The sequence below is a fragment of the Rhodopirellula halodulae genome, assembly GCF_020966775.1.
Classification (GTDB): domain Bacteria; phylum Planctomycetota; class Planctomycetia; order Pirellulales; family Pirellulaceae; genus Rhodopirellula; species Rhodopirellula halodulae.
On the sequence record NZ_JAJKFV010000009.1, the window covers coordinates 230,686 to 346,028 of the forward strand.

At 56.6% G+C, this 115,343-nt stretch carries 89 protein-coding genes and 3 tRNA genes (2 of these 92 only partly in view); 42 read left to right on the forward strand and 50 right to left on the reverse strand.

Annotated elements, in window-relative coordinates:
- Positions 1–566 carry the beginning of a DUF1501 domain-containing protein gene (locus LOC70_RS07130; RefSeq protein ID WP_230252826.1) on the reverse strand. Its footprint begins 916 nt before the window's first position, so only the first 566 of its 1,482 coding nucleotides appear in the window; its start codon is at positions 564–566; its stop codon lies off the left edge, out of view.
- Positions 567–886: 320 nt separating this feature from the next.
- On the opposite strand from LOC70_RS07130, the gene LOC70_RS07135 reads away from it, so the two are divergent.
- Entirely contained in the window at positions 887–2,245 is a 1,359-nt protein-coding gene (locus LOC70_RS07135) for an enolase C-terminal domain-like protein (protein WP_230252827.1), read from the forward strand.
- A 266-nt stretch (positions 2,246–2,511) separates the two neighbouring features.
- Here LOC70_RS07135 and LOC70_RS07140 read toward each other — a convergent pair whose 3' ends face one another.
- Both LOC70_RS07140 and LOC70_RS07145 read right to left on the reverse strand, forming a co-directional pair.
- On the reverse strand, positions 2,512–3,399 hold the full coding sequence (locus LOC70_RS07140; RefSeq protein ID WP_230252830.1) for a serine/threonine-protein kinase: 888 nt from the start codon (positions 3,397–3,399) through the stop codon (positions 2,512–2,514).
- Positions 3,400–3,470: 71 nt separating this feature from the next.
- Positions 3,471–5,630, reverse strand: a complete 2,160-nt coding sequence (locus LOC70_RS07145; RefSeq protein WP_230252832.1) for an alpha-amylase/4-alpha-glucanotransferase domain-containing protein — start codon at positions 5,628–5,630, stop codon at positions 3,471–3,473.
- 261 nt (positions 5,631–5,891) lie between these two features.
- Between LOC70_RS07145 and LOC70_RS24215 the strand changes: the two genes are divergently transcribed.
- From LOC70_RS24215 to LOC70_RS07155, 3 genes are all read left to right on the forward strand, one after another.
- Entirely contained in the window at positions 5,892–6,026 is a 135-nt protein-coding gene (locus LOC70_RS24215; RefSeq protein WP_255715653.1) for a hypothetical protein, read from the forward strand.
- Positions 6,027–6,106: 80 nt separating this feature from the next.
- Positions 6,107–7,252 carry a DUF4013 domain-containing protein gene (locus LOC70_RS07150; protein ID WP_230252834.1) on the forward strand — a complete coding sequence of 382 codons (1,146 nt, stop codon included), beginning with the start codon at positions 6,107–6,109 and terminating at the stop codon, positions 7,250–7,252.
- A 135-nt stretch (positions 7,253–7,387) separates the two neighbouring features.
- A complete protein-coding gene (locus LOC70_RS07155) occupies positions 7,388–7,855 on the forward strand; it encodes an NUDIX hydrolase (protein WP_230252836.1) in 468 nt (155 codons plus the stop codon).
- Between the two features lie 988 nt (positions 7,856–8,843).
- On the opposite strand, the gene LOC70_RS07160 is transcribed toward LOC70_RS07155, so the two are convergent.
- Positions 8,844–10,133 (reverse strand): hypothetical protein, encoded by a 1,290-nt coding sequence (locus LOC70_RS07160; RefSeq protein WP_230252838.1) that lies wholly within the window; start codon positions 10,131–10,133, stop codon positions 8,844–8,846.
- A gap of 329 nt (positions 10,134–10,462) precedes the next feature.
- On the opposite strand from LOC70_RS07160, the gene xseB reads away from it, so the two are divergent.
- Genes xseB through LOC70_RS07185 form a run of 5 tightly spaced genes read left to right on the forward strand, consistent with a single transcriptional unit; the run spans position 10,463 to position 15,335 of the window.
- Entirely contained in the window at positions 10,463–10,897 is a 435-nt protein-coding gene (gene xseB / locus LOC70_RS07165; protein WP_390889008.1) for an exodeoxyribonuclease VII small subunit, read from the forward strand.
- Complete coding sequence (locus LOC70_RS07170; protein WP_230252840.1) at positions 10,897–11,850, forward strand: polyprenyl synthetase family protein; 954 nt, start codon at positions 10,897–10,899, stop codon at positions 11,848–11,850. Before xseB ends, LOC70_RS07170 begins: the two co-directional genes overlap by 1 nt.
- Positions 11,847–13,754, forward strand: coding sequence for a 1-deoxy-D-xylulose-5-phosphate synthase (gene dxs / locus LOC70_RS07175; protein WP_230252842.1), 1,908 nt, complete (start codon positions 11,847–11,849; stop codon positions 13,752–13,754). Before LOC70_RS07170 ends, dxs begins: the two co-directional genes overlap by 4 nt.
- Positions 13,751–14,641, forward strand: a complete 891-nt coding sequence (locus tag LOC70_RS07180) for an NAD(+)/NADH kinase (RefSeq protein WP_230252854.1) — start codon at positions 13,751–13,753, stop codon at positions 14,639–14,641. Before dxs ends, LOC70_RS07180 begins: the two co-directional genes overlap by 4 nt.
- A gap of 28 nt (positions 14,642–14,669) precedes the next feature.
- Positions 14,670–15,335, forward strand: coding sequence for an RluA family pseudouridine synthase (locus LOC70_RS07185; protein ID WP_230252855.1), 666 nt, complete (start codon positions 14,670–14,672; stop codon positions 15,333–15,335).
- 122 nt (positions 15,336–15,457) lie between these two features.
- Here LOC70_RS07185 and LOC70_RS07190 read toward each other — a convergent pair whose 3' ends face one another.
- Positions 15,458–17,341, reverse strand: a complete 1,884-nt coding sequence (locus tag LOC70_RS07190) for a hypothetical protein (protein WP_230252857.1) — start codon at positions 17,339–17,341, stop codon at positions 15,458–15,460.
- 88 nt (positions 17,342–17,429) lie between these two features.
- Between LOC70_RS07190 and LOC70_RS07195 the strand changes: the two genes are divergently transcribed.
- A complete protein-coding gene (locus LOC70_RS07195; protein WP_230252995.1) occupies positions 17,430–18,941 on the forward strand; it encodes a sulfatase family protein in 1,512 nt (503 codons plus the stop codon).
- Positions 18,942–19,024: 83 nt separating this feature from the next.
- Here LOC70_RS07195 and LOC70_RS07200 read toward each other — a convergent pair whose 3' ends face one another.
- The 3 genes from LOC70_RS07200 to LOC70_RS07210 form a co-directional block, all read right to left on the reverse strand.
- Complete coding sequence (locus LOC70_RS07200) at positions 19,025–19,303, reverse strand: hypothetical protein (RefSeq protein WP_230252859.1); 279 nt, start codon at positions 19,301–19,303, stop codon at positions 19,025–19,027.
- Positions 19,300–20,457, reverse strand: a complete 1,158-nt coding sequence (locus LOC70_RS07205) for a Gfo/Idh/MocA family protein (RefSeq protein ID WP_230252860.1) — start codon at positions 20,455–20,457, stop codon at positions 19,300–19,302. Before LOC70_RS07205 ends, LOC70_RS07200 begins: the two co-directional genes overlap by 4 nt.
- Before the next feature lie 443 nt (positions 20,458–20,900).
- The gene (locus LOC70_RS07210) at positions 20,901–21,731 is read right to left on the reverse strand and encodes a hypothetical protein (protein WP_230252861.1); all 831 of its coding nucleotides are present in this window, start codon (positions 21,729–21,731) and stop codon (positions 20,901–20,903) included.
- A 130-nt stretch (positions 21,732–21,861) separates the two neighbouring features.
- Here LOC70_RS07210 and LOC70_RS07215 point away from each other — a divergent pair, with 130 nt between their 5' ends.
- The 5 genes from LOC70_RS07215 (at position 21,862) to LOC70_RS07235 (ending at position 27,458) form a co-directional block, all read left to right on the forward strand.
- A complete protein-coding gene (locus LOC70_RS07215; protein ID WP_230252862.1) occupies positions 21,862–22,035 on the forward strand; it encodes a hypothetical protein in 174 nt (57 codons plus the stop codon).
- 493 nt (positions 22,036–22,528) lie between these two features.
- Complete coding sequence (locus LOC70_RS07220; protein WP_230252863.1) at positions 22,529–24,256, forward strand: purine-cytosine permease family protein; 1,728 nt, start codon at positions 22,529–22,531, stop codon at positions 24,254–24,256.
- Between the two features lie 19 nt (positions 24,257–24,275).
- Entirely contained in the window at positions 24,276–25,805 is a 1,530-nt protein-coding gene (locus LOC70_RS07225) for a mannitol dehydrogenase family protein (protein WP_230252864.1), read from the forward strand.
- 234 nt (positions 25,806–26,039) lie between these two features.
- On the forward strand, positions 26,040–26,705 hold the full coding sequence (locus LOC70_RS07230) for a carbonic anhydrase (RefSeq protein ID WP_230252865.1): 666 nt from the start codon (positions 26,040–26,042) through the stop codon (positions 26,703–26,705).
- A 96-nt stretch (positions 26,706–26,801) separates the two neighbouring features.
- Positions 26,802–27,458 (forward strand): transposase, encoded by a 657-nt coding sequence (locus tag LOC70_RS07235; protein ID WP_230252866.1) that lies wholly within the window; start codon positions 26,802–26,804, stop codon positions 27,456–27,458.
- 266 nt (positions 27,459–27,724) lie between these two features.
- Here the strand turns inward: LOC70_RS07235 and LOC70_RS07240 are convergent, their stop codons facing one another.
- On the reverse strand, positions 27,725–28,105 hold the full coding sequence (locus LOC70_RS07240) for a hypothetical protein (RefSeq protein WP_230252868.1): 381 nt from the start codon (positions 28,103–28,105) through the stop codon (positions 27,725–27,727).
- 324 nt (positions 28,106–28,429) lie between these two features.
- Here LOC70_RS07240 and LOC70_RS07245 point away from each other — a divergent pair, with 324 nt between their 5' ends.
- The 5 genes from LOC70_RS07245 to LOC70_RS07265 all read left to right on the forward strand — a co-directional run bounded on the left by LOC70_RS07245 (position 28,430) and on the right by LOC70_RS07265 (position 34,569).
- Positions 28,430–31,969 carry a phage tail tape measure protein gene (locus tag LOC70_RS07245; protein WP_230252870.1) on the forward strand — a complete coding sequence of 1,180 codons (3,540 nt, stop codon included), beginning with the start codon at positions 28,430–28,432 and terminating at the stop codon, positions 31,967–31,969.
- Between the two features lie 576 nt (positions 31,970–32,545).
- The gene (locus tag LOC70_RS07250) at positions 32,546–32,896 is read left to right on the forward strand and encodes a DUF2513 domain-containing protein (RefSeq protein WP_230252872.1); all 351 of its coding nucleotides are present in this window, start codon (positions 32,546–32,548) and stop codon (positions 32,894–32,896) included.
- Positions 32,893–33,081 (forward strand): hypothetical protein, encoded by a 189-nt coding sequence (locus tag LOC70_RS07255; RefSeq protein ID WP_230252874.1) that lies wholly within the window; start codon positions 32,893–32,895, stop codon positions 33,079–33,081. Before LOC70_RS07250 ends, LOC70_RS07255 begins: the two co-directional genes overlap by 4 nt.
- A gap of 107 nt (positions 33,082–33,188) precedes the next feature.
- Positions 33,189–34,097: a hypothetical protein gene (locus LOC70_RS07260; protein ID WP_230252876.1), complete on the forward strand. Its 909-nt coding sequence runs from the start codon at positions 33,189–33,191 to the stop codon at positions 34,095–34,097.
- A 1-nt stretch (position 34,098) separates the two neighbouring features.
- Positions 34,099–34,569 (forward strand): Panacea domain-containing protein, encoded by a 471-nt coding sequence (locus LOC70_RS07265; RefSeq protein WP_230252878.1) that lies wholly within the window; start codon positions 34,099–34,101, stop codon positions 34,567–34,569.
- A gap of 1 nt (position 34,570) precedes the next feature.
- Here LOC70_RS07265 and LOC70_RS07270 read toward each other — a convergent pair whose 3' ends face one another.
- A complete protein-coding gene (locus LOC70_RS07270; protein ID WP_230252880.1) occupies positions 34,571–35,212 on the reverse strand; it encodes a thermonuclease family protein in 642 nt (213 codons plus the stop codon).
- Positions 35,205–35,423 (reverse strand): hypothetical protein, encoded by a 219-nt coding sequence (locus LOC70_RS07275; protein WP_230252882.1) that lies wholly within the window; start codon positions 35,421–35,423, stop codon positions 35,205–35,207. The genes LOC70_RS07270 and LOC70_RS07275 overlap by 8 nt, the downstream gene beginning before the upstream one ends.
- A 131-nt stretch (positions 35,424–35,554) precedes the next feature.
- Here LOC70_RS07275 and LOC70_RS07280 point away from each other — a divergent pair, with 131 nt between their 5' ends.
- Positions 35,555–36,724 carry a DNA cytosine methyltransferase gene (locus tag LOC70_RS07280; protein WP_230252884.1) on the forward strand — a complete coding sequence of 390 codons (1,170 nt, stop codon included), beginning with the start codon at positions 35,555–35,557 and terminating at the stop codon, positions 36,722–36,724.
- On the opposite strand, the gene LOC70_RS07285 is transcribed toward LOC70_RS07280, so the two are convergent.
- On the reverse strand, positions 36,702–37,496 hold the full coding sequence (locus LOC70_RS07285; protein ID WP_230252885.1) for an Eco29kI family restriction endonuclease: 795 nt from the start codon (positions 37,494–37,496) through the stop codon (positions 36,702–36,704). The two genes, LOC70_RS07280 and LOC70_RS07285, sit on opposite strands and share 23 nt — an antisense overlap.
- A gap of 109 nt (positions 37,497–37,605) precedes the next feature.
- Here LOC70_RS07285 and LOC70_RS07290 point away from each other — a divergent pair, with 109 nt between their 5' ends.
- Positions 37,606–37,953, forward strand: a complete 348-nt coding sequence (locus LOC70_RS07290) for a hypothetical protein (RefSeq protein ID WP_230252887.1) — start codon at positions 37,606–37,608, stop codon at positions 37,951–37,953.
- Positions 37,954–38,187: 234 nt separating this feature from the next.
- Here LOC70_RS07290 and LOC70_RS07295 read toward each other — a convergent pair whose 3' ends face one another.
- Positions 38,188–38,763, reverse strand: coding sequence for a recombinase family protein (locus LOC70_RS07295; RefSeq protein ID WP_230252888.1), 576 nt, complete (start codon positions 38,761–38,763; stop codon positions 38,188–38,190).
- A 122-nt stretch (positions 38,764–38,885) separates the two neighbouring features.
- On the opposite strand from LOC70_RS07295, the gene LOC70_RS07300 reads away from it, so the two are divergent.
- The 6 genes from LOC70_RS07300 to LOC70_RS24605 all read left to right on the forward strand — a co-directional run bounded on the left by LOC70_RS07300 (position 38,886) and on the right by LOC70_RS24605 (position 43,957).
- Positions 38,886–39,143, forward strand: coding sequence for a hypothetical protein (locus tag LOC70_RS07300; RefSeq protein ID WP_230252889.1), 258 nt, complete (start codon positions 38,886–38,888; stop codon positions 39,141–39,143).
- Positions 39,144–39,221: 78 nt separating this feature from the next.
- The gene (locus tag LOC70_RS07305) at positions 39,222–39,431 is read left to right on the forward strand and encodes a hypothetical protein (protein WP_230252890.1); all 210 of its coding nucleotides are present in this window, start codon (positions 39,222–39,224) and stop codon (positions 39,429–39,431) included.
- A 1,760-nt stretch (positions 39,432–41,191) separates the two neighbouring features.
- Entirely contained in the window at positions 41,192–43,105 is a 1,914-nt protein-coding gene (locus LOC70_RS24445; RefSeq protein ID WP_230252891.1) for a DNA primase family protein, read from the forward strand.
- Between the two features lie 116 nt (positions 43,106–43,221).
- Complete coding sequence (locus LOC70_RS07315) at positions 43,222–43,419, forward strand: hypothetical protein (RefSeq protein WP_230252892.1); 198 nt, start codon at positions 43,222–43,224, stop codon at positions 43,417–43,419.
- Positions 43,419–43,787 carry a hypothetical protein gene (locus tag LOC70_RS07320; protein ID WP_230252894.1) on the forward strand — a complete coding sequence of 123 codons (369 nt, stop codon included), beginning with the start codon at positions 43,419–43,421 and terminating at the stop codon, positions 43,785–43,787. Before LOC70_RS07315 ends, LOC70_RS07320 begins: the two co-directional genes overlap by 1 nt.
- On the forward strand, positions 43,784–43,957 hold the full coding sequence (locus LOC70_RS24605; RefSeq protein WP_390889009.1) for a helix-turn-helix domain-containing protein: 174 nt from the start codon (positions 43,784–43,786) through the stop codon (positions 43,955–43,957). The genes LOC70_RS07320 and LOC70_RS24605 overlap by 4 nt, the downstream gene beginning before the upstream one ends.
- Positions 43,958–44,047: 90 nt before the next feature.
- On the opposite strand, the gene LOC70_RS07325 is transcribed toward LOC70_RS24605, so the two are convergent.
- From LOC70_RS07325 to LOC70_RS07380, 12 genes are all read right to left on the reverse strand, one after another.
- Entirely contained in the window at positions 44,048–45,148 is a 1,101-nt protein-coding gene (locus LOC70_RS07325) for a tyrosine-type recombinase/integrase (protein WP_230252896.1), read from the reverse strand.
- 68 nt (positions 45,149–45,216) lie between these two features.
- Positions 45,217–45,288, reverse strand: a tRNA-Gln gene (locus LOC70_RS07330).
- Between the two features lie 156 nt (positions 45,289–45,444).
- Positions 45,445–47,376: a BBP7 family outer membrane beta-barrel protein gene (locus tag LOC70_RS07335; RefSeq protein WP_230252898.1), complete on the reverse strand. Its 1,932-nt coding sequence runs from the start codon at positions 47,374–47,376 to the stop codon at positions 45,445–45,447.
- A gap of 303 nt (positions 47,377–47,679) precedes the next feature.
- Positions 47,680–49,215, reverse strand: a complete 1,536-nt coding sequence (locus LOC70_RS07340) for an anti-sigma factor (RefSeq protein WP_230252899.1) — start codon at positions 49,213–49,215, stop codon at positions 47,680–47,682.
- On the reverse strand, positions 49,208–49,909 hold the full coding sequence (locus LOC70_RS07345; RefSeq protein WP_306796755.1) for an RNA polymerase sigma factor: 702 nt from the start codon (positions 49,907–49,909) through the stop codon (positions 49,208–49,210). The genes LOC70_RS07340 and LOC70_RS07345 overlap by 8 nt, the downstream gene beginning before the upstream one ends.
- 85 nt (positions 49,910–49,994) lie before the next feature.
- Complete coding sequence (locus tag LOC70_RS07350; protein ID WP_230252901.1) at positions 49,995–52,379, reverse strand: protein kinase domain-containing protein; 2,385 nt, start codon at positions 52,377–52,379, stop codon at positions 49,995–49,997.
- A gap of 434 nt (positions 52,380–52,813) precedes the next feature.
- Positions 52,814–53,803 carry a ParB/RepB/Spo0J family partition protein gene (locus tag LOC70_RS07355; protein WP_230252902.1) on the reverse strand — a complete coding sequence of 330 codons (990 nt, stop codon included), beginning with the start codon at positions 53,801–53,803 and terminating at the stop codon, positions 52,814–52,816.
- Positions 53,796–54,542, reverse strand: coding sequence for a ParA family protein (locus tag LOC70_RS07360; protein ID WP_230252997.1), 747 nt, complete (start codon positions 54,540–54,542; stop codon positions 53,796–53,798). The genes LOC70_RS07355 and LOC70_RS07360 overlap by 8 nt, the downstream gene beginning before the upstream one ends.
- 363 nt (positions 54,543–54,905) lie before the next feature.
- Positions 54,906–55,760, reverse strand: a complete 855-nt coding sequence (locus tag LOC70_RS07365) for a hypothetical protein (protein WP_230252903.1) — start codon at positions 55,758–55,760, stop codon at positions 54,906–54,908.
- A gap of 229 nt (positions 55,761–55,989) precedes the next feature.
- Positions 55,990–56,757: an N-formylglutamate amidohydrolase gene (locus LOC70_RS07370; protein WP_255715675.1), complete on the reverse strand. Its 768-nt coding sequence runs from the start codon at positions 56,755–56,757 to the stop codon at positions 55,990–55,992.
- Between the two features lie 16 nt (positions 56,758–56,773).
- Positions 56,774–58,174, reverse strand: a complete 1,401-nt coding sequence (gene aroA, locus LOC70_RS07375) for a 3-phosphoshikimate 1-carboxyvinyltransferase (RefSeq protein WP_230252915.1) — start codon at positions 58,172–58,174, stop codon at positions 56,774–56,776.
- Positions 58,171–58,473, reverse strand: coding sequence for a hypothetical protein (locus LOC70_RS07380; RefSeq protein ID WP_230252917.1), 303 nt, complete (start codon positions 58,471–58,473; stop codon positions 58,171–58,173). Before LOC70_RS07380 ends, aroA begins: the two co-directional genes overlap by 4 nt.
- 384 nt (positions 58,474–58,857) lie before the next feature.
- Between LOC70_RS07380 and LOC70_RS07385 the strand changes: the two genes are divergently transcribed.
- From LOC70_RS07385 to LOC70_RS07395, 3 genes are all read left to right on the forward strand, one after another.
- Complete coding sequence (locus LOC70_RS07385) at positions 58,858–59,328, forward strand: hypothetical protein (protein WP_230252918.1); 471 nt, start codon at positions 58,858–58,860, stop codon at positions 59,326–59,328.
- Positions 59,329–59,439: 111 nt separating this feature from the next.
- Positions 59,440–60,399 (forward strand): UPF0104 family protein, encoded by a 960-nt coding sequence (locus LOC70_RS07390; RefSeq protein ID WP_230252919.1) that lies wholly within the window; start codon positions 59,440–59,442, stop codon positions 60,397–60,399.
- A 210-nt stretch (positions 60,400–60,609) separates the two neighbouring features.
- Entirely contained in the window at positions 60,610–61,302 is a 693-nt protein-coding gene (locus LOC70_RS07395; RefSeq protein ID WP_230252921.1) for a methionine-R-sulfoxide reductase, read from the forward strand.
- 246 nt (positions 61,303–61,548) lie between these two features.
- On the opposite strand, the gene LOC70_RS07400 is transcribed toward LOC70_RS07395, so the two are convergent.
- From LOC70_RS07400 to hmpA, 3 genes are all read right to left on the reverse strand, one after another.
- Positions 61,549–62,463: an alpha/beta hydrolase gene (locus LOC70_RS07400; protein WP_230252922.1), complete on the reverse strand. Its 915-nt coding sequence runs from the start codon at positions 62,461–62,463 to the stop codon at positions 61,549–61,551.
- A gap of 9 nt (positions 62,464–62,472) precedes the next feature.
- Positions 62,473–62,937: a large conductance mechanosensitive channel protein MscL gene (mscL, locus tag LOC70_RS07405; RefSeq protein WP_255715680.1), complete on the reverse strand. Its 465-nt coding sequence runs from the start codon at positions 62,935–62,937 to the stop codon at positions 62,473–62,475.
- Positions 62,938–63,151: 214 nt separating this feature from the next.
- Entirely contained in the window at positions 63,152–64,396 is a 1,245-nt protein-coding gene (gene hmpA / locus LOC70_RS07410) for an NO-inducible flavohemoprotein (RefSeq protein ID WP_230252924.1), read from the reverse strand.
- A 392-nt stretch (positions 64,397–64,788) separates the two neighbouring features.
- On the opposite strand from hmpA, the gene LOC70_RS07415 reads away from it, so the two are divergent.
- Positions 64,789–66,321 carry a S10 family peptidase gene (locus LOC70_RS07415; protein WP_230252925.1) on the forward strand — a complete coding sequence of 511 codons (1,533 nt, stop codon included), beginning with the start codon at positions 64,789–64,791 and terminating at the stop codon, positions 66,319–66,321.
- 39 nt (positions 66,322–66,360) lie between these two features.
- On the opposite strand, the gene LOC70_RS07420 is transcribed toward LOC70_RS07415, so the two are convergent.
- Positions 66,361–66,906 carry a hypothetical protein gene (locus LOC70_RS07420; protein ID WP_315857214.1) on the reverse strand — a complete coding sequence of 182 codons (546 nt, stop codon included), beginning with the start codon at positions 66,904–66,906 and terminating at the stop codon, positions 66,361–66,363.
- Between the two features lie 549 nt (positions 66,907–67,455).
- Here LOC70_RS07420 and LOC70_RS07425 point away from each other — a divergent pair.
- Positions 67,456–69,159, forward strand: a complete 1,704-nt coding sequence (locus LOC70_RS07425) for a hypothetical protein (protein ID WP_230252927.1) — start codon at positions 67,456–67,458, stop codon at positions 69,157–69,159.
- Positions 69,160–69,329: 170 nt separating this feature from the next.
- Positions 69,330–70,862, forward strand: a complete 1,533-nt coding sequence (locus tag LOC70_RS07430; RefSeq protein WP_230252928.1) for a sulfatase — start codon at positions 69,330–69,332, stop codon at positions 70,860–70,862.
- A 27-nt stretch (positions 70,863–70,889) separates the two neighbouring features.
- On the opposite strand, the gene LOC70_RS07435 is transcribed toward LOC70_RS07430, so the two are convergent.
- The gene (locus LOC70_RS07435; protein WP_230252929.1) at positions 70,890–71,570 is read right to left on the reverse strand and encodes a redox-sensing transcriptional repressor Rex; all 681 of its coding nucleotides are present in this window, start codon (positions 71,568–71,570) and stop codon (positions 70,890–70,892) included.
- Between the two features lie 461 nt (positions 71,571–72,031).
- Here LOC70_RS07435 and LOC70_RS07440 point away from each other — a divergent pair, with 461 nt between their 5' ends.
- A complete protein-coding gene (locus LOC70_RS07440; protein WP_230252931.1) occupies positions 72,032–73,768 on the forward strand; it encodes a hypothetical protein in 1,737 nt (578 codons plus the stop codon).
- 375 nt (positions 73,769–74,143) lie between these two features.
- Here LOC70_RS07440 and LOC70_RS07445 read toward each other — a convergent pair whose 3' ends face one another.
- Complete coding sequence (locus LOC70_RS07445; RefSeq protein WP_230252933.1) at positions 74,144–74,725, reverse strand: glutathione peroxidase; 582 nt, start codon at positions 74,723–74,725, stop codon at positions 74,144–74,146.
- A gap of 150 nt (positions 74,726–74,875) precedes the next feature.
- Between LOC70_RS07445 and LOC70_RS07450 the strand changes: the two genes are divergently transcribed.
- Together LOC70_RS07450 and LOC70_RS07455 are read left to right on the forward strand one after the other, a co-directional pair.
- The gene (locus LOC70_RS07450) at positions 74,876–75,607 is read left to right on the forward strand and encodes an SDR family oxidoreductase (RefSeq protein WP_230252935.1); all 732 of its coding nucleotides are present in this window, start codon (positions 74,876–74,878) and stop codon (positions 75,605–75,607) included.
- Positions 75,598–76,428 (forward strand): SDR family NAD(P)-dependent oxidoreductase, encoded by an 831-nt coding sequence (locus tag LOC70_RS07455; RefSeq protein ID WP_230252937.1) that lies wholly within the window; start codon positions 75,598–75,600, stop codon positions 76,426–76,428. Before LOC70_RS07450 ends, LOC70_RS07455 begins: the two co-directional genes overlap by 10 nt.
- A 140-nt stretch (positions 76,429–76,568) precedes the next feature.
- On the opposite strand, the gene LOC70_RS07460 is transcribed toward LOC70_RS07455, so the two are convergent.
- The 5 genes from LOC70_RS07460 to LOC70_RS07480 all read right to left on the reverse strand — a co-directional run bounded on the left by LOC70_RS07460 (position 76,569) and on the right by LOC70_RS07480 (position 82,903).
- Complete coding sequence (locus tag LOC70_RS07460) at positions 76,569–77,867, reverse strand: FAD-binding oxidoreductase (RefSeq protein ID WP_230252938.1); 1,299 nt, start codon at positions 77,865–77,867, stop codon at positions 76,569–76,571.
- Between the two features lie 1,578 nt (positions 77,868–79,445).
- Positions 79,446–79,787 (reverse strand): tetratricopeptide repeat protein, encoded by a 342-nt coding sequence (locus LOC70_RS07465; RefSeq protein ID WP_230252939.1) that lies wholly within the window; start codon positions 79,785–79,787, stop codon positions 79,446–79,448.
- A gap of 88 nt (positions 79,788–79,875) precedes the next feature.
- A complete protein-coding gene (gene ispG / locus LOC70_RS07470; protein WP_230252941.1) occupies positions 79,876–81,012 on the reverse strand; it encodes a (E)-4-hydroxy-3-methylbut-2-enyl-diphosphate synthase in 1,137 nt (378 codons plus the stop codon).
- A 111-nt stretch (positions 81,013–81,123) separates the two neighbouring features.
- The gene (locus LOC70_RS07475) at positions 81,124–82,020 is read right to left on the reverse strand and encodes a polyphosphate kinase 2 family protein (protein ID WP_230252944.1); all 897 of its coding nucleotides are present in this window, start codon (positions 82,018–82,020) and stop codon (positions 81,124–81,126) included.
- Positions 82,021–82,216: 196 nt separating this feature from the next.
- A complete protein-coding gene (locus LOC70_RS07480) occupies positions 82,217–82,903 on the reverse strand; it encodes a hypothetical protein (protein ID WP_230252946.1) in 687 nt (228 codons plus the stop codon).
- A gap of 374 nt (positions 82,904–83,277) precedes the next feature.
- On the opposite strand from LOC70_RS07480, the gene LOC70_RS07485 reads away from it, so the two are divergent.
- Positions 83,278–83,366 (forward strand) — tRNA-Ser (locus LOC70_RS07485).
- A gap of 129 nt (positions 83,367–83,495) precedes the next feature.
- Positions 83,496–83,568 (forward strand) — tRNA-Lys (locus LOC70_RS07490).
- Between the two features lie 723 nt (positions 83,569–84,291).
- On the opposite strand, the gene LOC70_RS07495 is transcribed toward LOC70_RS07490, so the two are convergent.
- The 3 genes from LOC70_RS07495 to LOC70_RS07505 all read right to left on the reverse strand — a co-directional run bounded on the left by LOC70_RS07495 (position 84,292) and on the right by LOC70_RS07505 (position 88,585).
- On the reverse strand, positions 84,292–86,004 hold the full coding sequence (locus LOC70_RS07495; RefSeq protein WP_230252948.1) for a hypothetical protein: 1,713 nt from the start codon (positions 86,002–86,004) through the stop codon (positions 84,292–84,294).
- A 52-nt stretch (positions 86,005–86,056) separates the two neighbouring features.
- A complete protein-coding gene (locus LOC70_RS07500; RefSeq protein WP_230252950.1) occupies positions 86,057–86,731 on the reverse strand; it encodes a hypothetical protein in 675 nt (224 codons plus the stop codon).
- A 90-nt stretch (positions 86,732–86,821) separates the two neighbouring features.
- Positions 86,822–88,585, reverse strand: a complete 1,764-nt coding sequence (locus LOC70_RS07505; protein WP_230252952.1) for an Hsp70 family protein — start codon at positions 88,583–88,585, stop codon at positions 86,822–86,824.
- 263 nt (positions 88,586–88,848) lie between these two features.
- Between LOC70_RS07505 and LOC70_RS07510 the strand changes: the two genes are divergently transcribed.
- The gene (locus LOC70_RS07510; RefSeq protein WP_230252953.1) at positions 88,849–89,595 is read left to right on the forward strand and encodes a DUF726 domain-containing protein; all 747 of its coding nucleotides are present in this window, start codon (positions 88,849–88,851) and stop codon (positions 89,593–89,595) included.
- A gap of 1,060 nt (positions 89,596–90,655) precedes the next feature.
- Here LOC70_RS07510 and LOC70_RS07515 read toward each other — a convergent pair.
- The 5 genes from LOC70_RS07515 to LOC70_RS07535 all read right to left on the reverse strand — a co-directional run bounded on the left by LOC70_RS07515 (position 90,656) and on the right by LOC70_RS07535 (position 101,994).
- Positions 90,656–90,901: an RNA-binding S4 domain-containing protein gene (locus LOC70_RS07515; RefSeq protein WP_230252954.1), complete on the reverse strand. Its 246-nt coding sequence runs from the start codon at positions 90,899–90,901 to the stop codon at positions 90,656–90,658.
- Positions 90,898–91,929 carry an endonuclease/exonuclease/phosphatase family protein gene (locus LOC70_RS07520; RefSeq protein WP_230252955.1) on the reverse strand — a complete coding sequence of 344 codons (1,032 nt, stop codon included), beginning with the start codon at positions 91,927–91,929 and terminating at the stop codon, positions 90,898–90,900. Before LOC70_RS07520 ends, LOC70_RS07515 begins: the two co-directional genes overlap by 4 nt.
- A gap of 230 nt (positions 91,930–92,159) precedes the next feature.
- Positions 92,160–93,368, reverse strand: a complete 1,209-nt coding sequence (locus LOC70_RS07525) for a hypothetical protein (RefSeq protein WP_230252956.1) — start codon at positions 93,366–93,368, stop codon at positions 92,160–92,162.
- Positions 93,369–94,143: 775 nt separating this feature from the next.
- Positions 94,144–97,914, reverse strand: a complete 3,771-nt coding sequence (locus LOC70_RS07530; RefSeq protein ID WP_230252957.1) for a DUF4347 domain-containing protein — start codon at positions 97,912–97,914, stop codon at positions 94,144–94,146.
- A gap of 939 nt (positions 97,915–98,853) precedes the next feature.
- Complete coding sequence (locus tag LOC70_RS07535; RefSeq protein WP_230252958.1) at positions 98,854–101,994, reverse strand: dockerin type I domain-containing protein; 3,141 nt, start codon at positions 101,992–101,994, stop codon at positions 98,854–98,856.
- Positions 101,995–102,374: 380 nt separating this feature from the next.
- Between LOC70_RS07535 and LOC70_RS07540 the strand changes: the two genes are divergently transcribed.
- Both LOC70_RS07540 and LOC70_RS07545 read left to right on the forward strand, forming a co-directional pair.
- Positions 102,375–104,078, forward strand: a complete 1,704-nt coding sequence (locus tag LOC70_RS07540; RefSeq protein WP_230252959.1) for a hypothetical protein — start codon at positions 102,375–102,377, stop codon at positions 104,076–104,078.
- Positions 104,079–104,388: 310 nt separating this feature from the next.
- On the forward strand, positions 104,389–104,973 hold the full coding sequence (locus LOC70_RS07545; RefSeq protein WP_230252960.1) for a hypothetical protein: 585 nt from the start codon (positions 104,389–104,391) through the stop codon (positions 104,971–104,973).
- A gap of 547 nt (positions 104,974–105,520) precedes the next feature.
- Here the strand turns inward: LOC70_RS07545 and LOC70_RS07550 are convergent.
- The 6 genes from LOC70_RS07550 to asnB all read right to left on the reverse strand — a co-directional run.
- Positions 105,521–107,014 (reverse strand): hypothetical protein, encoded by a 1,494-nt coding sequence (locus LOC70_RS07550; RefSeq protein WP_230252961.1) that lies wholly within the window; start codon positions 107,012–107,014, stop codon positions 105,521–105,523.
- The gene (gene xrtU / locus LOC70_RS07555; protein ID WP_230252962.1) at positions 107,011–108,840 is read right to left on the reverse strand and encodes an exosortase U; all 1,830 of its coding nucleotides are present in this window, start codon (positions 108,838–108,840) and stop codon (positions 107,011–107,013) included. Before xrtU ends, LOC70_RS07550 begins: the two co-directional genes overlap by 4 nt.
- A gap of 624 nt (positions 108,841–109,464) precedes the next feature.
- Positions 109,465–112,053, reverse strand: a complete 2,589-nt coding sequence (locus LOC70_RS07560) for a polysaccharide biosynthesis tyrosine autokinase (protein WP_230252964.1) — start codon at positions 112,051–112,053, stop codon at positions 109,465–109,467.
- Between the two features lie 1,062 nt (positions 112,054–113,115).
- The gene (locus LOC70_RS07565) at positions 113,116–114,261 is read right to left on the reverse strand and encodes a glycosyltransferase family 4 protein (protein WP_230252965.1); all 1,146 of its coding nucleotides are present in this window, start codon (positions 114,259–114,261) and stop codon (positions 113,116–113,118) included.
- Between the two features lie 81 nt (positions 114,262–114,342).
- Positions 114,343–114,996 (reverse strand): YdcF family protein, encoded by a 654-nt coding sequence (locus LOC70_RS07570; RefSeq protein ID WP_230252968.1) that lies wholly within the window; start codon positions 114,994–114,996, stop codon positions 114,343–114,345.
- Positions 114,993–115,343: the final stretch of an asparagine synthase (glutamine-hydrolyzing) gene (gene asnB / locus LOC70_RS07575; protein ID WP_255715695.1), read on the reverse strand. 1,593 nt of this gene lie beyond the right edge of the window; the window shows 351 of its 1,944 coding nt (coding positions 1,594–1,944); its start codon lies off the right edge, out of view; the stop codon is at positions 114,993–114,995. Before asnB ends, LOC70_RS07570 begins: the two co-directional genes overlap by 4 nt.

Genomic DNA, 115,343 nt, shown 5'->3' on the forward strand with positions numbered 1-115,343 from the left:
TAAGTCAACCAAGAACCGAGTGCGGGCGAGCCTGACAAGATCTTGCCGCTGTTCATCATCAACATCGCCGAACCGTGAATTGGCGAGTCGGCGGTGAGCGAGTGCAGAAACGCGATGTCGTCGACGTGTTTGGCGACGTTGGGGAACAACGTGCTGACCATTTTGCCGCACTCACCATGAGGAGCAAAATCCCAACGAGGCTCCACGATTCGGCCGCCGGATTTGTGGCCACCGCGGCCGAAGGTTTTGACGTCGACGGTTTTGCCATCCATGCCCTTCATGGCTGGTTTGTGATCGAACGTGTCGATGTGGCTGGGGCCGCCGTACATGAACAGGAAAATCACCGTCTTGGCTTTGGGAGCGAAGTGCGGTGGTTTGACGGCCATCGGACCCGATGGCATCGTGTTGTCGATCGCCGAGTTGGCGGATGCTTGTGGCAACAATCCATCGGACGCCAACATCGAACTCAGCGCCGCGGCGCCAAAACCACACCCGGTTTCCCAAACGAATTCGCGTCGGGTGCGGCCACAGAAATTCCCGGAATGGCTGGATCGATGAGCGGTCATAGCGTCTCTGAGTGAATTCGGTGGGCGAAGAAGGCGGGCACGAAACCAAAACTCGATGGAGTGACGTTCAATCTTAGTTGGTTTCGCAGTCCTCATTGTAGACGACAAAGGCAAATCGAGGCAATCGATTCGTGAAAAAACGAAATTCGAGGCGTTCAGAGTCGTTCAGCGGGCAGGTGCGAACGTCGTTGGGCCGCTAAAATTCTGGCAAAATCGTTCGGTCTTTGCTGAGTTTGAACCGGTCTACCGCCCATCCATTGGAACTGAAATTGTCTTCGCACGCGTATTCTTTTGAGTCGAATCCCGCCCCAACCGCATTGGTGAAATACGAGTTGAGTTTGGAAACCGAGGCTTATCGCTATCGAACGCCGATGAAATTTGGTGGTCGCGTGGTGGAGGACGTGACGGTGCTGACCGCTCGGTGCCGGGCCAGCAATGCGGCGGGGAAAACGGCGGACGGAGACTCGATCGGCGTCGGCAGCATGACCATGGGAGTCGCGTGGGCTTGGCCGGATGCGTCCGTTCCCGACGCGACCAAGCTGGAAGCCGTGTTGGAGATGGCTTCGCGAATGGCGGCGAAGGTGAATGAAATGTCGGGTCAGTCGACCGGGCATCCAATGCAGCTTTGTCTGTCGCTGGCGCAACACCACGCCACGATCGCCAAAGAGGTGGAGGACTCGCAAGAACTGAGCGGCCCCATCCCGGATCTAGCGATTTTGCTTGCGTCTTCGCCGGTCGAAGCGGCGTTGTTCGATGCTCATGGGAAAGCGTCCGGGCAGAGTAGCTATGCGTTGCTTACGAAGGAACATCTGCCTCAGGACTTGGGGCAACTGCTTGGCGATGATCAGTACAACAATGTGTGGCTGGATCAAATCATCTCAGCCTACCCCGTCGCGACTTTGCCGCTGTATCACTTGGTCGGAGCCTTGGATCCGTTGACCGAGGAGGAAGTGGAGACGCCGGTAGGCGACGGGTTGCCGGAAACGCTTGGCGAATGGATCACGCGGAACGAGTTGACGCACCTGAAGATCAAGCTGAACGGCGACGACGCGGATTGGGATTTTTGTCGTGTGCGAGACATCAATGCGGTTGCCGATGCGACGGTGGATCGCGGATCGTCGACGGGCAAGCCTTGGTGGTTTTCGCTGGATTTCAACGAACGCTGCGAGGATGAGGCTTACGTGTTGACGTTGTTGGATCGGCTGCAAGCTGAATGCCCGGAAGCCTACGAGCGGATTCAATACATCGAGCAACCCACGCACCGCGATCTGACTCGGCCCGATGCGGTCACGATGCACTTGGCAGCCAAGAAGAAACCCGTGGTGATCGACGAATCACTGACCGGACTTGAGAGTCTGCGAATGGCGGTGTCGCAAGGCTACAGCGGGATCGCGCTCAAGGCTTGCAAAGGACACGCGGAAGCGTTGTTGCTGGGAGCCGTCGCGGTTCACGAGGGGCTGTTTCTGTGTGTGCAAGACCTGACGTGCGTGGGGGCGTCGCTCTTGCACTCGGCGTCTTTGTCCGCACACATTCCTGGTGTTGCCGCGGTGGAAAGCAACGGCCGGCAGTATTGCCCGGAAGGGAACGCCGAGTGGATGGCGAAGTTCGGCCCCATGTTCGAAGTCCGCGGCGGCAGTGTCCCAACAAGCTGCTTGGGTGGGCCGGGGTTGGGGTATTAGAGTGCGGAGATAGCAGGGCTGAGGGCTGAGAAGTTGACCCCCACGCGAAAGTCGGATGATCCGTAGCGAAATTCGTCAAGAATTTCGGTTTTGATAGGTCGGGCCAGGTTCGAAAGTCTTGACGACTTTCGCTACGACAACCGGGGTGAGATTCGCTGACGATATCCGGACGGTAGCGAAATTCGTGAAGAATTTCGGAGGGATAGGCAGAGCCAGGTTCGAAAGTCTTGACGACTTTCGCTACGGTTGGAATGGCCGGTTGGTCTTCAGGCGACTCGGCGGGTGCGATGCCGTGAACTGCGAGTGCTGGCGGTTCCAGTCGAGGCACACGTCGTCGTGAGCGACTTGATCCGATCCAGAGCGTTGGCCATGGCCACGCCATCGCGAAAACGCTTCATCGGTTTGGGATCCATCGATTTGCGAATCCAATCGACGAAGTCTTGATGCAGGCCACGACGCAGTTTGGCGTAGGACGGCAGCGGCGATTCGAACGGATACTCAGGAAGAGCACCCGAAAGCATCCGATAGATCACCAACCCCAGCGAGAACACGTCGCTGCGATAGGTCGGTTTGCCCATCGCTTGTTCCGGCGCGATGTAACCCAACGTGCCGGACGCGGAAATCGCGTGGCGTCCCCGTTCGACGCGAGCCAGACCAAAGTCCGTCAAACAGATTTTGGTATCCGGAAACAGAATGAAGTTTTCCGGTTTGATATCGCGGTGCAACACTCGGCGTTCGTGAGCGTAGGCCACGGCGGCGGTCATTTGGCGGACGTATTCCAACGACGTCGCACGGGCCATGCGGCGGCTCAAGCGGTCGTGCAAGGTTTCCTCGCCCAACGGGAATACCATGACGAAGTGCCCGTCGATGTAGCGAGCGTCCTTCAGAGGCAAAATGTTCTCGTGCGACAGGCTCGCCATAATACGAACCTCACGCTGCAAATCGTCCGCGGACGTTTGATCCTGGGAGGAAGACGACTCAGGGATCTTCAATGCGACGTCGCGGTCCTCGATCGTATCGTGGGCCGAATAGACCGTGGCAAATCCACCCTCGCCAAGCTTTTTGACGAGCCGGTATTTGTCCAAACGCATGCCCACACGAAGTCGACGATTCGATTCCGTGGGGTCCATCACCAATTTCAAACGTGCCGTCACTGGCATTGCCTCAAGAGAGAAATCGATTCGGCCGGAGTCCAAATTGGACCCGGCCATTGCCGTCACACGAGTCAAACATTCACGTGATCGTGGCTTTGCAATTCAATGGTCTTCTCGCATCGAGTTGCGATGTCGATCGTGACCGCCCAACGTCCATCGGCATCCGCTGTGATGATCCAGTGAGGCATCACACAAACCGATTGATGGACCAATTCAAAACCCGCTTCGCTTTGGCTGACCGTTTCGATGGGAAACGCCCAAACGCCGCTGTCGCGATCCGTTCGCAGATCGATGTCGACGCCCAACCAGCGGTCAGACAGAGAAACGCCGCGTGCGTCCTGCAAATCCAAACGTTCGCCGAGCTGTCCGATCTGGTTGCCTTCAACGTCGCTGAAGTAACGGTCGTCGGCACCGGCGGGCAGCCCCGCGAAGTTCCATTCCACCGCGAAGTGAAGTGGTGTTCCCGGTGGCAGGTTTTCGAGTAGGTAAGTGACCGAAAGGTTCCCGCTGCCTTGTTGCAATGTCACGGCTTTGGTCAAAGTGATCGGAATCCCCCACGCGTTGCCGTCACGACGAAGTTGAGCTTGCACGCGATCGTTGCCGCGACGCAATTTGGCTTCGAATGGCAGCTCGACAAAGTCACCTCGTTCGGGCGATTCGCCACGCGCGACCGATTCCAGCGTGGCTTCGTTATCGAAGAAGTGATCCATCAAACTTTTGCGAGCATAGCGATCGTACTGGATCATCTGATCCAAGCCTTCTTGTTTGAAGACCACGCGATCGTGAATGCTGGCAACCTCGTCGCCGCCGTTGCTGGGGCCAGCCAACACTTTTCGGTGGTAGGCTTCAGGTCGACGTTGCAACGTGGCGAGCAGATTGTGGTTGATGTCACGCAAGTCCCACTCGTACATCCGACCGCCTTGAGCGGGATCGATCCACGCGACCATCGAATCGTTGGCCAAGCGGATTTCTTGTTGCCCGTCGTAGTCGTAATCAGCAGCGGTGGCCGAGACCGTTTCCAGCGTTCCCTCGAGCTTTTGCAGCATCGTGTCGGCTTGGATCAGGTGTTGGTAAATCGCGTTGCGAAGGTGAGGCAAATAGATGCCGCCAAAGGCACCGTGCCAGTAAGGGCAATTGCACTGGCCGCGATAAAGGTGATCGCGAATTTCGGCGAGTTCACCGGCGTCGTGGCCCGACGCGGCGGCTTTCGCCAGTCGCTCGCTGACGTGCATCATGCGAGCGTACATCTCGTTGGTTTCCGCGTACTTGACTTTGAAGTTCCGCCAGAAACCGCCGCGGACGAACGATTCCAAGTGCCCCCAACGCTCGTCGTTTTCCATCGCATGAGAAACGTCGTCGAGGATCTCTTGCGATTCGGCGGGCAATGACCAAACGGTCATTTCGCGGTAGCTGCAATCGGGCAGATAGGTCTTGCCCGCGGGTGCGGCACGCTGGATCGACTCGGCCAACGTGACCGTGTGCAGCCACTCTTGGTTTTCTGTCAACGCGTCAAAGAACGAACGCAGCCAACCTTCGTCGTAGACATGCGATTTGGTGTCCGGCCAGGTGCCGAACTTTTCACCATCATCGCCGAACGTCATCACCGCACCGGGATGCGAATGAGCGATGCCGCGAAGATAATCGATGGTCTCGTGAGCCGGACGGAACGGGATTGTGTAACGCAGTTGTTCGCTGCCGGGGAAGACGCGAAGCAATTGGCCTTGGTCTTCCACGATGAAGTAGCTGCGGAGTTCCTCTTCCGACATGCCGGCGGCTTTGAAGTGATAATCGTCCAGCACGGTGTAACGGATACCGGCGGCCGCGACATCGGCGGTCAAACCGGATTCCCACACACGTTCGGGCATCCACATGCCGGCCGGGGTGACTCCCAAGTTGCGTTGCAACCAACCGCTGTAGGCTTGGATTTGTCCCACGCGATCGCGGCGTGGCAACATCGTCAAAATGGGTTCGTACTGAGGGCCACCCACGATCTCGACTCGGCCTGCTTCGACCAGCAAGCGGATTCGGTCGAGGTATTCCGGATGGCGTTCCGCCAACCACATCATCAGCGGTCCCGACGTGTGCAGCGAAATCTGCAATGCATCGTACGGTTCGAACACATCCAAGAATGGCAGGTAGCTGTCCTGGTACGCTTGCTCGAACACGCCATCGAAGTTGCCGATGGGTTGGTGATTGTGCAGGACCAAGCAGAGATGGACGTGAGGCGACATGGGCACTGAGAGGGTGTGTGGAAGGGCGTTGTGAAACAGGCGATGTCGATGCGCGGATTCTACGATTTGCTTGCATGGAGTGGATGCAAAAAATGCCCCGAATTTTCGAAAGGAAGCGAATGTTCCGGCGAGCCAAATTCGCTGGTCGTTTCGAGCCCTCGGGGCCGCGCAATCGTCACACTCGTGACAACCGTTGCGTTCCTCATCGGCAGTCCGGTTGTACGGGCTTGAGCGGAAACGCAGGTTGTACCGGTTATGCGGATGAAGCCGGCCTTGTCGTCGGTGGTCACCAGCAAAATCGCACGTGAGGAACGAGTCGCGTATAACAAATGGACCGCGATCCGCGAGTTCACGCGTGAGTTGGTTGTCGACGCGATTGCCGACTCGCGACGTTGACACTCGCCAGTCCAATCCTCGCGATTTAAAAAAGTTGGATCCGCCTGCCAAGATCGACCGCCGATTCGCGAACACCCAATATGCGACGCTTCTTTGCAATCATTCGAAAAGCCAGTTGGACGCTGTTTTGTTTGGCGTCCTTGGCTTTGATCTTGGCTTTCGTGACCGCGCTGCCGTTGTTCCAAGTGATCACGCTGGGGTACCTGCTGGCGGTAGCCGGGCATTTGGCTTCCGGTGGAAAGCTGAAGGACGCGTTGCCGAATTTGGAAGCGGCCGGCGTCATCGGCTTTGGCTTTTTGACGTTGGCGTTGGCCTCCGCACCGACTCGCTTGCTCGCTCATTGGGAGTCCGTGGCGGCGGTGATTGATCCCGGATCGCCCGATGCGATGCGACTGCGGTACGGAGCCATCGCCTTGTCCGCGTTTTTGACCGTCTATTTGGGTTGGGCGTGGGCTCGGGGAGGACGGCTGAAGCACTATCTGTGGCCGCAACCCAAACGCTTTTTTCGCGAAGCTTGGCGTCCATCGACGTGGTCCCGTTTTGCCGATCAGGTGTGGGACTTCGTCAAGCAGTTGCGGATCCCGTCGTTGTTCTGGATGGGGCTGCGTGGAGCATTGTTGACGCTGGTGTGGTTGATCCCCGCGTTTGTGATCATGGGAGTGACCCGTGACGGCGACAACGCGGCGGACGGCGTGATCGGTGTGCTGGCGTTGTTGCTGCTGAGCTTCGTTTTGCTGTACCTGCCGATGTTGCAAACCAACTTCGCGGCCCAGAACAATTGGCGAGCGATGTTTCAGTGGCGGCAGATCCGCAAAGATTTTCGCTACGCCCCGTGGTCTTGGGCGGCGGCGATGTTGATCGGATTGGTGTTGATGCCGATTCCGTTGTACCTGTTGAAGATCGAAGCCACGCCTCAGGAGATCACTTGGTTGCCGTGTCTGTTATTCGTCGCGTTCATGTTGCCGGCACGAATCGCCGAAGGGTTGGCGTTGCGACGTTGCCGGCGACAACGTGAACTCGCGGAAACAGGCGAGTGGTCCCCGGGGGTGTGGGGCGGCCGTTGGTGGTTCTTCTCGCGGTGGACGGTGCGATTGGTGGTCATGCCAGCGATCGTTGCGGCGTACGTGTTGGTGTTGTCGGTCAGTCAATACACCAGTTGGGACGGCGTGGAGACTTGGGTTCGCCAGCACGCTTTGTTGGTGCCGGTTCCATTCGTTAGCGTTTGAGCCGCAAGTCAGGCGATTGGTGAGCGTCCATCGATGCGACTTGCCAGATTGGTCTGAAGAGGAGCTGGTGATTGTTGAGCTGGAATTCCAGCGGGTTCCCTTGTTCCGATTTGGATCAAGTGGTAGAAGCGCAGCATGACTCGATTGCCCCACCCGAACTCATCGAAGACGCCTCATCGCAACCGCAAACGCGGCGTGATTGGGGTGATGTTTCGTGAAGACCGATTGTTGATCATTCGGCGGTCCATGACGGTCAACGCACCCGGCAAGTTGTGTTTGCCTGGAGGCGGGATCGAGGCCGGCGAGACGGAGGAGCAGGCGCTCGTCCGCGAAATGCAGGAAGAACTCGCGATTGATGTCACGCCGAATCGTCTGTGCTGGCGAAGCGTCACGCCATGGGGAACCAAATTGGCGTGGTGGTTGGCGGAGTTTCCTGATCACGTGGATCCCGTGCCCAATCCCGAAGAAGTCGCAGAGGTTCACTGGATGACGCCCGCGGACATTTTTTCAGCGCGAGGCGTGTTGCCCAGTCTGCCCGATTTCGTCACCGCATGGCGAAACGGCAAAATCGAGCTGCCGTGGACCGATTCCACTCGCTCGTGAGTGAAAACTCACCTTGTCGGTGGCTGACGTTCTGCTAGGCTACGCGATTCGATCGGGCCCGTGTTGGAGCCCGGTCAGGCTGGCGTTTCGCGAAACCTCGCCTCCCGCACGGGGGTGAATCGATGGCGACCAAGCCGCAATTGAATTTTGCGAGCCGGCCTCTCACGCGTGCGAAACGCATCCCAAAACACTATTTACCGTGAATTCATTCAGGAGAGCGAACTAGGTGGGTACCAAGAAATCTGGCAAAGGACGTCGCAAAGTGGGCCGCAAGAAACGTCGTATGCGAGCCAAGATCCGTCACCGCAAAAAGTGATCTGACTGCGGCTGGGATCTGATCCCAGCAATGCGAACCCACCTTCAATCGCTCCGGTGCCGCCGGACGAATCGTGCGAAACATGTAGGTCCGGTTCCACCGGACGAAGCTGTGCGGCGAAATGTGTAGGTCCGGTTCCACCGGACAAGCTGTGTTGGCTGTGTCCGGTGGAACCGGACCTACGGTTGTTTTCAGCCGGGTTGCGACGGGTTCACTCGCCGTCGCTTTGCAGGCCCAATTCGGCGAGCCAGCGTCGTCCTGTTTTCGGTTGATCGCGAGCTTCGCGTTTTTCGCGTTGAAGGCGTTCCAATTCCTCCTCGAGTTCTTCCGAACGTTTGGCCAGCTCCTGACGTGCGAAACATGTAGGTCCGGTTCCACCGGACAACTGTGCTGGCGGTGTCCGGTGGAACCGGACCTACGGTTGTTTTCAGCCGGAATGGGACGGGGTCACTCGCCGTCGCTTTGCAGCCCCAATTCGGCGAGCCAGCGTCGCCCTGTTTTTGGCTGATCGCGAGCTTCGCGTTTTTCGCGTTGAAGGCGTTCCAGTTCTTCCGAACGTTTGGCCAGCGCCTGAGGTTCTAAACACGTAGGTCCGGTTCCACCGGACGAACTGTGCTGGCTGTGTCCGGTGGAACCGGACCTACGGTTGTTTTCAGCCGGAATGGGACGGGGTCACTCGCCGTCGCTTTGCAGGCCCAATTCGGCGAGCCAGCGTCGCCCTGTTTTTGGCTGATCGCGAGCTTCGCGTTTTTCGCGTTGAAGGCGTTCCAATTCCTCCTCGAGTTCTTCCGAACGTTTGGCCAGCTCCTGACGTTCGCGAGACAATTTGGCTCGTTCGAGCGAGACCTCGATTTCGGCGGATCGGAATTTGTCTTCCCATTCCGATTTCAGTTGAGCGAGTCGCTCGCGTTCGGCAATGACCAGTTCGTCCGAATCGACCATGCCCGCGATTGCGGCGGCGCCAAAGGCGACATGATCGTTGCGCGTGTCTTGGCGGTTCTGCAGCAAGATCTGCAGCTCTTTGATCTCCGCGTTTCGTTCGGAGATGGTCTGCTCGGCTTGTGACAAGCGACCGACCAAATCGTCGATGAACGCGACGGGATTGGATTGCCACGCGGGGTCAATCGTTTCGACCACTTCTTGCGACGATTGCGACAGCGATTCCAGGAACGACTCCGCGTTGAAGTCATCCTGTTCCATCTGTTCGAGGATCCGAGCTTTCCGCTCTTCCCACGACATCGATTCATCGCAGCCTTGCGAGTCGGAAACCACGCCTTGGACACCGCTGGACGCGATCTCAGCCGCGAGGGCGTCGTTTTGGGTTTGCAGCTCGTGCGAATGGTTGCGTTCGGCCTGCAGTTCTTCTTCCAAATGAAGCAGCTTGGCCGTCAGTTGATCAAGTTGATGCAGTGCGTAATCGTTGTGCTCTTGGCCGGCCCACGCGTCCGCTGCTTCAGTGGAGTCATCGTGATCGTCGAAGTTGTGTTGCCCCGGAAGTTCGCACGCACGGTCGTCCGCGGTCAGCCGCGATGCGGGCCATTCGGAGTCGCTGCTTTCTTGCGCGGTGTCCGACAATCCGGACAACATCGACAGGCCATCCAGGCGAAGGTTGAGTCGTCCTTCGAACTCACCCAGGAACGACAGGATCTCTTGCAGTTTTTCGTCGACGCGTTCGTTCGGGGCGTCGTTTGCAGGCTCTGTGACTTTGGGATCGACTGGCGATTCCAAAGCTTCACAACGGATCTCTTCCGTCAGCGATTCTTCCAGCGACACCGGTGTTTCGTCAGCGGACGGTTGATCGGGATCGATGCCCTGGTCGGTGTCTTGGCCGGTCGCGACGGTATGTGGCTCGAGAGCATCTTCTGGCTGCGAGGATGGCAGCGCCGAGACGCACGGATCGGCAGTCTCCGCTTCGGGTTCGTGAATCAGCTCGGTCGTGTTCTCGAGTTGTGAAGATGACATTTCGATTGCGCAGGAGACCTGGTCATCGCAGGCGGGCGACCCTTCGATGTTGGTTGAGCGATCCTCCTGCACCGATTCGTTTACTCGCGACTTGCGGCGCGAATTCGAAGCGGATGAGGAAGGTCGACGTTTTCGTTTCCGGTTATTTCGAGCCATTCGGCTGAAGTTCAATCATTCCAGGGCAAATCGTGTCAGGCATGGCCTGATGGGCGTGATGGACTGTCTGCTATAGTCCTTCGTAGACGCCTCACCGGAAACCTAGACCACAATCATTTGCTGGTCAAAAATTCACGCATCCGATCCCTCCCGCATTCACGAAAAACAAAGTTTTGGCTAAGAAGAAACGGAACCCCCCGGTTGATGACCCTGCGGTCGAGTCCGCCGAAAAGGATTCGTTGCATGCGGACGATGCCGGTACGTCGGAAAATGACGCGGTGGAGTTGGGTGATTTCGAGACCACGCTGGAGGATGTCGAAACGATCGTTCGAAAGCTGGAATCCGGTGCGTTGACGCTGGACGAATCGCTGAAGCAGTACGAAGTCGCCGTGGGCAAAATGCGTCAGTGTTATCAGTTGCTGGATGTCGCCGAACGCAAAATCTCGGTCCTGGCGGGCGTGGATGCGGAAGGTCGCCCGGTGACGCAGCCGCTCGACAACGCGGCCGGCAACGAGTCTCTGCAGCAGAAACAAGCATCTCGTGGGAAACGTCGCGGCGTGGCGGCGAGTGATGCCGGTGACGATTGGGACGAGGGCGTATCGGACTGATGAGCAGCGATGCATTGGGCGAATCCGGCACGGTGGCTGGCGCCGCAGAAGAGTCTTTGAAGCAGTACATGGCTTCGCATCGTCCCGCCGTGGAAGCCGCGTTGGCGGAGGCGTGTGCGGATCAACCGGGCATGCCGACTCGCTTGGCCGAAGCGATTCGTTACGCCGTTTTGGCACCGGGCAAGCGTCTGCGTCCGGTTTTGACGATCATGGCGGCGGAAGCATGCGGCGGTTCGGTCGCGTCCGCGATGCCAGCCGCGGTTTCCGTCGAACTGATTCATGCGTACTCGTTGATCCACGACGATTTGCCGGCGATGGACGACGATGATCTGCGACGAGGCCGTCCGACAACTCACATTGAGTTCGACGAAGCGACCGCGATTTTGGCGGGGGACGCGTTGCAGTCGATGGCGTTCGCTCACTTGCATCGCCATGCGGTGGACGACACTCAGGCCGCGGCATGGATCGGAACACTGGCCACCGCGGCGGGACCCTCCGGATTGGTGGGAGGCCAGGCGGATGACTTGGATGCGGAAAAGCGCACGGTCGATGATTTCGGCGGCCCGGAGGCTGCTCGGACGCATTTGGAAGCCATCCATCATCGAAAGACGGGGGCTCTGTTCACAGCCTGTGCGGCGATGGGTGCAATTTCCGCCGGAGCCGACCAGCGTGCCGTTTCGGCCTTGACCAATTACGCTAGAGCGTTTGGACTCGCGTTTCAAATCACGGATGACTTGCTCGATTGCACCTCCACCGACGAACAGCTTGGCAAGCGAACGGGCAAGGACGATGGACGGGGCAAATTGACCTATCCCGGTTTGATGGGGCTGGATCGGGCGCGAGCCCACGCCGAGGCCATGATTCGCACGGCACACGAATCGCTCGAGTTGTTTGGAACAACCGGCCAGCGGTTAAGAAACTTGGCGGACTTTGTTTTGGAGCGTACGAATTGACTGATCAAAAACACCCTTTGCTGGCCGGCCTGCAGGATGCGACCCCCTTGGCCAATTGGTCTTCTGCGCAGCTGAACGATGCCGCCGTTGAAATTCGCGACGTGCTGTGCAACTTGCTGGCAACCCGCACGGCTCACTTCGCATCCAACTTGGGTGTGGTTGAATTGTGCTTGGCGCTTCACAGCGAGTTTGATTTTCGTACCGACCGCTTGATTTGGGACACCGGCCACCAAGTTTACCCGCACAAGTTGGTGACGGGCCGCTACGACCGATTCGAAACCATCCGCACCGCTGGCGGATTGATGGGTTACCCCAACCCGCACGAAAGCGTTTACGACTTGTTCATGACGGGCCACGCGGGTTGCAGTGTCAGCACCGCGGTTGGGCTGCGCAGTGGCGATGTCTTGATGGATCAGAAGGATCGTCGAACGGTCGCCGTGATTGGCGACGGTGCCTTCCCGTGTGGAGTTGTCTTTGAGGCGCTGAACAACGCCGGCGAGTTGGGCGACGACCTGACGATCGTGTTGAACGATAACAAAATGTCGATCTGTCATCGCACAGGATCAGTGGCTCAGTATCTGGATCGCTTGCGAGGCAATCCGTTCTACACCGGGCTGAAACACGAAGTCACGAAGTTGCTCGACCGAGTCCCCATGTTCGGGGATCCGGCTGAACGACTGCTGGCGCAAATGAAAGAAGGTGTGAAAGCGGGCTTGCTCGGCGGAATGCTGTTCGAGGAATTGGGCATTCGCTACATCGGTCCCATCGATGGTCACGACATCGCGTTGATGCAGAAGTATCTGCGTCTATGCAAAGAGACCCCCGGCCCGGTGTTGTTGCACGTGGTGACTGAAAAAGGACACGGTTACAAACCGGCCGCGGAAGACCCCGTGTTCTTCCACACGCCGCCGGCGTTCGAAGATCGTGGCGGCACACCGGTGACTCGTCGCAGCGAAGGCTGCCCGCCCTACACCACTCACGCTCGCGATGCGATTGGCAAGGCGATGGAGCGTGATTCGCGAGTCACGGTCATCACCGCGGCGATGTGCCAAGGAAACAAGCTCGAACCCGTTCGCGAAAAGTTTCCTGAACGGTTCTTCGACGTTGGGATTTGCGAATCGCACGCGGTCGCTTTCGCGGCGGGCCAGTGCAAAACCGGCATGCGTCCGATCGTGGATATTTACAGCACTTTCCTGCAACGCAGCTACGACCAGATCTTCCAAGAAGTCGCTCTGCAAGATTTACCGGTCGTGTTCATGATGGACCGAGCGGGGCTGACGGCGCCTGATGGTCCGACGCACCATGGTGTGTACGACATCGGATACATGCGTTTGTTCCCCAACATGGTCATGATGGCACCCGGATACGCCCAAGAGCTGCCGATGATGCTCGACAAAGCGTTGACGCTGGATCATCCCGCCGGGATCCGTTATCCGAAAGCCTCTGCTCTCGAAGCGTCGCACACACCTGCACCGATCGAAGTCGGAAAAGCCGAATGGATTCGCGAAGGCACCGACGGGACGATCGTGGCATATGGAGCGATGCTCGAACAAGCCATCGCCGCGGCCGAGCAGTTGTCGGGCGAATTGGACATGGGCGTTGTGAACGCTCGTTTTGTCAAACCGATCGATGCCGAGATGGTTGCCAAGTCACTCGAAGACGGTCGCTTTGTGGTGACTTTGGAAGAAGGCACCGTGGTCGGCGGGTTCGGTTCGGCGTTCCTTGAGTCCGCTGTCGATCAACGATTGGACACTCGCGCGATTCACCGCTTGGCTTTGCCGGACGAGTTTGTCTTGCACGGCGACCGTTCGCAGTTGCTGGACGAGAGTCAGCTTTCTTCCAATAAAATTGCCCAAGTTTGCCGAGAGGCGGCTTCGGAGATTGGTTCCCAGGTTGGTGTATGACCTCTTCCCGCGGTGAAGTTCCGGATTGGTGCGGTTGTGATCGACCGCCACGGATCGTTGTGTTGGGTGCACCTGACAAAAACAACGTCTCGTCGGCGTGGAAGCGATTGCGACCAACGATCCAATCGCATGCGGAACTGATCGCGGCGGACTTTGAGTTCACTTACGACTTCGAAGGCCAAGACATCGATTTGGTCATCGTGATTGGCGGCGATGGATCGATCCTGCAATCGGCTCGTCAGATGGGAACCAACCAAATTCCCGTGTTGGGGATCAACTGCGGGCGTTTGGGGTTCTTGGCGGCTTTGTCGCCCGAGGATTTCCTCGATGCTTGGCCCAAAGTCTGCTCGGGTGATTTTGACATCATTCATCACCTGATGTTGGAGGTCCAACTCGTTCGCGGTGACCAAGTGATCGCCCAATCGATGGCGTTGAACGAGGCCGCGATTTTGAACGGGCCTCCGTTCTCGATTCTGGACATCGATTTGTTCGCCGACGATGAATTGGCGACCCAGTATCGATGCGATGGTTTGATTGTGGCAACTCCCGTTGGATCCACCGCTCACAACCTGTCCGCCGGCGGTCCGATTTTACGTCGCCAGTTGCAAGCGATTGTGATTTCGCCGATCAGTCCTCACACGTTGACCTACCGACCACTAGTGGATTCGGCCGACACGCGATTGGAATTGGCGGTTACCGAACCCAATGAGTCAACCAGCATCGTGGTTGATGGTCGTATTCTAGGAAAGCTCGAGTCAGGAGACCGCGTCCGTGTGCACCGCGCAACCGTGGCGTTTGAAATGATGCGTGTACCAGGCCAGAACGATTATCGAACTCTGCGTGAGAAGCTCGGTTGGTCGGGGCGTTTGGCGCTGCGTCAGCATTGATCACCGCTGAGTAAGGTTCGCGTTGTCGATGATCGAAATTGTGTGGCAGACCGAAGCTTGCCTGGTCGCCAATAAGCCCGCAGGTTTGTCGACCACGTCGCCTCCGGGAACGGATAGTCTCGAGTCTTGCTTGCGCGAACAGCTTCGTGTCGCGAAGGAACCGTGCGACTATCTCACCGCCGTGCACCGGTTGGATCGCCCCGTCTCGGGATTGGTCTTGCTGGCTCGTCGCAAGAAGGCGGCGCGGTTACTCAGCGAACAGTTCCGTGTTCGTTCTGTACGGAAACTGTATGTTGCCGAAGTCGTCGGTGACGCGAGAAGTGTTTGTGATCCTGGGGTTTGGACTGACTACTTGGCCAAGGTGCCGGAACAGGCTCGTGGCGAGGTGGTGTCGGAGCAACATCCGAACGCGAAGCACGCTGAAACGCGGGTGAGTTGCCTGAGTTTCGACTCGGAACGCAACGTTTCGCGGTTAGAACTGCGTCCCGTGACGGGTCGGATGCATCAATTGAGAATCCAATGTGCCCATCGGGGGAACGCCATGGTCGGCGATTCGTTGTATGGCGAAGAGGCTCCGGATGAGTCGCAGGCAAACTCCGAGAACCCACTGCATCTCGTTTCGGCAAAGCTCGAATTTCGAGACCCAACCAACGGTCGAGCCATAACGGTTGAGCTACCAACGCTCCCGTTTTAACGCACGCATTGTGACTTCAATCCAAGCGGAATGGCGCGAGCCATCCGGTGCGAGCTACCCCCGTTCGAACGCGATTCCGGCAATCCGTCCCAACCCTGACCTCATTCTCGCCAGTCCACCGCTCACTGGTTAGGGACGGCAAATCTCAATGGGTTCAGTTGCAAATTCGGATTCGCTTTCCGCAATTGGTTCAATCCTGTTTCCGTGATCCCCGTGCGTTGCACGTCCAACGTTTTTAACTTGGGCATCGCTATCAGACTCGGGACCAACGCATCTGTCACTTCGCTGCCGCTCAACCACAGTGTGGTGATCGATTGCGGCAACGCATCACCGATCGCATCGTCAACGTGAGTGAAGCTTAGGTCGAGTTCTCGCATCTCGGTCGTACCACGTAGCAGTTCCCCGACCTGCGAAGTCACTCCGGTCGCCTCCAGACTCAACTGATCCATCACGACCGTGTCGGAAATCAAACGTCGAACGTCTGCATCACCAACGGGCAAACGTGAAAGGTCGCACCATGTCAAACCCGACAAGGATGGCTGGTGCGCCAACCCTGACTGACTAATCTCGCATCCCGCCAGACACAAGGTTCCGATGGCACCGTCGATTGGGTTCGAAAGTAGGTGAGCGTCATCGACTCGCAGCGAACGCTGGACCTGTGCCGGGGAGCAAACTTCTTCGCTGAAACGTCGGATCATTGCGTCCGTTTCCGAAGACGCGTCCAAACGGTTTGAATAAAGATCAACAAGGTATTTCAGTAAATCACGTCTCGCGTCCGTCCCGGCAACGTCCATCAAATGATGGGTGTGCAAACTGGATTGCGAGTACCAACGTGAGAGATCTGGTTGGGATTGGATTTTGTTTCGCGTCCCACGCAATTCTTCCAGCGTCGCGATTGGAACACCCGCGATCAACGCTTGGTAGCGAGCCAATTGCAATCGCGGCGATTCCCATCCGCCGACGAAGGCCAAGCCATCTGCGTAACGCAGCGATTCCATGTAACCCGCGATACCCTCGATCAACCAAAAATCCTTCGTGGTCGCCGTCGGCAATGCGAGATTGCTGTTTGGACGCCGCCGAGTCGCATGTGCGGAGGCTTCGGTGAACAGTTGGTGACAGACCTCATGGTGCAACGTTGCTAGATCGCGAGCGGGAAAGAAGAACGACATTCGTTGTGTGTCGCTGTAGAAACCGGTGGACGCGGCGACGGCTGCGGCGTCGGTCTCTTGAAAGGCGTTCTGAATGGTCGCACGATATTGATTGGCATCGGCCAATAAGACCACTCGATGGCGTCCGCGTGATTTCAACCGAGTGCGAGGCGACAACGTTGCCAAATGTTCGGACGCGGTGGTGGTGTCCAGATTCCAGTCCTTGGCGAGCAAAGCGATCTGGTCGCGGCCTTCCCAAACGGGAAAGAAAACTTGCGTCCACACCCAATACTCTCGCTCGAGGGCTTCGGCGACACGTTTGGATTCGAGGTCGCTAGCTCGGCTGAGGATTTCGAAATGATCCGTCTGCCAAACGCGAAATGATCCGGGCCGCCAGTCGAGAAGGTTGGGCGCGACACGGCCTCGTCGCTGCGTGATCATGACATCCGCGTCAGCGGGCAAGCCAAACAATCCACGAATTCGCGAGTCCGACGGCGATTCGCGGTGTGCTCGCCAAAGTTCGATGTAGGCGTTCCAGATTTGATCGGCTGCGTTGGGCGAACCGGAACGAGCCGCTACATTCGCCGTTTTACGAGATGGCTTGCCCGATGCGTCGACCAGCGGCGAAAGTGTCTTGGGGTCAGTCGCGGCAGGCAGTGGAATGAAAGCCGTCGTGCGATCGATTTTGTCCCACTCCGGTTTCGTTTCCAACGCTTCCTCAGCAAAGGACCGAGAGGCGGAACCGAACAAAACGGAGAAAAACGAGAACGCGATCAGGTATAGTATGCCACTTGCTCGTTTCGACGATGCGACTCCCTCCCCCAACCCCCACCTATCAAACCGGTTCTTGCTCACCATGCGAAACGATTCGACTTCGTTCACTCGTGCGTTCTCTGTTCCGCGGCCCCACCGCGAACAGTTTTTGGATTGCTTTGCCTGGGCCATCATGGCGTTGGGTTTCATAGCGGTTTCAGTCCTTGGTCAGGCGTCGAGCCAAGCAACGGAACGGAATGTTTTGTTCATTATCACGGATGACGAGAGTCCGACGCTGGGATGCTACGGCGACCAGGCGGCCGTGACGCCAGCCATCGATGCGATCGCAGCCGACGGGATGGTGTTCCGAAACGCTTTCGCCACCACCGCTTCATGCAGTGCCAGCCGCAGCGTGGTGATGAGCGGGTTGCACAACCATCGTAACGGACAGTTTGGACACCAGCACCACTACCACAAATTTGGATCGTTCAACGATGTCGCCGCTTTGTCACTGCCTCGCGTGATGGCCAACGAAGGCTATCGCACCGGCCACATTGGCAAGTATCACGTGGCACCGGAAAGTGTTTATCACTACGAGACTTACTTGAAAGCCAACTCACGCAGCGCGGTCGAAATGGCCAACGCCGCGAAAGATTTTCTGACGAACACCGAGGACGATCGTCCATTTCTATTGTACTTCGGGACTTCTGATCCGCACCGTGGTGGCGGAGTGGACAAGACATCCGATTTGGAGCTCAAGCCAGACTTGTTCGGCAACAAGCCTCGAAAAGGGGCTTACCCCGGCGTGGACGAAGTGTTTTTCAAACCGGAGGACGTGGTCGTTCCTGATTTCCTGCCGGACACCCCAGAAACGCGAGCCGAGCTAGCTCAGTACTACCAATCGTGTGCCCGGGTGGATCAGGGCGTCGCTCGATTGGTCGAGATACTGAAAGAAGCGGATCTTTACGACAAAACCATGATCATCTTCACCAGCGATCATGGGATGGCATTTGCTGGCGGTAAAACGACGGTCTACGAAGGCGGATTGCGGGTCCCGATGGTCGTGCGTGATCCCTATCAATCGAAACGAGGCGTCGAAAGCGACTCGATGATCAGTCACATCGATCTGACGCCGACGATGTTGGACTTTGCCGGTGGTTTGAACAAGGAAACGAACGCGCCCAAGAAACTGGTGCCGGCTCGCAAACTACGCAATGAAATGGGCGTGTCACCACAAGACAACCACAATGGGAACGAGCCTTTTGACCACTACCATGGTCGTAGCTGGATGGATGTTCTCGCGGATCCGGACAAGCCTCATCACGACGAGATCTTCGCCTCGCACACCTTCCACGAGATCCAGATGTACTATCCGATGCGAGTCATTCGTGATGGGAAGTACAAGCTGATCTGGAACATCGCTCACGCGTTGGACTATCCGTTTGCGAGCGATTTGTGGGCCGCGAGTTCCTGGCAGGCTCAACTGGCAAAGGGTTTGGACGCGCCGTACGGTCAGCGAACGGTTGGCAAGTACATTCATCGCCCCGAGTTTGAGCTTTATGACATCGAGGCCGATCCCAACGAGTCCACCAATCTGGCGATCAGCAGCAGTCACACGGAAGTCTTGAAGGCTTACCAAGCCAAGCTGAAGGCCATGCAGAAAAAGTATGATGACCCGTGGATCATGAAGTGGGACTACGAGTGAGTCTCTGACAGCATCTCGACCACACTTTACGGGGTGACTTGAAATGCTTGCCCCGAATAGCAATTTCGTAGCGCTGCGAAGCGCTACAGATGTAGTGGCAGAAACCGTTTGGTTTCGTCATCGGCTTTTGCCTTGGGAGGATCAATCCAAGGCACGCGCTGGTCTTCATCGAGGTAGCTGGAAATCTTGGCTCGCGTTGCTTTGACGAGCGCGGCCAGGATGTCTCGTTCGCTGGCACCTTCCGTTTCCAACCCGTCCAAATTCGCGACGCGTCCGCAAAGACGGCCGGCTTCGTTTCGGCGGATGTAGACGACACAACCAAACGCGGGTTGGTCACCACTGGTAGTCGGCAGCGAAGTCATGCGGATCCTTCTTGTAAGTTCACGCGACGGCCCTCGAGCAAGCTGACTCGGGCGGCTTTCAAAACGGCGGCTGCGTGAAAGGCGTCTTCCAAACCGCTGAGGTTTCGCACCAAGCTGGTAACCGCGCGGTGGAATTGGCCCAACATCTTTTCACCGACGGGTGATTCGCCTTCGAGGAACTCTTGGTGCCGACCCGCGTCGTCAAACCAAACCAGCGTGCCCGGCAGATCGATGAACGCCACACCATTTTGGCAACAAACCTGCATCGCCGCGGGCGGTCGAAAGCCGATGGCCTCCTGCCACTGGGCGGGAATGTAGCTGCCGCAACTGACTTGTGCGGTCACTGGTTGAACAGCCTGTTCCTTCCCGTCACCGTTGGTGGTGTTGGAGGATCCCGAAGGCCCACCGGCTGTGAAGGGATGTATGCTGCCGCGACCGGGGGTGGAGTCTTCGAACCGCATGCTGAGTGCCTGATAGTCGGCGGCTTCCTCCGCGGAGTGGTTGGCCGACATGACGCTGACTGGACGCCCGCCGACCACATAGCAACACCAATCGATCAGTTGCATCAGTTCGGTGCGAGTCATCCGAGCCCGGATCTCTTCCGGATCGACACGGGAGTCGTCGCCGAGTTTGCCTTCCACACCACGACGAGTGATTTGGTCACGACGTCGAACCGGTGCATCTTCCAAACACAATCGTTTGTGGCAAAAGATCAAACGCGGAGGCCCCAGGTGAGTGGCGATCAGCTCTTTCAACCGCAAGGTCGCCGGAGCGAAACGTCGCGGCAAGCCGGCCATGAAAGCCACGCCGGAATCTTCGACGCACTGCATGAAATCACGATCGCGGACCGGGTCGAAATCCAGATCACTGGCCCAGTACACCGCTTTTCCGGCTCGACAGGCGGCCGTGGCGGGCAGGAACCGAAGCCATGAATTTTCAAGCACCAAGACGGCGTCGATGTCATCGCGAGTCACCAAGGCTTGGTAGCCATCGACCGGGTCAGCTTGGAACTCCGATACCGCAGACTCGGCCAATTTCGACACGTTGCAGTAGATGGCCCGAACGTCGAATCGATCGCCCAACATTCTCAATGCCGGTCGATGCATCGTCTGCCATTGATCGCCTAGACCGATCAATCCGATTCGTAGTTTCACTCGAGTTCCTTTCGCAGCCAGACCTGAATCGTCGAATCATCTTGAATTCGACGCGTCGCCTAATCTAGCAGATTCGCGTCTGCAAATCATGCCACCGTCGGCACTTCCGATGCAGATGCGTCTTTCGAGATTGACTCCAATGCCCAGACGACATCAGCCGAAGTTGTGTGATGGGTCGGCTTTGCGGGTTAGGTGGACCATCCCGTCCGTAGGTGTCACCGAATGGCATCAACACTTGGCGAGCTGATCTTGGATGAGATCGATCGCGTTCCGATTTGCAAGTTTCTGGGCGACCGAAGCTCGCAACGCATCGAGGAAAGCTGCTCAGTACTCATGGAACCAAGAGCAAGCAACCAAACGGCAAACAAGCAATCAAGCACAAAAAACGGACGGTGGTTCAAAGGAGCCACCGTCCGCTCTGGAGATCCGTTTTACAACGGCAATCAATATCGCAGGATCAGGTCCAAAGTGACGCGATCTTCGATCACGTCTTTGAATTCCGTCAGCGGGAATTCGTAGGCCACACCGGCTTCCACGTTTCGGTTCGGCTTGTACTTCATCCCAACGTTGTGCGTGACCAAGTCATTGCCTTCGACGTTGGTTGAACCCAAGTTGATCAGGTCTTGTCCCGAGACACCCAGGGCGGCACCGACTTCAGCTTCGTCGACCCAGTGCCACCACGAGTTTTCGGTGAACAGATAGACGCGGTCGGTCAGTTTGACATCGAAGTGGTTGTTCCAGTGAACCGTGGTGCTTTGGACCGACTGATCCACGGGCAGTTGCCAACCGAACGAAGTCAGCAGGTGAGCGTTACCGCCCCACAAACGTTGTCCACCGGATGCGAAGAAGTGAAATTCGCCATCCCCGACGGCTTGAGCGGCTTGCTCGCTGCCCAGAGGAATTTCGTAGGTCAGACCACCGGACACCAGCGTGCCTGTTTGCGTGTTGCGGATGAAGTTGTATTTCAAACCGGCCGAGACATCCGCCCAGCCGGAGTCCAGGACCAAGGTATCCAGCGCGCCTTCACTGTTGTCCAGGATGTACCCGTCTTTCACCGCGATCAGGCTCAACCGTTCGGTCAACGCAATGCGGAACTGCAAGGCAAACAATTGAACCGAGCCACCGGCCGGAATGTTTCCAGGTCCCAGCGTGTTGGGGAACTGGTGCGTGACAAAGATCGGACGCAGTTCCGTCAGGTTGCGTGGGTCCTCGAAGTGGACGAAGTCGATCATCGGGCTGATGAAGTCATCGAAGCAATGGTCGCTTTGACGCAAGCAGTCTTTTAACGAAAGCAAACAACTGCAGGCCTTGCACCCGCTGCAGCCGAGGCCGTCGCAACCGCGATCGCATCCCGAGTCGCAAACACCCTCGCAACCAGAGGTGTCGCAGCACCAATCATCACAGGTGTTTTCATCGCAAGAGAAAACGCCCATCGGATCGCAGCATGCTCCGTGTCCGGCGGACGCGGCGGGCGAGGCCACGATGCCTCCCATCAACATCGCCAACGATGCCAATCCACAAGTCTTTACAAAACGCCAATTGAAACGGCCTGAATTCACCATGCACCTCCTGTGTTGATGGCAAGCCAACTTGATCCGCTCCATTGCTGACCCATCACGGTTCTTGCCTGTCACGTGATGCCATTTCGTCACCAAGTTCGCGGCCAACGCAGGGAACGCGAACAACTCAATCAATCCGTGCGAGTCCATAAACTTTCGCGGACCGAAACAGTTTCCGGTTAAAAGTGTGCAAGGATGGCACAGGTTCAAGTCGATTGGCCCGTCAACGTGCGTTGACGGACCAGCCGGTAGCGGGTCACGTGTTACAATGACCATGTTGAGAATTGAACGGTTTCAATAATCACCGCCAAGACAAGTCGCGATGATCAGCACGACCGGCAGGCCTTACCGTCGGGCAGTCTGCTGATGCGTTCGTTGACGTGACAACCTGGCCGCCGCTTTCCACCTCCAACGATGGATGGCGTCATCGCAGTCGCCAACGGCCGCAGCGCGGCCTTCCTTGCCAACTGTTCAGGACAACCAAGTTCGATTCACCCGAGAGCGAGATAGGAATGGTAGACGCGGCGGACAATCTTTCGATTGCGGCAATGGATCCGGAACAATTGCCGATCCCTCAGCACCAACTTCACGATTGGCCACACTTCGTTGGGCTCTACGCGGGAGAACACGTTGCCGCCACCGAGTTCGTCATCGGTGCCACCTTCGTGGCCATGGGAGCTTCCACGAAGGACATTTTGATCGGTTTGCTGATTGGGAACTTTCTCGCGATTCTCAGTTGGACATTGATCACCACGCCGATCGCCGTTCAGACTCGACTCAGTCTTTATACCTATCTCGAGAAGATTGCCGGTGATTCGATGACTCGCCTGTACAACTGGGCGAATGTGTTGATCTTCACTGTGATCTCGGCGGCGATGATCACGGTCTCGTGCACCGCCGTGCGATTGCTCTTCAATATCCCGGCCCAGTTGCAGTGGTACCCAACGGACCTGCCTTTCGTTGCCGTCGTGTTGGCCGTCGGAATGATTGTGGTGCTGATTGCGATGTATGGCTTCAATGCCGTCGCCGAATTTTCAGGCCTCTGCGGCCCATGGTTGGTGGTGATGTTTGTTAGCGGAGCGTTCGTGCTCTACCCCGCGCTCGCCGAATCGGTGCTCGGGCGAACGACACTTGAAGGTTGGGCAGACTTCCTGGCGATCGGTGACCACTCGATTTGGACTGGCCTCAACAGCGAGGGCAAACCTGGGATTGGATTGTGGGAAGTTGCCGGATTTGCCTGGGCCGCCAACACCATCACACACTTCGGACTGATCGACATGGCTTTGTTGCGATACGCCAAACGAACGGTCTACGGATTGTGCACCAGCGCGGGCATGTTGTTCGGCCACTACATCGCTTGGATCGCGTCAGGGATCATGGGGGCGGGGGCGGCCGTATTGCTGAAGACGAGCATCGTTGAATTGGATCCCGGTGACGTAGCTTTTCGAGCTTTGGGAATGTCTGGCTACGTGATCGTCATCGTCGCGGGATGGACGACGGCCAACGCGAATTTGTATCGCGCTGGTTTGGCCGCTCAAGCAATCTTTCATGATCGTTCGCGAAAGAAGGTCACCTTTGTCGTTGGGTGTGTGACCGTCGCGGTCGCGTGTTTCCCCTTCGTTTTTCGTCAGATTTTGCCTTTGCTGACCTACGCAGGTTTGATCGTCGTGCCTGTGGGGGCGATCGTGTTCGCCGAGCACGTTGTTTTTCCACGCATTGGATTCACACGCTATTGGGCGCGGTATCGGAATCTGCCACACAGCGTTCCTGCGATTGCGTCGTGGATCGTCGGTTTGGCGTTTGGATTTGGGCTGAATGCGATGAATCTGCTTTCGTTTTACTACCTGTTCCTGCCGACTTGGTTGGTGACCATCGTCGTTTATACGCTCTTGGCCAAGAGTTACGGCGCTGCGGAGTCCTATCCTGAGCAGGAGGCCAAAGAGGCACGCCTGCAGTCGGCCATCAAACAATTTCAGCACGAACAAGCGATATCAGAAGGCGAACCGATGAAGGATGTTCGCACAAAAACCAAGGTGTTTCGCTGGATATCGCGGGTCAGTCTGATTCTAATCCTGGTACTCGCTTCGCGTGTTTTGTTACAGAGTCCCGATGTGCCGACGTATGAGGCAAACCGAGACATCTTCTACACTTGGGCATTCGTGCTGACCCTGACGTACTTCGGGTTTGCCTATTGGGTTTTGAATCGTCTCAAGTCGCTCAACTTGCAAACTGCTCATTGACTCTTTGGCTGGAGCTTTCATGCCGAATCATTCTGAATCCCCGAAGGCCGCCTCGTCGTCGATCTCGTTGAATCAAGCCAATCTGTCGCGTTTGAGTCCGGATTTGAATCCACCGACCTATGACCGAAAAGCATTGAAGCCGCGAATTGTGCATGTGGGGGTGGGCGGTTTTCATCGCTCGCACGAAGCGTTCTATACCGACGAGCTTCTTCGACAAAATCCCTCGTGCGATTGGGGGATTTGTGGAGTGGGACTGCGCGAGGCGGATACTCGAATCGCTGAGGTGCTGAAACGCCAGGACCACTTGTACACTTTGATTGTGCGTCATCCCGATGGCAAGGTCGAAAGTCAGGTCATTGGTTCCATCATGGGATTCTTGCAAGGATGGACGGATCCCGAGGCGGTGATCAATCAGATGGCCGATCCAGTGACGGAGATTGTTTCGTTGACGATCACCGAAGGCGGCTACAACGTGGACACTGCGACAGGAGAATTCAATTGGAACAACCCGGATGCGGTACACGATCTCGAACATCCGCAAACACCCAAGTTGGTGTTCGGGTTCCTGACGGCGGCGTTACAGCAACGGCGAGCGAAAAATTTGCCAGCGTTCACGATCCAGTCTTGCGACAATATTCAGCACAACGGCAATCTGACACGGAAGATGCTGCTGGCCTTCGCAGAACGCCAAGACCCGGAGTTGGCGAATTGGATTGATGCGCAGGTGGCCTTTCCCAATGCGATGGTCGATCGAATCACGCCTGTGACAACGGCAGCGGACAGCGACCACTTACTCGAACGGTACGGGGTGGTGGATGAGTGGCCAGTGACCTGCGAGCCGTTTTGCCAGTGGGTGATTGAAGATCAATTTTCGTCCGGACGACCGGCTTGGGAAGCAGCAGGAACGCAGTTTGTCCCCGACGTCACACCGTATGAAAAAATGAAACTGCGTCTGCTGAACGCGGGACATTCGGTGCTCGGACTGCTCGGCTCGCTGCGTGGTTTTGGCACCATCGACGAGGCGGTCAACGACTCGTTGTTTGCAGAGTATCTGCGAGGCTTCATGGATATCGAAGCCACACCGACACTCGACCGCGTCGAAGGTATTGATCTTTCAGGGTACAAGAGCACGTTGATCGAGCGATTTGGGAACCCTAACATCAAAGATCGTTTGTCGCGAATCTGTTTGGAAAGCTCTGCCAAATTACCCGTCTTCTTGATTCCCACGCTCCGTGACAACCTGGATAGCGGCGGATCAATAAAGTTTGCAACGTTGGTTCTCGTGGCTTGGTGCTATTACAGCGACCACCAAACCGACTTGGAGGGAAATGGCCTCGAAATCATTGATGGTTTGAAAGAGCCGCTGCACCGTGCGGCTGCGGGAACCAGGCAAGAGCCGTTGTCGTTCCTGGACGTCAAGCCAGTGTTCGGTGATCTGGCATGCAATGATCGCTTCACTGCTCAGTACATCACCATGGTTGAAGCGTTGTACGAAACGAATGACATTGCTTCGTTGATGAAGACGGTGATTGCGGACGCCGGTTTGTAGACGCAGACGTCATGACCTGACTCCGTTAGAGGACAGGCTGGTGCGGGTGAAGTTTGCGGCGTTTGCGTCTGTGGCTCTGTCGATCAAACTATGTCCGATCTTTCGATTGAACTCGTTCGCCTATGGGTTGCAATCGCCAGATACGACCAGAAGTGACGTCCGCAAGACCGTGATCTATCTGGCGTGGCGCGAACGACCTCTTTTCTGAAATCTTTGACAGCTTAGGAATGACCCATGCAGAAACTTGTCGACGGCATCCATAAATTTCAACGCGAATCGTTCAGCCGTGATCAGAAGCTGTTTGAAACGTTGGCGGAAGGTCAAAACCCGTTGGCTCTGTTCATCACATGTTCGGATTCGCGGATCGACCCGAGTCGGTTGACCCAGACGAATCCGGGGGAGTTGTTCATTCTGCGGACGGCGGGAAACATCGTTCCTCCCTACGGCAGCGTCTTTGCCGGGGAAGCGGCCACGATTGAGTACGCCGTCAGTGCGTTGCAAATCAAAGACATCATCATCTGCGGGCATTCCCACTGCGGTGCGATGGGCGGACTGCTGAACTTGGCCGCGGTCGAGAAGATGCCAGCGGTGAAGCAGTATCTGCAGCACGCGGAAGCGACTCGCCGAATCGTGGAGGAGAACTACGAGCACCTGACGGACCCGATCAAGCGTCTGACGCTGACGGTCGAGGAGAACGTGCTGGTCCAGTTGGAAAGCCTAAAAACTCATCCGTCGGTGGCCGCCGCGATCGGACGCGGCGACTTGAAGTTGCATGGATGGGTTTACAAGTTCGAAACGGGAGAAGTCTTCGGTTTCAACCCAGACAAAAATGCGTTCTTGCCGCTCGAAGACGTGTCCCCCCAAGCCAGCACACCCGACCGAACGCTACCTCAAATCTGAAGTAGCCATCACACTCCGTGTGATGCAGCGTTATTAAATCCATCACACGGAGTGTGATGACTACTTTGCATGGTGTGATCCACTCGGAGGTGTACCGTGAACGAGCTTCACTACTTCGATCGTGAGCAAGACTACGAAGTGGTGAATCGGAAGCTCCCACATTGGTCGCAACCGGGGACCGTTTGTTTAATCACTTTTCGAACCGCGGACTCGATGCCGCGACACGTGATCGAGCGATGGCAAACCGAACGTCTCGCGTGGTTGGAAGACCACGGGATCGATTCGTTGATCGTGGACTGGCGGCAGCGTTTGCGTGACCTGCCGACCTCAGAGCAACAAGACTTCTACCGAACGTTTTCAACGCGTTGGCATTCCGAGTTAGATCAGTCGCATGGCCGGTGCGAGTTGCGTAATCCCGCCCACGCGAAAATCGTTGGCGACAGTTTGCTGCATCGTAATGGTGATGACTATTACCTGAGCGACTTTGTGGTGATGCCGAACCACGTGCATCTCCTGGCCGCGTTTGCGACCGGCACCGGAATGCTGAAACAGTGCGAATCGTGGAAGCGTTGGACCGCCAGAAAGATCAACGAGTCGTTGGGACGTCGGGGACGGTTCTGGCAGCAAGATGGTTTTGATCATCTGGTACGAAGTGAGGAGCAGTTCCAGCACTTCCGACGCTACATCGCGATGAATCCCACAAACGCTGGCCTGAAGGAAGGTGAGTTCCTTCATTGGTCGAGCCAGGCATAAAAGTAGCCATCACACTCCGTGTGATGCCGCAGTCTTGAATCCATCACACGGAGTGTGATGACTGCATATTCACTTCTGCAGCGCACGAAAAAAGCCGAGTCGGAAACGCGTCATTCCTCTCGGCTTTCGATGACTTGTCGTCAAGCTACCCCGCTAGGGAAGCTGAATAACTCGGAAAATACGTGTTTTACGGGGTTTTTCGAATTTCTGATTGGACTGAATTGGACTCTTTTGGACTCGTTTAGACAAATTGTAGATAAGGTTATCTACACGTCCAGGCAGTGCAGAACGATGAACAAATCGCCGCCAATCTGATCGCAACCAATCGGTTTCCAGTCCCCTCCTCTGAACCGGTATTTCTGTGTCTCCAGCTCAGGCGGAATGTCGTAGATATTGAAGGAATAGACGTTGTCCTGGTTGACTACTCCGAGGGCACAGTAGCGGTTGCCGTCTTGGTCAAAACACTCCGTTCGAACCCACGGTCCAAAAGCTGAAACGCGACCTGGGCGGACCCAGCGGTCCAGTATCTCACTCATTTCGTCGGACACTTCTTCCGCAAACTCGCGAACGATTGGCACGTTTTCAACTGCTTCGCATTTTCGCTTTTCGTAAGCAATATCTTCTTTCGACTTGAAGAAATTCAGCATCCACATCTCCCAAAGGGTTTCCAAAAAGCCAGCCCGCAACATAGCGCGTTTTGGAAATCGGTCAACGAAATCCTGACCCGGAATTTAGTTGAACCCCTCTTCTCCAAAGGTATCCCTTACCCATGTCTCCCAGACAACGCATCAAACACCTCGCGTGGTCCCACAAATTGACCGTGCCCGAGTGTGCCGTCCCTGAAGAAACCGCATCTGGCGGTGTCGCCCTACGTGGCCGCAAATCCAACGCTGTCTATCTCGTCCGTCCGACGAGAAGTGGCCTACGCGTCGCCATCGAGCATGTCTCGCGATGTGAGGCACGTTCGTAAAATGTCCGATATCACGCAGAAACTAGGCTTCGATGTCGCGGATGGCGTGGCAGCGTTGGGGAAACTCGACCAAGCGATCAAGCAACACACCGGAACGCTGAATAGTCTTCAGGGTGCGTACAAGAACCTGAACACCGGCACCCAGATCAATCAGCAACTCCAGAGTGTCGGCAAGCAAAGCCAAGTTGCCGCGACCCAAGTCGAAAAAGCAACGAAGCGAATCAACAGTTCATTCCAAGGAGTCAGTCTCGACAACAAGTCAATCGGGACACTCGTCAATCGAGTACTTGTCACGCAAGCGGTCGTCTCGCAGTTTGCGAACGTCCGGAACTCTCTTTCGGAGTCGACCGCTGAAGCCGTCAACTTTCAGCAGTCGCTTGCTGAGATCCAAACCATCTCGAAGCCGCTCAGGGGCAACACAGACGAGCTTGCAAGCCGTGTGCGGGCCTTGAGTGACGAGTTCAACACTCCTCTCGAAGATGTGAACGCGGGCCTCTACGAGACAATCTCGAACCAAGTTGAAGGGACTGCGAACCAGTTCAACTTGCTGACGGAAGCCCAACGTTTGGGTCGCGTCGGCAATGCATCAACTGAAGACTCGATCAACATCCTGACTGCCACGCTGAACGGTTTCGGTCGGAAAATGTCGGAAGTGGACGAGTTGTCCGCAAACTGGTTCCGGACAGTCGACCTTGGCCGTTTGCAAGTCTCTGACGTTGCCAACTCGATCGGTCGTCTTGGCGGTCTGGCGACTCAATCGGGTGTGAGTCTCGAAGAAGTCCAGGCTGCGTTGGCAACGATCACCATCTCCGGTGTGAAACCAGCGGAAGCCATCACGCAAGTACGCTCAGCGATGACCTCGTTCATTAAACCGAGCGACGCAATGAAGGACGGAATCCGCGACATCGGGTTCACGAGTTCAGAGCAAGCTATCGGCGTCCTTGGCCTGAGTGGAACGATTGAGAAATTGATCGACAACACCGATGGCTCGACACAGGCTCTCGCGAAATACTTCCCCAACGTTCGTGCGTTGGCAGGCGTTCTGAACATCGCAGGCGAGAACGCAGAACAGTTTGGCAAGGCTCTGAAAGTTCTCGAAAATCCGGACGTCTCGAATCTTGAGAAGGCGTTCGATATCGTCACTGGAACGGATGCCGAGAAGGTCACGAAGGAGCTGAACAAACTGAAGAACTTCCTGACGGAAGAGTTCGGTCAGTCGGTTCTGTCTGCCGGTGCCGGTCTCGTCGACTTGACGGGCGGCATGGACAATCTCCGGGCTGCCGGTGCGGGAACGATTGGTTCACTTCCGGGGCTTGTCCTGGGAATCGCCGGGTACGCTGCCGAGTTGAAAGGGGCCTCACTACAAACTGAAGCGTTGGAGAACAACACCAAAAGCCTGCGAGGCTCACTGCTGAATGGTGTAGGCAAGGCTGCCGGTGTCGCTGGACTGGCGATTGCTGGGGTTCAAGCCTACAACTCGTTCCAAGCTGAACAACTTCAGCAGGCTCACGAATTCCGGCGGAAGCAAGACGAACGTGCTCTCGACCAACTGCGTCAGTCAGCCAACGAAGAAGTCAAGATCACGCAGGATAAGTGGTCTCGTATTCGCGAACTTACAAACGCGAATCTCGCTTCCACCCTGACCGGATTCAATCAGACATCGTTTGGCATCGGCGGCGAAACCGACGCTCTTGCGGATTCCGTCGGGACCGGCATTGAGAAGGTTTTCAACGCTCGTGAGAGCATCCTCAACGCTCTGATCCAAACGAGCCAATCACGGCTCCAAGAATCCCGTGACGCGGCGAAGACAGCCGAAGCAACGATCGTCAACGCTGACGACGAGTTGTTCACCCGAAGGACTTCGCGTCTGGATCAGCAAAAGCAACTCAATGCCAACCTGGATCTGACTCGAAAACTCGGTCGTGAAGCCGCTGAAGCCTTGGCCGACGCAACGACACCTGAACAGGCTGCCGATGCAAACGAGATTTTCGCTCGTGCGAAATCGTTTGAGCGTGCTGCACAGAGTGTGGCTCAACAGATCGGTACAAACAAAGCACTTGAGAAGAGTGACCAAGCCTTGCTTGAGTTGTCCCGCCAACGAGCAAACGCTCAACGCGAGTATAGCACGACACAGCGGAACCAATCAGCAATCGCTTCTGAAGTCGCACGCGAGGAATCTGCAAAGGTTCGCAGTCTGAAGGAAGAGTTCGCTGGACTTACCGAGGCAATCAAGTTGTTTGACGAGAGCGGCAACCCGTTGTCGCAAGAACAGCGTGTCGCGAACGTCGCAAAGTTCAATGAAGAGTTGAACGCGTTCCGCAACAATGCAGCCAATCTGGACCAACTCGACTTCGGCGGACTGGTTGACCTGACCAAGATTCAACTGGACCTCCAGAACGCGTTGTCGTCCGTCGAGGTTCAAAGTATCCAGTTTGGTGAAGGTGCCCTCAAAGGTCTCAATGACCAATTGCAAAACGCAATCTCGGAGGCGATGTCGAAGCCCGCGATGAAAGCCGTTACGGACTTGATTCGTGCTGAGACCGGCGAAGAAGTTACCGACCCGTCACGGGTTCAAGGCGGAACCAACCGAGCAGAAGACCAAGATGTCCGTCGATCTGAGATCGGTGCGGAACTGCGGGTTCAAGAGGACGCCGCGTCGAGAGCGTTTGGGCGTGTTTCTGACGGGACGAATCGGTTGGTGGACAACCTCAACTCCGCCTTCGGAGGTGCTCGAATTGGTTCGAGTTACTTGATTGACGGGTTGTTGTCGACGATCGGGGCGACAGACGGAAAAGTCGGTGAAGGGTTTCTCGACTACTCCGCTTTCCTAACTCAGTTGAAAGAGACTGCCAACACTCAAAACACTGATCCTGAGAACCTGCAAGACCTTCAGTCGCGATTCGACGAGGTTCAATCAAAGGACTTCTTCGGGGGTGCAACCAACGGTTCGGCAGAACAAGTGCAGCGTTTGTTGAAAACGCTAGAAGAAGGGATTCAGGCGACGACCAATGCCGAACAACTTCGTCAAGAGTTGCAAACGGTTCAACCGCAAGTGCCGCAAGTCGACCCGTCGCAAGCAATCCAACGACTCGAACTGCAACAGCAGCCACCTCAAACCAATCAGGCAGCGGCTCAAGCCGCTTCGCAAGCAGCGGGTGCCCTTGGTGGAGTGACGGGTGCGGCACGTTCGGCAGCGGCGGCTCTTGCGAGTATTCAGGCTCCCACCGGTGGTGTTGAAGCCGCCTACTTCGGCAAGACCATTTACCGTGCTGCCGGTGGCGTTGCTCGTGGAGTCGACCAAGTGAACGCGATCCTCTCGAAAGGTGAACACGTCACCAACGCTCGAAGTGCCCGACGGTTCTCGACTCAACTTCAAGCAATGAATGCAGGATCGACTCCAGTGTTCACACGTTCGTCGGAGAGTTCAACGACGAACGTCGGAGACGTTCACCTGAACTTCAGCGGTTCGGACCCGGTCAGTGCTCGTTCGCTTGCACATGACTTCCGCCGGGAACTCCGACGAAAGACCGCAAGGTTGTAGAAACCGCCGTTGTTTCGGTCTGGTAGACAGGCTGAATCGTGCGGATAGCGATATCGACGAGAAGGGGCCTAGGAGCCTCGCTGACGCGATTTAGACTCGGGTGGCTGTGGTGACCCTCACCTGGCAGCTTGAGCAGCGTCAGCGAGGCTGGAGAACGCAGCGAAAACAGCGAGAATTCAGGGGTCACCACCCGTGAGGATGTCCGGGGAGTAAAACGCAGATTCGGCTCTACACCCTTATTTTTTATATGATTTGTTTTCGTTGTTGAAATTGTGTATTAGCTGATAATGCAAGATGTTGATTTTACCCTTGTTTTGACGTAAGTAGTATATTCCAAAGGACTTACGGCGATATTTATGGTGGAGTCGTACTGACTGTGCGGGTTATTCATGCGACTAAAACCGTAATCGTTACAATCATCACCACCCCGGAGAGGGTGTGTCACATTGATAGTGTACGTGCGTAACCTTATGGGTTTGGTCTGAGAACGGGTTTGGCGGAGTAATCGCACCGATTGCGGATCTCGATCAGTTACGGTGCCATCTTTCACATAGCGGGGCGGGCATGAAGCGAGACATGGAACTCATTCGCAGGATTCTCTTTGCGATCGAAGACTGCGACGACGGAGCGGTGCCGAGAGAGTTCGAGATTGAGGGCTACTCGCAAGACCAAATTCGATATCACTGCTACCAAATCTATCTAGGTGGCTTGGTTGACGCTGTACCTCAGGCCAGACTGCAACACAAAGTACCAAACTTGCAGATTACCCATCTGACGCCGGCAGGACATGATTTCATCGACCACGCTCGTGACGACACCCTATGGAGACGAGTTCGTGCGAAGCTGGGGGATGCATCGATCGACGTGACCCTCGCGGGTTTGAAGGCAGCAGCGATTCAAGCCGTAAAAAGTCAATTTGGCGGATGAAATTCAAAGCCGAAACCACGGAAGCCGGAAAGCTTGGCATCGCTGAGTTGCTTACCCGCTACGCCAACGAGCAATGGCTCGGCGAGCATTACACTCCAGAGCAAGCCGCTAGCCTGATCGTGGATCGGTTCCGCCGTCAGGTCGAAACAGAACTCGCGATGATCGAGCTGAAGGCTGAGAAGTAGCCGTCGTCATCGCTCCTGCAAGAGTTTCACGCGGTTTGATAAACTAACTGCGAACCACGATGGACCAAACGTGTCCGTGATCCCCGTACATTCGAGAGTGGCCCCGAGTGGGAAAGGCTAGAGAACGACTGCAACGCATCGGTGATGTGATCGACGATTATGGGCTTGCCTATGCTGCTCTCATTTCGGGTTTGATGTTTGGAGCTTTTGGCGTATTCACCAGTGATGAATTTCGCTCGCTATTCCCCGAGAAATATCAAGGTCCAGTCAAAGCCGTCGCGTTTGCTGGTGCGGGAATTTCACTTGTCTGTGCAGTTGTTTTTGGGTGGAAACAGATTGGACAGCAAGATCGCTTCTCGGAATTTGAAAGATCAGTTGAAAAGGAGCGGGAAGAGAGCGAGGCTACAGTCAGAGAGTTGAAGGAACAGATCGCGGAGCTAGCCGACGAAAACAGACTTATTGCTGAGAATGTGCAAAACCTAGTTGAAGGCTATCTCTTTCGTTTCGCCACGGGGTTACTTGGTTTTGGAACGCGAGACGTGAACTCTGAGCGTGTAACGCTTTATTTCCATGACCCCGCTGGGAACTTCATCCCTATTGGCCGCTACTCTGAAAACCAGGCTTATCGCCAACTAGGCAAATCAAAACATTCAAATTGTAAGGGGTGCATCGGACGAGCATGGAATGATGACTGGTGTTTTGACGATAACTTTGCTGACCCTGAGCGAGCTTGGAAGGGATACGTAAGACAGCATGAAAGGTATGGTTTTGATGAAACGGCTGTCGAAGGATTTTCGATGCGTTCACGTTTGTATTGCGGGTGCCGCATCAAAGACACTGACGAAAATGAACCAATCGCGGTGATCGTGATTGAGTCAACCGAACCGGACAGGTTCACGGAAGATGAACTCAAAGCAGCGTTGCTTAGAGGCGAGATGAGATTCCTGTCTGACTTGGTCGAAGGGCTACGGGATTCAGTAATGAATCCTAGTCGAGTTGCAGAGTTGGGTTACTGATATGGACACGCTTCAGGACATTATCGCGTATCTGCTAAAGCATTATCCGCATAAAAACGAGCTGTCAAATGCACGGCTGACCAAGATGGTGTATTTAGCCGATTGGCGAAATGCTGTCCTTGCAAGGCGGCAGCTAACGGACATCGACTGGTACTTCGACAACTACGGTCCATTCGTGTCCGACGTGAAGCAAGCTGTTCAACAAGAGCCAGACATTTTTACTGTCCGTAAGACCGAGAATCTGTACGGAAACTCTAAAACCTTGATTGAATTGAACGACGACTCTTATCAACCGTCCCTCTCGAAAGCGACGAAGGAGGTGCTCGATCATGTTATCGAAACGACCAAGCAGCTGGGGTGGAACGGGTTCATTAGTCTGGTCTACGGAACTTACCCCATAGCTTCATCTCCACGCTATTCGATGCTTGATTTAGTTGCCCTTGCCTCAAAGTACGTGGACCGTCAGAAGTAGGTTAAGGTTTGCAGGTTCCACACGGCTCGTAAGCCGACACGGCACGCGACAGCGGAATTTCTCTCGCTGAGTCGGTGAGGTGTCGGCACCCTGCCGAATGGTACTTCGTGCCTGATCTAGTGATGAAAACGACTGCGTCGGAATCGCGAATCGAATCAAGCTCTTTGGGAAGAGATGACGGAATACGCTGACCGTTCCGATAATCCCAGGGTGCAATCCTGCGGGCGTCGGCCCAAAGTCCGCGTGAAGCCTCTCTCGCTTCGTTTTGCAGTGACTGGAGATTCGCGTCGTCTGAGTACTTCACGTAGTGCCACGCGAGTCCCTGCTCAACGAGATGAGCATTCACGTCGATGCCGTCTGCGATGACTGTCGCGAGCTTTCGACCGTAGCGGTCGTCGGAGTCGATGAGCAGTTCCAGCTCGGCATCGTTGAGAAGTCGGGTGAGCAAAGCGGTCGCTTCCGGGCCGAATCGCTGGGGCTTTTCCGGGGCGTCGATTCCGAGCAACCGTACGTGGAACGCGTCACCCGACGGAGGCCGGTACACGAACGTATCGCCGTCGAGTACACGCTCACACGTTCCGGTTTCTGTTGCGGGTGGATTACATCCGACGAACAGCAGCAGGACAACGAGAAGCCTATTCATTGGCTTGATGTGGAACGATCTCGCAGTCGGACGGGTTGGTCAGCCAGCATTCGACTAAGTCGCCGGTCGGACCTTCGGCAACGAAGCCGAACAGGTCGTCGTAACCGTCACTGTCCGCGAGGGTTCCCTTGATTTTGTAGCCGACCAATTGGTCGAGTTGGTTCTTGATCTGTTCGGCGATTGCAGCGTCAACATCGGTGTTTTCCGGCACTATGTCGTCCTCAAAACGTCGTGAATGACCAAACGTGTCACGTTCAGTTGCGATTTTAGCTGTTCGCGTCGGTAGGCAACTTTTGACCGACCCGCAATAATGCTAGCAAACGATTCCCATCAAGGAAGAACATGAAGTCGATTGAACTATTTGCAGGTGCGGGCGGACTCGCTCTCGGCGTTGAAGCAGCGGGATTCGAGAATGTGGCTCTGTACGAGTGGAACCACAATGCCTGTGACACGTTGCGTCGCAATCGGACGCAGCATGGTTGGGAAGTAGTTGAGGGCGATGTCGCAGATCAGGATTTTCGTCCATTCAGAGATGAGATTGATTTGGTAACAGGCGGACCACCCTGTCAGCCTTTTTCGATGGGTGGCAAACATAAAGCTCAGAATGACAAGCGGGACATGTTCCCACAGGCGGTGCGAGTTGTTCGAGATATTCGGCCCAAGGCGTTCATCTTCGAGAATGTTAAAGGGCTGACACGACGTAGCTTTGCAAACTACTTCAGCTACATTCGCCTGCAATTCAGTTACCCCACGATCACCGCGAAACGTGGCGAAGAGTGGATGTCGCATCTCGCCCGTCTTGAAGCACTCGATTCAAAGTGCAGCTTTCGCGGCTTGACATACAAAGTCATTCCAAGACTATTCAATTCAGCACTTTACGGTGCGGGCCCCGGCGTCCCACAACGTCGAGAACGGGTGTTCTTTGTCGGCGTCCGAAGCGACCTGGGATTGGAGGTGAACCTTCCAACAGAGGAAACGCATTCGGTAGATGCTTTGCTACACGATCAATGGGTGAGCAACGTTTATTGGCATCGACACAAGTTGAAGGTCCCCACGGTGCCGGAGAAACTCGCTCGCAAGGTGGAAAGGTTACAGGACTACAACCGCGATATGTTGGGTACTGCTTGCCGTACCGTTCGAGACGCAATTTCAGATCTGCCGAATGTTGGTCCTGGACGTCGAAGCCGATCGATTCCAAATCATTTCTTCAATCCCGGAGCACGCTCATACGCTGGTCATACGGGGAGTCCCTACGACCAACCTGCGAAGACCCTGAAGGCTGGCGATCACGGCGTTCCAGGTGGTGAGAATACCTTGCAGTTCGCAGACGGCTCGGTGAGGTATTTCTCGATACGAGAATGTGCTCGGCTTCAGACCTTCCCAGACGATTGGATTATCGAAGGTTCCTGGACCGAAGGAATGCGACAGCTCGGCAACGCAGTCCCGGTGAAGTTGGCTCAGCTTGTCGCCGAAAGCGTTGCTGGAACGCTCAAGAAGGCGGGAAATGTATGACTTGGTTGGGATAGTTTTTGGTCGGTTTGTATTCCAGCAGGATATGACTTGGTAGCACGGCTACCCTCCAATCATCACCCAATGCGGTCGCAATTCGAACAATCGTATCGATTGCGGTCGGCTGGGATGAAGGAAGTGTGACTTCACCGGCTAGGTTCCCGCTGTTCGGGTGCGTTTTGAACCAAAAGGGTAAGTCTCGGCGAAGGTCAGAGCAGAGTTGGCTAACCTCGTACTCGCCCGCTTCAAGCCAATGACAGACAAATTGTTCGTTTACTGGAAAGCGAGTGAAAAAGTGGTCTGTTCCGTAGGCCGTTTCATATCTCCTGATCCCAGGTTCGTTCCCTCCGAAACCCTTTGAATTCCATTGCTTCTTGGTGCCATAGTGTTCGATGAGATGGCTCTCAGGAAGGAATGGATTCCAGGTGCTCGCAAACACGGACGTTTTGAATCCAACTTCTGTCAGTTCAATGTTTTTCCGACCAGAGATTGTGCGACGATGTTTTTTTAGCCGGGTCACTACGGAAGAATCGGCTTTCCCGATGTAAACGGGTTCGCGATTGTGAAACAGGATGTAAACGCCAGGACCATCCAGTCCGGCATCGAGTTTTTCGATTGTCAGAGGAGCTAGTGGCGTCGCATCCAGACAAGCTCTGATTTGCTCGAATAGCGGCGTTGCTAAATCAAACTCAAACTCGCTGAATCCATCCACTCTCAGTTCCGTCGTTGCCGGGTTCAAACAGAAATTGACCACAATTGACTTGGTCTCATCCAAGCTGATACATGGGGGGTGCCGTCGTGACAACCCCGATCCGTTCAGCCAGTGAAAGTGGAGTGAGACGCAATTCCCGTTTATCAACAGCCACTCGAAAATGGATTTTCAAATGAACATTAAAACAATCGCAGCCGCTTTCGCTATCGCACTCGCAGCCTTTTGGCTCGGAGACAGCTTCTCAAACGCTCAGCCGGTGTTCGAACAGAGCGGTGATTCGCAGCTCGGAAGCGTGCCCGCAAAGCTCAAGGGCACATACGTAGTTTCGACGGCTTTGGAAAACATGACGATGATTGCCTTAGTCGATCCAGAGTTTGCGTCTATCGATGGGACTCAAATTCTGAAGGGCGTGGTGAGTGAAAAGAACGGTTTCATCCGAGACACTCCATTTACCGGCGGAATGACGTATATCCCGGTGAAAAAAATACACTCGATTCAGCAACTGATGACGGAAGGCTAGCGGATGGCAGAAGCCAAGCGTTTTGAAGAGGCGACCGCACGAGCGAAGGAGTGGAAAATACTCGTTGATGCCGCTCCGACGACTCGGTCTGAACTAGATTTGGCGGTCGAAAGCATTCAGGGGCAACCTGTCACCGAATGGCCAGGCTTTTTTGACACTGAATAATAGAGACATGAGGGCCCCGGCAGCCAACGCTCTGAGCCGTGGTTGCAAGATTCGAATTTGACCCTCCCCCTACCCCATCGCTAGGTAGCGGGTGACTGTACGAGTTGACGTATTCATTGACGCGGCGATCTCAGCACGAGTCAGCCCCTTGGCCTTGAGTTCCTTCGCCCTTTCCGGCTTCCCTTTGGTTGTCCCCGGCTTCCGGCCACCGTATACGCCTCGCTCGCGAGCCGCTGCAATTCCGGCTGCCTGTCGTTCGCGACGGGTCTCCTGCTCCATCTCAGCAACGGCAAACAATACGGACGCGATCAGCTTTCCGGTTGCCCCTGCGAAGTCCAGTTGTTGAGTGATGCTGACAACACGGACGCCGGATTCCAACCATTCCGTCAGCGTATTGATTCCGTCTCGGAGGCTCCGAGACAACCGATCAAGTTTGTAGACGACTATCGTCTTCACCTCACCGGCGAACACTGCCGTTTGAAGTTTTTCGAACTCTGGGCGTTTCAGATTGTCGCCCGTCAATTTATCGACAAACCACACCACATCGGTGATCCCGTGGCCTGTGAGCCACTTTCCAATCTCACGCTTCTGCGAAGCTGCGTTTTGACCAGTAGTTGAAACGCGAATGTAAACAGCAGTTGTCATTTGTTCGTTCCTGTGGGTAGCCAAAAAAGTATACCCCAAAAGGCCATTCGCGCAAGCGATTTCTATTCTACTTTTCCTCGTGTTTCGACCGTGTCGAAACCAAAGACCCTAATTGTCCACCCATGACCATCTCTAACCTGAAGTCCGTGCTCACCCACCCGTTCTTCCACGGCAAGGAGCTTCCGACGCTGGAACAGATACAGCACTGTCTCGACACGCCTGTCCGATGTGGAGACGACAGTTACGCTCTCAAACATCGGGCAGAGAAGAGCTGCAAGATGTATCTGCCGGAACTCGCGATGGCCGCAGCCATAATGCTGCGTGGCATTCCGTTTCGCATTGAAGGGGCCAGCGTCGTCGCTACGGGTGGCGGAAAATAATTCACGAATTCGATTTGCGCGTTTCGGCATCCGGTGCAATGGTTGGTCATCACCCAGCTCACACCGGAGACCGAAACCATGACACTCATTGACCAGCTCGAATCCGCCCTCTGTACCGCACTCTCGGACGGCGTCACCGGCGACATCACTCTTGAGCCGACGCTCAGCACACTCGACATCGCAATGATGGAATTGAGGGCGGACGATGACGGTACGTTCCGGCTTCCGTCGTCGAGCGTCCAGCGTCTGCTGGACGCGATTCCCGACCCGATGGACGAATACTTATAGCTGCCGAGCGGACGGGGGTCGGAGCGAGTTGTTCCGGCCCCCGTTTTTTAATTGGAGAACACATATGAAAAGTTGGGAATGGGTCCGCGAAGATGGACTGCCCATCTTCGTTGGGATCGGAGATCCAGCCAACCATTGGAATTGCCGACACCAATTTCGAAACCGGCTCACCGCGTGGCTATGCCAGCATGACACGATGCCAGAACCCTGCACCCGTTGGCATCTGAAAAAGGCTGATTGGCAGGAGAAGGACACCATGACGTTTGCACGCGCTCGAATGCGTCAAATCAGGGCCTGGAGCGGCGAAGATTGCTTATTGAATCGTGCTGGCGGTCCTCTCGCACACGTGTCACCAGATGGTTCTGTGAGGCTCCACGGCAGCTCCAGAGACGTTGCGAAATCGCTCGGCATTTCTCACGTTGAGGTCGTTTTCCGCTGCTGGCGAGGCGGACAGGGGCTCTATTGGGACGACCTTCGTTAAGTGCGGCTGTGCAAAATCTAACAAAGGGAGATTGGCTGCAGTTATCTATAGATTCAGTCGGCTATTTTGGAGATTCCGGTGGATTTTCAAATTTTGTGGTATGCAACTTTCAGAATTTTACGTCTTCCTTTATAGGGGATTGTTGACCGCATTATGACTGCGATTTTCGGATACTGAAGCGTCCTCCGGCGTTGAACGCCTTTTTGGTGGTTTTTCCGGTTTCTTGGTAGCAAATCGATTTGGCACGCGTCTATGACCTACGTAGACCGGCGTTGATCAGCTTTTTCGATGTTTTTTCGGTTTTGTGGTAGCGAACCGGATGAAATCCTTGTCTTTCTTAGTAGAGCATCGTGGATCTGCTTTGAGCGGTCTTCGCATGCAGCGTCGGCAGTCACGCGAAAACGTGACTGAACCGTGTCTGACACCCCAAAAAACTGTGACTGCTCTTGTCAGCCTCATCTGACATCGAAAATCGAGCAGTCAGTCACGTGACTGCGAGGCCAGTCACGGCAGCAGTCACGCAAGAAAACACCGTAAATTACGGGGCAGTCACACAGTCACACGTTTTTTAAGTTTACTTTTCAAAATAGAAAATAGACCTAAAAGACCCTCTGAAAGCACACATATTACGAGTTGAGTTTCAACCTGCAAAAAAGCGTGACTGTGTGACTGCCCGCCAAAACAACGCAATTGCAGTAGCGATTGCTGCGACCCTGCCGTTCTCTCACTCTCCGGCAGGGTCGCCTCTTCTATCTATCGTCGAGAGTGAGCAGAGAGTGATATGTCATTTGATACACCGACGGCTGAAAGTCCGTCCTACCTACGAGGCATAAAGCCCAACCCAAGAAAGCCTGGGAAGAATCTCACCCAGACCAAACGGGTGACCACACCCGAACAACTGAGGGCAGCCGCTCTAGATTGGCAGGAAGATGGATACAGCATTTATGCCTGCCTCAATGAAACCAGAGCTGACTATCAGGGCGAGAGCCCCAAAGCCCCTGATATCGTACGGCGAACGAGAGTTGTCCTCGACTCAGACCCTGAGCGTCCAAAAGACGTGGCCGCGACTGAAGAGCAGCGTGGTCTCGCACACAAGCAAATCACGCTAGCAATCGAAAAACTTACTGCGGCTGGCTTTCCGGAACCGCGGGTTGTCGATTCCGGCAACGGCTACCACTTGATGTGGAATGTTGATTGGCCCGTGGAACTGTCCACAAAACCATTCATTGAGCTGATGAACCGTCTCTGTCCCGTAGATGGAGTCAAGTTTGACACGAAAGTGAGTGATCTACCGAGGATTTTGCGTCTGCCGGGCTTCCTGAACCAGAAGGCTGAGCCATATCGACAATGTGAAATCATTACGACGGGTAGTGACGAACTGCTGCCAATCGAAACGATGGAGGCTTTTCTGGATGAACACGGTAGTGAACTTGAAACCGTTAGTCCTGACTCTGCTGACAGCGGCGAGCCGAACTATCCTTTGGCCCGCAACGTTAAAGCATGGACAGCCTCACACGGCTACCCCGGCACGATCGACACGTTTCGCGATGGCTTGGTTGTAAACTTGCCCCGCTGCCCTCTCAACCACGCGAATCACTCATCCGACTCAACTGTGCCGGGGATTACGGTCCGCGAAAACAAGTTGGGTTTTAACTGTTTCGGTGATCAGTGTGCGAACAAGCATTTTCGCGACTTGGAGACGGCCTGGGGACAATCATTCGCTGAATTCATGGGCGATACGCCACCGCAAGTGCGTGGCATCGCCCAAGCGGTCGACGACCCCAACCGCATCGCAACAGAATGGAAGCAGTCACTGACAGTCGACTACGTCCCCGGCATCGTCATCGTTGATGATGAGCTTTGGTTCCGCGAGGGAGAGAAATGGACTCAACCAACGCCAGCCAAGCTCTCTTCGATGGCAACCGCACGTTGCCAGAAGGAATTCAATGATGACTTCCTCCGGAGGCAATCCGAGGCGGCGACGGTAGCCAGCATCGGCGACGGCAAGTCGGTCGACTCGATCAGAGCAACACCGGCCGCCGTGAAGCCAGCCAAGAAAACAAGCAAGTCACTGTCAGCGAATGTCATCGACTCGCTTCGATCAATTGTCCCTGAACTGCCCCGCAACGGTCAGCAGATGATTGGGCACAGTACCAACTCAGCCGACGACATTCGTCGACTCGCCAACGTTGATCTCAACGTGCGGAAGTACATCGACGGTGACAGAGACGCGGTGACGCCTCACTCCCCGCAACTATTCACGCGATCCATCATCGATTGTGAATGGGACCCGGAAGCGACAGCCCCAGTATGGGAAGCCTTTCTCGCGAGTCTGAAGCTGACGGATGACGAGATGCGATTCCTGCGACAGGCGATTGCGTACGTGGCGTTCCCGATCGAGTCGCTAGAGAAGTATTTCATGCATGTTGGCCCAACCAGATGCGGAAAGAAGGTCGTTTTCGAAATCTTGATGATGCTCTGCGGGGGCACTGACGCCGTGGTGTCAATCGACTTCCGAGACTTCGCTTCTGACTTCGGCTTGCAAGAGACGCCGGGTAAGAGACTCGTGCTCGTTCCCGAAGCGACGATGAGCGACAAAAATCTTGCCAAGGCTGTTCAACGAATCAAGGCATGGACCGGAGGCGACGCAATTCCAATCAACCGAAAGAACAAGGCACCACTGAGTGAGAAACTCGACGCGGTCATCTGGATGTCGAGCAACGAGCGTCTCGCCCTACGTGATGACTCGTCGGCCCTCCAAGCCAGACAACTGCTGATTCAATTCCGCGAATCGTTTTTCGGTCGGGAGGATATTCAGCTCAGCAAGAAACTCAGGAATGAATTGCCCGGCATCTTGCTTTGGGCCCTCGAAGGGCTCAAGGACCTGAAAGAAAACGATTGGCGATTCGCCATTCCCGATTCCTGGAAAGAGGCAGCCGAAGACTTGGCTCGCGACTCCATGCCAGTCCGCTCGTTCATCGCGGATTGTTTTGATCCTGCCCCCGGCGAACGAACTCCAATCAACCAAGTGAAAAACCTGTACACCGATTGGTCGGATCAAGAAATAAGCGATGCGAAATTGATTCGCGAATTGAAAGCCGCCCCGTTCAAAGTCACTCGTCCTTGGGAAAAGGACGAGCATGGACGACGCCCCACTTACCTCAACGACTATTTACCCTCAACCGGAGCCTAATCATGGACCCCAAAACCAAAGACGAAATCATCTCTGAGATGAGAAACCAACTCCGCTCATTGACCCACGAAGTTCGGAAGCGGGACATCCACCTGGAAGCGATCAGGCAGGGAGCCGTGAGCCCTCATCATATTGCAGAACTCGCCCCGTCAGACGGCAGCCCCGCCGAAGCCATTCAACAGATGCGAGATAGTGGCGACCACGACAACCTTTTCGAGGATTTGAATTCGGTCGACGTGACGACCATGTCACCCAAACGCTACCGTGAGATCCGTCAGAGTGAAGGCGGACGAGAAATTTTGGGACTCGCGTAATGAGTACAGCATCAACCTACAAGCTGGCAGAAGCCGACGCCCAGCGTCGGCTTGCCGAGATGCCAGCGGGACCAGTGAGCGACGATGACGTGTCATTGACACGCTTCCTGATTGAGCAAGCCGTTGCAGAGAACAACACTTCGCTCGCCGCGAAGTTGATCGACGCCCTCAGTAAGATCAGCAAGTCAGCCGATGCAGCCGCCGAAAAACGCGGTCAGCTGATGGACAAGAACCAACTGCTTCAAATGGCTCAAGCCATCACTTCGGTAGTGATCGATATTTTCCACGATGGGTCGCCGGAAAGCGACGACCGCGTGGACGAACTGGTAACCCGAATCCAATCCCTATTCACAGAGGAAGAACAATGAACGACGAATTTTTGACGACCGACGAGGTTGCGACCAAGTTGCGAATGAAGCCCTCCACGATCGAACGAATGGCCCGACGCGGGGACCTACCGGCACTGAGAATCTCACGCCAATACCGATATCCAGTTTCAGCGTTGAACAAACACCTGGAGTCGCTATGTGTTGCGTAGTCTCAGCCCAAGGAGATGTCTGGTTCATCGATGAAAACGGCAAGCGTGTCAAAGCCGAAACTTTCGTAGATCCGAATCCGCCATCGCCGCCTATTCGTACATCGAATCGAGATCAGCCGCCGCCCTCTGTGCCTGAGCCTGCATAGCCTGCCGTGTGGCATGGAAGTACGTCTTGGTTATCATCGCGACCGATGTCCCGCAATGCTCTGCGACCATCGGTAACGGGTCACCCGCCAAAATACGATTGGTGATGTACGTGTGTCGGAACCCGTAAAGAGTAAGATTCTCGTCGTGGCGAATGTCACGAAGTAGACCCGCGAAGTACGGGACCGACTCACAACCAAACAACAGGCCATCCGGCTTGCTCTCGACGATCTCTTTTGCTCTGCCGGACAGTGTGATGACCCTTGGAGCAGCCTTGCAGTACGCTGTCTTGTGTTTGGCGAGCACGATAGCCGTCCCGTCGTAATCCTCTTTCTTCGCTGCGGCTGCCTCTCCTGGACGACACCCTGTCAAAGCGAGGAACCGAAGATAGCCCTGCATGTCTGCTGACCGTGTCAGTTTCCCCGCTGCTGCGTCAAGCAATTGGATATCTTCCTGCGAGAGCAACTCTTTTTGAACATCCAGAACCTCCGGAGGTCGCATCCTCTTGAGGTTCGCGAGTGGCCTGTGCTCGACCGGGAAGATACCTCCCCCTGCATCACCGCGAGGTGAGATGTGGTACGGGTTCGCTGCCCAATTCCAACATGCTTTCAAAGCCTTGATGTTCTCATCGAGACCGCTTTGCGTCGTCTCTTTGGAACGTGCCTCGATGAACTGACGAGCGTGTGCATCCGTCAGTAACTCAGCAAAGAGATTCGCGAGCGGTTCTCCGGCACCGTCCAACGGCGGACGAGTGATGTGTCGGATGACGAACCCAAGGTGCCGTTTCCGGCCTGTGTAGTTCCGAGGGTCGCGGTGCTGCTTGAAGAATTCGAGGTACTTCTCTATGACCTCGCCAACGACCAATGACTTGTTCGGATCGACTGGTGTCTCACCGTCTAACCAGGCGTTGAACCGTTCGCGTGCGAGGCCCTTGCTCGTCGTCTTGACGTTGCCGAAGTACTTCCGTTTCGGCTTACCGTTCTCGCGATATTGGCAGGCCCAATAGGTCCTTGGACCTTGCTTGTACTGCGTCAGTTTGAGCTGCACCGTAGATAACTCCGTAGTTATGGGGTTTTAGAAACCCTATAAAACACGGCGTTTTTTGAAGTCAAGAGCTACCCCGCTAGGACTCGAACCTAGAATGACTGAACCAAAATCAGTAGTGTTGCCAATTACACCACGGGGTAGTGGGTGCGACTGAGCGGGAAGTTTAGCACGCAGTGCGTTGTTGCTAAAGAGGAGTCAGGCGGTTTCATCCAGGTTCGCGGAGGAATTTTTTCGCCCGGTCCACGTGCATCCATTTTGCCGAATTTGGCCCCGTCCCAGACGCGGATTCAAGGGACTCAGAATGGGTGGTAAACGCCAAACGTGATCCCGTGAGCCAGCAAATCGTTGTACACGGCGGTGGGGTCGGGGCGACGGCTGCCGGTGAAACCGCCGATCGTTAAATCGCTTTGATTCAACAAGGGATCGATCTGTTCCGCGGCTCGCAACACCCGGCTGAGATAGAGGAACTGGTAACCGATGCTGAGGTCCCAGTTGTTCCACAGGTGCCGGGTCAGAGACAGATGAATCTCGGGAGCCACCGCCAATTCGTTGTAGTCACGAGAGCCGGAATTGGTGGACCGGACCAGCAACCCCGTGTCGGATTGACTGGTCACGACCCCGCCGCCCGCCTGTGGCTCGCTCCGTAACGAAAACCCAGATGCCGTCACGTTGCTACGTGTCACTCCCAGGCCTAGTTGGACTTGCGTGTTAAGCGACCAAATGCCGTTGGACGTCGATGATCGGATGCCCATGGTGGCTCCATGAAAGCGGTTGTCCACGGCGAACCGATCGGTCTGCTCCAGCAAGGTCCCGGCTTGGAAACCACCGCCATCCAGCAGCGCTCGTCGCTCGTCGTGAATGGTCAATTGGTCATCCAGTTGTAGATAACGGTAGCCCACAAACGATTCCATCTGACGGTCGCCGTGATTGATCAACAGAGCACGGATCAAAGCGTCGGCACCGCCAAATTCAGTCAAAGAATCAACCGAAACGTTGCCTCGCATTTCGTTTTCAAATTGGATCACGTCGGCGGCTTCGCCGTTGTTGGCACCACCGGGAGTCACATCGACAAATGGACGTGCCAGGATGGAGTACTGCGTGCCGTCGGCGTAGAAACGATTGGACACATCCTCAGCAAACAGGATCGAACCGGAAACAGACAATCCGGTATCGCCGAGATAACGTCCAATTTCAAAACGCCCCGCCGCTCGGCTCTCGTCATCAATCAAACCGCCATAGAGAGTTTGTGTACCAAGCTGGCCGATTTGACCAGCGACGTCGCGGGCTGTGCCGGCGCGTCCGGTGGTCACCAATGAAGGAGCCGTTTGACCATCGATCCAAAGCTGCATGAAATCAGCTCGAATCCACAGGTCGTGAAGTGGATCGGAAAGGGCATGAGCCAGCACCCGGACGCGCGCGTCAATGCGTCGGTCACAAACGCCGACACATCCACCACCGCATTCGTCACAGCCGGATGAACCTTGATGCATCCCATCGACCAAAACGCTTGCACCGGGATGCCCTTGTTCGGCGGTGTTCGCATCGGGCCAAATCACTTCGCCCGATTCGTCGATCCATGGTTCGCTTATCATCTCGCCGGTCGCGATGGTCGCTTGCGGTGCATCGCTCTGAAAGGGAACGCCCGAGGATTGGCCGGGCATGGTCAGTGTCTTGGGCAGCGGTTGTCCGACGTGGACCGGGGCAGGTTGGGCGCCATAGTAGTATTCGCCTTCGGCCAATTCGCCACTGATCGGGTTCCCGTTGGCGTCAAACACTTCCACGCTGGTGACTTCGCCGGGCGTTTCAAACTGAGGCAGTCCGTTGGTTCCGGGGACCACGACGCGACCGTCGTCGGGCAGCTTGGTTCGCGCAGATGCAGATCGGATATGTTGCACCTGCTGGATTTTGCTGGAACCACTGTCTCGCTTGACCGCGATTTTTCGGGGGTCGGAGTCCTTCGGAGTCTCGGTGGATTTCGATGATGCGGCCTCGGTTTGCTTGTTGGAATTCGCGGATGGCTTGGGCTGAGTCGGCTTCATTCCGAACCGAATTGGAAACGGAAAGAACTTCGACTTCGACGCTTCGTCGTCCGCCAGCGTGGTGGGAGTGTTTGACAAGAAGGCGACATCGCAGACGCCGGTGCCGAGCAAAATCGTTGTGGCAAGACAAACCGCCAGCCACGGATGTTTGCGACGAATGTTGGGGTTTGCAATCGTGTTGCCGTTCATGCACATACCAGCGTTCCGGGACCTCGGGGGGAGGTCGAGATTTGCGGAGCCGGATGCGAAGATTGGGCAGCCGGCCAGATGTCGGCTTTCGGGTTAACAAACTTGAGTGAAAAGAATCAAGCCGGAAAGAAATTCCCGGTGTCGTGTTTCACGGCGGAGGTGGGGTGGTTGCGGGTGTTGGCGGGCGTCCGGTGGAACCGGACCTACTGGAGAGCGGGTGTTCGGTGGAACCGGACCTACGGTAGGGCGGGTGTTCGGTGGAACCGGACGTACTGGGGAAGGCTGGGGACGCCGCTAAACTTTTTAGGGTCGGAGTAGCTGGTCGCGAGTTTCTTCCGGGGGAAGCAAGTCCAGCAATTCGCGTTCGTCGGCTGAAGTTTCCTGGTAGGCCTCCTGCAGCGTTTTCATTTCGGAATCCGGGCGACCGCGACGTCGCAACGATTCTTCGACCCAGTCACGAAGCACCATCGAGCGGAACCAGGTGTCCGTCGAAACCGTTCGCAGCAGTTCCAAGTCGCCTTCGGGCAACATCGTTTCGATTTGATGCAGTTCCGATAGGGTCAGCGGCGGTGATTCGGGACCACGCTTTTTGCCGCGACTCGATCGTCTCCATCGTGATGCATCCGAAATGATGGTGTGTGCGATGAAGTGGTAGGCCCATTTGCGGTCCTCGTCTTTGCCGCCGTGTTCTTTGAAGCCTTCCATCATTCGCAATGCGGCGGGTTCTTTGTCCGCGATACGTTGTTGCACGATTTGCTGCATCGTGAAGGCGATTCGCTCGACCGATTCATCGCTGAGTCCTTTCGCGGTCAGACGACCGATCACGTTCATCGTTTCATGAACGCCGTCTTGAATTGCAATTTCACGAGCCACGCCGGTTTCATTTTCGATGGCTGCCAACGTGTCGCGGCTGAGTTGTTCTTTCCATCGCGAATAGGCTCGCATCGTCTGCAACAATTCGTCAGCGTCGGGTGATGTCGCAACGCGTTTGGCTCGTTCGCGGGTGATGTCTTTGGCGCGATCGGTCATGTTTTGGAACGTGTCCCAACGTCGATACGCCGTGGAACGTTGGTCGTCGTCGAGTTCCGCGATGGCTTGGACCAGTTCTTCTGTGCCGCCCAGTTCATCAACCAAGTGTTCCAGTTCCTTGTTCGCGGAATGGTTGGCCAAGGCATACCAACGCGGCGATTTGGCAAGGTCGCGAATCAGTTCCAAATCGTCCGTGCTGGAATAGGCTTGGTGATCGATCGCGATTGGCAGATCCGCGATTTCTTGACGATACGAAATGTTTTGCCAGGTGAAGGCGGCGATCAGCGACGCAACCAATGCGAAACCGGCGACGGCAATCCACCGCTTCGTCCATTTGCTCATTGGTGATTTGGCAGAATCGTCGTCCACCGCGGCTGATCTTTCGCCAACCGGTTCGATTCCCTGGGAAGCTCGGGTCAGGTCCGCGACCACCATTTCCAGCGTGGTTTGAACGGATCGTTCATCGACAACGGGCGTCGGCAATTCGTCCAGCATGTCCCATCCACGTTGCAACGCCTGCAGTCGTAGCCGCAGAGGTTCTTCCGCGACCAAGCGATCTTCCAGCAATTCGCGTTCGCGGCCGGACACCTCGCCATCGAGATAAGCCACCAGCAATTCGTCGTCGGGATCGATCGCATCATCAGGCGATGACGATCGCCCGACGGTGCTGTTTGGGGGCACGCCGTTTGGAGTCTTGTTCGGAATGGTCATGGAGACGGTCTTGTCGTCATTACCATGTTGAGTCCCGTTTTCCGACGGGGTGATGGAATCGTTGCGTAGTGACTCGGGGGACGATTTGGATTCACTCATGGTGTTCCTCCCCTGAGTCGGCGGAAGTGTTCGATTCGGCGGCAATGGATGGCAGGGACGTGGCGGGGTCGATGCTGCCGCCGAGTTGTCCGGATTCGATGTAAGGTGTCAAAGCGTCTTTCAGGCTGACGCGCGCTCGGCTCAGCAAGGACTTGACCGCTTTCGTTGTCAGATCCATCGTTTCGGCGATTTCCACGTAGCTCATATTTTCGAACCGAGACAGGATCAATGCCATGCGTTGACGCTCATTCAAGGAGGCGACCGCGGATCGGACGATGGCCGCACGTTCGTCGCCTTCGACTTGTCGCGTCGGCATCAAACCGCTGTTGTCGACCGCGCTGACCGACAGAAAGGGTGCGTCGCTGGACTCGTCCGGGTTTCGCGGTGCGTCGACTTCGCTGGTTTCATGACGACGCGAAACGGTGCGTTTGGAATTGCGAGCCACATTGCCAGCAATCGTGAACAACCAAGTCGAAAACTTGGCACCCGGTGTGTAGCTATGACGAGCGCGATAAACACGCATGAACGTTTCTTGGGCCAAGTCCTCCGCCAGATCGCTTTTGGGTGCCAGGTGTTGCATCAGCCGAACCAGTCGGGCTTGGTAGCGTCGCACCAGTTCTTCGAACGCACCCGCATCATCGTCCTTGACGCGCAGCATCAACCGCACGTCGGGGTCGGACTGCGTGTATCGCAAAACGGTGGAAGCGGTCGGTGAGGTCAGGGCACTGATGGAGTCGAGGGATGAATGAATTGACGGCGGCTAACGTGAAACGACGCGATCATCCACCGCCGGCGGCGATGGGATGAAGGATGCCGTAAATCTCGACCACGTTGTCACCGGCGTCGAACACGGGATTACCGCGAGTGAATAACTTGCGGTACCTGCCTTGGTCGTCACGATAGCGAAACCGAAGCTGGAAAGACGTTCCTTGAGTCACACTACGTTCGATGGCCACCTGCAGTTTTTCGCGGTCTTCAGGATGGATCGACCCAACAAATTCGTTGTAGTCAGGCGCCCCGCGTTTGGAGTCGCGTCCCGTCACACGAAAGGCTTCTTCGGACCAATGGATCGCTTGTGATTGCAAGGTGAACGACCAACTACCTAACCCCGCCAAACGCTGAAGGTCTCGCAAGCGTCGGCGAGAATATTCCAGCTCCCGTTCGGCCGCTTTTCGGGCCGAGATGTCTCGCACGGTCGAAAGCAGCATTTCTTCGCCGCTGAGCTGCACCGTTCGAGAGCTGATCAGCACGTCGATCAATCCCGGCGGTGCCTTGGTTTGGTCGCAGTTCGGCTCGTCGAGTTGAGCCTGCTTGGGCACGAACTGAGTTTCGAAGTTGTCGATCTGTCCTTCGCGAGCCAATTGGTCCACGAAGGTTTCACGACTCTTGGGGCACGCCCAAATGGACAGCGTGGACATCTTTTGCCCCACCATCTCGTTTTTCTCGTAACCCAACAGTTCCAAACACGCCGCGTTGGCTTCCATCACCTTCCCGTCCGACCATCGGATCAACATCCCCGCGTCGGGCGAATGGGTGAACAGGGTGGAGTACTTGGCTTGACTTTCCCGCACCTTCTCACGGCGTTCAAGCTGCTTGCGGACTCGTGCCGCGGCTTCCGAATTGGATTGCCCCGCAGATTCGTACAGGATCAACGCCAGGTCCAAATCACCGTTGGCGGTTGCCGTGCGAGCGAACTCGAGCTGGGTGCTTCGAAGCGTGTCGATGGCTCGGCGGTTTTCCGGCCAGATTTCGATCGCTTCCCTCAGCAGCGCATCGACAGCGGCAAAGCGTTCGTATCGATCGGCTCGTTTGCCAGTCGGTTCACCGGAGCCGGCATCGGCTGACTCCGATTCAGGTGTTTCCAAGTCGTGAATTTCGGCCAGTCGCCGTTTGGCTCGTCGCACCAGCCGGTCGCTGGCTTCGTGTGAACGGTGACCCTCGATGGCTTCGATCAACTCCTCGACCGAAGCGTATCGGTCCATCGGATCCGTCGCCATGGCTTTGGACGCGATCTGGATCAGCTCGAACTCCGTGTCGCTAAGATGATCGGGGACTTGTTCGATGACGTTGTTGGCCGCCGCGCGGATGCACGCCAGCAAGCTTTTGCCGTGGTGTGGCGGGAAACCCGTCACGATTCGGAACAAGATCGCACCCAACAGATAGATGTCGGTGGCGTAGGTGATTCCCGTCAGATCGCCCGCGGCGAGTTCCGGTGCCATGTAGGCCGGCGTGCCGCCAATCGCGTGGTGAGAATCCGAATTGGATTCCATCGTGGGAGAAAGCGATGACTTGCTAAGTGCCAATCCCCAGTCAGCAACCAAGACTTCGCCGAAGCGACCGAGCATGACGTTCTCGGGCTTTAAATCGCGATGAACGAGGTCTCGCGAATGCGCGTAACGAATAGCATCGGCAACACGGAGAAGGATGTTGAGGTTTTTCTCCAAAGAAAGTGTGTCGATTTGCTGGTCCCAGCTCGCGCCATCGACTCGCTTCATGGAGTAGAAAAGTTGGCCTTCATCGTCCATGCACAGATCGTGCAGGGCGATGACGTTCGGATGGTCGAGCGCACCAATGACACGTGCCTCGGTCAAGAAGCGGCCTCGCGATGACGCATCGGTGGCGAGCTCTCGTCGCAAGACTTTGATGGCGACCTCTCGGTCGATCGCCCGCTGGTGAGCTTGGTAGACGACACCCGTTCCGCCGCTGCCCAAGGTGCCGATCAAACGATACTCGACGTCTTTCTGGGATTCGCAGTCTGCCTTGGGGGCGTCGGCTTTCAGCATCGCAACGCGACGAGCCGGAAGGAATCCTTCGCAACGGGCCAACGCTTGCTTCATCACTTCTTGGCTCTCAACGGTGCTTCCGTCGAGGAGGTTGACGCCCGTCGGCGAATCGCCTGATTCAGCCGTGCTGCCAGCCGCGATGGTTTGTGCCAGGTCCAGGTTGTCTTGGTTTGGATTCGCATCGGGTGATGATGAGCCGACGATCGGGCTGGTCACATGCGGCGAGTCAGCCCAACTGGGATGTTGCAGCACGCCCGCGGCGGAGCCACCCGATGCGAGTGCGTCCAGTGAGAGCGTGAGTGTCTGGGAATCGGCTGGCATTTCTGCCAGTCGTTGAGCAAGTGCCGCGTCGACTTCGATCGTTTCAATCAGGCTGGACATCAACAGGTCCGGAGAGGTCAGGAGCCTCCGGTCTCTCGGCGAAATTCGCCGATTCCGGGGCACCTCATTTTAGACGCCAGGCCAGCGGCTCCGTAGTCCCAAGACGTCTTTTCGCTCGCACGGATGAAATAACTTCCCTCTCGCGGCGGAACCGTTATCCTGGCCGGAATGAGCGGCCCCCTCCTGTGGTTCGCCATTGAGTGAAGGCGGGGTGTGTTGGTGGGGAGCTCGTAACCGGGGTGTTGGGTGGGAGGTCGGCCAGGAGTGGCCAACCTACGGTTTGGGGCTGTAGGTTGGCCACTCTTGGCCGACTACTTTCCGAAGCAACCTCTATTCAGATCAACCTTGCATAGCGCACCAAAAAAGCCAGACTCACGAGAACGGGTCTCGCAAGCCTGGCTGCAGGTAAATCTTTGATTACTTCGGTTCGGCGATCAGCCAGCAACGCGAAGTTGCGGACGGTTGACGCTGCCGAGCAGATCGCGGATGCGTTCGAATTCATCCGCGTCGCTGAAGTGGATGGTGATCTTTCCGCGGCTGCGTGCGGATGCTTTGATCTCGACCTTGGTGCCGAAGAGCATTCGCATCTCCTGTTGCATCGCTTCGATGTGCGGAGGCACAGGCTTGCGTTTCTGACGCGAGACGTTGGTGACTTTCAATCCGGTGTCGCTGTCTTCTTCAGCTCGCAACAATTCTGCCACGCCGGTTTCTGTTTTGCGGACGCTCCATCCTTCGCTGATGATCTTCTGAGCCGTGGTGACTTGGACTTCCACTTCACCGATTGGCAACAACGCACGAGCGTGACCCGCGGTCAATTCGCCGCTGGTCACCATCTCAACGATTGGCTGAGGCAGTTCCAGCAAACGCATCAAGTTGGCGATCGTGCTGCGATCGATGCTCAATCGACGGGCCAAGTCGTCCTGCTTGCATTTGTGCTCATCGATGTAGCGTTTGAACGACATCGCTTTTTCAATCGCGTTCAGGTCCTTGCGTTGCAAGTTCTCGATGATGGCCAGTTCAGCCACCAAGCGATCGTCGGCTTCGCGGACCTCGGCGCGGATCGTTTTCAATCCGGCGTGGATGGTCGCTCGCAAACGACGTTCGCCGCTGATCAGTTGGTAGCGACCGTCAACGATGCGAACCAGCACGGGCTGCAGTTGTTGATGGTTCTTGATCGATTCCGCCAGCGATGCGATTTCGTCCGGGTTGAATTCGCGTCGTGGCTGGAATGGGTTGGCTTCGATGGAATCGATGGGCAGTTCGAGTGCCTGGATTCCTGATTGCGACGGTTGGTTCTCTTCGCCCGGTGGCACCACGTCATCCATGGGTTCGCCCAGCAAAGCCGCCAGTCCTTTTCCGAGACGACGATCCTTGCCAGCAGGGGCTTTTCCGGCGGCAGTTCGATTGGTTGTCGCGTTAGTCACGTTGCAGTACCTCCATGCACAGTTGGGTATAAGCGAACGCGCCGCGACTTCGCGGGGCGTACTGGAAAACGGTTTGGCCGTGGCTGGGGGCTTCGCACAGTGCGACATCCCGAGGCACGACACTTTCAAAAACAATGTCGCCAAAGAAGTCACGGACCTCTTCATCGACTTCGCGAGTCAGTTCCAAAGATTCGTCGTACATGGTCAACAGGATGCCGCCGAAGGTCAGACGTCCATCGGTGGCGGTGATGACTTTCTTGATCGTGCCAATCAACTGAGTAACGCCGACCATTGCGAAGTACTCGCACTGGATCGGAATCAACACTTCGGTGCTGGCGGTCAACGCCGTTTCCGTCATGGCACCCGCACTGGGCGGGCAGTCGATCAAGATGTACTCGTATTGCTCCATCACGCCGTCGAGGTGTTGGCGGACGCGGGCGGTCGAGCGATCGCCGGTTTCTGCCAATGCGTCGGCATCGTGAAAGGAACGACTTCCGGGAAGCAGACCCAAGTGCTGCACGTCGGTTTGAACGATGGAATCCGAAAGGGTTTCGGTTCCAAGTAAACCATGATGAGCCGCGGGGGACTGTCCCAGAGCGGAGGTGGCATTGCATTGCGGGTCGATGTCGACCAACAAAGTCTTCTTGCCAGCCATGGCCAAAGCAGCCGAGAGGTTGACCGATGTGGTGGTCTTCCCAACGCCTCCTTTTTGGTTCACGACAGACAAGATCTTCGCCACGTTCCGAGTGTCCAATACGGATGAATCTCCTTGCCAACAATTCCATTTGTTGGCCGTCCGAGGTGTGTCTCGGACAGTCGGGAAACTAGGTGAAACAAAGCTCGCGAAACAAGACTGGTTTCATAAGAAACCGGCCTTGACTTCGAGCGGGCGTTTCTGCACGGGGTGTTTCCTGTGAAATTGGGAAAGCAGTTTCGCGTGAAATCGGGAAAGGGAGTTGTCTCGCGCGGTGTGGCGAGACTTGGTTTTGGGTGGCGGCGGGGTGGGGATCATCACACGGAGTGTGATGACTACGTTTTGATGGCGTCGTTGTGGACGCGTGATCGCCCGCGGTGTGACAGCTGCTAGCTACCGGTTGCTTGATTAGTCCGGTTGCCGGATCCAGTGGCGTTGTCGTTCCATGACACTGGGCGCGGGAGGCATCTCGGGCATGGCGACCTCCGGGAATCGGAAGCTGCGAGGAGCGGTTGCTTGTTCCGCTTGCCGATGCAGGTCCACCGTGGGAGGTCGCAAGACTTGCTGTCGAGGCTGACTGCTCGTGCTTGGTCCCGAATGCGTCGAGCTGGTCAGTTTCGCCGGCGTGACGTCTTCGCGAGCGATCTGGTTTTCGACGCGACGGGCGAACTCGTTGGCCGAGAGTTCACGCTCGGTCATGCCGAGTTGCGAGGTGCCGGGTGCTGGCCGATTGGCTGGGCTGGTTCCCGGGCCGTTCACGCGAGCTTCCGCCATGCCGATCTGGGGTGAGGCGGACGGCTGCATTGGATTGCTGGTCGATCCAGCGAGTGCATTGAAACGCTGGTCAGGGAAATGCGGGTTACTCAGTGGGACGGCCAAATCGTCGTACGTCAGGGGCAAGCGAGTGTCGCGACGTGGCCGGGCGGCTTGGTGGCTGGGGATCGTCGATGCCGATGGTTGTGCAAATGCTTGCGAGCGTGATGGCGCGGCGGTCCCTTCCGCCATCGGGTCGGGCTGCATGTGTTCGGGCCATCCGCCGGACGCGGTTTGGGCCGTCGTGGGTGCGTGTGGTGACTGCGAAGCGGCTTGTTGCCAGGGGAGATCGGTTTGATCGGCCGTTGCAAACCCAAAGGATGCCGACGTTGGGCCGGTGGCCAACGCGTTGGGATCAGAAGCCTCAGGGTGAACGGCGTCGCGGCGGAAAGGAATGGCGGCTAGCAAGCCACCGACCACGATGATCGTGCCGAGCGTGAGATTTCGCATGGAGAGGACTCGAAGGCTGGGGAAAAGGAAAAGGTCCAGCTTCGTCCATGAAAGGGCACCGTCGATCGCTTCATGCGGATGCCTATCGAGTCATTCGGCATTGCACTCGTGCGTGCTAGCAAATTTTTTTGTGCATACGAACGACCGATGCAATTGAAAAGGTCGCGGCGGCACAGCTTCGCTGATCGAATCAACATGCCCTCGATTGCGGAGGGACGCAGCGTTGACGTCAGGCGGCCTGCGGTGTTGCTTCCGGGGTGACTTCGCGAATGGCGTTGCCGATCGTCCGCAAGACTTCGCGTCGCTTGCGAACCGGACGAGCCACCCAGGCTCGGTTCAGCACGACTTCGATGCCCAGGTAATGAACGTCAGAAAAGTGCTTTCGCATGGCTTTGGTCAGCGAGTCGTTGGTCCCGCGACCGGGATGATTGCGACGGACCTTCAAATCTGGCATCGCGAAATAGAGTTCGTCCGAGAGGTCCAGGCACCAATCCAGCTCGTCACCGCGGCTGGGGTCGTAAAGCAGCCCCACGTCACCTCGTTGCCAGCCACCGGATTTAGTGCGAGCGGCGAACGTTCGGATCGACAGATGCACGACGTAGGGGAATCGCAGTAACAATTCGCTGAGGCGACGGCGAATCGCGTCTCGATAAGGTGTTCGCACGGCGGCCAGGATCGCTTTGCGAGTCGCGGTGGTCAGGCAGCGAACCTCCGGCCGAAAAAGATTGCGGTGATGAATGGATCGGCCAACGTCCACCAAGTCCGCTCGGTAAGGGTTTGCAATCAAGTCGCAGTCGACGGCCTCGGCGATCGCACGTGCGGCGAAGCCCGCTTCGCGATCCAGTCGCGGGATTTCCAGACGGTCGCGGCGGGGTGGTTTGGCGGGAGGTTGCGGCGGATGCAAGACGTCGGAAAAGAACGGCGTTTGAGCGAGTGGCTCGCGCAGTGTCTCTGGGATACGGTCGCCACCAGTATCGCAGGTCACCAAGAGAGCCATCCCTGTTCTCCCACCGCTATTCCGCGGTCCAGTGATGCGAGCGGCCGATGAGCTGTTCGAGGTCAGCCCAGTAATTCGGGTAAGTCTTACCGGTGCAGCTGGGGTTTTCGATTTGCACCCCGTCCAGGCGCAGTCCCGCCAGCGAGAAGCTCATCGCCATGCGGTGATCGTGGTAGGTATCCAGTCGCACCGGCGAGTCCGCGCTGACGCCGGGATCGACCAACGGATGAATGGTCATGCCGTCCTCGTGCTCTTGGATAGTCGCACCGAGCTTTCTCAATTCGCGAGCCAGATCACCAATGCGATCGGTCTCTTTGAATCGATTGTGAGCCACGCCGCGAACTCGTGTGGGCGAGGTCGCAAACAGCGCAACGACTGACAGGGTTTGCACTGTGTCGCTGATTGCATTCATGTCCACGTCGATCCCGCGAAGCTTGCCGCCCGGCAATTCGCTGGCGTCGACTCGGATGGAATCGTCGGTCTCTTCGATCCGGCAGCCCATTTGCTGGAGCACGTCGACGAACGCGACATCACCTTGCGTCGCGGCTCGGCTGAGTCCGCGAACGGTGACGTCGCCGCCCGAGATCGCTGCCGCGGCCCAGAAGTAGCTGGCGGCAGAAGCGTCCGGTTCAATGCTCCATCCGATCGCGTCGTAGTCACCATCGATCTGCACAATCAAATCGCCGGTGGAGGACTCTGGCCAAATCAGGTTCACGGATGCTCCGAAGACCTGCATCGCGTCGGCAGTCATCTCAGCGTATGGACGCGAGACCAATTCGCCGACGACTCGAATGGAGACGGGAGCCCCGGAGCGGCGGCTGGCAAGCGGAGCCGCCATCATCAAACCGCTGAGGTATTGGCTGCTGACATTGCCCGCGACGGAAAGCTCTTGCTTGGCCCAGCCATTGGTATGAATGTGAACCGGAGGGCATCCGCCGTCGGAGACTGCCTCGATGTTGCCGTCGACCACGGGGGAGAGAGCTTGGACTAGATCGCCGATCGGTCGCTCGTGCATCCGCGGGACGCCACGCAGCGTGTAGTGCCCGCCGAGTGCCGACAGCGCGGCGGTCAGAAATCGAACCGTCGTTCCGCTGTTGGCGATGTAGAGATCATGCCCGGTGGCTTGGTCGCTGGGCGAGATCGCTTGTTGCAGACCAGTCACGACCAGGGTGCGGCCCGCATCTTCGGTTTCGATTTGCACGCCAATCTTACGGAGCGAATCCGTCATGACGTGGGTGTCTTCGCTAACCAGAGCCCCATCGAGCTGGCTGGTGCCCCGGCCGAAGGCGGCCATCAACAGGGCTCGGTTGGTCAGGCTCTTGCTGCCGGGAGGCCGAATGGAACCGCGGACGGGGCCACCGGGAATGACTCGGACGGTGGCGATGGCGTCGGACGGCAATTCGGTGGTGGAGTTCATGAACCGGCGAGGGAGGTTTGCTTATTCGTGGACGGTTGTGGCGGGTTTTGCCCGGGGATCCAAAGGGATCCGATGATCATCACGGCCAGGGTCACCGTGTGGATCAACCAGGTGGGTTCGATCGTGGTCACGGTGCGAGCCGTGACGACGCTCATGATAACCAATAATGCCAAAAATCGTCGCTCCGCACGACGGGCCGCGTCCCCAACGGACAATTTGCTGACCATCAGCATGATCAGGGCGATCAAAGGCAATCCAATGGCGCTGGTGGCGGTCGCCACAAAAGTAAGTTGAGTCATCGCTGGCATCCTGCGTGAGCGGAGAAGAGAAGAGACCCGAGAGCTTCGGTGCTTGGCGTCCTGCTGGTCACCACGCTCCCCGGTAGAGCCCTTGTCACTTATTTGCCCCGGCTCGCGGAAGAGCGAACTTGAGCGAATTCTTCAAATTTCCGCCAGAAAAATCGGCACGATCGAAATAATCGGCAAAAACTCCCCAGATTGCCTCACCCGAATCCCAGCGGATTCCGATAGGGATGGTGGAGGGTTTTGTGCCCACGCGGTTCTCACATGTTCAATGAGAAACGTCGAGACGCAAAACCATGGAAAGTCGACCGACGGAGTCAATTGCACTGCGTGGCGACGTTCCATCCATCACAACCTCCCCCCTTTTACCTCCCAATCCTCATGTCCGCTCGAAGAACCGCCTCCGCCGTTTTTTCGCTGATTGTGCTGGCTGCGATCGTGATGCCGTCGACCGGTTGCCGTTTGTGCGCCGATTGCGAATCGGATGCTTACCCAGCGTACGGTGGCGCATGGGAACGCACCCTTCGCGAAACGGGACGGGTGGGCAGCGTGTTTGATCCTGGCGGAGTCCGAGCGGCTGATTTGGAATCGCGAACGGATCCTGAGACCGCCGATCGCCGGATCCGAGGTCGTTCGCAATACGACGATGCATCCTCCGCCGATTCCAGCGAAGATCGTCAAAAGAATTCTGCGGACGAACAACGTAAGCTTGACGAAGAGGCCCGCGACAACGACAAAACGCCTCAGCAACAGGAAGCAGAACTCGAGGAGTTGGAAAAACGTCTCGAGGGTCTGAATCTACAAGACATCCGCCACGTCGCGCCTCCCAAGGTTCACACGGGATGGAATTGATCGTCGCTCTGGCACGCTCGTGATTCACCGTCCGTGTGAATCACACTGCCAACTAGAGCCGCGGCATTTCCCGTCAATATCGGCGGGCTGCAACCAGGAAAGCCTCCCCGAGTGAAATTCGATCCACGCAAACTTGTCGGGCCGTTGATGGCATTGCTGCTGTTCGGCTTGGCCGTGCGGCTGTTGATTGGTGAGGCTCAAAAGGTTTCTTGGGACGACTTTGTTGCCGGATTGACCGGTGTTCCGCCCGCCTATTTGGTGATCGCAACGTTTTTGGTTGCGTTGAATTACGCCCTGCTAATTTGCTACGACATTTTGGCATTGCGATATGTGTGCCGGGCACTGCCTTTGAAACGAGTGTCGTTGGTTGCGTTTCTGGGCTACGCACTCGGGAATAATCTTGGCACGCTGCTTGCCGCCGCACCGATCCGGTACCGTTTCTACCATCGTTGGGGTCTGACCCACCGGCAAATCGTTGCGTTGATGAGCGTCCTGGCACTGACGTTTTGGTCAGGCGTCTGCGTTCTGGGCGGGGTGGTGTTGGTGCTTCATCCGATCGAGTTGCCCGCCAAGTTCGATCTGCCCTTCGGTGTCCGGACGCTCGGAGCCATCCTGCTATCAATTGTCGTGTTTTACGCGGTGGTGTGCCTGGTTTGGCAGAAGCCTTGGCCGATCGGCAAACTGCATTTGCGACCACCAAGCCTCGGTTTGGCGACGGCGCAAGCCTCGGTGGCGATCGTGGATTTGACAATCAGCGCGACGGCGCTCTACCTCGTCATGCCAGGCAACGCGGTGGTTCCGTTTCCGACGGTGCTGGCGGCTTACTTGGTCGGCATCACGATATCGCTGATCACGCAGGTCCCCGGCGGTTTGGGGGTGTTGGAGCTGATTTTGTGGACGTTGCTCAAGGACACCGTGGGGAAACCTGTGTTGGCATCTGTCCTGATTTTCCGCGTGATCTATTATATTTTGCCGCTTTTGGTCGGCATGGTGGTTTTGGTCGCTCACGAGATCTACAGCGGGGCGATGGAAGCTCGCCACGACGCGGAAACCTTTGACGCCGCGAACTGAATCCACCGTCGATCCAAAATCCGGTTTGCGACGTACTACCATCCGGTAAAATAGGCGGAAATCGGCGGCGGTTGGCGATTCCTTCGCAGATCCCGTTGCCAATCGCTTCGCTGCTTTGCTTGAAGTGAGTCCTCGTGCTCACGAGCGAGTTTTTAGCTTCGTAAGCGTTGATGCCCGTCATTCATTCCGTTCACCTGCAAGGTCTTCACGATGCGCGACTTCAGTCACTTTGGTGGCAAACAGCTCCTCCGAATCACGTTCGCCTTAGGAATGGCATTCGTCTTCTGCGGTTGCGGTGCACCCACCGGCACGGTGAATGCGGATGACTCGACCGCCTCGGAAAGTACCGCCGACAAGACTCCGTCGGTCAATAAGACGACTTCTTCCACCCGCAAGCCCCGTCGCTACGAGCTGAACATGGATTCGAGCCCTTTCAACAAGCTAAACGAAGCTGAGCAATACGTGATTTTGCACAAGGGCACGGAGCCACCCGGGGATGGCGGCTACACGTTGACGAAGGATCCCGGCACTTACATCTGCAAACGGTGCAACACGCCGCTGTATCGCGCGGAAGACAAGTTCATCAGCCATTGCGGATGGCCAAGCTTCGATGACGAGATCAAGGACGCGGTGAAGCGTCAGCGTGATGCGGATGGCTACCGAATCGAAATCGTTTGTGCGAATTGCGGCGGACACCTGGGGCACGTTTTTCACGGTGAACGGTTGACGCCCAAGAACACTCGCCACTGTGTGAACTCCATCTCGATGAAGTTCATCCCGGAAGGCAAAGAGCTCCCCAAGCCAATCAAGAACCCGGCTCTGAAAGAGAAGGAAAAGGCCACCAGCCGAAAACCGGAAGCCGCCAAGGTGGAAAAGGAAGGAGCCAAGCCCGCAGGTAAATGAGTTGGTGAGCCAGTTGGGTTCGATGCCGTAAGTTGGCCACTCCTGGCCGACAACAAGTCACCGGATTCTCACTCGGCTCACAAGCACGTAGCCCGAGGAGTGATCCGAGCGGCATCGGACGGCTCGCGTCGTGCCGCTAGAAAGCGAAGTCACGCGTGCAAACGCTGGGCGGCGTGCGAGGTGGCCTGGATTGGTTGACCAATCCGTCTGGACTCTCGCGGCCTGCGAAATGTGACTCCGCCCCAGTCACTCAATCCAGCCCCGTGATTCCAAGAACGCGAACGTCTTTTCCATCGTGTCGCGATAGATCTTTCCGCCGCCGGCTTCTTTCTTCGCGTTGAAGAAACCGTGAGGCTGGCCTTCGTACAAATGCAGCTCGCTGGCCAGTCCAGCCTCTTTGCATTCGTCACGAAACGCTTCGCCGGTGGAAACTGGAATCAAACGATCCTTCGTTCCAAGAAATACAATCGATGGCGGATCGTCGGCGGTGATGTTGTGAGCCGGTGAATATTTCTGAAATTGATCGCCGACGCGTGCCGTCCCCCAGCCACCGGGGCCGTTGTTGTAAACCGGGTTGAACAGCAACAACGCGTTGGGTTTGCGAGAAACACCATTTACGGTTTCGTCATCCATCATCCCCAGGAATGCGGCGAGGTGACCGCCGGCTGAACCGCCGCCGGCTGCGATTCGGTTGGGATCAATCCCGAATTCCTTCGCGCGGCCGCGAACCGTACGAAACGCATCGGAAGCGTCCTCGACACAGGTGTCAGGTGGCAGCTTGTTCTTTTTGTCGAGCAAGCGGTATTTGACGCGAAAGCAAACCATGCCTCGCGCGGCCAGCTCTTCGCTGTGTTTTTCGAACTGGCCCGGTTTACCGCCTACCCATCCGCCACCGTGGAAGAACACGGCGGCGGGGCGAGAGTCCGATGCTTTCCAATCCGCCGGACGAGTCCAATCGATGAACAGCTCCGTTTGCTTCCCGCTTATCTCATCGACGATCGTTTTGTAAACGAACTGTTCCACGACATGATCTGGCATCGCCTCGGCAGTCGCTGCGGTTGTTGTACCGGAAGTTTCCTGGGCAAATGCATTCGTAGCCAGTCCGGCGGCCGTCCCAATGGTGAGGGCCAACACGCAAGCCAACGATCGTCGATGTGTCATTGAAAACTCTCAGTTCTTTTGCAGGGAATCGCGAATTTCTCGCAACAGGAGAATGTCCTCGCTCGGTTTGGCGGCTTCCTCTTCTTCTGGTTCGCCTTCCATGTGTTTTCGAGCGGCGTTGATCAGCTTAATCGCTACGAACAAGGCGAGGGCGATCAGCAGGAACTCAAACACCGTTTGCACAAAGGGGCCGTAGTTCAGAATTGGATATTTCTGAACGACCATTCCCGCGCCCTCGCCTTCGATGACTTTGCCCGCGTCATCGAGCTTCGGTGATTCAGTTGTGATCTTCACCGCAGCTTCCTTGAAGTTCACACCGCTGCGAGCCGTTAGCAAATTGATGGGCGGCATGATGATGTTGTCGACGAGTGACTTCACGATTCCGCTGAAAGCACCACCGATCACCACACCGACAGCCAAGTCAATGACGCTACCCTTCAACGCGAATTCTTTGAATTCTTTTACCAATCCCATGACTTACCCTCGCTTGCCTTGGCCAACGCCAATCCGATGAAATCGAGAGCAACATGCTCTCATAGCAGGGAGAAGCGTAAGGCAGTTTGAAGCGGCAAGGTAGCGTCTGGATTCAATTTACAGACGCGAATCGGTTTTTACATCGTTTTGATGACAGGCGATGGATGACTGGGAAGTCGCGGTTGTTGCAGCGTTGGGCGTCTCTCGGGTGGGCTCATGAAGAAGCCACCGTCGCCGGCCGAAGCGTTTGTTTAGGACCGAAGAACTCATGACGGATTCGATGCGGTTGAACCCCCGCCTGTGACAACAGGGTTTGCGATAATTCCATGAAGGGTCTGGGGCCGCAAAGATAGAAGTCGCAATCATTGCCGGGCAGGAACTCATTCAACAATGGCAAAGTCGGCAAACCAACCGCATCGCATTTTCGCGATTCCAAGTCATCAGGCAATGGATCGTTGAAGAGCGTCAGGGTTCGAACACCCGAGTGATCGATCTGCATCTGCTTCAGTTCTCCCGCGAAGGCTTGTGCGGACGAATTGCGGCATGCGTGCATGAAATGGATCTCTGCCGTCGGTTGATTTCGCAGCAAAGAATGAGCCATCGAGAGGAGTGGAGTGATTCCGATTCCTCCCGCCAAGAAGACGATCGGACGCTGCGGTTTCTCGTCCACGGGCAAGGTGAACTCACCGCATGGAGGTCCCAAGACGAGGGTGCTGCCGACCTCGATCTCATCATGCAAATAGCTGGAGATCAGACCGTCCGGTGCACCTTCGACGGCACCGGATTCGCGTTGAACGCTGATTCGCAAATGGTCGGCTCCCGCGGGGCCGGACAAACTGTAGTTGCGAGGTGAGGTTGGCGTGGTGGGGTGATCGAGATGGACCGTGATGTACTGCCCCGGAACAAACTTTGGCAGAGGTCCGTCATCCTTTGGCTTGAGGTAGAACGATGTCACCGCATCGCTTTCTGTCTCTTTGCGATCCACAACAAATTCTCGCGTCCCGTTCCAACCACCGGGAGCTGTCAATTGCTGCTGGTAGATCTCCTGTTCGCGTTGAATGAAGATGTCAGCCAGGAACTGATAGGCCTCTCCCACCGCATCGAGAATCTCATCCGTTGCCGCTTCGCCCATCACTTCGCGGATCGCTTCCAAAAGGTTGCTGCCGACGATCGGGTAGTGTTCGGCTTTGATTCCCAACGAGCAATGCTTCTGGGCGATCAATTCCACCGCGGGCATCAGAACCGCTGGGTTGTCGATGTGAGTGAAGTAAGCGCAGATCGCACCTGCTAATGCTCTTTGTTGTCCGCCGGTGTGCTGGTGAGCTTGGTTGAAGAACGCTTTCACCTCGGGGTTCTTCTGGAACATGCGTTGATAAAAGCATCGAGTGATGGTTTCAGCGTTCTCCGCGACCACCGGCGTGATGTCTTTGACAATTCGAATCGTGCTTTCACTCAGCATTTCAATCAACCTCTTTCGTCAACCAACCTGATGCAACCACCAACCAACCGCGGCTGGAACTGCATGCGAAGGTATAGAATAAAACATGCGTGTCAACTGCATGTTTGGGGCGGGGCGATTTCGAAAGACGTCGGCATCGGCGAATGACGCGAAAAAGCACGTGAATCCTGGGTTTGACCCGATTTCGCGGCGATTTGTCGCGAGTGTCAACGGAGTCGAATGCTTCGCTGATCGCGCGTACCGGAAAGCCAGTTCCCGCCAGCAAGTGGCTGCCTGAGCGATGTCGGTCCACGAGCCTTCGGGGCCATTCGTCCAAGTAGACTGAGGTGTGTTGGCCTCGCGCGGCGAGGTTTGCCGGTTGATAATCAAGACGAACCAACGAGTTGAACACGATGCAATGGAACCGTTTCGCAAGCTGGATCTTGCTGGGGCTGATCACGACGAACGTTTGGACCGCCGTCGCGATCGCGGAGGAACCATCCAAAGAGGCGAATGAAAAGTCAGAAGATGGACTGACGGATTCATTCGTGACCACCGAGCATTCGATCACCATCGAGGGAGAAGCGATTGACTACAAAGCAACCGCCGGTCGGTTGGTCATCCAAACGGACAAGTTGGATCCCAAGGCGGAGGTCTTTTTCGTCGCTTACACCAAGCCGGTTGATGACGTCACCAAACGTCCGCTGACCTTTTGTTTCAATGGCGGTCCTGGATCATCTTCCGTTTGGTTGCACCTGGGGATGCTGGGGCCAAAGATCATTCGCTTCCCCGACGATGCGTCGTTTTTGCAGCCGCCTTATCACCTGGACGAGAATCACCAAAGTTTGTTGGACGTGACGGACTTGGTGTTCATTGACCCGGTGAGCACGGGCTACAGTCGGCCGGCGGAAGACGTCAACAAGAGCGACTTTCATGGCTACAACGAAGACATCCGCAGTGTTGGCCAATTCATTCATGACTACACAACCATGTTTGAACGTTGGTTGTCACCCAAGGTCATTCTGGGTGAGAGCTACGGCGGATTGCGAGTCGCCGGTTTGAGCGGCCATTTGCGAGATCATTACCGGATGGAGTTGAACGGCGCGGTGGTGATCTCCGGCGCGATCAACTTTCAAACGCTGCGGTTCTCGCCGGGGAATGATTTGCCGAATGTCTGTTTCCTGCCGACTTACACCGCGACGGCTTGGTTCCATAAACAGCTCGACGACGAATTGCAGTCGCTGCCGCTGGAAAAGGTTGTGCAGCGAGCGGAGACGTTCGCCTATCGCCAATACGCACCGGCTCTTTTGAAGGGAACCGCGATTGGGAAGAAGGAACGTCAAAAGGTGGCCAAAGAGTTGGCCAAGCTGACCGGTCTGTCAGAAGAGTATGTTTTGGCGTCGAATTTGAAAGTGTCGATGCAGCGATTCGGCAAAGAGTTACTGCGAGACGAACAACGCACGGTTGGACGATTCGATGGGCGATACGTCAGCATCGATCGTGATTCGGCGGGAGAGACACCGGAATTTGACGCCAGCGGTGCCGCCATCTTTGGCCCGTTCACGGCGTGTTTGAACGACTACATGCGTCGCGATTTGAACTACAAGGATCGTCGCGTTTACGAAATTCTGACGGGCAACGTGCACCCATGGAGCTACCGTCCTTTCGAGGGACGCTACGTCGATGCTTCTGAGACGTTGCGAGGGGCAATGACGGCCAACCCATCGCTCAAGCTGTTTGTTGCTTGCGGATACTATGACTTAGCAACGCCCCATTTCGCGATGGAATACACGTTGGATCATTTGGGGTTGTCGCAAGACCGACGCGACAATGTCACAGTGAAGCACTACGAGGGCGGGCACATGATGTATGTGCACGGGCCGTCGCTCGAGAAGCTTCGTGAGGACTTGGTCAAGTTCTATGGCGATGCGACCGGCGTCGAGTAGTGGATGCCAGCTAATCTGTCTCGGCCGTGGCTGCTTGGATCATTTGCTGATCAGAGCGGCTTCGGCCCAAAGAGACGGATCTTCCGCGACGGGGAAATCGGTGCTGAGCGTTAGTGCTTGGTTCCCCAATTCGCGATCGGCGACCAAGTAGTAGAACCCGATCTGCGATTGATCTTTCGGATCAAATCCCGTCATGGCTTCGGCGGGAATGAAACCAGACAACTCATAGCCATCGTGTCGCGGCAAGGCGTGAATCTTCAGGATTTCCGGCCGGATGGGTTTCGGATTGGTGCGGGCTCGGTTGATTGGCACCAGCGCCGCGACGGGGCGTTCTCGTTTCGGTCCACCGCCCGCCGGCAACCATAGAAAACGATGGCAGTGCTGCGTTGCCCGGTGAATGTTGGGACTGTTGCGTGTGTCCATCCACAGGTGCAGCCCGTCGCTCTCGTCCAAACGAGTGTCGCGGCACCAGGGCAACTGCCGTTTTCCGTTGACCAGTAGCTGAAAACCGATCCCGTCCACGTCCCACGCGATTCGCACGTCGGCAAAGATCGGGCCGCCGGACAGAGCTGCAAACGAGGGCACTCGGCAGGACTCCGGCAACGACAGCCCTCGCGCCGTCCACTTCATTGCCTGTTGCTGCAACCGAACTTCGAATCGGAACAGCATTGTTGGGTCGAGCAGGGGGCCTTTGTGCGAACTCAATTGAAAACCAAAACCTTGCGTCGGAAGTCGAAGTCAGCCCCACAGCCTACCGGTTTCGCCTGGGATGGGAATGCCGTCGAACGTTGGCTTGATGTTTGGAGAATTCGGGCCCGGGGACGTTTGCGAATTGTGCAGATTTCTTCAAGAAGTGGGCTGTGAAACGAAAATGAATTTACCCAAACGGAACAACTGGAACAGACGCCGTGAAAACGCACAGCTTTCCCAAGCGAATTCAAACCCCCAGCCATCCAAGTCGCCGATAGCGTGCACTGGAGCGGGATTTCCAACTGGCGATTTGGTGGCGCCGACCGTTGCGTCCCCGTCCGCTCCAACCCACCTCACAGCCCACCATCACATTCATTCAAGTCCGGTATCGCAGTGGCCCCATTATTCCGAGACCCCGTCTGCTGATTCCGGCCCAACATAACCATGAAAATTCATTCCCCTATCCGTCATTGTTCTGCCACCGCCAAACGCCTCGCCCTTTCGGTCGCCATTGCTGGATCGATTTTGGCATCCGGTTTCGCCACCAATTTGGCCCACGCTCATCGAGTCGACCCGGCTCTCAGCGGAGGCATCTCGATCCTGGTTCACCGGTTTGACGAAGAAGCCGAACCCATTCCCGTCGCCGACCTGAACCAAACTGAAGAGAACAGCGTCGTGTTCTTGCCATCGGACGACGCTCCCGTGGTTCAACCCCCTGCCGTCGATGCGACGCCCGCCGAAATTGCCCCTGCCGACGAAGCCCCCGCCCCCACCGCATTCGTCATTGTTCCCGGAACTCACGATTCCATCCCCACCTCAACCATCGACTTGGCTCCCGTCGATGAAGCGTCTTCCAGCGAAGATGAAGAAGCCGGCACGCTGACCTTGGCCGAAGCTGCTCCCACCGCTCCCGCGACCCGTGTCAGTCGCACCTCTTCCGACTTCAACGAAATGCTGGCCGCCGTCGCCGCATCTACAGCAGCCAAAATCGGTATTCCGCTGGAGCATTTCCTCGAGCCCTTCGCGATGATTCGCACGCAAGCGAAGTTGCCACCCGTGGCGGGCGAATTGGATCCTTCGGTGAATGAAGAGGTCGCTGACAACGCCGCCTTGGCTCAAGCGGTGGCTTTGAATCGATGGTGGTTGGACGACGCTCCCGTGGTTCGCGACGACCAGCCAATCTTGCAAAGCCGCGTGGTCAACCAGACGTTGCGATTGAACAAACCCGAACCGAAATTCACCATCGACGTTCGCGAAGAATTGGCCGCTTTGGCAGCCGAAGAGCCACTGGATGTGACTTCGCACCCAGTCATCGTCCCTCTGGTCGCCAAGCACGATTTCGCAAAACCTGAGAAGGCGGTGGAAGTTGCTGAAGAAGATCCTTTGGTCGGCAGTGGCCCGGTGATCGTCACTTTGGAAGAAGCCTATCTGCCATATGACTTGGCCGAAGAAGACTTGCCCGCCGCGGAGCAGCCGACTCAATTGGCAAAGATTTCGCCTGATTGTTTGATGGACGAAGCGGTTTGGCAAATCAGCCGCGCTGCTGACGTCGCGGAGTGTTTCTCACCGCAAGACATCGGTGGTTTGCTCGCGGACTTGGAACGTCGACGCACTGGTTTGCAAAGCATCGCCATCAACGAAATGACGCAGGACCTTGCATCCGTGTGGGCTCAGCCGGTCGCGATCATGTTGGTCGATGGGCAGCCGGTGCCTCAGCCCATTCCAGACGAGGCACCCAACGAAAGCAAGTTGATCAATACCATGTTGGTGGATGGTGTTGAGATTCCCGCACCGGTGCCCGATGCGACGCCAGACGAACTGCCGAGTTCGGAGATTGATGGGTTGATGCTGGTGGATGGTGATTTGGTGCCGACTCCCGTGCCGGACGCGGTTCCCGATGCGGAAGAATCCGCTCCCGCACCACCGATGATGATCGTCGATGGCGGGCTGATTCCAGCTCCGACCCCAGATGGCATTCCCAACGGCATTGTCAGCTTCAACACGTTGACTGGCATCGAGTCGATCGTTGCCGTGGACATTGTTCCTGAAACGGCGTACCCAGTCATGATTCCACTTTTGGGACCGGAGGCGTTTGAAAACGAAACGCAAGTGGCAACACGACCTGAAGAAGACGCCGTGCAGCGATAGGCGATACGTCGCCGGGGCGTTGAGACTTCTCAACACTCAGCTTGCTCAGCCCCGGCTCATCGAAACACGACTCCAAGCCCGCGATGTTGAATGCCAACGTCGCGGGCTTGGCTCGTTTATACTGGCCGCCTAGTCATTCCCCACAACGACAAAACGCGGCAGGCAACACGATGCGCACTTGGAGATCTCTGTGTCTCGGTCTCATTCTTGGGACCGTTTTCATCGGTACGGTGGCTTCGGCTCAAGAAGCAACTGAAAAGAAACCGTCCACTCGCAAGAACGTGCTGTTCTTGATCTCGGACGACCTGAACACCCGCATCGGTTGCTACGGCGACCCGTTGGTTCAGACGCCCAACATCGATCGATTGGCCGCCAGAGGCGTGTTGTTCCAAAACGCAGCTTGCCAATACCCGCTGTGTGGTCCCTCCAGAAATTCCATGTTGTGCGGCTTGTATCCGGACACCACCGGGATCCATGGCAACGCGCAGATCTTTCGGGATTCGATCCCAGAGCGTTGGTCGCTACCGCAGGCCTTTCGTTTGGACGGTTATTTTGCCGGGCGAGTTGGGAAACTGTATCACTACAACGTGCCGAAATCGGTTGGGACCAATGGTCATGACGATCCGGCGTCGTGGGAGCTGGAGCTGAACCCAGCCGGATGTGATCGTTTGATCGAAGAACCGGACATTTTCACGCTTCGTGAGAAAGCGTTTGGCGGGACGTTGTCCTGGTACGCTTCGCCCCGACCGGATGGCGAGCACACGGATGGAATGTTGGCGGAAGATGCCAGTTGGGTGCTGGAACGATGCGCGAAACGCAACGACCGCCCGTTCTTCCTGGCCGTTGGGTTTTACCGTCCGCACACACCGTACGTTGCGCCAAAAGAGTACTTCGAGCCCTACAAGTTGGAGGACATGCCGCTGTTTGACAACGTCGAGGAGGATGTTGCCGACGTGCCCAAGGCGGCTTTGTTAAGCCACAAAAAGGAACAGGAAAAGCTGACCGATCCGCTCCGTCGCCAGGCCATCCAGGCTTACTACGCCAGCACCACGTTCATGGACGCTCAGGTTGGCAAGGTGCTGGATACTTTGGAACGCACCGGATTGGACAAGAACACCATTGTGGTTTTCACCAGCGACCACGGGTACTTCCTCGGTGAAAAAGGGCTTTGGCAAAAGCAAGCTTTGTTCGACAAGGTCGCCGGTGTGCCATTGATCATCGCGGAACCCGGCCGCGAAAAGGGGGCTGTTGCGACGACTCCGGTTGGGTTGGTGGATTTGTATCCGACGTTGGCTGAAATGTGCGGTGTTCCAACGCAAGAGTTAATGCACGGCCAGTCGCTCGTGCCGATCTTGCGTGATCCATCGCAACTTGGGCGTGGCTATTCCATGTCGATGATTTCTCGCAACGATCGACAGAAGAAGCAACGCTACTACGGGTATTCCATCCGCACGCCGCGTTATCGCATGACGTTGTGGGACGATGGCGATCGCGGCATGGAGCTGTACGATCACGACAAGGATCCGGAGGAGTTCACCAATTTGGCGCACGGCGATGGTCAACAAGACCCGGAGATTGCCGCGGTCATTCGTGACTTGAAGGGCAAGCTCGCGGAAGAGGTGGCCAAGGGGATGCCAGCTTCGGGCAAACGCACGGAGTACAAGGTGGGGAACTGGAACCCGATGTTGCGTGTGGACAACTGAACGCGGCTGAATGCAGCCGACGTGCGCTTATATGCGAATGTTTTGAATGCGAAAGGCGAGTTGTTGCAGCTCGCTGGCCAGATCAACGTTGATGATGGCCGTTCCCGCCGGCACACGCAGTGTGGTGGGAGCGAAGTTCAAAATGCCTTGAATGCCACCGGCCATCACGCGGGCCGCGACCTCGCTGGCTTGTTCGCTGGGGACCGCGAGAATGGCCAATTCCGGTTTGGCTTTTTCAAGCACCGCTTCCAAATCATCTAACGGTCGGACCGTGGTTCCGCCGACTTCGCGTCCGTACTTCGCCGGGTCGGTGTCAAAGGCCGCCGCTAATGAGAAACCGAGACGCTCGAATCCTCGGTAGCGAAGCAGAGCGTTGCCCAGTGATCCGACGCCGATCAACACGGCTTTCCACTGAACGCCGGATCCCAACACAGCACCGATCCGTTCGGCCAACAGTTGCACGTCGTAACCGACGCCGCGTCGACCAATCGAGCCTACGGAACTGAGGTCGCGGCGCACGACGGCGGGGGAAACGTTGACCATTTGCCCCAGGTCGCGACTGTTGGTGGACTTCTCTCCCGCCGCGATCAAACGGTGCAATTCGCGGTAATAGAGCGACAAACGCCCCACCGCGGGCGTGGACAATTCCGCCTTGCAAACGGCTTCATCGGAAGGATCCGAAGGGCTGGATTCGTGTTCGCTCGTCATCGGCTTCGCTGACCCGCACAATCGTTTGAACCGGAACAACCCGCAGCGTCGGCAGGACTTGACGACGCAATCGTTCTGTTTTGCCAGGACCGCCCTGTTTGTTTGTTTAACGCTTGTTCTGCAGACGATGAAGTTTGTGCATCAAGATCAGTTTTGCTAGTCCGCAGAGTTTCCGCCTGTGCCACACACGTTCTGGCCCAGCTTATCTCTGACCGTCTGGCAAGTGAAGCCTTACCGACCCTCCCTGGCCCACGTGTGGGCCGCCCCGCTCTCACACTCGCAGCCTCGGCCTTCGTTCGGCCGACGGGCGTTCTGCTCGACCGTGACAGTGAATCAGGCAGCGGATCGGTTTAGCCGTCTGGATTTTGATTTTGGTTTGGAGGCCAAGCCGGGGGGTATCCGGCAGGCCAAACGAAGCTGCGTTATGCAACGTCCCGTTGTTACCTGTGGAGAAACTTACGATGAAACGCTTGTGGTTGTTGCCCGCGTTGACGATTATCTCGATCGTCTCGGGCGCGAACGCTGCTCACGCTGCATATAGCGGCGCGATCAGCTATGAAGGCTGTAGCAGCTGTGGTGGCTCAGTCGTCGCCGATGGATCGGCGGTTGCTGGCGGCTCAGTTGTTGCCGACGGTTCGGCCGTCGCTGGCGGTGGATCTTACACCGTCATGCGAACGGTTCGCGAAACCGTCATGGAGCAAGTCGAAGAGACTCGCTATCGCACTCGGAACGAAGTGTACTTTGAAGACCAAGTGGTCAATCGTACGCGAATGGTTCCCGAGACTCACCAGAAAGAAGTTCAGTACACGGTCATGGTGCCGTCGTACGAAACTCGCCAACGCACGATCAACTACACGGTCAACAAGCCTGTGTACGAAACTCGTGAAAAGGTGATCAACTACACGGTCAAGAAACCCGTGTACGAAACTCGTACGAAGACGATCAACTACACCGTGATGAAGCCCGTTTACGAGCAACATCAGCGAGTGATCAACTACACCGTGAAGAAACCTGTGTACGAAACTCGTACCAAGACGATCAACTACACGGTCAACAAGCCCGTGTACGAAACTCGTCAACGGACGATCAACTACACCGTGATGGTTCCAACGTACGAAACTCGTACGCGAAACATCAACTACACGGTTTACAACACTGTGCAAGAACAAAAAGTTCGCACAGAGAACTACAGCGTCAGCGTTCCTCAAACGTACACCAAGACCATCACGGTCAAAGGTGGACACTGGGAAACCCGTACGGAAACCGTTCCTGGTCCAATGATCCGTCGCACCGTGCGTGAGCCCGGTACTTCGTACTTCGACGCAGCAACGTGCCGCACGGTTTACTGCCCAGGCAAGTGCCGCGTGGAATGCGTGCAAGGTTGCCCCAAGACGATCTGCAAGAAAGTCTGGGTTCCAACTTGCGAAGAGAAAGAAGTGACCTGCACCAAGTACGTCACCGAGTGCCGTACTCGTGAAATCCCTTACACCGTGTGCCGTCGCGTTCCTGAGTGCCGCACCAAGACCGTTGAGTACAAAGTGTGCAAGATGGTTCCTGAGTGCCGTACCAAGACCTGCAACTACACCGTGTGCAAGATGGTCCCAGAATGCCGCACCAAGGAAGTGTGCTACAAAGTCTGCAAGATGGTTTGCGAAAACCGTCAAAAGACCTGCAACTACACGACCTGCAAAATGGTTCCTGAGTGCCGCACCAAGACTTGCAACTACACCGTTTGCAAGATGGTTTGCGAGCCTCGCACCAAAGTTTGCAAGTACACCGTCTGCAAGATGGTTCCTGAGTGCCGCACCAAGGTTTGCGAGTACAAAGTTTGCAAAATGGTTCCTGAGTGCCGCACCAAGACCGTGTGCTACACCACTTGCCGCAAAGAGTGCTACCAAGAAACGATCAAGGTCAAGAAGTGCCGCAAAGTTTGCGAGCCCTACACCGTGACTCGTTGCGTGCCACGCGTTGTTTGCAAGCAAGTTCCAGTGGAAGTTTGCTGCCCAGCTCCAGCTTGCGGATGTGCAGATCCATGTGCAGACGCTTGTGCTCCAGCCTGTGCACCTGCTTCGGCCGGTCCTATCCGTAGCTTGCTCAAGGGTCTCTTGGGCGGACACGGCTGTGGCTGCAGCAACGACTGCGGTTGCGACGCTGGCTGCGATGCAGGTTGCGACGTTGCACCTGCTTGCGGCTGCTGATTGAAATTTGTTCTCAGGGGAGCCCCCTTCGCCGGGGCTACCCAGAGAACGTTGGACGTAACGCTCTCCACACAGCGACCCCAACCCGACTTCGATGGCCGTGTTGATCCGGACATCCGACCGAACAACGGATCACCGGCCACGAAGTCACCGGGGTGCTCGCCTGGAAACCTCAGCGATCAAACAAAAACGGGGACGAACTTGTCAGCCAAGTTCGCCCCGTTTTTTATGCGCCTCAACAGAGTGAGAACGTCGAAAGAACGAGAATCGGGCGTCGCGCCTCCGCTGAGTCTTCAACCCAAACCGAAAACCCCCGCCCTCGACTCCCCTCCCTCGACGTTCCGTCCTCCGCTCGAAAACCTCAGCTCTCGGCTCTCAGCCCTCCTTCAGGGCCGACTTGATCGCGCTGACCAGTTCGTCATCCGAAGGCTTCACCTTCGACTTGTAGCGGCCGATCACTTGTCCATCGCGGCCGACCAGGAACTTTTCAAAGTTCCAACTGACGGGACCCTTGCCGGCAGGCTCAGCCTTGATGCTGGTCAACTGCTTGTACAGCGGCGTGGCGTCGTCACCGTTGACGTCGACCTTGCTCATCATGGGGAAGGTGACTTCGTAACGCGAACTGCAGAATTCGAGAATCTCGGAATCGGAACCAGGCTCCTGGCTCCCGAACTGATTGCATGGGAAACCGAGGATCACCAACCCGTCATCCTTGTGGGCTTCGTACAACGCTTGCAAACCGGCGTACTGCTTGGTGTAGCCGCACTTGCTGGCCACGTTGACGATCAGCACGACTTTGCCTTCGTAGTCGTGCAAATCAACTTCTTTGCCTTCGATCGTCTTGGTCTCGTGAGCCAACACGCATTCGTGTTCGGTGGTGGCGTCAGCAGCCGAGGCGGATGGAAGTGCACTCATCAAACAACCCAGGGCGAGAGGAAGAAGCAAATAGCGAGACATCGATGTTCCTGTGGGGAAACGAGAGTTCGAAACGAATGTGAAACACACGCCATCACTATAACCGTCTCGCCAAGGGGGATTGCGAAATGAGTCATGCAAATCGAAAATCCGGTTTGCCTCCCGCATCCCTCCCCCCACGAGCCTCTCACCATGAATTTGAAAGACAAAGTCGTCGCCATCACCGGCGGTGGAACCGGCATCGGAGCCGGAATTGCACGTGAATTGGCGATGGCCGGTGCGAAGGTCACCATCGGTGGACGACGAGAAGCTCCGCTGAAGGAAGTCGCTGGTTCGATCCGTTCGTCCAACCCCGTTCGCACGCACACGATCGACGTGGCGGACAACGACAGCATCGAAGCTTTCTTCGCCGATGTTCGCGAAAACGTTGGTGAAGTGGACATTTTGGTGAACAGTGCCGGGATCAACATTGCCAAGCGAACGATGGCCGAGATGGATCCCGACGAATGGGATCGCGTGCTTCGCATCAACGCGACCGGAGCCTACCGCTGCATGCATCAAGTGCTGGCGGGGATGCGAGACCGCCGCGACGGATTGATCATCAACATCTCGTCGGTCGCGGGAAAACGCGCGATCACGTTGGGCGGCGTTGTTTACTGTGCCAGCAAATTCGCGATGACCGCGTTGGGAACGGCAACCGCCAATGAAGTCCGGCACGAAGGCGTTCGGATCACCAACGTGTACCCTGGCGAAGTGAACACGCCGATCTTGGAAAATCGACCTGTCCCGGTCACCGAAGAACACAAACAATCGATCCTGCAACCAGAAGACATCGCGTCGGTGATCCTTTCGATTTGTCAGTTGCCCCCGCGAGCCTGCGTGCCTGAGATCGTTATCAAACCCACCACTCAGGAATGGGTGTGAGCCGCGACAACACATCGCCGTCCGCAATCGTAACCGGTGCCTCCGCCGGATTGGGGCTGCATGTCTGCAGGCGACTGCTTCGCGAGAATTACCGGCTCACCATGTTGGGCCGAAACGCGGACCGGTTGCGAGACGCGGAGAGGTCGCTGCGAGAGGAATTTCCGCGATCGGAAGTGAAGGCGTTCGCGGGCGACGCGTGTGATGCAGATTCAATGAATCGGATGGTGGCGGAACACGTTCAGCGTTTCGAATCGCTCGATGCGCTGGTGAACGTGGTTGGACGCAGCGACCGAGGCTTGTTGATTCACAGTTCCGCGGAAGAGCTGGAATCGCTATTCCGTGACAACGTCATTTCCGCTTGGACCTGTTCCCGCGCGGTTCACGAATCGCTCCAGCAGACTCGTGGTGCAATCGTCAATCTTGGTTCGCTTGCCTCTCGCGTGGCGCCGCGTTATCTGGGTGGCTACGTGATCGCCAAGCATGCGCTGGTCGGTTTCTCGCGACAGCTTCGAATGGAATTGGAATCGGACGGCATTCACGTGGGCGTCGTCTGTCCAGGTCCGATCCGCCGTGATGATGATCTGCCGATCGATCGCTACCAGACGGATACGAAGACCGGCGTTCCGGCGACCGCGGCCCAGCCTGGCGGAGGTGCGAAACTGAAAGGGTTGCCACCCGAACAAGTCGCGGACGCGGTTCTGAAATGCATCATGCAGCGAAAGATCGAAATCGTGATGCCGGGCAAGGTGCGAGCCCTCATGGCCGTCAACGCGATCTCACCCAAACTCGCGGATTGGTTATTGGCCAAGAGCACTGCTTGAAACGCACGTCGGGCCGGAATTTTGGGTCGAGACTGCTTTGAATGGTTGACCATTCCAAATGGGGTAGCCAGGCTGGCTGTCCTGCCGTGTGATTGCGGTGCAGAAGAAGGCGGGCGGGAAACCCATGTTGGATCGCTGGGTTAGGCGTCCAGCACCACGTCGGTCTTCGGCTTGGCCACGCACATCACGACCTCGTCGTCTTCGCGGTCGCATTCGGGCGGCTCGTCGTAGCCCACTTCGCCACCCAACAAACGCTTGACGCAAGAACCACAATCTCCCGAACGGCAACTGGAATCGACCGCGATGTCCAACGCTTCCGCGACGTCCAGCAACCCGTCCATTCCGGACACGAACATTCCCGTTTGATTGGATGTTTCAAAACGAACCGCATGGGTGACTGAAAGTTCATCGGTGCCGTCTGCCGCATCGTCGATGACTGGAACAGCCAACGCTCCGACTGATTTTGATTTGCCACCAAACGATTCAAACTTCACGTTTTTGCTGGCAACGCCCCGTTCGACCAAGCCTTCCGCGAATGCGTTCATGAATACATCGGGGCCACAGATCAAGAATTCGCCGCGTTCATGGCCGATTTGTTCCAGGATCGAGCGAGCTGACAGTCGCCCGGTCGAATCGCCGTCTCGGCAATCGCCGGGGTGTGGTTTGCTGAACCAAAGATGAACGCGAACGCCGGTGGTGCTCTGCAAAGCAGCAGCGAGTTCACGAATGGGGGTGAGGAACGGAGCTTCTGTTGCGTTGCGAATCTGATAGAAGAGGTTCACCTCTCGGGTGCTCGATTCGTTCAGGCTTTGAAACAACATCGACATCATCGGTGTGATCCCAATGCCCGCTGCGACCAGGTTCAGTGGTAACGGTGAATCCGTCGCTTCCGTTGGGTCGTAGTGGAATTTGCCCTTGGGGGCTTGGATCTGCAGCGTGTCACCCGGCGCCACGGTGTCATGCAGCAGGTTGCTCATCTTTCCGCCCGGCACACGCTTGACCGTGATCCGGTAGTGCCGTTCTTCAGGACCGCTGGAAAGGCTGTAACAACGAGTGACGTTCTTGCCGTTTTCAGGGTTTGACAGACGCACGGTGAGGTACTGGCCACCTCGAAATGACGGGAAGGGGTCACCGTCCACGGGAGCGAGCACAAACGACCGGCAATCGGGCGTTTCGTCTTTGACCGATCGCACGATCACATCTCGCCATCCTTTCCATCGCCGCGGATCTTGCGACCCTTCGATGGGATTGGCAACCGGCGCGTCCGTCATCGCGGCCCTCGCAGCCCGGGCCCGGTAGGTTTTTCCGCTGCGTTGTTTGGGAAGTTGTTTGCGAATCAGTCGCTTCCATTCCCATTCCTCGATCGCGTCGGCGCTACCAACGAACAAGAGGAAACATCCGCCACCAAGCAGCAGCGCGAACAGGAATGAATAGGACACGTTTTCGAAGCTCAAACCCGAGTGAACAAACTCAACCAAGAATTTGTTGCCTGTCCTGAGAGGAAAGCGAATGACCGAGATTCGGTTTGAGTCGACCAACAAGAATATTCACGAAGATGTACCGGTCGCACCGATCGTGCCGGCCGATTCGCAATCGAGCGACACGCAAGGCTGCGTTCGGTGCCAATCCCAAACAATCGAGTCACCAATAGCCGAACGGCGTTAGCCGCGGTTGGCCGGATCGATCCGAGCACTCGCCGCAAAATCGGGAAACCCAAACGCTCCGGGACGCAACCAACAACCTGCCGTAGCTCGCTTCGCTCGGTACGGCCTACGGTGGCTCGACCGGTTTGGGTCTCTCGATTGGCGCGGGGGTGGACAGGAACGCGATGGGGCAACCGGTGCTAACGCACGCCGGCTATGCAGTGCTCCCGATCGCAACACACGAAACAAGATCCCGAACACCAATCAATCAACCATTATTCAAAAAACTTAACCCGCCAAACCACCTCGTAGCCGAACGGCGTTAGCCGCGGTTGGCCGGATCGATCCGAGCCCTCATCGCAAAATTGATCTGCCCAAACGCTCTGGGACGCAACCGACGACCTGCCGTAGCTCGCTTCGCTCGGTACGGCCTACGGTGGCTCGACCGGTTTGGGTCTCTCGATTGGAGCGGGGGGGCGAGGAACGCGGTGGGGCAACCGGTGCTAACGCACGCCGGCTGTGAAGGGCGTTCGTTCTCATTGAACGCACCGAGGTTCCGGCTTAAGACATTTCCAGTCGTGAGCACGCGTCGATCAACGAAAAGACTTCTTAGCCGAACGGCGTTAGCCGCGGTTGGCCGGATCTATACGAGCCCTCACCGCAAAATCGATCCGCCCAAACGCTCCGGGACGCAAACAACAACCTGCCGTAGCTCGCTTTGCTCGGTACGGCCTACGGGGATACTCGACCAAGCGGCGTCTCTCGATTGGTTCAACGCGGCGAAACGCTCAACCTGGCAACCGGTGCTAACGCACGTCGGCTATGCGGTGCGTTCGCTCTCATTGAACGCACCGAGGTTCCGGCTAAGACAATTTCAGTCGTGAGCACGCGTCGATCAACCAAGAGACTTCTTAGCCGAACGGCGTTAGCCGCGGTTGGCCGGATCTATCTGAGCCCTCGCCGCATAACCGGAAAACCCAAACGCACCAGGACGCAACTAACAATTCGCCGTAGCTCGCTTCGCTCGGTACGGCCTACGGTGGCTCGACCGGTTTGGGTCTCTCGATTGGAGCGGGGTGGCGGAGAATTTGACGTGGCAACCGGTGCTAACGCACGCCGGCTATGCGGTGCGTTCGCTCTCATTGAACGCACCGCGGTTCCGGCTTAAGACATTTCCAGTCTTGAGCACGCGTCGATCAACCAAAAGACTTCTTAGCCGAACGGCGTTAGCCGCGGTTGGCCGGGGCGATATGAGCCCTCATCGCAAAATCGATCCGCCCAAACGCTCTGGGACGCAATCGACAACCTGCCGTAGCTCGCTTTGCTCGGTACGGCCTACGGGTGGCTCGACCGGTTTGCATCTTTTGGTTGGTGCTACATCGCGTTGAGTTGTTGCGCTCGGGCCATCGCGTCTTCGGCGGCGGCGATGTAGGCCTGGTTCTGGGTTCCGGCCCAAGCTCGTTGGTAGGTCACGCTCATGGCCGTGAAATTGAACGCGTCTTCGGGTTCCAACTCGCAAGCCCTTTGGCCGTGCGCGATCGCTTCGTCGTGTTGGCCGGTTTTCGTGTAAACACGAGCCAATGCCAAGTGAGCCAACACGAACGTTTCGTCTTCCTCGACCAACGGCTTCAAACCGGCGATGGCCTCTTCGTATTTCTCTTCGTCGATCAGTTTTTCGACTTCGTTGTATCGTTCGTAAAGTTCGTCGCTGGCCATGGATGAATCGGATGGTTGAAAGGCTGAATGGAAAGCAATCGCCGTGTTCGGGTTGAAACGCGGGATCGATGATGAACGTGAGTCGAAGTCACTGCTTGGCGGCGATCAGATCGTCGAGTTCCTGCTTCAACTTCGGCAGGATCTCGTCATATCCAAACGCGCCCAGTGCTTCGGTGCCGCGCTTTAGATTGACTTTTGCGGGGCCGCACCACAACCCGAGGTCCGCGTCGTCGGTTTCGCCTGGCCCGTTCACACGGCAACCCATCACCGCGATGGTAATCGAATACTCTTGGGCGAACGTCGTCATCTCCTTGACCTTGGCAGCCAAATCGATGAAGGCTTCGTTCTCCACCCGCGAGCAACTCGGGCAGCTGATGATGTTCAGTTTGGAATCGTCAAACTTGACCACGCTGCGAACGCGACCGGCGTAGATGTCGTCGACGATCTGTTTGCCAGCGTCGATCTCTTCGGGTTTTCGCGGATTGGGCAGGGTCAGCGAAACGCGGACCGTATCGCCGATACCTTTGCCGAGCAGTTGCTCAAACGCGATGCGGGTTTTGATGATGCCGTCCGGTGGCATGCCGGCCTCGGTGACTCCCAAGTGCAATGGCACGTCGGGGCGTTTTTCCGCGAACAACGTGTTGACCTGCACCACCTTGGATGGATCGCTGTCTTTCAGCGAAACCACAAAGTTGTGAAAGCCGAGTGAGTCAACCAGTTCGCAATGTTCCAAAGCGGATTCCAGCATGGGCGTGATGGAATCATCGTCGGCGTATTTTTCTTTCTTGGCCGGATCAACACTGCCGCAGTTCACCCCGATGCGAACCGCACATTGATTGCTGCCCGCGATGTCGATCAAGTAGCGAACCTTTTCTTGCCAAGACAACTCCCGCGCGTGGTGATACAGGTGCCCGGGGTTGTAGCGGATCTTGTCCACATGGGGAGCCACGTGTTCCGCCAAGCGAAAATTCTCTTGCAAGTCGACGGCCAAGTTGGCGTTCGTCTGCTTTCGAATTTCGGCAAGTGCTTCGGCGTCCTTTGTGCTGTCGACCGCAATCCGAACGACACCAGCGCCGCGGGCGTGCAGCGCTTCGGCCTGCTGCACCGTTGCGTCGATGTCCTGCGTTTTGGTGGCTGTCATGCTTTGGACAGCGATCGGGTTTCCGTCACCGATGAGGATCGATCCGATGGTGACCGGACGAGTCGGATTGCGGCTGATTTTCATAGAGAAGAGATACGGTCGAAATGGTTCCAAACGGCAGAAAGCAGCGGGTTCAGACGAACGGCCTGCTGACAACTTACCCTGACAAGTCGAACCGCAATACCGGCCAAGAAATCACTCGTTCATTTCGGACAATTCACGTTCATAGAGCCCACGAATTTCGTCCAAATCGGCGTCCAGCGGCGGCAATTGAGGATCCATGTCACGCAGCGTTTCGCGGACGATCGCGGCGACCGAGGCGTCTCGGTACCACTTTTTGTCGGCCGGAATCACGTGCCACGGAGCGATTTTAGAATGGCATTTCTCCATCGCGTCTTCATACGCTTCGCGGTACGCATCCCATTTGTCGCGAGCCGCATAATCGCCCGCATTCAGTTTCCAATGCTTGGTCGGGTCATCCAGTCGTTTCTTGAACCGCTCGAGCTGTTCGTGGGGGCTGATGTGCAAATAGAACTTCAGGATTCGCGTGCCGCGGTGAGCGAGCAGTTTTTCAAAGTCGTTGATGATCTGATAGCGTTCTTTCCATACGGATTTCGGAACCAAGTCTTCCACACGCACGACCAACACGTCTTCGTAGTGCGAACGATTGAAGACGGAAACCTTGCCCGCAGCGGGAGCGGCTTTGTGGATCCGCCACAAAAAATCGTGCGAGCGTTCTTCCGATGAGGGAACCTTGAACGGATAAGTCCGGCATCCTTGCGGGTTCATCTGGCCAAGCACCTTGCGGATCAAGCCATCTTTGCCCGCCGCATCTGGTGCTTGCAAAACCACCAGCAATGACTGCTTGCCTTCGGTGAACATGCGGTACTGCAAGTCACGAATCTCGTCATTGGCGGCTTGCGTGAACGCTTTGCCATGAGCCTTTCCCTCGAACGGGCCCGAACATTCCGTGTTGATCTTTTTGAGCGAAACCTTGTCGTCCGAGAACGGCAAGCGGTGCGCGTCAATGAAATCGAATTTGGGATCCAGGTCCCAAGTCGGCTGTTCGTTTTGGGCGTCGTCCGTGCTCATGAATGACTCGTCAGTAGTAGAAGTGGTTTCGGTTCCGGCGGAGTGAGGCCTCACGCCGTTGGTCCAATCGATCAAGACGAAAACACGAAGGTTTTTGAACGAACCTGTCGTCCGGAAGAACCAGACCAGCGAAATGATTTGTCCGGTTTCGCCGGATGTGCATTTCGCCGGATAAGCAATTTGAGTTGCGGTTCGGTCAGTGCAATTCGCGAATCACGACATCGTCAAATGCGTTGAGGTCATCAAACGATCCCAAGCCGACGCGACCTTTGCCGAAAGTTTTGTCCACGACGCTCATGTGCGGAGTTTCCATGTCGTCGAAAAAGATCTCAATGGTTCCTGATTCGACGTCGCGACGAAGCAGAACGTTGTGCCAATCATTGTCCCACGGCGTGAGCTTTTCGTTGGTAGTCAGCGCCAAGCGAGGAGCGTCGTTGACGATCATGATTTGACCGCTGTGCGGGTCGGGTTTGGCACCCAAGTGGACGTAGTAGAAGTGTGCCGAGTCTTGGTAGCCGAAGAACACGCAACAATCGCGGTGGTTGCCGGTGTCCAGCGTGCTCTTGACGCGAAATTGAATTTCACAACTGCCGACTTCTAAGTTCTTGACCAGGGCGACGTGTCCGGGGCTTCGCGTTGGCGGCGAGTATTCGGATTTACGATCCGTGATTTCGATCGAAGCGTTGCCAGATTTTCCTTCGGCCGGATTGTGTTTCCAAGTTTCGGGGTCGAGAAATTCCCACTTGGAATCGCCCGCTTCGAAGTCATCCTCAAACACCACCTTGGTATCTCGAGCGTTTTCGGCGGAGACGAGCGGCGAGTAAGCGGACAGGGTGGAGGCGGCCAAGGCGGCCGACAGAACTTTCGTGAAAAGAGGTCGCATGTTGAGTCAATCGGAGGGAAAGAGGTGGGGAAAACGCCGGTCTGAATCAGTCGATGACAATGGAGGGGCAAAACGATCGGACGCAGCGATTGAGTGGCTGGTTCAGTTCGATCCAGGTTCTTTGGCCGGAGTCCGATCGGTTCGTGCGGCGTGTTCCAACAGTGTAGTGGAACGTTCCGCCGAGTGCCGCTGGTTGCCGATTGCGGGGGCTGGTTCGGTCGCAGGATTCAAGCGGGCCCCGAACCAGGAAAAAGTTGCCCGTGTCTGGTCGACAGACGTCAGGAAGGGTTGCAGTGAAACGCCGAATGAAGCACAATCCCGCCTGACCGAAACACGTCACGTGATGGCTACGTCACGCGGGCAAGTTTCCACCTGGAGCGGTGGCTGAGTGGTCGAAAGCGCCGGTTTGCTAAATCGGTGAACCCGGAAACGGGTTCCGCAGGTTCGAATCCTGTCCGCTCCGCTTGATCTCGGTCGACAAGGTTTCTTGCGTTTGACGCAAGGTAACTTTTCTGACGTCCGTTTTCGAAAAGGGGTGAATCTCGTGTCACCTTTTTCGGTCTGATCCATACCGGCGTTCGCTTCGTCGGTCGAGAGTGTAGCTCAGTTGGTAGAGCATTCGACTTTTAATCGAATGGTCCTGGGTTCGAGTCCCAGCACTCTCACTTCTTTCCACCGAGCGGCTGGCTCGGTGAGTTCCCCAGCGAGGATCAAGCGTCGAGTTGGGGTAAGGTTTGTACGGTCGCTAGCCATGCCCGAACACCACGGTCTTTCGCATGTTGCGATCGGGAGCACTTCCTAGCCGGAGTGCGTTAGCACCGGTTGAGCGGTTGTGCGTTTCGCGATCCTGAGCCAACCGAGAGACGCCGATTGGTCGAGTGTCCGTAGGCCGTACCGAGCGAAGCGAGCTACGGCGGGTTAGTGGTTTTGGTCGCTTGGAGCGTTTTGTTGTTCGGTTTAACGATGAAGGCACCGATCGATCCGGCCAACCGCGGCTAACGCCGATCGGCTACGAGGGTGTTTGGCGGGTTGTGTTTTTTAGTAATGGTTGATTGATTGGCCTTCGGAATCTTGTTTCGCATGTTGCGACGGAACGCCCTTCATAGCCGGAGTGCGTTAGCACCGGTTGCCACGTTGAGCGTTTGGCCATTCTGAGCCAACCGAGAGACGTCAATTGGTCGAGCCACCGTAGGTCGTACCGAGCGGAGCGAGCTACGGCGGGGGGGTGGTTGTGGTCGCTCGGAGTTTTTTGTTGATTGGTTTTGCGTTGAAGGCACCGATCGACACGGCCAACCGCGGCTAACGCCGGTCGGCTACGGGGGGCTCGAGGCGTGTCGATTGGCGAACTGGGCTATCACAAAAATCTTTGTTCGCACGATCAATAACAACTACCCCGCGAATAGTTGGGCTCGGGCGAAGATCAACAGGCCTCGATCACCGTGGCAAAAGCTGAGCACCAAGTTCATCCATTCGGTGTCGTCGTGATACGCCGCAGCTTCTTGCAATCGGCGAAGAGAATCGCTGGGGGCTTCACCGCAAGACTGGACGTAGCGAAAGACTCGCTCCCGCCAAAACTTCTCGTAGCAACTGGCGAAGTACCTCTGTCGCGACACATCGGACTTTGGTTCTAGGTATTTCGGATAGAACCACCAAAAGAACGCCAGTGGAAACGCGACCAATCCGCCGATGAGTGCGACAATGGTGAGGGCACCCTCTTCGCCCGCACTGGCGAAGGCACTGATCGCCGACATGAACAGAATCCACGACAAAGTAAACACGATTCCAAACAGCAAGTACAGTCCAGCGAACGGCAGCCATTTCCAACGCACGTCAATCCATGACGCTCGATTGCCGACTGTCTCCAGCGTATGTTTCAAATCCTTCAAGCACGAAACCGCTTGTCGGCTGTTCTTTTCGTCGTCGACTTGGTTGGCGACCACGCCGGAGGTTTCCGCCAAATCGCCGGTTGCCATCATCATCAACATGAACAACGCGTGGGCATCTTCGTCCGAATCCGCTGGCAACGCCGTCCGGATCTGATGAGCATTGCGGGCGATTTGGTCCAGCTTGTGAATCATCTCGGCGGTGGCGTCGGGCCCGTCACCGGTGCAGTAGGTTCGCAAGAACGCGTCCATCGTGGCCCGAGAATTCGACTCCATCGAGGCCGGCTGTTGATTCGACAAGTAGTCCAGCAACAGCTCGATGAACTCGTAATCCATGTGCATCACGTCGTCGAAATCGGCGGCGTGTTGCGACAACTCCATCAATTTCGATTCGGACCATGACCGCGGTGCTTTCCAAATCGCCGTTCGCAGCAATCGAAGGTAAAAAGCCGAACGCGGACGAGGATCCGTTTGTCGCAATTCCGATTCGCACTGCTGCAGCAGTTGTTGCGTTTCTTCAAACGGTTGTTGACGAACCAACCGTTCCCACAATGGTTCCGTCAATCGATAGAAATTCGGTGAGCGAATGGTTTTGGCCAGCGACGGAAGCACCTTCGCAGCCTGGTCAAGCGGCACGTCGCCTCTGAGGGTTCCCGCCAACAATGACAGCAACCCTGGCTCGCCGGGGTGCTCTTTCAACCCAAGCAACAGCCAACGCATGAAATCGCTCTGCCACTTGGATCTCTCCGATGGCTTTTTCACCAGGTCGCTGAGCACTGCCAGCGTGTAGTACTCCAGCGGCGTTCGGGAATCCTTTTGCGAGAGCCGAACATAGGTCTCACGCGGGTTTGCGATGGCTTCGTCCGCAGGCGAAAGCGGAGCCGCTGGGCGTGGTCTCGGGGGAGGCTCAACGGAAGAGTGTTCTGACGGACTCGGCGAAGAGGTCGAATCGGCGGAAGATGGTTCGCGGGTTGGACTGGATTCCCACGCCTCGGCGGCGGACTGATGAGAGGCTTGGTTGCGTCCGTAACGCTCCGCGTTTTCCAACTGTTCGTAAGCCGCACGAATGCGCTGAAATTCTTGCGGGTGGGTTTCAGGTTTGAACTGCCGAATCAATTTCCCGTAAGCACGTTTCAGATCGCGACGGTCAAATTCTTCGGGCAATTCGAAGAACGACCGCGGGTCGTGTGGGAGGTGATGCCAAGCGGGGTCGGACATGAACGAAGGCTATGCGTGAATGAACGTAAACTTCAAAGCAAGACGATGGCGGCTAGCCGCGAGCGATGATCCGAATGATTTGCAAGACAACGATGATGACAATGAACCAAAGTCGGAAACTGCCCCAATCGGTGTAGCGTGCGGACGCGGGGCCGGACGTTTTCGGGTTTTGCAGTGTCAACAACCAATCCCGTTCCAGCTCGAACAACGCGGGGTATTGTGCCGCGATGCGTTTTGATGTCGAAGCAGCTTTCTTGCGGACGCTCTTGGTCGTCAAGTTTTGCAGGTAGCGTTCGCGAACGTAGCCGGCTTCGGACGATGGCAGCACAATCGCTTTGCCCAAAGAGACCACCAACTCACGATCGAAAGATTCATCCGCTAGCAGGTCCACAAAGGAGTTTCGCTCGCTCGCCGCTGTTTTCAGTCGATGAATCGTTGCGGATAACTCTGGTGTCGATTTGGGGTTCAGCTCGGACAGTCGTTGGCTCAGTTCGTCATCGCTGAGGTGAAAAAACTGCTTCTGCAGCGTCGCGACTGATTCCCGAGCCTGTTTGCGTGCTTCGTGGTTGGCCATTGCCTCCTCGAACGACTCTTCGCCGCTCGATTGAGACTCGTGGTTGGGCAAACCCAGTTTTTGACGACGCAATTGCAAGGCACTCGCGGACTGCCACACTGGATTGATCTCCAACATGGTTTTCAAGTATTCCGCTGTCGATGGGGTGGTCACGGAAGAGCTTTCGTGAAGGCGATGCGTTTTGAGATCGCGAGAATCGATCGGGAGAATGCAGCGAACGCTGATGGTGTAGAAAAGTGGCGGCTAGAGTTCGTCGTGGTCCAATCCGAGGGCGGACAGGACCATCAGCAATGTGTCTTTGGCTCGATCAAAGTGTTCCCGGTCGGCTCGGGCCATGGCGTCCTCGTACATGTCCAGGGCTTCATCGAGTTGCTGACGCTGAGACGGATGCAATTCCCCCAGCATTCGTTCGGCGAACCGGGCGAGCTTTTGATTGTCCAGGTCGTCGCGAGGGTAAAATTTCAGTGAATCAATGCGTTGCTTGGCTTCTTCGATTTGTGCTGGTGACAACTGACGGACATGATTGGTCAGGACCGTGCGGAATTTTTCGCCGCCGGGTGCGTACGCTTCCACTTCCAAAACACCAGAAAGATCGTAGGTGAATCGCACGTAGATTGGGCTGCCGGCGGGACCGGGCGGCAGGCCTTTCACTTCGAGTTCACCCAGCGGTGTGTTGTCGGCGACTTTGCGAGCGTCGCCCTGGAAGACTTTCAACGTCACGTTGGTTTGGTTGGCTGAAACCGTGCTGAAAACCTCTTCGCGAGAGACCGGGATGGTGCAGTTGCGATGCAGGACTGGTTTGAAATATCCGTCCTGCATGTGACCGCCGAATTCCTTGACGATTTCGACGCCTAATGTGAATGGGCACACATCGGTCATCACCATGTCGTCGACCGCAGCGTCTTGACCGATCAAAGCGGCTTGCACGGCGGCGCCCAACGCAACCACTTCATCGGGATCGTGATCCATGATGGGTGGTTTGCCAAAGTAGTCCACGACGAAGTCACGCAGCACCGGCATGCGAGTTGACCCGCCAACAAGGATCACGTCGTCGATGTCTTCTGGACCGAGGTCAGCGTCTCGCAGAGCACGTGCGATCGGCGCGGCGATTCGCTGCATCAAAGGTTCGCTGATGCGAGCGAATTCGACGCGTCCGATGGTGAACGTCTTGGGCGATTCGGGAAAGTTGCCGTCGGAATCGGGCAACCGGATCTGGCTTTGTTCGTCTTGCGAGAGTTTGCGTTTCGCCTTTTCGCATTCGCCTCGCAATCGCGAAACGCGGAGTGGTTGTTGCAGTTCCGCCAATTCCAATTGTGTTTCTTCTTTGGCGAGGATGGCGGAGACGATTCGGTCGGTGAAGTCTTCGCCGCCCAACATGCTTTCGCCGGCAGTGGCTCGAATTTCAAGCGTGCCTTCGAAAACTTCCATCACGGTGACATCGAATGTTCCACCGCCCAAGTCGATCACGCACAGATTCTTTTCGTCTTCGCGAGCATGAAACCCGTACACCAGTGCCGCCGCGGTTGGTTCGTTGATCATTCGTCGAACGTTCAGTCCCGCCATTTCACCCGCCAACCGTGTGGCGGTTCGCTGGTGATCGTTGAAGTAAGCGGGGACGGTGATTACGGCGTCGGTGATCTCACAATTCAAGTACGCGGCTGCGTCGTCACGAAGCGATTGCAACACGAGGCTGCTGAGTTCGTGCGGGGTGAATTCCTTGTCGCCCAGTTGCAGTTTGCGTTCCTGGCCCATGTAGCGTTTGAAGACCCACGCACATCGATCGGGGGCGGTGACTCGCAACTCTTTGGCAGCGTCGCCCACCACGATTTCGCCGTTGGCCAAGACACCAACGATGGATGGCGTCAGCGTTCCGCCGTGAGCGTTGGGAATCAGCTCGGGTTTGCCGTCTCGAAACACGCTGACCAGTGAATGCGTGGTCCCCAGATCGATGCCAATGCAGACGGGTTCGTCGGTCGGGAAGGAGGAGTCGGAGCCGAACTCGGGCATGAATCGGTGGGGTGTGTTGCGGAAAAGATGGCAGGGGTGAATTTCGCAGCGACGCTAGTCTAGTGGACCAAACGCGCGGCGCGCATTGGATCGCTTTGCGTCGAATTCAATCGATCGGGTATAATGGATTTGAAATTTTTGATGTTTTTTCGATGGTCTTGCCACACCCCACGTTTCGCAGACTCGAAACGCGAGAATCGGTGACGTGAGGGCGAGGCAAACGGGCTGAAACGACGCGGCCGCCCCTATGGAGTCCGAATACGATGACGGTACGGATCGAAGCCATTGACGAGAGCGGGCAAGGTCCAATCCATATCGTAGTGGCCGGCTATCGGGCTCGTCCCTGCGAAAATTTGGTCCGGGCGGCGAAGTTGAGCGGATCCACTTATCGAGTCCGCTGGGCCGCGGGGTCGTGGGCGGAAGCCGGTGCGTCAGCGGGCGTGATGGCTCGCGCGACACGAGTTGCCGTCCCGGCGTTGCACCAAGGACGAGCGTTGGTGGGCGTTGGCTCGCTGGCGGGCGGAATCGGTGCTGCCGCGGTGATCGGCGCCGCAAATTTTCGCATTCGATACGCGACGGCGCGGCGCGACGGGCTGCGTTTGGCGGACGAGATCATGAAGTTGCCTGGCGTGCGAACGCGACCGTTGAATTTGATTGGGCATTCGCTGGGGACCGTCGTGGTCCGCGCGGCGTTGGAACGATTGTCCGAGCGACCTTGCCACATCGAAGACGTGTTGCTGATGGGCGGAATGACCTCGCGGAAAAAATGGGATCAGCACGCAGAGATGTTTCGCGGGCGACTGGTGAATCTGTATTCGCCGTGGGATCGAGTTTTGAATGTGGCCCCTGTGCTGGATCGCGTTGTTGGAACCGGAGCGATTCTTTGCGATCGGTTGGCGGATCGTTTGACGAACCATGACTTGTGCCGCGAGTTGCCACACCAATTGAATTTTTGGAAACACCACAGTGGGTACTGGAATTCGTTCGGTCGGTTTGCAATCCCGGTTTGATGGGGTGGTGGGTTGGCGAATTGGTGATGCGATGTCGTTCGGTTTGGCGTGGAAGGCTCAGGTGGAACGTGCCAACCGCGGCTAACGCCGATCGGCTACGGGGTTGGTGGGAATGCGATGTTTGCAAGGGTGGCTTAGTTGTTCGCAATGATCTCGCGTCGGACTAGGTTTGTGAACGCACCACTTAGCCGGAGTGCGTTAGCACCGGTTGCCCCGTTAAGCGTTTAGCCCTGACAAACCAATCGAGATACCACCGATCGGTCGAGCCGCCCGTAGGCCGTACCGAGCGAAGCGAGCCACGGCGGATTGGTGGTTGTGTTCGCTTGAAGCGTTTTGTTGTTCGGTTTGGCGTTGCGGGTCCAGGTAGAACAGGCCAACCGCGGCTAACGCCGATCGGCTATTGGGTGGTGTGGTAGTCGTTGAATGTTTGCGGTGGCAAATGGTTTGGATTTGTAACCTTGGTGCGATGATCGAGAACGAACGCACGTCGTAGCCGAAGTGCGTTAGCACCGGTTGCCACGCTGTATATTTTGCCCTGATGATCCAATTGAAAGATCGTCGATTGGCCGAGCCACCCGTAGGCCGTAACGAGCGAAGCGAGCTACGGCGGGTTGGTGGTTGTGTTGGCTCGGAGCGTTTGCGTCGTTCGGTTTGCGTTGAGGGTCCATGTGGAACAGGCCAACCGCGGCTAACGCCGATCGGCTACTGGGTGGTGTGGTAGTCGTTGAATGTTTGCGGTGGCAAATGGTTTGGATTTGGAACCTCGGTGCGATGATCGAGAACGAACGCACGTCGTAGCCGTTGTGCGTTAGCACCGGTTGGAACGTTGAGCGTTTGGCCCTGACGAACCAATCGAGTGATCACCGATCGGTCGAGCCACCCGTAGGCCGTACCGAGCGAAGCGAGCTACGGCGGGTTGGTGGTTGTGTTGGCTCGGAGCGCTTGTTGTTAGGGATTGCGGGGAGGGTCCATGTGGAACAGGCCAACCGCGGCTAACGCCGATCGGCTATGGGGTGGTGTGGAGATTGCACCTTGGACGCACGTGGTTGGCGACCAAATTTCACATCGGTGGGTCGCCGAGGGATTGGATGTCCACGACATAATCCTCGCCTTCGAACGTCACGACATCGCCATCGTGCAATTGTTTCCGACGCCGTGTGTCGACTTCGCCGTTGAGCATCACCGCGCCCGATTGAATCAACACCTTGGCTTCGCCGCCGGTGCCGACCAAGCCCTCTCGTTTCAGGAAATCATCCAACCGAACCATCGGTCGATCGTCTGGATGGGATGACGTCGGCTCGCTCATCGGACTTGAAACCTTGCCAAAACAGGATTGTGATCGCTGATGTCACGTTGCGAATCAGGGATCGACCAATAGTTGTCCCAATGATCTTCTTGCGAATCCTGGCCTCCGGCAAAATTGAGATCGCTGCGGACCACGACGTCTCGCAGAGAAAGGTCCACGATGTCGGGGGAATCGAGGACCAAATCCTTGGAGACCAGAATGCGATCGAATTGCCGGCCAGGCAGCAGGTGCGTGGTCCGCTCGGCCGGCGGAATAGATTCGTGCAAATCCACCAGGTCATCGGATGGATCGTCCGTGCCACGAGACATCAAAACACCGAGGTCCGACGAGGGCGATATCTGGCCGGCCAGTTCTTCCGTGTTGAAGTCGCCAGTGACCAGCACGTGGACCGGTTGGTCTCGGGTGGCTTTCACGCCGGCGACCATTCGTTCCAACCACAGGCTGAGCGTGCGGGCTTGTCGCGAACGCAAATCGGCCTGTTCTGGCGTGGCTCGCAAATGACAATTCGCGATCACCAACAATTCGGTTTCACCGTTGACCGGCACCTCGACGACCGCGAAAGCGTGTTTGGAGACGGACGCGAAACCGCGTGACTTCATCGATGGCGTCACGATGCCGCGAGAGATGCTTCTCACGCCCGTGGTGCTGGTTGCCAGCAACGCCACGTCTTGTTCGGTGTAGAAGTCCTCGCCTTTGATCACGTAGTCGTCGTACTTCAAGCCGTGGTTTCGATCGAGGGCTCGCGTCAGAAAGAACATCACGTTCTGGCTTTCGATTTCTTGCAGCGCCACCACGGTGGGACGGACCTTCGCAATGGCTTCGGCCACCCTGTCACGTCGCCAATCCCATTGGGCTCGCGAGGGGGCACTCTTTTCACGCCCAAGACGACTTGGATTGTCCGCCGTTTCGTTGTCGTAGAACCATTCCAAGTTCCACGTCATCACGCTGAATTCAGCCGTCGGTTCCTGGGAATGAGCCGGCGAGGGAAGAACGCTGAGCAACAGCAAAATGAAGAGCAGAAACAACATCGACCGCATCAGGTCGAAGTCTCGATGGGGCGGGATCAATGGGATGTGAACGTTTGAGAGAATCGGAAGAAATCGAACGCTCGCGATCGAACCACCGTCAGGTCGCGAGCTTTCCGACAACATACGCGATGGGGACAAATCGTCGAAGTGTCTGGTTACCGAGATTTTCTTTCAAACACAATTTTGCTCGAGCGGGTGATCGCGTCTTTGCGTTGAAACTGCGAGAAACTTCAAACAGATCGCTCACCCGAGATCGCTGCAACGGCCAACAGATCGCCACGTTCGAAACAGAATTTTTCCAAGGCATCCAAGGCGGCTGCGTCGCCCGCATCTTTGGCTCGACGAGCCATCGCCAGCAACTCCGGCAACACCCGTTGGATCGGAACATCGTCGGGGAACAATTCCATCGCGGCTCGCAGGGCCTCCGCCGGACGACCGACTCGATCGAGAAGATCAATGTAGGTTTCGATGGCGCCGGCTCCGGCCACGTTCACGTCCACCGTGCGGGCTTTCTGTTCGAACATGCGAACGGCAGCGTCGACGTTTTGCCCCAGCAACGCAGAGAAAAAAGCCGCGTGGGCGGGATAGAAATCCACGAAGGGTTCTTCGCCGGGGTATTGAAAATCGGCTGGCAGGCGACGTCCGTATTGGCACAACTGCAAGGCTTTGTCGATCATGTCTTGGTCATCGATCACGGTCGCGAAGCGAACGGTCGACGACAGGTGCGTGGTGTCCAAATGGTAGCCGCCGCCACCTAAAATCCATTTGTATTTGGCGATGAGTTCGCCCAAGTTCAGATTTTCAGCGTCGGCGGACAACGTGTTGGCATCCACTCCATTGTCGGGACCGCGACTGCGGAAGTCGTCTCGGACCAGCGACAGCAGTTCGTCGTAGAACGAATTCAACAAGCATTCCGCGGCGACTTGCCGATCGGCACGCGACCGAGTCGCGATGGCTTGGTCATACAGCGTGATGCTGTTGCAAGTTCCCTGGTGTTGCAGCACGGCCGAGTAGCCTCGTCGGAGGTCCACGCTCTCGTGCAGCAAGACCTGAATCATCTCGTCGTAGTTCTCGTCGTCGATCTCGACCTCCGCCAGCAGTCGACGTGCGAGTTCGGTGTCGCCGGTTGGACGAAGGTACATCCATCCTTCGGCGATGCGTCCGTCCTGGATGAGCAACGCACCAGCTTGGCGACAGGCGTCCAGCAGGTCTTCCTCGAGGGCGCGTTCACGTTGTTTGTCCGCCTCCGAGTTGGCGGGCGAGAGGGGTTCGTCCGGATCGGCGATCATGGGCAATCCGTGACGCAACCGGCTTTTCATCTTCAACGCTTCGAAGAGTTCAATCGGCTGACGTTCGCGACGAAAGTGAGCGATGACTTCGTCGATGCGTTTGGCGGGATCGGAGCTGAGACGCGTGAGCAGTTGTGGATCGAGCGACACGGAAAATGAGCTTTGAGGCGGGAATGATTGGGGAAATCAGTCTGTCGAACGTGACGCAGAGGTCCGAAAATGTCAACAACGTGCCGGGGATGAAGTGGTTCGAGAGCGAGCGAACGATTCGAGTCCATGACCTCGCGAGAGTTTCCGCAAATCGAATGCACCAAATAGCCGGAGTGCGTTAGCACCGGTTGGCCCGTTGAGTGTTTGGCCCTGACGAACCAATCGACAGACCACCGATCGTTCGAGCCACGCGTAGGCCGTACCGAGCGAAGCGAGCTACGGCGGGAGTGACAATCGGTGGTGTTCGGAGTGTTTGTGTTGATCGGTTTTTCGTTGCAGGCACCAACGGAACGGGCCAACCGCGGCTAACGCCGTTCGGCTACGGGGATGGTGCGGGAATCGTTGAATGTTTGCGGTGGCAAATGGTTTGGATTGGAAACCTCGGTGCGTTCAGCGAGAACGAACGCACGTCGTAGCCGGAGTGCGTTAGCACCGGTTGGCCCGTTGAGCGTATGGCCCTGACGAACCAATCGAGAGACTACCGATCGGTCGAGCCGCCGTAGGCCGTACCGAGCTACGGCGGGAGTGACGATCGGTGGTGTTCGGAGCGTTTGTGTTGTTCAATTTTGCGTTGCAGGCACCAACGGAACGGGCCAACCGCGGCTAACGCCGATCGGCTACGGGGTTGCTCGAGAATGCAAGTTCGTTTGCGACGATCTATCGCCCGGCGTCGTTGATTTCGAACAAATTGGCTCAATCGTTCACTCAACCGACATCAAACAATCTCCCAGCGGCCGACCAATCCGTCGTCGAGATCGACGTAGTACAGCGACCCGTCAGGGCCTTGGCTGATCGCAACCACCACGCTGGCCCCCGTCGTGAAGGTTTGGACATTGGTGATCGCACCGGTCGCGTCGACGTCACCGTGCCGCACGATGCCTTGACCCAGGTCATTGAAGAACACGTCGCCATCGTATTCGGAACCGTAAGCGGACCCGCGATAAACGTCGCCCATCACGATCGCGTTGATGCCGTCGGCTTGGTGGTTGAGTGCATACTGCGAGGCCGTCACCTGGATGTCTTGTGCGAAGAAAGCCAAACCTTCGGCCGTGGCTGCGTACCCGGCTTGCACCACACTCGTGCCGCTGGCTCCTTCGTAGAACGGCCAGCCGAAGTTCGCTCCCGCGTCGCCTGAGTTGATCTCTTCCCATCGAGTCCAACCGACATCGCCGACGAACAACCGCCCCGTCACCGGATCCACCGACATACGGAATGGATTCCGAAGTCCCAATTGATAGACCTTGCTGCGGTTCGCATCGGGATCGCCGTTGTAGAACGGGTTGTCCGACAAACCTTCACCGGTGATCGGATCGATTCGCAACACCTTGCCAGACAGGCTGTCGATGTGCTGCACCCGGTCGGCTCGCACGTCGACTCGGTTGTAGCTCGCCCCATCACCGATCGACACGAACAGTTCGCCGTCGATGCCAAACGCCAACGCACCAACGGTGTGTGATTCGCTGTCGCTGTTGATGAAGTCGTTGAGGTAGTTGCCGTTCTCGTCTTCGCCCGCGGGGGCCACGGTGAAGTCAAACGTGCTGTTCTTGGTGCCTTCAAAGTTGTCCCAGGTGCTATTCTTGCCTAGCAAGACAACTTCGCTGTCCGCCACCACTGTTTGGTAGTCCGTCGCGGCATCCGCGGTGACTCGGATCAAGCGTCCGGCACGATTGCCTTTTCCATCTGGACCACCGAGCGAGCCATTTGCGTGGTTGGCAACTTCCGGTGGATCGTAGGTGAACAACAGATAAACGTACGGGTTATTGGCGAAGTCAGGATGCACCGCGATGTCGAGCAATCCTCGGTCTCGAGTGCCATTGACGATCGCTGAAATGTCAATGAATGGGCCTTCGTTTGTGACGCCATTGTTCACCGCGTGAATCACTCCGTCTTGCTGAGCGACCAGCATCGTTCCGTTTGGCAACCATTCGATCGCGGTCGGGCGATTGAACTGAGACGCGACGGTGACGCCGATGACCTCATCGCCGCCGACGATCGGTGGATCCAGTGGTGGTGGTGTTTGATCCAACGTCCATTGGTTGATGCGGTGAGAATTGGTCTTGCCGCCCGTGCCCGCGGTGAAGCCAACCAAGGCACTGTCACCGATCACATTGGTCAAATCGATGGTCGTCTTCAGCAATGCTTCCGTCGGTTGAACGTCCGTGTCCGACAGGTACACCGCCAAGACATCGCTGCTGCCGTTGTAGTCGACCCATGCGTAGCGGATGCTGCCGTTGTTGAGATCCAAGTCAGGGATGGCTGATCGAAGGCTGTTGCTGACGCTGTTGGTCAGGATCGAGATATGGTTGTCGTTGATCTCGCCTGGATTGCGATACGTGTCAAACTCGACCGCGACGGCTTGCGTGATGCCGTCTAAACCAAGACTACCGCCGCTCGCTCCCAGTGCTGCTGCCCCGCGTGGATCGTTGTGAAGAGTGAACGTCAGCCCGTCAGCACCCGATGTGCCTTCGCTGCCGAGGGCTTGAAAAGCGAACGAGGATCGGAAGCTACCATCGTTCGCCAAATTGACGGCGGTGTTGAAGAACGCACTGCCCGCAAGGTTGGTCGTGCTCGGCGTCAATTCCAGTGTGTCGGACTGCACCGTCGCCGAACCGTTCAGCGTCAGTCCGCTGACATCGCTGAAGTCAGCGAAATTCGGAAGCACCACGTCGTTGTCAATGATGGCAACCGTTGCGGTTCGCGGAGCCAGCAGTTCGCCGCCTTGCACGTTGTCAATCGTGACGTTGAAGGTCTCGTCGGTCTCCACGGCATCGTCGTCGGCGATGGTGATCAAGATCGACTGTTCGGTGACCCCATCCGCGAAGGTGAGCGTCCCGGTTTGCCCAATGTAATCAGTCCCGTCCGTCGCAGTTCCGGCAAACGTGTCGTAATCGACCGTCACCACGCCATCGCTGCCACCCGTTCGCAGCACGCGAATTTCGGCCGTGCCCGCGTCTTCGTCGACGGAGATGTTGCTGGTTGCCAAAGAAATTGTGCCCGGATTCCGTTCGGCTCCGAATTGAAAGTAACCGTTGCTCTGCAGCCATTCGGATTGCTTGAAACCGGGAGTCAACTCGTCATTCAGCCAAGTCCCAGTCGAGAAGACATCGGCTGCTTCGGTTTGGTAAGTCAGCCCGTTGAGTTCCAGTCGATCGATTCTCAAGTTGCGGTCAACCTCGCCATCGTTGACATACAGGTCATTGGTGAAACGCAACTGGATTTGCGAGATCTCAATGTTGGCGTCCGATTCGAAGTCCAATCGTACGAATTCGCCGGTTTCCACGTTGCCACCAACGTTGTCCCACGTGGCGACCGATTGGCCGTCGATCCACAATTCGAGCGTTTCAGTGTTCTCCGCTCCGGCCGCGTAAATCGAGATCGACGTGTTCGTGGTTGGGGAGGCGTATTGGAAATAACCGTCCGCATGAATCCATTCGCTTTCCCGGAAACCTGGCGTGATGCCATCGGATTCTCGCCATGTGCCGGTCCCAAACGTGGTAGAGCTTTCCGATTGCACGGTGACTCCATTGACGGTGATGGAGTCGACCACCAAATTCCGGTCGATACCTTGGTCGGGTTCGTAGAGATCGTTGGTGAAAGCGACACGAACATCGCTGGCGGTGGCATCGTCGGCACCGTCGTAGGTGAACGTTTGAAACTGCCGTGAATCAACATCGCCGCCGATATTGTTCCAGGTTTGGACGACTTCGCCGTTGATCTGCAGTTGCATCTGTTCTTCGCCCGTCGTTCCCGCCGCGCGAATCGTGATTGGCAAGACCATTTCGATGTGTTGCAGGCGATCGGCCATGGCCATCAGCGACGAGTCGATTTGTCCCGCATGGAATTCCAAATCCCAGTCTGCTTGAAAACCATGATGACCCGTGGCGTCGGTGGATGCGGCCACGTCAACCGAGGTGAGATCGGCCAGTGTATGAACGAAGCGTTGCCCCTTGACTCCGGCCGCCGCCTCGCATCCATAAAGCAAGATGTCCGCACCCGAAGCCAGCGAGCGTTGCCACTGAGCGAGCTGCGATGCATTCGCTTTCAGCATACCTTCGTTCACTCGTTCGCCCGCCAACATCAGCGAACCGGACTCGCCGTGCGAGATAATGTGCACGGATTGAATGTTCGTCCGCGAGGACAGTACTCGGGTGATTTGATCGATCGCGGGACTCTCATGATCGAGCAGAACCACCTCGACGCCGTTGCGAAGGACGTCCTGCAGAGAATCCGTGGCTTCGACGTCCGCGTCGATGAAAGCGATCTCGGTCAGGCGAGTGGCAGCCGAGGTCGACTGATTACCGGAGGAGTCCTCGGTCGGTGAGTCGTTTGCCGGGCTCTCGGAGGATTGCACGGCTTCCGCGATTTCGGCACCGGCGTCCCCCGCGAGCATCAAGCGTTCCTCGAGAGTCTCCACGTTCCAATGGCCGGTTGAGGCCGATTGGCGGGGTGCGGTGGAGCGTTTGCGGCGAGAGAATTGGCGGATCATCGGAGTCGTTCCCTGTGCGTGGATTCGACCGTCTGCAGGGTGTTCCGCGTTGAGTCCTTGCGGATATCCCTGCAGAGGGGTGCGTCGATGATAACTGCCGAAAAAATCGAATCAACTGTCACAATGTGAAATTGATGAGTTGGGTTGTCGATCGAGTGTGATCTGGGTGTTTTGAAGCGCTTTGGTTCCTCGGGTTTGCGTTGCGGGCACCAACGGAACCGGCCAACCGCGGCTAACGCCGATCGGCTACGGCGTTGGCTGGAACGCGACGTTGGTTGGAGTGCTGGGCGTTGCCGGTGGTATTGGTGTTTGCAGTGGTCTCGTGTCGCACCAGATGTGTGAACGCACCACGTAGCCGGAGTGCGTTAGCACCGGTTGCCACGATCCGCGTTTGGCCCTGACGACCAACCGAGAGACCACCGATCGGTCGAGTCACCTTAGGCCGTACCGAGCGAAGCGAGCTACGGCAACTTGATCGGTAGCGTTCCGGAGCGTTTTTCTTGCTCGGATTTGCGTTGTAGGCACCAACGGAACGGGCCAACCGCGGCTAACGCCGATCGGCTACGGGGTTGGTTGGCACGCTGCGTTGGTTGGAGTGCTGGGCGTTGCCGGTGGTATTGGTGTTCGCAGTAGTCTCGTGTCGCACCAAATGTGTGAACGCACCACTTAGCCGGCGTGCGTTAGCACCGGTTGCCACGATCTGTGCCTCGCCACTTCGATCCAATCAAAAGACCACCGATCGGTCGAGCCACTCGTAGGCCGTAACGAGCGAAGCGAGCTACAGAAACTCGATCAGTGGCGTTCCGAAGCGTTTGTGTTGCTCGAAATTGCATTGCAGGCACCAACGGAACCGGCCAACCGCGGCTAACGCCGATCGGCTATGGGGTGGTTGGCACGCGGTGTTTTGATACCGGTTGATCGACTGGCCGGAGACCGTGCTCAGTCTTGCGTTTCGTCCGACAGCAACTTCAGCGCGGAATCGGTCTCGTCACCCGCGAGGCCGGTGACTCGCGTGAGCACATCCACCAAATCGTCCGTCGTGACGGCGTAGGGATCGTTCGAGCTGGAGTCGATCAACTTGTTGATGTCAGTCAACACCTGGTCGCGAGCCGCGCTGTTGCTCGATGAACTCGCGAATCCGCGTGGTGACGCGGAGCCTTTGGAATCCAGCGGTGGAGCGACATCGTCAGAGGATCCCGTCTCGTCTTCCGCCAAAGAGCCTCCAGCGTCCGGTTCACCTTCGCCTTGGCCTGGTTCTTCTTCGCCGTTGTTCACGGTGCCGGCTGGCGTGTCGATGGTGTTCAAGTGATTGATCACCAGCAACGCATCGAGTGCCGTCACGAACCCATCGCCGTTGACGTCATAGCCGTAGCCCGGATCGCCAAAGCCGACCGGGCCAGGACCATACGTGTTCAGGTAATTGATGATCGTCAGTGCGTCGAGCGCCGTGACTTCTTCGTCCCCATTCACATCGTGAGGTTCGATGTCGTTGTGATAGGGCGTGTCGTTCTCGATGACTTGGATCACGAATGTTTCCGTCACAGGATCGACACCCGACGATTCCGACTCCGCCGTGATCTCCAGTTGGATCTCTTCTTGATCCAGCAGCGACACCGACACTCCGTTTGCAAGCCGCAACGTCGAGCCGTCAAATTGGAATCGCGAATCGTTGACCGACAATCGGTGATTGTTGGCCGCAGGGTTGCCAGCAATGCTGAGCAAACCAACCTCTGCACCAGGGCTTTGTTCTTCGACCGTTTGCGGTGTCAGAACGAAGTTCGCGGGGACTTCCGGCATGTCGATCACCTGCAACGTGATCGCTTTTTCGAACGAGTCGTCCTGGTGCGAAACCGTGACGTTGACCACGATCTCTTCGGATTGCTCGAAATCGACCGCGATTCCAGGCCGCAAACGCAGACTGCCGCTGATGATCATGAATCGCTCATCGTCAACAGCGAATTCGTAGAACTGGTCGTCGTCTTCATCGACCACCGTGATCTCGGTCACCACGTCGCCTTCGAAGTTCTCTCGCACGGTTGCCGTACCGGGCAAGACGTCCTCGATCGGATCGTCAGCGTCCTCGATCTGCAACGTCGCGGAGTGGATCAGAGGTTCTTCGAAGTCTTCGTCGTGAACGGTGATGACCAGCGGGATTGACCACTCGTCTTCCCAGTTCAATTTTTCAGGACCGACAAAGATCAGATTTCCGTTTTGGTCAACGATGAACCGCTCGTCATCGATCTCGATGACATGGTTGCTGGGGAAGTCCGCGTCGATGACTTCGATCTCGCCAATGATCTCGTTGATCAGGATGTTTTCTGGAACCGGATTGACGTGCGGGATGACCTCGGTGGGTGCATCAGGCACGTTGTTGACCGTGATGTTCAACACGTGCTCGGTGAAGTCGCGGCCATCATGTAGCCACACCGTGAATTCGTCGTTGCCGGCGAAATCTTCGTTGGGAACGTAGGCCAGCGAGCCCGCAATCGTCACCGTCGAAATGCCCGCGTTGGTTCCTTGGCGAGGAATCACGAGGAATTCGTCTTCTTCGGCATCCGACGCGTCACCGTAAATCGCCGGTGCGGCAGCGTTCAGGATCGTGTCCTCATCCATCGTCCAGGACGGCGGCGTGTCATAATCAGGAGCCGTGTTGGCTCCGATCAATCGCATCCCAAATTCGATCGGGTTCGGATCTTCGTTGTTGGTGATTTGGACGCGATGGGGTGCTGGCGTGCGAAGGCTCATTTCGGCCATTCCCGCGGCACCCAAGATCGCCACTCGTTTCAGTTCGGGATCCAACGCGATGTTGGCGAGTTCGGAAGCACTGGGGACGTTCAGCGTCGACAAATCGATGGCTAGGTCGACCACCAGATCACCGTTTTCCGCATCGATCAATCGCAGCCCCGCCGCTTCCGCGTCCACCGAGTCTGGCGTGAGCGTCACGATCAATCCACGAGCCGCATCAATCGCGACGGGTGCATTCGATGGCAAACTGTAAAGCGTCGCCAGGTCGGTGCTTTCCAAATCATGGACGGTCAATCCGTTGGCTTGGCGAACCACGACCAAGCCGGCTTCGTCGCTGAATCCGACCACTTCCAAACCACCGTCGACGATGATCGGATCGTTGTTTAGCAATGAGTCGCTGGCGTTGCTCCACACATGGATTTCCAACGCGTCGGTGGAGCCGCCTTGTCCGTCGTCGACCTGGGTTGCCCGAGACAGGATCGAACGGGTCGGCCCGTCGGTTTGACGAGCGGACGAATCGCCCACCAATTGTGTTTCCGATGCGACCTCAGTCGTCGTGGCTTCCGCGGTCATCGAAACCGTGTCGATGCTCCAGACCGTCGATTGCCCGTTCACACCTTCCTGCAACAGGATGCCTTTGCCAACATCATCCACCGCGCCGCCGATGAAAGCCGGAGCCAGATCGCTGTCGGTGAACGGCGTGACGCTGGTCAGTGCCGCGTCGACGACAAAAGCTTTGTGGCCCGAGGCATTGCTGCCCAACGCGAATAGGTCGCCGGAAGGAGCTCGCCAAATCGCCTGCAACTCGACGCCGACATCCATGGTCGAACCGATCGTGCCACTGTCGGTCAGCGTGTGCAGCGAGGTTCCTTTGACGAAGATTGCCGGCAGGATTTCGGCGTCCATGGTTCCTGGGTTCAGAACCATCGATGGGGTCATCGCGGTGATATCGGCTTCTTCCAGAAAGGGCCGAGCGGTGATGACCGAAGGAGTGGTTTGGATCTGCGAGTCCGTGCCGTTGAAGACTCGGACCACGTGCTGGCCGTCGGCCAATCCGGGGATCGAAAACTGCCCCGATTCGTCCGTCAGAGCAAATTGCTCGTTCACGTCGAGCTGACTGTTGTCGTTTTGGTCAACGAAAACGATGCGATGTTCGAGAGCAGCTTCACCGTCTTCCCGCTTCAATGAGTCATTGGCGTCGTGGAAGACCGACCCGACAATAGCGGCCAAGACTCGGCGGTCATCCAGCGTTTGCATGGCCAGACGGCGGCGGTTTCCACGTGGCAAAGCACGCTGGCTGCGGCGTCGCAGGCTCGGCAAGGAAACTCGCGGCATCGTGACCAAATCTCACAAGGCGGGGCAGGAGGGGAACGTCGACGTTATTAGGGGGACGCTTCGGGTGGCTAGAAAGTTCCCATGGGGGTGCATCTTTCGCGTCGATTTTGCGGGAATTGTGGTTCACCACCGTCCCGCGGGGTGGACGCAATTGTTTGTTGCCTTTTCGGAGAACTCTTCCCCGACCGTTGACGCCGTCGCCTATTATAGACGAGTCCCGTTCGATTCTGACTAGGGTTTTGAACGGATTTCCATCGATTCATCTCCGTTCGTTTGTTGCCATGCCGACGACTTTTCTTGCTGGTTCATCGCCCAAATTTGGACCAACTTCAACGCGTCGTTTCCATTCCGCGATCGCCGGGCCCAAGCTTTTTTCACGAATGCTTGGTCTGACCGCGGGAACTCTGATTGCCGCATCGGTGGTCGGATCGGGGGCCAGCCAGGTCCAAGCCCAGGGGCAACAGGCGGCAGCCCAGGCCGCCGAGCAAGCCGCGATGGAGGCTCAAATGCGGGGCGCCGGTGGCTACGGCGAGTCTGAATATCCGGGAATGGACAACCCCGATGACATGTACATGGAAGAAGAATACGGCATGGGGTCGGGCGATCCGTACGGCGACGGCGGTTACGGATCGGGTTACGGTGGACCGAGCAGTTCCGGCGGCCGCGGCCCAGCGGGTCCGCCACCGATGGCGATGTTCGAACTGTTTCAACCGGATTGGTCTCCGCTAGGCGAACGAGTCCAGCAGATCTTCACGTCCACTCGGCCCAGTGGCCCGGTCGCGTTGGGACCGGTGCTTCGCAATGAAGCCCACGTGGCCTACCGCTATGGCAATTTGCCCTTGGCGTTGCAGTTGTTCCATGGCTACCTCGCCCGTGGCAGTGAACATGCGGAAGAGCAGATGGACAAGGTTCTCTTTAGCAAACATTTCCGCAAACCCCTGTGGCACCTCCGCGTCGGAGTCAGCTTGGGTCTGCACGGCGACACCGAAACCTCGGATCCGTCGCCCATTTCCGGTTCCGGAACTTCCAACCGCATGAACGATGGCATGGGCATGGATGACATGGCCATGGGAATGGAAGCCGAAATGATGGGCATGGCGGCTGGAATGGGCGCCGCGATGGAAGCGGGAATGCGAGAAGGCATGGCGGCGATGGCTGGCGAAATGCAGGGCGGAATGGAAGAAATGGGCATGGGAATGGACGACCTCTACGCCGAAGATGGCATGGGCATGGGTGGACCCGGAATGGGGCCACCAGGCATGGGAGGTCCAGGCATGCGCGGGCCAAGGGGCGGTAACCTTGGCATGGCAGCAGCACCGAAAGCCGAGATGACCGACGCGGAATTGGATTCCCGGATGCAGCGTTACTTGGGATTGGTCGCTGAAACGGTGAAGTCAGGCCTTTCCAAACGAATCAAAGACGGCAAATTCGGGCACGCCTTGGTCGATGTGGCTCCCGAATCGACGACGCAAGGGCACACGGTCAACGGTGACTCGGTCGATGCTGCCAACAATCCCATGTGGATCCCGAGTGTTCAATTTGTCGGCGAAGGCAACTTTCGCGACACGGTGAAAAACGCCCACTACGCCGGGTTGGATTTGCTATTCCACTTCGATGTTGGTTTGAAGGAGAACCGCATGGGAGTCGTCAGCAATGTCAGCCGGTTGAAGGTCTTGGACGCTCGCTCGGGAAAGACTTTGGTGAGTTCCGGTCCGATGGACAACACCGAAGTCGAACGCATGACCCGAGTCGGTCGAGGGTCACCGTCCGCTTATGTCGACGAGCAACTGAAATCGCTTTGGTCGGTGGTCGACGAGCGATTGACGCTGAGCAGTTTGCCCGACCTCAGCCCCGAGGTGACTCGCAAACGAGTGGCTCAGGTCTTGGGCGACAGTGCTCTGACGCCGCTGCGGAAACTCGCCGAGATCCGCTACTACGGCTACCGAGGCTGGCTGACACCCGATGAAGTCGAACAAGCCTTCGAAATCACCGGCGGTGCGGACGCGATGAAGATCCTGCACGGCAGCGACACGCAAGCGATCGAAGCAATCCACGAGTTGGTCGCCCTGCCCGAATCAGAGTAAAGCCCCAGAGTAGAACCATTGTTCTCAATTGTTCCATCAACCAACGCCACTTCGTAGAAAACCAAACGAACCCAGTGGAAATCGGGTTTTGGGATACGCCACTCCCCGTTTCAACTCGACTCGAAAACCCTGCCGTCTGCGTCGACTTTTCCGACCAAGTAAAACAGGTCCCCTCCCGCGTCGTCATTCAAACCGACGCCTGCTGAATGCCGAAGCATTGGTTAAGTGAACCATTCTGCGTCCTGTGAATCGCAATCGGTTCGTGAATCGCAATCTCTCATTCGGCCCCCGCAAAAGGATTTGCCCGACCATGGCGACCTCGTTCAATTCACGACGCAAGTTGCTTCTCGCCGCGATCCTTGGATGCATGGCGGTCAGCACTGTGCAAACTCAAACCGCTTCGGCTGATTGGGGCACGCTCGTGCATCAAATGCACATCGGCTACCACCGCAATGTGGCTTGGCCCGACCCGTTCAACGAAGCCGACGCGATGCAGGTGGTCATGCCCTTTGAAGCGATGAAACGCAACGGATGGCGGATGCACAACACCATCGGTCACGAGCTGTTCCGTGCCGGCGATGGAGCGTTGCTCGCCGCCGGTCAAAACCGAGTGCGTTGGATCGCCACGCAAGCTCCCGAGAGCCGCCGCGAGATCTACGTCCTTCGCGGAAATACGCCCGCTGAGACGGAAGCTCGGATGAAAGCCGTCCGAAACGCCGTCGATGGATACGTGTTGGCTGGCCAACCGCAACCACAAGTCTTGGTGACCACGGTCGAACCCGCGACCTCGCCCGGTGTGATCGCAACCAAGATCAACCGAGAACGCTTGGACCAAATGGCCGCTCCCAAGCTGCCAACCACCAGCGCCGCCGGTACCGCGGGCATCACCCAGTAAGCTCTCAAGAGCGACAACCGAAAACGAAAAAAGGCGACTGGAAGCCAAGCTCCCAGTCGCCTTTTCGTATGTCGGTCGTGTCGCTCGATCAGACGCCCAAAATCACCCAACGCCCAATTTTTCTGGCCAATAAACTCTCATTCCAACCGTAGGTCCGGTTCCACCGGACGCCGACGCTGAAAAACCCTTTCCCGCCATTCACGAACGATCAACCCAACGTCGGGTAGGACCCGACCTACCGCGCGTCTTCGCTCTCTCCAACGATCGCCGCACGTGCTCTTCCCCGAGGTCCTTCATCCCAACCGTAGGTCCGGTTCCACCGGACACTCACACTGAAAACCCTCTTCCCGCCATTCACGAAAGATCGACCCAACGTCGGGTGGGACCCGACCTACTGGGAGTCTTCGCTCTCCCCAACGGCGGCCGCACAGTGCTCTTCCGCGAGAACCTTCACTCCAACCGTAGGTCCGGTTCCACCGGACGCCGACGCTTGAAAACCTCTTCCCACCATTCAGGACGATCGACCCAACGTCGGGTAAGACCCGACCTACTGCGCGGCTCCGCTCTCCCCAACGATGGCCGCACGGTGCTCTTCAGCCAGGTCCTCTTGCCCCAGGGCTTCAAAACAAATCGCCAGGGACTCATGCGCCGCGTCGGCCAACGACTCCTCCGCGAGAGCACGTTCCAAATCTGGGATGGCTTCCAGGTGCTTGCCGAGCTTCGTCAGAATTTGACCGCGCGTCTCGTAGAAATAGGCGTTGGGCTCGGAAACACTCTCGATCGCTTGCTCGCTGATCGTCAAAGCCTGTTCCATATCCGCGTCCTCTTTTTCCGCCAGAGCCACCGCGAGGTTGTTCAGGATCGCTGCACTGTGAGGAAGGTGCTCCGCAGCCAACTTCAAGTGCAAGGTTGCTTTGTCCGCATCGTCTTTCAACAACGCCGCCGTGCCACGAATGAAGTTTGCAATGCCGGGTGACGAACCCTTCACCAGCGCCGCTCGAATCTTCGACAGTTCCTTGTCCTCCGACTCCAACGTTTTCAAAACTTGATCCGCGACCAAGCTCAAAACACGAGGGTTGTTGGGAGCGTACTGCAAAGCCACTTGCAGCATCTTCAGAACCCGCAAGCGTTCTTCGGGAGTCTCGTTGGGTTCGGATTCGATCTTGTTGATCCATACGACGATGGTGTCGCCCATCGCTTGCTGAAGTGCCGCCTGGTGCTCCTTGGTCTTCATGCGACCGATGGATTCGTTCAGCAATCGAACCGCGTCGGCGTGCTTTTCGAGAAATATCAACGCTTGGACATTGGCCATCGCCAATTGCGGACTCGCAGGCTCCTCCGCGAAAAGTTGCTGGACCTTCTCCAACGTGGCTTCCGCGTACCGCGTTGCCGCATCCGATTCTCCCGCCTGACGAGAAATCACCGCGGCTTGCAGACCTCGCATCGGCTGAACGGAAGCGAGTTGAACCAGGTAAGGAATGGCTTGGTTCTGACGATTGGTGCGAACCAAGTAATCCGCGTAAGCTTGCTTAATCCCCAAATCGTCCGGCGTTTCTTCACTCAAAAACTGCAGCAGTTGACCAAATTCACGCTGCTCCGCGTCCTCGAGATCAGCCCATTTCTTTTTGTCGTAGAGTTCTTGCAGCAACCACCGAGCCGCCTTCGGATCACGCTGTTGCCCCACCAGGCCGCGCATCAACGAGTACGCCTCCTCCGTTTCATCCTGCTGATGACGCGCAACTGCGTACCGGAAAAGTGTATCCGCCGATTCGTCACCTTCTTCCATTTGCCGACGAATCAACAACTCCGCCGTCTGGTAGTCATCCCGTTCGAAAGCATCCGCCAACTGATCGCGAATCAATTGGCTTCGCCAAGACACGTTCTCACCGGAGGAGACAAACAGCAGGATCGCCAGGGCGATGGTGAGTCCAATCGCCGGAACAGCGGTGCCGGCACGCTTCCACGGAATCGTGCGGAACCAGGCGACGAACCATTGACCCAACCATTTGAACCACTGCAGCGGATTGAAGTACCGAATCATGGCGACACCTCCTCGCTGCTGACCGGGTTTTGCTCGCCCTTACTTTGCTGCGGCGTTGTCCCACGTGATGCCTTCACAGCGACCGCAATTTTATGCCGCAACCCGTCAAACATTTCGTCTACCCGATTCACCGCTTGAGTGTCCAACTTTTGGGGCGACGCGACCCAAAGCTGCAGCATCATCATGGGCTCGATTGTTTCTTCCAGCCCATCGGAGGCTTCCGCCAAACGATTGCCAATCCGTCCGGGGCGTTCGGGCGGAAACACAAAATCGCCGTCTGACGTGATGGCCGTGTACCACAGATGTCCTCGAGCCTCCGTGTCCCCGCCGAACAAAGCGTATGCAAATGGCTCAGCTGTGGTGGCTGCTGACGCCGACGCTTCAGTTTCTTCCAGGGTGCGATTGAGCAAACGCCAATCCTGATTCTCGTAGCAAAGACAGAGTTCGTGCCATTCCGCGTAGGTTTGGCTGAGCACGAACTGTCCTTGGATCGGTACTCCACCGACCACCGCCGAGAACTTCCATACATCGGCGTTGCGACCCAGGATCGGATTCTCATTCTCGCGGGAACTTTGATGCGAAACGAGCTCAAACCCAGTGTTTCCGGACGCGATCAGGGACGCGGGCGGGTCGAAGATCAACCCGTCCAAGAACATTCCTTGTGCGCCTTGCTCCATCCCAATCGCACTTACCTTCATCGCCGAGCTGGTTGTGACGGACACCAAAACAACCCCGAGCACGCCCATGGCGATGGCGAACGGTTTGGCTTGCAAGCGATTGAGCAACCTCGCTAACTGCAATTGCAGACCCACTTTATTCGAGTCCGTCGTCGGCTGATTGCTGCGGTAGTACTCGCCCACCGCATCCACGTTTTGCCCGTCGTCAACGACCCAGTTCCAAGCGGCCACGATCGGATTGTCCGCGTGCTCTTCGGCACTGGTTCCGGTCACATGCATCAGCGTCATGACCATCCCGTCGAAGGACCACAGAAAGAACGCCGAAATCGCGAGCGTGGTGTAACCGAGAATGTCGTGTGCCCAACCACTGGCCAGATCCAGCGAAAGCCATTGATCGGCGACGGCAACCATCGTCACCCGAAGGACATTGCCCCCAACGGCCAAGATCAACGCGATGACCAAGTAAATCGGAGCCAGCCACAGTTTCCGACGATTGATGGCCACGATCAGCGTGCTCAAGAACGCCATCGTGAACACTGATTGAATGCCGCTGCACGCCTCCGCGACAAACAATTCGCGGTCAGGCAACTCAATGACATTGCGTGTGACCGCGTGTGGGATGGAGAGCACGTCCAATAGCAAGCTCGACATCAACGTCGTCAGCCGCTGCAACTCGATCACCAGCAATTGGTCGTAGCCGAGCGGCAAACGAACCAGCAGCAGCAGCGGAAGTGCGAGCCCGAGCAGGCTTTTATCCGCCGGACCTCGCATCACTGCCAAGCACGCCGCGGCGAAACATACGAAGGCGATCGACATCATCCACGGCGACTGGACACTCCAGCTACCAAGCATCGCCAGGACACCGATGGCAATGAGTGCGAGCGAGCTCAGTCGCGACGGAGCGTAAAAATAACGATCGCTTCGAGACCAAGCCAACCAGACCACCGCTCCGATCGCAAACGGGAAGTACTGGTAGTGATCCAGTCGCCACATCCGCGTGAAGTAGATGGTGAGCATCGGCAGACCAGCCACCAACAACGCCGCCCAAAACCAAGTCCAAACGGATTGCATAACGGGGGTGCGCACCACAGCGGGTGGTGCCGCTGCTTTCGTCCGCATGGGGCCAATGGGCGTTGCTTCAGTGGTCATGAAAACTGATCAAATGGGCAGGGGGGAGGGACGCCCATCATAAGAAGAGTCAGACGCAATCGCCAGGATTGCTCAGTGAAAATGCCATGAATCGCACGGGTTCAGGATTCCCCATTCGGAAAATCCAAAGTAGCCCGAATCAAATTCCTAACCCGCCGCGTCAGCAGGGCCACGGGCTCATGACCCGTAGTGGAATTCGCCAGAATTCAAATGAACGCACTCGTCTCAATTCTCGCAAAAGCTGCGACTCAATACGGAACGAGGATCCTCCGCACGTCGTCGAGGTCCGAATTCTTGACGAATTCGGCTACTTCTTGAACGCCACCTATCGCAACATGCCCCGCTGCGTCAACGAGGCCAGAAACTCCATGACCCGTAGTGGAATTCGCCAGAATTCAGATGAAAGCGTCCGTCTCAACCCTCGCTAATGCCGCGACTCAAGACGGAACGACGAGGATCCCCGTAGGCTCGGCGGCTGGAACGAAGTTTTCGCGAACCTCTTTGACAACCGAATTCTGGCGAATCCGGCTACGTCTTGAGCGTCACCTATCGCAACATAACCCGCAGCGTCAGCAAAGCCTCGATCCGAATTCTGGCGAATTCGGCTACGGCCATCACCGTTTTCTAAACGTCCGACGAGCTATCTTGCTCAACCGGCGGTGCAGCGACAGGAGCTTGCACAGCGATCGGACGGGCACTCTTCACGCCGCTCGATCGTCCGGAAACCACCACGGGCGTGCGTCGTTGACCAGCCTTCGCACCATTCTCAGCGGTCTTGCGATAATACCGATTGGTATGACGCCCGTAGCGGTAGTAGCCATAACCTTTGTAGCCGTCGTTGTTGCTGCCTTCGTCGGAAGCGTTGATGACAACCCCCAGCAGTTTCGCGCCCACGTTGGTAAGAATCGACGCCGCCTCTTTCGCATTTGGCTTGCTCTTGCGACGTACCTTCAGCGCCATTACCACGCCGTCTGTCATGCTGGCGGTGATGCTCGGGTCCGTCACCACCAACAGTGGCGGAGTATCCAAAATGATGTAGTCATACTCCTCACGCAACGCTTCCAGCAACTCGCTCATTTCAGGCAGCGTCAACGCCTCGGCCGGGTTGGCCGGGATCGGCCCCGATGGCATCATGAATAACGTTCGCAATGGCGTCGGATGAGCCGCATCGACGTGGTCGCATTTGCCGTTCAGCACATCGACCAAGCCGAGCTGGTCCGCCATTGCAAAGTTGTCGGTCACTTGAGGACGCCGAAGGTCGCAATCAATGATGAGCGTTCGTTTGCCCGACTGAGCAATGCTGCATGCCAGGTTTCCAGCGATCGTTGATTTCCCGTCACCGGGCAGTGGCGAGGTAACCTGCAGGACTTTCCCACCCTGAATACCAGCCAGTTCAAACAGCACCGACGTCCGGCAGGAGCGAATCGCCTCCGACGCAACCGACGAAGGTGCATGCACCACAGCCAAGTGCGAATCCAAGTGTTCAAACGGATTCGATTGTTCTCCCTTCTTACGCCGCACACGTCCCTTGAAAAACGGAACGTGCGTGAGGATCGGGGCTCCCACGGCAGCGACGATTTCCTCGGGTTCGCGGAACGTGTTCGCATTTTTCTCGAGCAGCAACGCGAGACCGCAACCCAGCAAAATTCCGGCTCCAATGCCGATTCCGAGCATCAGTAGCATATTCGGGCCAACTCGGTACGCACGGGTGGGAGCTCGCAATTCGGTCAGACGCAAACCGCCGTCTTCTTCAGTCAGCTCAACACGAGCCATCTGTTCCTCCAGTTGGTTGATCAGCTCACGGTTGCGGTCGATCTCACGCAGTAACGACGTGTTGTCTTGCTCAAACTTGGCGAGTTTGACGGCTTCCGCTTTCTCGGTCGCGATTTGCGAATCAATCTCGCTGATCTGATGCTTCAGCAACTCAACCTCCGCGTTGGACGCCGTCAAGATCACGTTCACCGACTCCATGGCTCGTTTTGCGGGGTCCACGCCTTCGACCTTGTTCTCCTCCATCAGCTCCACGATCCGCTCCGATTGCTCTTTGACCAGTCGTTTCAGCTCGCTTTTCATCATCGAAAGTTCCGCATCAAGTGCCTTCACCGTCGGGTGTTGATCGCCGAATTCTGCGGCGAATTTATTACGCTCGATCATCAAGGGAACCAGTTGCCGGTCGAGCTGAATTTGTGCGAGCTCTTCGTCGCCTTCCCGCATGTTCTGGTTGATGATCGATTTGCCGGGAACCTCGAAGGTTTTGCCGATGAGCTGACCAATGATCGAAAGACGAACAATTGGGTCCGTGTCTTCATCAGCGATGCTTTGGATCGCCGACAGTTCGATCGATTTCTGCCGGAGTTGTTCAAACAGCTCACTGCGGCGGCCAGTCAGGTAAAGCTGGCGTTCCCGGTGCGGGTTGATTGCAGCTCCGTTTTCGTCCCAGACCAACGGAGCGGTCGTTCGGAACTCTCGGTAGCGTTCCTCCAGCTCGGTCAATTTTGGTTGAAGCTGGTCCGTCGCGACGGAAATCAGATTCATCAGCTCGGATCGTGAACTCTTGTGACGATCGGCAAAGAATTTCTGGAACGATGCACTAAAGGCCTGGATCGCCGCCTCGCACAACTCGGGGTCCGTGTGCTCGAACGTCATGTTGGCAACGATCGAGGAGGCTCCCCGCAGGTCTTGCAGGTCCGTCTCGAATTCCAAGCATTTGTTCGCAAGGCCCGCAAACACCATCGGATTGTTGTCAAACTCTTCGTGGAATGATCTTAATTTTTCATGTTGGTAGGTACTGTTAAGAACGGTATCGCTAAAAAGCTGCGATCGCAGGATCTCAATGGTCGGGACACCGCCGACCAAGTCACCGGTCAGGTTGTCCATGACCGCGGGACGATCGGATTCGAACATCAATCGGGTCGCCGACTGAAATGTTTCGGGAGTTTTTAAGAAGACCAAGAATCCAGCGACGAGTCCGAGGATCGTCGGGATGAGGACAGCCCAGCGATAACGCCAGATCGCAGCGGCGATGTCAGCCGTTTCGTTGGCGACCTGGTGCGTCGGTTGCCAGCCCGTGTTCATCGCGGGATAAGAACCCGTCGCTGCCAATCCCATCGCACCTGGATTGGGAGTGGGGTATGACGAAAACGACTCCTTGCCGCGAGTGGCTCCACCGGAAGCGGAGCTAGAATCAGAGGATGAGTTGGAAGGGAAGTCCATCCGGAATCCGACAATAGAGAAGAGGTTGAGCTTTGGTCTGTGACGAGTCAAACGTCACGAAACATCAAACGATCAAGCCGCTGACTCAGGGAGAGCTTCTTGATACATCCCGATTTGGTCCGTCAAAGTGTACGAACCCAGCTTCGGCGGGGCTAGTAAAAGCGTCGAGCAATTCGGCAATCCGGAATCCGCCAGAGCTACAATCCGCACCGCCAGCGGAATCCGCACGAGCGCGACACGAACGGGCGATCGGTGAATTTAAGGGACCACGTCGACAGTCAGACGCAAACGAGGCCCCAAGGTTCCATCCGCTCGTGTCCATCGGCCCAGCTAGTAATCCGTCACCAACTCGCAATTCTCGTAGCTGGATTCGCCAGAATTCAGAATTCCACACGTCGCCCATGAATGCCTCTCGCTGACGTTTCGGATTGCGACAGGGGGAAACGAAGTTGGATTGTGAATTGCAACGCGAGGCACATCCAATCGCTCCGGTCAGATGCCCGAATTCTTGACGAATCCGGCTACCAACCGTGTTGGCCCGAATCCGGCGACCAAAGCGGCGTTGGACGAGACATTCCCAACCCGCGTCGTAAGGACGGAGGTGTTATTTCTCGTAGCTGGATTCGCCAGAACTCAGATTTCCACAAGTCGCCCATGAATGCCTCTCGCTGACGTTGCGGATTGCGACAAGATGAAACGAAGTTGAATTGTGGACTGCAACGCGAGGAACAATCGATCGCTTTGGTCAGGCGTCCGAATTCTTGACGAATCCGGCTACAACCCGTGTTGGCCCGAATCCGGCGACCGAAGCGGCATTGGACGAGACATTCCCAATCCGCGTCGTAAGGACGGAAGTGTTATTTCTCGTAGCTGGATTCGCCAGAATTCAGATTTCCACGCGCCGTCCATGTTTGCTTCTTGCAGACGTTGTGGATTGCGACTGGGGGGAAACGAAGTCGGATTGTGAACTGCAACGCGAGGTACGATCGTTCGCTTTGGTCAGGTGTCCGAATTCTTGACGAATCCGGCTACGAGATCGTCTCCTGTCGAATCCAAAACGCGTCAAATACTCGGCAATACCTTTCGGTAGACGTCGATTGTTTTGCGAATGACCTCGGTCTCGCTGAAACCCTGCTCGATGATTTGCCGGCTCGCTCGGCCGAACGTCTGCCGAAGCGAGCTGTCACCCGACAGCTTCCGCATAGCGTCGACAAGCGGAGGCACCGCCTTGGCAGGAACCAAAAAACCGTTTACGCCGTCTTCCACCACTCCTCGGCAGCCTGGAATGTCCGTTCCGATCAGCGGTTTCCTGCACGCCCCCGCTTCCAGCAGGACCCGCGGCGTGCCTTCGGCATAGGTGGGGAGCACCACCACATCGGCGTCGTGAAAGTGAGGCTCCATGTCGTCCACATGCCCCAGATAGGTCACGTGTTGCTTCATCTCCTCCAGCTCAGTTGATGAGAGTGAACTGGGGTTCCCAGGGTACAGGTCACCCGCAACCATCAACTCAAACGGTTCACCGCTCGCTTTGAGGTGCTTGGCCGCTTCTAACAGCTCATAGACCCCTTTTTCACGGATCAATCGGGATGCGAAAAGAAACCGGCACGGACCCGGCCTTCGCTCACCCGACGGCGGCCGAAATCGATCACAGTCGGCCCCAGAACCGCGGATCAGCTCAAGGTGCTTCTCGGAGACCAAACCCGCATTGAGGAAGAAATCTCGATCACCCGTGTTTTGGAAGATGACCCGGGTGTTCTCGCCACCCAAGGCCCGCTGATACATCGGACGAATGCCGGCGCGGATCAAGCGATTGGGGAGACTGTCCTCCGTGAAGATATGCCCCAACCCTGTGACTGCTTGAACTGTCGGGATCTTCATCTGCCGAGCGACCAATCCACCATAAAGCACACACTTGATCGTGAAGTGATGGACCAGGTCCGGCTTGATCTCACGGTAAAGCGAACGAATTCGATTCAAAGCGGCAAGATTGTCCAGCGGATTCTTGCTGCCTCCACTCAAGTCCAGTTCACGCCAGCCAAACTCTTTGTCCAGCCTTTCCGCGTAGGGACCGTCTGGAGACACCATTGTGACTTGATGTCCCCGATCCTTCAGTGAACGAGCAAGCCCCGACCGAAAGTTATAGAGATACCAATCGGTGTTGGCGAACAACACGACTCTGTGAGAGAAGGACTGTTCTTCAGATAGCATCTCGGCAATGTCGTGGTTTAGTGGAGGAACTCGATTTGAAATTGGCTGTCAGCTTGATTGGGGCAGTGGGACAGTGTCGGTCTAACGGCCAAGGGTCATTGCGACATATTCACGAATCGCATAGGTGTTCATCATCATCGCTCGATGCCCGGGGATGAAGTCTCGTATGCGGACTCGCAATGAACGTTTGCGACTCAAATTGCACAAGAATCCACAGGGGACTGGAACCGCATCGACGCCAAATCGTTCTGCCAGTCGGAGCACGCGAGGCAAATGCCAAGCCGAACTGATGACCCCGATCGGCTGTTCGGCGGCAACCTCTTTGACCGCCATCATTTCTTCCGCTGTGTTGCTGCCGCCAATCTTCTCGATTTTAAGATCTGGCACGCCGAGCTCGATCAATAGCCGTCGAGATTGTTCGGCTTCGTCCGTCGAAAAGCGACTGTCATCCGAATTGCGAATCCCAGTGCAAACGATTTTTTCCGCTTTCCCGCAATGAAACAGTCGAGCGGCCATCACGACGCGGTCACCATTTTCGTTCACTTGCAACCCACCGGAATCCGTTTCACCCGTCGCCCCACCGAGCAAGATGACGCGTTCGAAACTGCGGCCTTGAAGTGGATTGACCTCCCGAAATTGTTTTTCGAGTGTCCCCGCCAGCCAGTCGGCCACCAGGCGATTGCCGTAAACGAAAATCGCCACCAGCATCGACAGGAAAAGTACCCAGGGGATCAAGTTTGACTGGCTCTCCAGCACTGAAACATGAGCACCGCCCAAAGTTGGTGTTCATTTTCTTGCTTGCCCGATAAGTGTCCCTGCCACAGACGATGGACTGCATTCGCATCGAAATGACCATCCGCCAACAGTCGGTCGCGATCCAAAAGATCTGCCGCCCAACCACGCAACGGGCCTCGCAGCCAATGTGACAGCGGAATCGAGAAGCCCATTTTCGGTCGCTCCATCAATACCTTGGGAACATAGCGATGAACAATTTGCTTGAGCGCCCACTTCCCGTCGCCGTCGCGGACCTTCATGGCAAGAGGCATTCGCCAGGCGTGTTCGACCAATTGATGATCCAAGAG

What these genes read in the sequence shown, in the direction of transcription:
- LOC70_RS07145 (WP_230252832.1), bottom strand. Translation starts at nt 5,630, where the DNA reads ATGTCGCCTCACGTCCATCTCTGCTTGGTCCTGCACAATCACCAACCC.
- LOC70_RS24215 (WP_255715653.1), top strand. Translation starts at nt 5,892, where the DNA reads ATGAAGCCGGCCTTGTCGTCGGTGGTCACCAGCAAAATCGCACGTGAG.
- LOC70_RS07150 (WP_230252834.1), top strand. Translation starts at nt 6,107, where the DNA reads ATGCGACGCTTCTTTGCAATCATTCGAAAAGCCAGTTGGACGCTGTTT.
- LOC70_RS07155 (WP_230252836.1), top strand. Translation starts at nt 7,388, where the DNA reads ATGACTCGATTGCCCCACCCGAACTCATCGAAGACGCCTCATCGCAAC.
- LOC70_RS07160 (WP_230252838.1), bottom strand. Translation starts at nt 10,133, where the DNA reads ATGTCATCTTCACAACTCGAGAACACGACCGAGCTGATTCACGAACCC.
- LOC70_RS07170 (WP_230252840.1), top strand. Translation starts at nt 10,897, where the DNA reads ATGAGCAGCGATGCATTGGGCGAATCCGGCACGGTGGCTGGCGCCGCA.
- LOC70_RS07180 (WP_230252854.1), top strand. Translation starts at nt 13,751, where the DNA reads ATGACCTCTTCCCGCGGTGAAGTTCCGGATTGGTGCGGTTGTGATCGA.
- LOC70_RS07185 (WP_230252855.1), top strand. Translation starts at nt 14,670, where the DNA reads ATGATCGAAATTGTGTGGCAGACCGAAGCTTGCCTGGTCGCCAATAAG.
- LOC70_RS07190 (WP_230252857.1), bottom strand. Translation starts at nt 17,341, where the DNA reads ATGGTGAGCAAGAACCGGTTTGATAGGTGGGGGTTGGGGGAGGGAGTC.
- LOC70_RS07195 (WP_230252995.1), top strand. Translation starts at nt 17,430, where the DNA reads ATGGCGTTGGGTTTCATAGCGGTTTCAGTCCTTGGTCAGGCGTCGAGC.
- LOC70_RS07200 (WP_230252859.1), bottom strand. Translation starts at nt 19,303, where the DNA reads ATGACTTCGCTGCCGACTACCAGTGGTGACCAACCCGCGTTTGGTTGT.
- LOC70_RS07220 (WP_230252863.1), top strand. Translation starts at nt 22,529, where the DNA reads ATGGTAGACGCGGCGGACAATCTTTCGATTGCGGCAATGGATCCGGAA.
- LOC70_RS07225 (WP_230252864.1), top strand. Translation starts at nt 24,276, where the DNA reads ATGCCGAATCATTCTGAATCCCCGAAGGCCGCCTCGTCGTCGATCTCG.
- LOC70_RS07230 (WP_230252865.1), top strand. Translation starts at nt 26,040, where the DNA reads ATGCAGAAACTTGTCGACGGCATCCATAAATTTCAACGCGAATCGTTC.
- LOC70_RS07240 (WP_230252868.1), bottom strand. Translation starts at nt 28,105, where the DNA reads ATGCTGAATTTCTTCAAGTCGAAAGAAGATATTGCTTACGAAAAGCGA.
- LOC70_RS07245 (WP_230252870.1), top strand. Translation starts at nt 28,430, where the DNA reads ATGTCCGATATCACGCAGAAACTAGGCTTCGATGTCGCGGATGGCGTG.
- LOC70_RS07250 (WP_230252872.1), top strand. Translation starts at nt 32,546, where the DNA reads ATGGAACTCATTCGCAGGATTCTCTTTGCGATCGAAGACTGCGACGAC.
- LOC70_RS07255 (WP_230252874.1), top strand. Translation starts at nt 32,893, where the DNA reads ATGAAATTCAAAGCCGAAACCACGGAAGCCGGAAAGCTTGGCATCGCT.
- LOC70_RS07265 (WP_230252878.1), top strand. Translation starts at nt 34,099, where the DNA reads ATGGACACGCTTCAGGACATTATCGCGTATCTGCTAAAGCATTATCCG.
- LOC70_RS07270 (WP_230252880.1), bottom strand. Translation starts at nt 35,212, where the DNA reads ATGAATAGGCTTCTCGTTGTCCTGCTGCTGTTCGTCGGATGTAATCCA.
- LOC70_RS07280 (WP_230252884.1), top strand. Translation starts at nt 35,555, where the DNA reads ATGAAGTCGATTGAACTATTTGCAGGTGCGGGCGGACTCGCTCTCGGC.
- LOC70_RS07290 (WP_230252887.1), top strand. Translation starts at nt 37,606, where the DNA reads ATGAACATTAAAACAATCGCAGCCGCTTTCGCTATCGCACTCGCAGCC.
- LOC70_RS07295 (WP_230252888.1), bottom strand. Translation starts at nt 38,763, where the DNA reads ATGACAACTGCTGTTTACATTCGCGTTTCAACTACTGGTCAAAACGCA.
- LOC70_RS07300 (WP_230252889.1), top strand. Translation starts at nt 38,886, where the DNA reads ATGACCATCTCTAACCTGAAGTCCGTGCTCACCCACCCGTTCTTCCAC.
- LOC70_RS07305 (WP_230252890.1), top strand. Translation starts at nt 39,222, where the DNA reads ATGACACTCATTGACCAGCTCGAATCCGCCCTCTGTACCGCACTCTCG.
- LOC70_RS07320 (WP_230252894.1), top strand. Translation starts at nt 43,419, where the DNA reads ATGAGTACAGCATCAACCTACAAGCTGGCAGAAGCCGACGCCCAGCGT.
- LOC70_RS24605 (WP_390889009.1), top strand. Translation starts at nt 43,784, where the DNA reads ATGAACGACGAATTTTTGACGACCGACGAGGTTGCGACCAAGTTGCGA.
- LOC70_RS07335 (WP_230252898.1), bottom strand. Translation starts at nt 47,376, where the DNA reads ATGAACGGCAACACGATTGCAAACCCCAACATTCGTCGCAAACATCCG.
- LOC70_RS07340 (WP_230252899.1), bottom strand. Translation starts at nt 49,215, where the DNA reads ATGAGTGAATCCAAATCGTCCCCCGAGTCACTACGCAACGATTCCATC.
- LOC70_RS07350 (WP_230252901.1), bottom strand. Translation starts at nt 52,379, where the DNA reads ATGTCCAGCCTGATTGAAACGATCGAAGTCGACGCGGCACTTGCTCAA.
- LOC70_RS07365 (WP_230252903.1), bottom strand. Translation starts at nt 55,760, where the DNA reads ATGCGAAATCTCACGCTCGGCACGATCATCGTGGTCGGTGGCTTGCTA.
- LOC70_RS07370 (WP_255715675.1), bottom strand. Translation starts at nt 56,757, where the DNA reads ATGGCTCTCTTGGTGACCTGCGATACTGGTGGCGACCGTATCCCAGAG.
- aroA (WP_230252915.1), bottom strand. Translation starts at nt 58,174, where the DNA reads ATGAACTCCACCACCGAATTGCCGTCCGACGCCATCGCCACCGTCCGA.
- LOC70_RS07380 (WP_230252917.1), bottom strand. Translation starts at nt 58,473, where the DNA reads ATGACTCAACTTACTTTTGTGGCGACCGCCACCAGCGCCATTGGATTG.
- LOC70_RS07385 (WP_230252918.1), top strand. Translation starts at nt 58,858, where the DNA reads ATGTCCGCTCGAAGAACCGCCTCCGCCGTTTTTTCGCTGATTGTGCTG.
- LOC70_RS07395 (WP_230252921.1), top strand. Translation starts at nt 60,610, where the DNA reads ATGCGCGACTTCAGTCACTTTGGTGGCAAACAGCTCCTCCGAATCACG.
- LOC70_RS07400 (WP_230252922.1), bottom strand. Translation starts at nt 62,463, where the DNA reads ATGACACATCGACGATCGTTGGCTTGCGTGTTGGCCCTCACCATTGGG.
- mscL (WP_255715680.1), bottom strand. Translation starts at nt 62,937, where the DNA reads ATGGGATTGGTAAAAGAATTCAAAGAATTCGCGTTGAAGGGTAGCGTC.
- hmpA (WP_230252924.1), bottom strand. Translation starts at nt 64,396, where the DNA reads ATGCTGAGTGAAAGCACGATTCGAATTGTCAAAGACATCACGCCGGTG.
- LOC70_RS07415 (WP_230252925.1), top strand. Translation starts at nt 64,789, where the DNA reads ATGCAATGGAACCGTTTCGCAAGCTGGATCTTGCTGGGGCTGATCACG.
- LOC70_RS07425 (WP_230252927.1), top strand. Translation starts at nt 67,456, where the DNA reads ATGAAAATTCATTCCCCTATCCGTCATTGTTCTGCCACCGCCAAACGC.
- LOC70_RS07430 (WP_230252928.1), top strand. Translation starts at nt 69,330, where the DNA reads ATGCGCACTTGGAGATCTCTGTGTCTCGGTCTCATTCTTGGGACCGTT.
- LOC70_RS07435 (WP_230252929.1), bottom strand. Translation starts at nt 71,570, where the DNA reads ATGACGAGCGAACACGAATCCAGCCCTTCGGATCCTTCCGATGAAGCC.
- LOC70_RS07440 (WP_230252931.1), top strand. Translation starts at nt 72,032, where the DNA reads ATGAAACGCTTGTGGTTGTTGCCCGCGTTGACGATTATCTCGATCGTC.
- LOC70_RS07445 (WP_230252933.1), bottom strand. Translation starts at nt 74,725, where the DNA reads ATGTCTCGCTATTTGCTTCTTCCTCTCGCCCTGGGTTGTTTGATGAGT.
- LOC70_RS07450 (WP_230252935.1), top strand. Translation starts at nt 74,876, where the DNA reads ATGAATTTGAAAGACAAAGTCGTCGCCATCACCGGCGGTGGAACCGGC.
- LOC70_RS07455 (WP_230252937.1), top strand. Translation starts at nt 75,598, where the DNA reads ATGGGTGTGAGCCGCGACAACACATCGCCGTCCGCAATCGTAACCGGT.
- LOC70_RS07465 (WP_230252939.1), bottom strand. Translation starts at nt 79,787, where the DNA reads ATGGCCAGCGACGAACTTTACGAACGATACAACGAAGTCGAAAAACTG.
- ispG (WP_230252941.1), bottom strand. Translation starts at nt 81,012, where the DNA reads ATGAAAATCAGCCGCAATCCGACTCGTCCGGTCACCATCGGATCGATC.
- LOC70_RS07475 (WP_230252944.1), bottom strand. Translation starts at nt 82,020, where the DNA reads ATGAGCACGGACGACGCCCAAAACGAACAGCCGACTTGGGACCTGGAT.
- LOC70_RS07480 (WP_230252946.1), bottom strand. Translation starts at nt 82,903, where the DNA reads ATGCGACCTCTTTTCACGAAAGTTCTGTCGGCCGCCTTGGCCGCCTCC.
- LOC70_RS07495 (WP_230252948.1), bottom strand. Translation starts at nt 86,004, where the DNA reads ATGTCCGACCCCGCTTGGCATCACCTCCCACACGACCCGCGGTCGTTC.
- LOC70_RS07505 (WP_230252952.1), bottom strand. Translation starts at nt 88,585, where the DNA reads ATGCCCGAGTTCGGCTCCGACTCCTCCTTCCCGACCGACGAACCCGTC.
- LOC70_RS07510 (WP_230252953.1), top strand. Translation starts at nt 88,849, where the DNA reads ATGACGGTACGGATCGAAGCCATTGACGAGAGCGGGCAAGGTCCAATC.
- LOC70_RS07515 (WP_230252954.1), bottom strand. Translation starts at nt 90,901, where the DNA reads ATGAGCGAGCCGACGTCATCCCATCCAGACGATCGACCGATGGTTCGG.
- LOC70_RS07520 (WP_230252955.1), bottom strand. Translation starts at nt 91,929, where the DNA reads ATGTTGTTTCTGCTCTTCATTTTGCTGTTGCTCAGCGTTCTTCCCTCG.
- LOC70_RS07530 (WP_230252957.1), bottom strand. Translation starts at nt 97,914, where the DNA reads ATGATCCGCCAATTCTCTCGCCGCAAACGCTCCACCGCACCCCGCCAA.
- LOC70_RS07535 (WP_230252958.1), bottom strand. Translation starts at nt 101,994, where the DNA reads ATGCCGCGAGTTTCCTTGCCGAGCCTGCGACGCCGCAGCCAGCGTGCT.
- LOC70_RS07540 (WP_230252959.1), top strand. Translation starts at nt 102,375, where the DNA reads ATGCTTGGTCTGACCGCGGGAACTCTGATTGCCGCATCGGTGGTCGGA.
- LOC70_RS07545 (WP_230252960.1), top strand. Translation starts at nt 104,389, where the DNA reads ATGGCGACCTCGTTCAATTCACGACGCAAGTTGCTTCTCGCCGCGATC.
- LOC70_RS07550 (WP_230252961.1), bottom strand. Translation starts at nt 107,014, where the DNA reads ATGATTCGGTACTTCAATCCGCTGCAGTGGTTCAAATGGTTGGGTCAA.
- xrtU (WP_230252962.1), bottom strand. Translation starts at nt 108,840, where the DNA reads ATGACCACTGAAGCAACGCCCATTGGCCCCATGCGGACGAAAGCAGCG.
- LOC70_RS07560 (WP_230252964.1), bottom strand. Translation starts at nt 112,053, where the DNA reads ATGGACTTCCCTTCCAACTCATCCTCTGATTCTAGCTCCGCTTCCGGT.
- LOC70_RS07565 (WP_230252965.1), bottom strand. Translation starts at nt 114,261, where the DNA reads ATGCTATCTGAAGAACAGTCCTTCTCTCACAGAGTCGTGTTGTTCGCC.